We start from the raw sequence: 82,288 nt of genomic DNA on the forward strand, positions 1-82,288 counted from the left end.
GCAGGTACTATTAAAAAAGTATCCGCTTTTTTTGCAAGAGATATATGTTCCACATCCCAAGTTTTTGGTTCTTCAAACATATCTGTTATAGCAAAATTCTGGCTTAATGTCTGGAAAGTCATCGGAGCTACAAACTCACAAGCAGATTTAGTCATTATTACATGAACATTTAAATCTAATTTTTTTAATTTACTAACAATATCACAAGCTTTATATGCAGCAATTCCGCCACAAACTCCGATTACTACTGTTTTCTTTTCCATAATATTACTCCTGCTGTTCAGCTATCTGTCTATTCTGTTCTTCCTGATGTAATTTTTCTTTTAATGCTATTTCTTCTTCTGTTAATAATCTGTAAGTTATTTTTCCTTCTGCAACTTCTTTAGTAGCAGTTATAACTGGTTTTTCTTTTTTAGCTGTTTCTACATAAGGTTCAGCTCCGTCAACTAATTCTCTAGCTCTTTTTGCTACTGTCCAAGCTAAGTAGTATCTGTTGTCTATTTTTTCTAATACGTCGTTTATTGATGGTTTTAACATTTTTTATATTCCTCCTCAAATTCTTTAAGTATTGCTTCTTTGTATCTTTCTGTTTTGTTTTTTTCCGCTGCTATTATAGATTCTATATCTTTAGCTGCAGTTTCAACATCTTCATTTATTATGAAATAGTCGTATTCTTTAAGAGTCTGTATCTCTTCATACGCCATGCTGAATCTTTTTTCAATCTGTTCTTCAGTTTCAGTTCCTCTTCCCACTAATCTTCTCTTTAATTCTTCTAAAGATGGTGGTAATACGAATATTAGCACTGAATCTGGGCACATTTTTTTAACATTTAAAGCACCTATCATTTCTATTTCAAGAAGGACATCCTGACCTTTTTCAAGATTTTCCATTATAGCTGCTTTTGGAGTTCCATAGAAATTGCCGTATCTCTCAGCATATTCAAAAAGATCTCCTTCTTCTATCATTTTTTTAAATTCCTCATGTGTTTTATAGTAGTAATTTACGCCTTCTTTTTCCCCTTCTCTAGGAGCTCTAGTTGTTGCAGATACTGATAATTTTATGTTTTCGTTATTTTTTAATAACTCCTTACATATAGTACCTTTTCCTGCACCTGAAGGTCCTGAAACAACAGTTAGAATCCCTTTTCTATTCATTTTCAAAATCCTCCGTTAAATTTATTTTCATATAGAATAAATCTTACCAAATTATTCTATATTCTGAATCTGTTCTCTTATTTTTTCTAATTCGCTCTTGATTTCAACAACTGTGTTTGTTATTTCTAAATCTGATGATTTTGAACCGATAGTATTAGTTTCTCTGTTCATTTCCTGAATTAAGAAGTCTATTTTTCTACCTATAGAATCATTTCTTTCTATTGTTGTTTTTAACTGAGCTATATGGCTTTTAAATCTAACTATTTCTTCTGTTATATTGCTCTTGTCAGCATATATAGCAACTTCCATAGCTATTCTGTTTTCGTCTATTATCTCAGGGTTATCTAAGAATTCTTTTATTCTTGAAGTTAATTTTTCTTTATACTCAACCACTACTGTTTCAGAGTATTCTTCTATTCTATCTATGTATTCTCTAAGTAATCCGCATCTCATCTTAATGTCTTCTGCAAGTTTCTTACCTTCTATAGTTCTCATTTCAGTAAGTTTTTCCATAGAAGCCTTAACTGCCTGTTCTAACATATTCCAAAGAAGATCTTCATCGTCCTCTTTTTCTTCTGTTCTAACAACATCTGGGAATTTTGCAATATTCATTATAGATATATCGTCATCCATAGAGTATCTTTCTTTTATCCGAGTTAGTATATTGTAGTACTGATCTGCTAACTGTTCATCGAATTTTAAACTTACATCTTCACTACCAGTAAGTTCTAATTTTATAAATACGTCAGCTCTACCTCTTTTAACATAGTCTTTTACTAAATTTCTAACTTTATCCTCTAAAAAAGCTATTTTTCTAGGAAGTCTTATATTTATATCAGAATATTTATGGTTTATTGTTCTACATTCTACTAAAAAATAATAATTGTCGTCCTTATATTCGCCTCTTCCGAAGCCTGTCATACTTATTGCCATCTTTTAAACCTCCAGATATCCTTCACATATTTTAACAGCTGGTCCTGTCATAAATACTTTATCACCTATATCAATTTTAACTGTTCCACCTTTTGATGTAACATTCATGCTCTTTTCTGTTTTTTCAAGATAATTGCAGACTACTGCAGCTGCAGTCATTCCTGTTCCACAGCCTAATGTATATCCACATCCTCTTTCCCAAGTGTATACATTTATATTGTACTTGTCTCTCACCTTTACAAAGTTTACATTTGTCTTTTCAGGGAATAAATCGCAATTTTCAATAGCTGGTCCGTATTTTTCTATCATATCTAAATCAAATTCATCTACAAATACTATAGTATGTGGTACGCCCATAAGCATAGATGTCATTGTAAAATCTCTATCTAATATATGTACTTTTTCCTCGATGAATTTTTCTTTATCTGTAGCCATAGGAATATCACTAGTTTTAAATGAACCTTCTCCCATATCTACCTTTATATTTATTACATCTCCTAAGTCTGAAGTATTTATTGTTACATGCTTTATACCTGCTAACGTATCAACATCAAACTCTTTTTCGTTGACCATATGGTTATCATAGACAAATCTGCAAAAACATCTAAGTCCATTTCCACACATAGCAGCCCTTGAACCATCGGAATTGTAATAAACCATTTCTATATCTGCTACATTTGAATTTTTTACAACTAAAAGTCCATCTGCTCCAACAGACATTCTTCTATTACATACCTGTAACGCTAACGAAGAATACTCAGAAGGACTCTTTCCGTCAGTTCTTCCATCTATAGCTATAAAATCATTTCCTATACCATGCAGTTTCCAGAATTTCATATTTTTACACTCCTTATTAAAGTATTTTTACTACCTACTTTTGAGAATAATAAAATTCTGTTCAAACTTAAGTGGTAGTTTTTATTGACACTTGAACGTTCCGTATGTGTGTTTCAAATAGTCTTCCTTAACTATATAATTATACACTAAAATTTCATTGTTTCCAAATTATTATTTACATTGACGTTAAACTTTTATTTTAAATATGATTAATTCTATTATTTTTTTAATAAATATAATTAAATATATTTCATTAATTTTTACAAACTCTTTCAACTCTTAGAAATCCATAATATTAATTTTTCTCTTACTTATTAATATTAGATACTATTATAAATACAGTTAATTATTAATTTCTAAATAAATTTTTTCAGTAAATACTGTTATAAATACGGATTAAAATTTAATTTTAGAATATAAAAAAAGAGACTATTGCAAAATAATGCAAGAGTCCCTTTTATTTATCCTAAAATTAATTCTTTAACTGTATTTATAACCGTATCTACATCTTCTCTGCTCACATTCACATGAGTTACAAATCTGTATTCTCCATTTTCCATTCCACTTATTTTTATTCCTCTATCGTACATTTTCTGAACAAATTCTTTTTCTGGTATAACATCTTCACCCATTGTGAAATACACCATACTTATATCATTAGTATTTTTATTTACTGATATTCCATCTATTTTGTCTAACTCATCTGCTAAATAGTGGCTGTTTCTGTGGTCTTCATCTAATCTCTGAGTCATTTCGTCGATAGCTATAAGTCCTGCTGCTGCAAGTATTCCAACCTGACGCATTCCACCACCCATTAGTTTCTGTTTTCTTCTAGCTTTTTCTATAAATTCTTTACTTCCTGCTACTATTGATCCAACTGGTGCTCCAAGACCTTTTGATAGACAGAACATAACTGAGTCACAACAAGCAGTTATTTCTTTTACATCTACACCTAGCGCTTCTGCTGCATTGAAGATTCTCGCTCCATCTAAGTGAACTGGTAAGTTGTGTTTTTCTGCTACATCTTTTATAGCTCTTAAATTTTCAACACTTACTACTGTTCCACCTAAGCAAGCATTTTCAACGCATATAAGTCCAGTTGATGGCTCGTGTATATCATCTCTTCTTATTGCTTTTTCTACTTCTTTAGGATCTAATTCACCTTTTATTCCTGTGTCTAAAGTTCTTAACTGAACACCAGCGATAACTGCAGGTGCTCCAACTTCATGCACAACTATGTGGTAATCTCTACCTATTATTATTTCCTGTCCTCTTGTACAATGAGTGAATAGACAAAGCTGATTTCCAAATGTTCCACTTGGAACAAATATAGCAGCTTCTTTTCCAACTTTTTCAGCAGCTCTTTTTTCTAATTCATTTAAAGTAGGGTCATCTCTGTATATAGAATCACCAACTTCTGCTTCTGCCATAGCTTTTCTCATTTTATCTGTAGGCATTGTAACTGTATCACTTCTTAAATCGATAAATCTCATATCCTCAGTCCTTTCAATAGTTAATTTTTTACAATTTAATTATATCAAAATATAATGATTTTTCACATATCTTAATATTTTAAAAATAAATTTTAATATTATGTGATACTTTTTATTTTATTGGGTATATATCTATCATAAAAAATACTGTAATACATTCTTATACAATATTATTTTCTAAATTTTTTCCTATGAAATTTTTTAGATTTATACTATTTTGTTATAGTTTATTTATAATATCGTGAATTTTAATACTTTTCAAAAAACTATTGAACTTTTAAGAAAAAGATTGTATTATAAAGCCATAATATAAAAAAATTATTTTATATATAGGTTAAAACTTTTTTTATAGTTTATGTGAAAGGGGAACACTATTATGGGATTTTTAAATGGAAAAACAGTAATCGTTACTGGTGGAGGTAGATCTGTATTAAGCGATGGAAGATGTGGATCTATAGGATATGGAATAGTTACAGCATTTGCTAAAGAAGGAGCAAATATAGTAATTACAGGACGTAACGTAAAAAAATTAGAAGACGCTAAAGAAGAAATAGAAAGACTATATGGAGTAAAAGTACTACCAGTTAGAGCTGATGTAAGCGCTGGTGTAGATAATAAGGCTGTTGTTGATGAAGTTATAAAACAGACAATAGATACTTTTGGTAGAATAGATGTACTTGTAAACAATGCTCAGGCTTCTGCTTCAGGTGTTACTTTAGAAGATCATACAACTGAGCAGTTTGACTTAGCAGTTTATTCAGGATTATATGCAACATTCTATTATATGCAGGCTTGTTTACCATACTTAAAAGAAACTAAAGGAAGCGTAATAAACTTCGCATCTGGAGCTGGTTTATTTGGAAACTTTGGACAGTGTGCTTATGCAGCTGCTAAAGAAGGTGTTCGTGGTTTAAGTAGAGTTGCAGCAACAGAATGGGGACAGTTTGGAATAAACGTAAATATAATCTGCCCACTTGCTTGGACTGCACAGCTTGAAAACTTTGAAAAAGCTTATCCACAGGCATTTAAAGAAAATGTTAAGATGCCACCTGCTGGACACTACGGAGATGCCGAAAAAGAAATCGGACGTGTATGTGTACAGTTAGCTTCACCAGACTTTAAGTATATGAGTGGTGAAACAATAACTCTTGAAGGTGGAATGGGATTAAGACCTTAATTAATTAGAATATCAAAGATGTCGCTCTTTTGAGTGACATCTTTTTTTATGGGAAAAGATAAGCCACTCGTAAAGAGCGACTTATCTTTTATACATTCTAAACTAATTTAAGATTTGTATGTGAGAGGTAATTAGTTTAGTAGTTACCAATTTTTTCATATTTTAGCTTAATATTAATATGCTTGCTACTATGTTGTTTAGCATGGTAGCTGCTATACAGATGTCTATTCGTTCTGTTTTGTAGTATACTATTAATGGAATTATGTTTATTGCAAATATTATTAGCATTTCTGGTATTCCACTTATTCCATTAAGTAGTACTATTACTACTGCTGTTATTGGGATAGCTGATTTTTTCATGTTACCAATGTTTTTTAGTGCTACATGTCTAAATACAAAGTTTACTATGATTGGTATTATGAAACATATATCAAATAACGCTAGTCCTAATTTTACACCTGTTAGTGTTCTTAATTGGTTTTCTAAGAAATAATCTTCTGCTATAGGAGTTATTCCCATTATTTCAACCATTCCATTAACTGCATAAGCTGCTGCTTTTGATAATATGTAGATTAGTAAGACGTATTTTAAGTTCTCCCATTTGAATAGATCTTTTATGTTGGCATATCCTTCTTTGTTTAAATACACCAATAGGATTGTAGTTAAGATACTTAGTATTATAAAATTCATAAGCTGTGGCATGAATTTTGTATTGATAAATGTCTGAATAATAATTAATACTACCCCTGCCAATAATTCTAAAGCTGATTTTAATTCTTTATCTGGTTTTGTCATGATATTCACCCCAATCTTAAAAGAGAGTAAGATTTGATTTTTTTATCTCTTCTTACTCTCTTTTTATCATTTATCTATTCTGTTTTCAATCACTTTGCTCCAACTGGACGTTTTAATGTTCCAACTGGACAAATTTCTCTATTGGAATCAAAATCACCACTCTAAATCTGTCTTCTTCATCGTAGTATTCAATATTTCCACCGTACTTTTCAACAGACTCTTCTACTATCTTAGTTCCAAGTCCGTGTCTAGTTTTGTCCTCTTTGCTCGTTTCAAGATTGCCTTTTTCGTCCTTTTTAATCTCTCCTACTTTGCTATTTTCCGCCTTTATCACAAAATAGTTCTTAGCAATCTTTCCTTTTACGGTTATGAATCTATTTGCAGATTCTACCTTTTGACAAGCTTCAACTGCATTGTCCAATATATTTGCAAAAATAGAGCAAATATCTACAGCGTCCATATCTTTTAATACATTAAACTCTATATCGTATTTAAAGTTTATTCCATATTTTTTACATTCTTTGTATTTTTCGGATAGTATTATATCCAAAATCATACTTCCAGAATTTATCCTATTCCTATTGTAATCTAGTTCCTCATATATTTTTTTCTTGTACTTTTCTCTTTCATCAGCGTCCATACTCTCCATACAAATTATATGATTGTTTATATCATGTGATAATTTTCTGACCTTTTCCTGATTTTCTTTTAGAGTATTGTAGTATTTGTACCGAGAATCTATTTTTTCCTCGACAATCAATCCCTCGTATTTCAACTTGCTATTTTTGACAATCATATTAGTAATTACGCTTATCAAGAATACATTCGCTACTGTCATAAGCATATATATTACGAAAAATATCATAAACATCTTATGATCCAACAGTTTATTTTTAGCAAATATTATAAATACAAACATTATATTGGCTAGGTTTATTATCATAGGGGATGCTGCAATTATATATTCATTAATATTTAGTTTAAATTCTTTTAAATCTATAAATTTAAACATAGATGCTACAAATACTATCACAGATGCCGACATCATTTGTATCTGTAAGCCGTATATATCGCTATTTAATAATTGTACATTTCGTCCTATTAGCGGATATATTATACTTACCACAATAGCCATTATCCCAAGAGCAAATGCATTGTATACCAATATATTTAAAATAGATTTTGATACTTTCATTTTATAGCATTTTTTCAAATATACACATGCAAAAATCAATGTCAAAAATGGTATTACACTTTCTAAAACTAACTCTATACCACATACAATTAATGTTAATAATACAAGATTTATAGTATTAATTAATAGAGCTTTTTTATCTATTACAGGTTTTTCAATTTTATATTCTATATACAAAAAGCAAATTATATTAACTGCAGTAAATATTACTTTTGTAAAAAACTCAACTGCCACATTCAAACTTAACATATCATATCACCCAAAATAGCTGTAAATTCTCTTTTTAAATCCTTTGCTCTATACTTGCTGACTGGCACATTTTTTCCATTTACCACTACTTCACCAGTCTTTATCAAATCCACTTTTTCTAAATTTACAAGGTAGCTCTTATGACATCTAAAGAACTTAAAATCTTCCAGCTTTTCTTCTAATTTTTCAATACTGGTGCCTGTATATTCAACCTCTTCTCCGTTTTTATGCACGATAATATTTCTTTTAATAACCTCGATATAATCTATATCGTCTATTTTTAATTTTTCCATCTCACCTTTTTTACTCAAAGCGATAAATCTTCCCTTTTTCTTGCCAAGTTCAGTAAAACAACTGATTATGCTCTCTCTCAATTCCTCAATTTCTACTGGCTTTAGGATATATCTGTACGCATTTACTTTGTATCCGTCTATTACAAATTCCACATTTCCAGTGATAAATATTATCTCAGAATTTATATTCATCTCCCTTATCTTTTTAGCAGCTTCCATTCCATTCATCTCGCCCATCATAATATCCATTAGAAAAATATCTATTTTTGATAGGTCGGATTTTAATAGCTCTTCAGCAGACTCAAATTCCTCGATAATTATATTTTCTATTTCAATTTTATTTTCCATATCCTCAGCTAAAATTTTTTTCAAATTTTCTTTTAACTGAATTCTTTCTTTTTCTTCGTCCTCACAAATAGCTATACGATATTTTTCCATAACTTTTCCTCGCATTTTATTAAAAAGTATTCTTATACTTTAAATTATATCATAGATTTATTTTTTCATTATTTCAAAACTTTAAAACTGATTAGATTAAACAAAAGATATATATGATATAATTAAATGATAAACATTTTTGAGAGGAGAAACAATTATGGCATTAGACGGATTAGTTATCCATTCAATTGCAGACGAGTTAAATTCTCTGCTTAATGGAGCAAAAATCGATAAAATATATCAACCAGAAGAAGATGAGATCCTTCTTCAGATAAGAAACAATAAAGTAAACTACAGACTTGTGCTTAGTGCAAGTGCATCAAATCCAAGAGTTTATTTAGCTGAGGATTATAAGAAGAACAATCCAAAGAAAGCACCTGTTTTCTGTATGCTTCTTAGAAAGTATGTTCAGGGCGGTGTTATTACAAATATTGAACAGGTTGGATTTGAGAGAATTTTAAAGATAAGCGTAGAGTCTTTTGATGAGTTAAAGGAAAAGACTATTAAAGATATCTACGTTGAGATAATGGGTAGACATAGTAATATTATTCTTGTTCAGAGAAATGAAAATAGGATAGTAGATGCAGCTAAGAGAATTCCTGTGAGTGTGAGTAGAGTTAGACAGATACTTCCAGGTCAAGAGTACAACCTTCCTCCAGCTCAGGATAAGTTAAATCCACTTGATAGTATTTCTCTTGCTGATTTTTCTAATAGAATTAAATCTTTTGAAGGCCCTTGCTTCAAATCAATTTACTCAGAATTTTTAGGAATAAGCCCTTCAATAGCTAGAGAAATATGCTTTAGAGCTGGAGTTGAAAAAAGTGAACCTACTTCTTCACTTTCAGATACAGATTTAAAAAATCTATTCAACTCATTTGAAAATTTATTTAAGGATATAAGAGAAGGAAATTATTCTCCTTGTATTATTCTTAACGAGAAAATTGATAAAATAGTAGATTTTGGTTGTATTAATATGGATATGTACCACGAATTTACTACAATTCACAAGGAAAGTATCTCATCTGCAATAGAAGATTACTACAAAACTAAGGATATCAAGGATAGAATAAATCAGAGAGCTTCTGTCATGAAGAAAAACATCTCTATAAAACTTGAAAGACTTATTCACAAGCTAGAAAAACTTGAAAAAGAACTTGAAGAGTCTGAAAACGCTGAGATTTTTAAAATTAAAGGAGAGCTTATTACTTCTTATATATATATGATTGAAAAAGGTATGGAAAGCGTAGATGTTCAGAATTTCTATGATCCAGATTATAAGACTGTTACAATAGCACTTAAAAAGAATTTAACTCCTTCTGAAAATGCTCAGAAGTATTTTAAAAAATACAACAAACTTAAAAACGCAAAGATAGAAATAACAAACCAGATGGCTATGACTAAAGAAGAGATTGAATACCTTGAAAATACTATACTTGGTATAGAAAACTGCGAAAATCTTAAAGAACTTAAAGATATAAGAGAAGAACTTGTTAAAACAGGATATGTAAAATCTCAGAAAAAAATCGGTAAAAAAGAGATACAGCCTTCTACTGCTCCGATGGAATTTAAATCATCTGAAGGATATCAGATTTTAGTAGGTAAAAATAATAGACAGAATGATTACCTTACTCTAAGACTTGCAGATAACGACGATATTTGGATGCATACTAAGGATATACCAGGTTCTCATGTTATTGTTAAATGTGCAGGCCATGAGCCTTCTGACCAGACATTATTTGAAGCTGCTGTTTTAGCTGCTTATTATAGCAAGGCTAGAATGTCAGCAAAGGTGCCAGTAGATTATACTAAGAGAAAAAATGTTAAAAAGCCAAGCGGTGCAAAACCAGGTATGGTTATATACGAAACTAATAATACTGCATACGTTACACCTACTGAAGAAATCGTTGCACAGCTAAAAATAAAATAAAAAAACTTTTTCATTTTATTAATATTTTTTTATCAAAATCTATTCACTTTTTTTATTATTGTGCTAAAATTAAATATGGTAATAAAATTTTATAAATAGCCAGGAGGTAGTTTTGCAATGAAAACTCAGAGATTAAATGCCGTTTTAGAACAGATGAAAAAAGACGGAATACAGCAGATGATAGTAAGTGATCCTTACTCAATATTCTACTTAACAGGATTAATGTTACACACAGGAGAAAGATTATTCGCTCTTTACCTAAATGTAGATGGTAATCACAAATTATTCGTAAATGAATTATTCCCAATAGAAGAAGACCTAGGAGTTGAAAAAGTTATCTTCAAAGATACTGACGATTCTGTAAAAGTTGTTGCTGACAGAGTTGACCACAACGCTGTTATGGGTATAGACAAAAACTGGCCAGCAAGATTCTTATTAGGATTAATGGAACACGGAGCTGGAAGCAAATTCGTTAACGGTTCTTACATAATAGACAGATTAAGAATGTGCAAAGACGAAGAAGAAAAAGAATTAATGAGAAAAGCTTCTCAGTTAAATGATAAAGCAGTTGAAAGACTTCAGAAAGAAATAACAGCTGATTTAACTGAAAAACAGTTAGTTACAGTTCTTAAAGGAATATACGAAGATCTTGGTGCTGATGGATTATCATTCGATCCAATAATAGGATTCGCTGCTAATGGTGCTAACCCACACGGTGAACCAGGAGACAGATACGTTAAAGAAGGAGACGCTATAATACTTGACCTTGGTTGTATAAAAGACCACTACTGCTCAGATATGACAAGAACAGTATTCTATAAATCAGTTCCTGAAAAAGGAAAAGAAATATTCGATATAGTTCTTGAAGCTAATAAGAGAGCAATAGAAAAAGTTAAACCAGGTGTAAGATTCTGTGACATAGATGCTGCTGCAAGAGACTACATAACAGAAAAAGGTTACGGAGAATACTTCACTCACAGAACTGGACATTCTATAGGTCTAGAATGCCACGATATGGGAGATGTTTCTGCAGTTAACACTGAAGAATTAAAACCAGGTATGATATTCTCAGTAGAACCAGGTATATATCTACCAGGAGAATTCGGAGTTAGAATAGAAGACCTTATATTAGTAACTGAAGACGGTTACGAAAACTTAAATGCTTACAACAAAGAATTAGTTGTTGTTGGAAACTAATTAGTTATAGTAGACTAATACTAGCCTTACGGAATAACTTAAACAAAAATTTTATTACAATTTAATATCAAAAGAGGTTACTGCATTTGCAATAACCTCTTTTTTATTATCTTATTTTATTTTTATCAACTTTATCTATTTTTTAATCTCACTTTATTTATATTATCGTTATTATCACTTCTTCAATTTTTCTAGCTTCTACTTTTTCAACTTTGATTTTCATACCAAATGCCTCTATTTCAAATTTTTCTCCGTCATTAGGTATTCTTTGTATCTTTTCTAAAATCAATCCTGAAATTGTATCGTAATCTAAATCATCTGGAAAATCTATATCAAACTTATCTGATAAATCATCTAAACTAGTACTTCCTTTTATTTTCCAAGTAGTCTCAGAAATTTTCACATCTTCGTCATCACATTCATCGTACTCGTCGTATATATTCCCGACTATCTCTTCAAGTAAGTCCTCCATTGTTATCAGACCTATATTTTCACCATATTCATTTATAACTATGGCTATATGCGTATTATTTTTCTGCATATTCTTAAATAACAACAATGAACTCATACTATCTGGTATGAAGTACGGTTTTCTTAGATTATCCATTATATTTAATTCATTTTTATTTACAACAACTCCTAAATCATCATCTTCCTTTGCAAAACAATTATAAACTTCTGCAAAGAAGTCTTTAGAATATAGTATCCCTTTTATATCATTGTCATTTTCTCCATAGACAGGATATCTTGAATAGCCTGTTTCATGTATTTTTTCTTCTATCTCACTTAAACTATCATCTTCATAAATCCCAACAACTTCTGATTTATGAGTCATTATTTCTCTTACACTAGAATCAGAGAAATCAAATACATTGTCTATCCATTCTTTTTCATCTGAATTTATTGTACCTCCTGTGTTGCCTATTTCAAGCATCATTCTTATTTCTTCCTCTGTGATAGAATCCTCTTCTTCGTTTGTATCTATTCTTAACCCTTTTAACACTACGTTTGTAGATAGAGATAAGAATTTTACAGCAGGTTTTACAACAGTAGAAATAGCAGAAACTGGTATACACGCAAATCTAGCCACTTCCATAGGTTTCTGCATGGCTATCCTTTTAGGAACTAGCTCACCTAAAACAAGTGTAAAGTACGATAATATTATCGTTATTAAAATCAATGAAGCTGTGCTCATCATCTCATAAGACAATACCTTTACATTTAAAGTATTGTATATGAAGTCTGCTAAGTAACCAGAAAGTCCATCCGCAGCAAATGCACTGGCTATAAAGTTTGCAAATGTTATACCTATCTGTATTGTAGATAAGAACTCTGAAGGATCTTCTGATATATCAACTAATTTCTTGGCAATATTGTCCCCTTCATCTGCCATTTTCTTTAATTTAATTTTATTTGTCGATATCAGCGCCACCTCTGTCATCGCAAAGAATGCATTTATCATTATTAAAACTACCTGAAATATTATTTGTTTATACATTTTCTAATCTCCTCGTTATTAAATATTGTTTTTATTTTTATATTTTCTTATTCTTTATCTCTAAATAAAAACTTATACTTAACATACGAGTTTGACTAATTTTTTTCTAATTTTTAAAGCAACTACAGAAAAATAAATAAGGTCTATATATTTATGCTTAGATAAATTTATAGACCTATTCTCCTCGTCACTATCTCCGTTATCCATAATTTCACCTCATAAAATATTGTTGATGAATATTATATTATAACTCGTTTTTTTATTCAATATTGTAAAAATAAATTTAACATTTATTTAATATTTTATGCATTTATCATTTCTGGAAGCTCTATTGCATTTAATAACACACATCCATCAGAAGTATATGTACCCATAACTGTACCTATTCCACAGAATACAACTTCTTTATAGCTCTTTCTTTCTAATATCATATCCCTTACTTTTTCAGCTTTTGCTAAACAATTAGAATGACCTATAAATAATGTTTTATTCTCAGTGTCTGAAGCACCTTCTAAGAATAAATCAACTAATTTTTTCATACTTCCATTTTCACCTCTAGCCTTGTCAAATGGTTTTACTAGACCTTCATTTATTTGTACAAGAGCTTTAAAATTAAATGTATTGATTATACTTCCAGCTAATCTGCTTATTCTTCCACCTTTTATAGCATTTTCTAATGTCTGAAGTACTCCTATAAACTTAGTATTGTCTATAAGTTTTTCCACTTCTTCAGCTATTTCATCTATATTTTTACCCATTTCTGATAACTGAGCCGCATATACAGCAAGTATCCCCTGCCCTATAGATCCACTCATTGTATCTATTATTTTTACTCTATTTGTATGCTCTTCTTCGTTGTACATATCATTTGCAAGCACCGCACAGTTGTATGTAGCGGAAAGTTTTGATGTTAATGTAAGAACTAATACATCGCTGTCGTCTTTTTTGTATATTTCTAAGAACTTATCTGGTGATGGGCAAGATGTTTTAGGAAGTTCTTTTTCCTTTTTCATTCTTGCGTAAAAATCTTCTATAGTAATTCCTTTTCCACCATAATATACGTCATCACCAAATGCAACGTCCATTTCTGCTATTTCTATACCGTATTTCGCTGCTATATTATCTGTTAAATCAGATGCTCTATCTGTAACTATTCTAACTTTACTCATTTTTCCCTCTCCAAATCCTCTAAACATTTTTGTCGGTTGACCGGTCTACAAAAATTTCTCGGTCGTTCGGTCGAATTTTCATTCTTATATTATTATATATTTTTTAGTACTAGGTGTCAATATTAGTTTATAATAGTTTGTTTTTATAACTTGTATATTTTAGCTTTAATTTTTTATTATATTAAACGATTTTTCTAATATATAATATTCTCTCAGTTTGACAGTATGATTATATAAGATTATAATATTTTTATAACAGTTAAAGAAAGGTGCTAAAATGAAATCAGTAAATAATACAAAACAACTAATTATAGATGTCGCTATTAAGCTTATTACAAAGCAAGGTGTAAAGAATACAAGTCTTGCTGATATCGCTCGCCACGCAAATATAAGTAAAGGTACTCTTTATTACTATTATGCGTCAAAAGACGATATTATAGCTGAAATAGCCGATGTACATTTGAATATAATAAATGAAGCTGTTCTAATGTGCGTAAGAAATATTCAGGGAATAGATGATTTAGATCTAGTAAAAATACTTTTAGATAATATATCTACTATTTCTTCAACAGGAAGAATACACATGTATTTAATATGTGAAGCAATAACTGAAAACGAAGCTCTTAGAAATCAATTCAAAGAAAAATATAAAGAGTGGAGACTTGCTTTAAAGGACTCTCTTGTGGAAAATCTTTCTGATGAGTTTAAAGATAAGGCAGATGCAATCTCTTTCCTACTTATCTCAATAGTAGATGGACTTGTAATGCAGAGTATCTTGAAGGCTGAACCAATACCATTTGGGGACATATCTGAATGCCTCGTATCTATCTGGAAATAAAAATTTACCAAAACTTTGTTATTATGCAGAGCATATGAGATATAGACAAACTCTTCTCCAGGCTTCGGCGTGCGTGTAAGTAATCTTTATTATTGTAAATAAAATACATGCCTGCAGATTGTCGAAAGAGTTTTGTCTATATAACTCATATGCCACATACTATCAATAGCTTTGGTAAATTTTTATTTATACGCTCTTTTAAGTTAGTAAATTTATAATAGATTAAATAAAACAGTTACTTTATTATAAATATTTTAATAATTTTATAAACCGTTTGACTTGTTTAAATTAAAATTTATAGGAATAATAACTAACTTGGTAGATTGAAGTGCATAGACAAAACGAACTCGACAATGCAACTTGATTGCCTGGAGAGGAGTTTGTCTATGACTTCAATCTCCGAGAGTTATTAACATATAAATTTTTATTTTTTTATTTTATTTGTTTACTTGAGAAAGGTAGCATTATTTTTTCTGTTATTTTTGATAAGTCCGCTTCTAGTATGCATGCTGCAAGTATTACTATGGCTGCACCAAGTAGCTGAGTTTGAGACATTGTTTCTCCAAATATGAAGAATGCAAATATACTTCCTAGTATAGGTTCAAGTGATACTAGTATACTTGTAACCTGAGTTTCTATGTATTCTGTTGATTTGACATAGAATGTGCTAGCTATGAATGTTGATAACACTGATATAGCAAGCATGTTAGCTATTACCACCATAGAATTTGGTCCTGTTATAGCAGCTGCTATATTTGAGAAATCTGTAAAGAATGACAATACAATCGTACTTGATATGAATCCGTACACTAGTATCGCATCTTTTGAGTATTTTCCTTCAAAGAATCTTGGTATTATTATCTGCATAGCAAAAGTCATTCCGTTTATAAGACCTGCAGCTATACCTATGACATCCAGATTTGCCCCACCTGTAGACATTACATCTGATATACAAATACATCCAACTATACACATACATATAACTAATACTTTTTTCTTAGTCATCTTGTCCTTAAATACAACCGCTCCAAATATAGACACCCATATTGGATTTGTAAACATAAGAACTGTAGCAACTGATATCGGTACTCTCTCAACAGATACGTTGTAAGTCATAAATCCTAATACAAAGCAAACTACTCCATATAAACAACCTACAAGTATTCCCGATAATTTCTGTTTTAATTCTTCTGGCTTTCTAATCATCATATAAATTGTAAATAATACCCCTGCTATAGAGCATCTGATAAATGCTATATCCATTGCAGAAAGACCAGCTAATGATAATGTTCTACTGTTTATCCCCATCATTCCCCAGAATGTTGTGGCGATTAGAACTAATGAGATACCTTTTTTTCTATCTCCCATATCTTACCTCCTATTAAATTTTCTCCCTTTTTACTTTGATTTTAAAATCTTTTCTTTCTAAACACTATTTTTGCGCATTAAAGAAGTGCTCCGGAATCCGAAACACTTCTTTTAATTGATATAACATTATCATTATATTATATTTTTTATTAATTTTCTAGTCCTTATGACATCTAAGCTAATCAGAAATTATTTTCTAGTTACTTTTATTCCTGTCATATGGTCGTTTAAGTTGTGCTGTTCTAAGCTAGCATCTTCTACTCTGTTTAATTCAACAGCTAGAGTTTCTGATTTGATGTAATCTTCAAATTCAGCAACTGCTTTAGCCACTTCATCATCTGAGCAGTAGTCTATTACTATGTTGTCTAGAACTTCAAAGTTTGCAGCTTTTCTTAACTGCTGTACTTTAGATATGAATTCTCTTGCAAATCCTTCGTTTACTAGTTCTTCGTTTAATTCTGTTTCAAGAAGAACGAATACGTTGTTCTGCATAGATACGTTGAATCCTTCTTTAGCTGATATGTTTATAAGAACATATTCTTCACCAAATTCGAAGTCTTCTCCATCAAGGTTAACTACTACTTTTTCACCATTTTCAAGTTTAGTTACAGTATCATGAGCATCTAATGCTGCTAAAGCTTTACCAAATGCGTTTACTTTTTTACCTAATACTGAACCAACTTCTCTGAAGTTAGGTTTTAAGCTGTAGTTCATGTATTCACTTAAATCTTTAGCAAATACAACTTCTTTAACATTTAATTCTTCTTTTATTATGTCAACTAAGTCAGCTATAACATCTTCGTATTTTCCGTCTATTAATACTTCTTTTAATGGCTGACGAACTTTTATTCTAGCGTTTTCTCTTGAAGCTCTTCCTAGAGTAACTAAGTTTTTAACTAAGTCCATTTTTTCTTCTAGTTTTTCATCAAGAAGCTCTTTGTTGCATCTTGGGTAAGAAGCTAGATGAACTGATTCTTCTCCAGTTAAGTTTCTGTACATTTCTTCTGATAAGTAAGGAGCGAATGGAGCTACAACTCTACATAATTCTGTTAATAATTCATAAGTAGTGTTGTAAACTGCTTTTTTATCTTCAGTTAATTCTGGTTCCCAGAATCTTCTTCTAGATCTTCTTATATACCAGTTAGATAAATCGTCATTTATGAATTCCTGTATTCTTCTTATAGTTTTGTTAACTTCGAATATTTCTAGGTTTTCTTCTATTTCAGCTTTTAAGTTGTTGAACTTAGAAAGTATCCATCTATCTAATTCTGATCTATCTTTGTATTCAACGAAGAAATCACCAGGATTTATATTGTCAGTGTTAGCGTATAGAGTGAAGAAGTTGTATACGTTCTTCATTGTTCCAACGAATTTAGACTGAACTTCTTTTAATCCTTCTTCGTCGAATCTTATTGGAGTCCATGGTGGAGATACGTATAATAAGTACCATCTTAAAGCATCGGCTCCGTATTTATCGAATAATTCAAATGGGTTAACAGTGTTTCCTCTTGATTTAGACATTTTCTTACCGTCTTTGTCTAGTACAAGGTCGTTAACTAATACATTTTTGTATGGTGCTTTACCCATTACAAATGTTGATATCGCTAATAATGAGTAGAACCATCCTCTTGTCTGGTCTATACCTTCACAGATGTAATCTGCTGGGAATAACTGATCAAAGTTTTCTTTATTTTCAAATGGGTAGTGATGCTGAGCAAATGGCATTGATCCTGAATCGAACCAGCAGTCTATAACGTCTTTTACTCTAGTCATTGGTTTACCACATTTTGGACATTTTAGATGTATTTCATCTACGTATGGTCTGTGTAGTTCTACAGTTGCTGGATCTACTTCTTCAACAGCCATATCAGCTAATTCCTGTCTTGATCCTACAGATTCTGTATTTCCACATTCACATCTCCACATTGGAAGAGGAGTTCCCCAATATCTACTTCTTGATATTGCCCAGTCTTTTAATTCTTCTAGCCAGTTACCAAATCTTCCCTGACCAACGAATTCTGGATACCAATTTACAGTGTTGTTGTTAGCTATTAACTGGTCTTTTAATTTAGTCATTTCTATATACCAACTTGGTTTAGCGTAGTAAACAAGTGGAGTCTGGCATCTCCAGCAGTGAGGATAGTTGTGAGCAACTTTTTCTTTGCTGAATAATTTATTTTCTTTAGCTAGATATTTTATTATTTCAACATCTAGTCCTTCTTCCATTACGAATTTACCTTTCCATGGAGTTGCAGTAAATTCTCCTCTTTCATCAACTGGCTGAAGTACTGGTAAACCATATTTTTTACCACAGTTGTAGTCGTCTTCCCCAAATGCTGGAGCAGTATGTACTATACCTGTACCGTCTTCAGTAGTTACGTAATCAGCACAAGTTATGAAGAAAGCTTTTTTATCTGGTTTTACGAAGTCTAATAACTGTTCATATTCAACATATTCTAAATCTTTACCAGTCATTTTTTCAACAACTTCGTATTCTCTATCTTTCATTACTTTTTCTAGTAATGGTTCGCCTAAGTAGTAGTATTCATCTACATCAGCTGGTTTAACTTTTACATAAGTAACTTCTGGGTTTACTGTTAATGATACGTTTGATGGTAATGTCCATGGAGTAGTTGTCCATGCTAAGAAGTATTCATTTTCAGTTCCAGCTTTTTTGAATTTAGCTACTAATGTATTAGTTTTTACTTCTTTATATCCCTGTGCAACCTCGTGTGATGCAAGACCAGTTCCACATCTTGGGCAGTAAGGAAGTATTTTATGTCCTTCATACATATATCCTTCTTTGTTGAATTTATTTAATATCCACCAAACAGATTCTATGTAGTTGTTGTCTAATGTTATGTATGGGTTATCAAGGTCAACTTCATAAGCCATTCTTTCAGTCATGTTTCTCCACTGTTTTTCAAAAGAGAATACTGACTCTCTACATTTATCACAGAATTCTGCTATTCCGTAATCTTCTATTTCCTGTTTATCAGATAATCCTAATTCTTTTTCTACCTGTATTTCTACTGGAAGACCATGAGTATCCCAACCAGCTTTTCTTTTTACCTGGTATCCAGACATTGTTTTATATCTACATACCCAGTCTTTTAATGTTCTGGCAACAACGTGGTGTATACCAGGGTTTCCATTTGCTGTTGGAGGTCCTTCAAAGAATACGAAACTTGGATCGTTCTGACCTTTTTCTAAAGTTCTTTCTAGTATATCGATGTCCTGCCAGTAATCAAATACTTTTGCTTCTGCTTCTTTAACAGAAGTGTCTACTAATGGTTTAAAGTTCGCCATTATTAATTCACCCTTTCCTCTAATTATTCTTTATCTTTACTTGCTCTAAGTTTTCCAAAATAAGTTTTTTAAATAAAAAAACTCGTCGCCTTTGCATACACAAAGGGACGAGTTGCTCGCGTTACCACCCTAATTCCGCATAGATAAATTTAAAAATTATCTATACGACACTCTACTGTATAACGGCACATTACCGGAATAACTTATTTGATAAATCCAAATAGGATAAATCTTTCAGCCTTCAGCTCCGAAGTGATATTCAACTCAGTATATTTTGCCGGTTCTCAGCTAACCCGGTTCTCTGTAAAAATAAAATCCTGAATCTACTGTCTTCATCATAGCCTTTAAAGATTTTGTTTTCTATACTTTGAAAGTTTATACCAAAAACTAATTTTAGTCAATAGTTATTTTTTATTTTTTTCAGATAATTCTATATTATCTCTAAATTCAATATTATTTATAATTTTTTTTTATAGATTGAATATATCTTCTGGAGAAGTTCTTTCCTCATCAGAATGATATTCTTCTTCATCATCCATTGCTCCAGTTGCGCCAAAAGTATCCTCTATATCAAACTTTTCATCTTCATAACTGTCCATAGCAGTTCTCCATTCATACTGACTTGCAAGTCCAGTATCTATATTAGAGCATATTTCGTCTATATTTTTTATTTCGCTTTCTAAAAGTGATTTGAATTTATTTTTAAACATTTTAAATTCAGCAGTAAGATTATCGTATTCTTTTCTTATTTCTATAACTCTACTTGTAGCTTCATCTATTTTCTGTTTTCCCATAAATTCAGCTTCTTCTACTATTATTCTAGCTTTTTTATTTGCAGCAGAAGTAGTATCCTCTGCAGCTGTCTGAGCTGTTATAAGAGTTTCTTTTAAAGTATCCTCTATATTTGTGTATTTATTTAACTGCTCACTATACATTCTAACTCTTTCTTTAAGAGATTCATTTTCTCTTATAAGATTTTCATAATCTACTCTTAAATCATCTAAAAATTCATCAACTTCTTCACAGTTGAATCCTCTCATAGATTTTTTAAAAACTTTTTCTTCTATCTCCTGTGGTGTTATCATTATCTTCTCCTCAACTATAATATTATTCTAGCTTTTACTCTAGTTCTTCCTTTTCTGGTCTCCCCGCCTATTTCAACAACTTCAGATCTACCTTTTCCTCTTACTGAAATAAGATTCCCTGAAGATACCGTCTTAGATGCAGATGTTATCTTTTCATAATTCAAATAAACTCTCTCTGCATTTATGTACTTTAGACTTTCCTGTCTAGAAATATTGTATATTCCACTTATTACACAATCTAGTCTATCTGAAGATACTGTAAACGAGATATCTTTGTATTTCTTTTCTGAAGTCTTTAATTCTTCTCGATTTATTTCCTTTACTTTTACTGTATTTGTAGCAACTTTTGTAAGGTTCATAACAATATAATCACATATATCGCTGCTAACTACAACCTGACAAAAATCTTCGTGAATTAATATATCGCCTATCTTTTCTCTCTTTATTCCAAGCCCTAAAATAGAACCCAAATAATCTTTATGAGATACACTTCTGAATTTGAAATTTCCATCAATCTGTATGAATTTTATAGGCTGCTCAATATCCTCATACTCCATATAAAATGGGTATATAGATAGCACACTTCTCTCCGCACCTTCATATCCTCCATCAGAATGATACTTCAAATCAGACTCTGAATTAATTATATCCATCGCATTCTTTATCTCAAATGGATTCATAAATTCAGTACTTTTTGCTTCATAATTCTTTAGACAGGTATTAGCCTTATCTATCAATTTGAACATCTTGTTCTTTAATTCTATATCCTTTATGTGGTTAGTAAGTCTTATCTTGTCCATCCTATAAAACTAGTCCTTTCAAGAATATCAGTATTATTATCGCTATAACAGGCGAAAAATCTACAGGACCAGAGTAATTTTTATAAAGTATTCTTCTTATAGGTCCTTCTATTGGCTCTGTTATTTCGTCCATTATCTGATATAACTTTGTTTCCATAAGAGATGGAACCCATGTAAATAAGCTTTTAACCACTATTATCCATGAAATTATATCAAGAAGATAGGCTATAGCTATCCTTAATGTATGCATTAGCATTCCCACTTTCATCTATATTATTTTGTTATTATTTCTGCCAAGGGAAAAGTGCTCTACTTTCTAGTTCTTTTTTCACACTGGCATCTATATCAACATTATTTGGAGCAAGTATGAATATTGATCCAGCAACTTTCTGGATATCTCCATCTAATACATAAACCGCCCCATTTAAGAAGTCGAATATAGATTTTTTAACCTGTGGAGATGATACTCCATCTAGGTTTACAACTACTGTTTTTCTCTGTTTTAAAGCATCTGCTATCTGAGTTGCTTCGTCGTATATTTTAGGAGCATATATAACAACTTTCATATGTCCTCCTGCTGGGTAGTCGATTACTTTTCCTATTTTAGGATTAGATGGTAGAGCACTGTAATCTTCAGTTTCTTCAACTTCCTCTTCTTCCTCTACATCATCATCTTCGTATTCATCACCTTCATATTCATCGTAATCTAAATCGTCATCATCACTGAATATATTCTTCATTTTATCGATTATTTTTGCCATGTTACCGTCCTCCAATTTACTTTGTTATTTGTTGTAATTTCTTTTTCCGAATATAGCAGTTCCGACTCTAACCATTGTAGCTCCCTCTTCTACAGCTATTTCAAAATCATTTGTCATACCCATAGAAAGCTCTTTCATCTCAACATTTCCTATATTCATATTATTTATTTCATCAGAAAGTTCTTTAAGATCTCTGAATACTTTTCTTATCTCATCTCTCTCAGCGTCAAATGGCGCCATTGTCATAAGACCTTTAATCTTTATATTAGGATATTTTTCTGCAACAAGTCTAACAAATGGCTCTACTTCTTCTCTAGACATGCCATGTTTACTCTCTTCTCCAGAAATATTCACCTGAACAAGACAATCAATCACCCTACCTATTTTACTTGCTCTCTTGTCTATCTCCTCGGCAAGCCCTTCTCTATCTAAAGAATGTATCATACAAACCTTGTCTATTATATATTTAACTTTATTTGTCTGTAATGATCCTATTTGATGCCATCTAATCTTATCTCCTAAAACCTCATACTTTCTAGCTAACTCCTGAGGCTTATTCTCACCAGCATCTAAAGCATCTGCTGCTATAGCCTCCTCAACCTTATCAACATCAACAGTCTTAGTAACTGCAATAAGCTTTATCTCATCGGCATCTCTGCCTGCTCTCTTAGCTGCATCTGCTATTCTCTTTCTTATACTTTCAATATTTTCTCTAATATTTTCCATATAAATCACCACCTATTTTTAATATTTAAAAATATATGATCTATATCATATCTTAAAATCAACTGACACTATCAGCTTAAAATTTCAATATTATATACCATATTATATTATACCAAATTTAACTACTTATAAAAAGGGAAAATAAAAATGAGAATAAAATTTTATCCTCTCCTAAACAATTTATTTCAATATACCACTATAAATATTCCACAATCTATTTTGTAGTGATGTCTTTATATAAATCTCTATCCGTTTTATTTCCGGCTAAAATAAAAGAGGGTAATATCCAAATACACGACAATCTGCAAGTGGCACGCAACATTTAAATGTGTTACATAAACGTGCGTGCCACTGAAGCCTGGAGTAATTTGGATATACCCTCTTTATTTCTTATAGCCCTATATGTTCTACTTCGTTCTTTTTGTTTCTAGTCATTAGTCCTTTTATTCCTTCATAAGGTTCAAGTCCATCGTGAACAACAGCATATATCGCATTAGTTATAGGCATATCTATACCTAATTTTTCAGCTACATCATGTGCAACCTCAGTAGCAGTTATTCCTTCAACAACCATCTTAACCTTTTCAAGAGTTTCTTCAACAGAGTATCCTTCTCCTATAAGTATACCTGCTCTTCTATTTCTACTGTGCATACTTGTACAAGTAACGATTAAATCTCCTATACCAGAAAGTCCAGTAAAAGTAATCGCCTTTGCACCCATAGCAATACCAAGTCTACTTATCTCTGTTATACCTCTAGTCATAAGTGCTGCCTTAGTATTATCTCCATAGCCTAAACCGTCGCATATACCTGCTCCAAAAGCTATGATATTCTTTAAAGCACCCCCAAGTTCAACACCTATAAGGTCTGAGTTTGTATAAACTCTAAGTGCTGGTGACATAAACGCATCCTGAACTATCTGAGCGTATTCTATATCTTCTGATGAAACCACTATTGTAGTAGGTAGGTCTTTTGCAACCTCCTCTGCATGTGATGGCCCAGATAACATAACATACTTAGAATCAGGAAGCTCTTCTGCACAAACTTCAGAAAGTCTTTTTCCAGTTCCCTTTTCAAGACCTTTTGCAACATTTACAATAATCTGATCTGGTGTTAATTTTCCTTTTAATTTAACACACATTCCCCTAACAGCCTGAGATGGAACTGCTAAAACAACTATCTTACTATCTTTTACAGCTTCATCTAAATCGTCTGTTACATTTAAATTATCAGGAAATGTTGCTCCTGGTAGATATTCCGTATTTTCTCTATTTTTATTTATACTTTCAGCCCGTTCTTTTCTTCTAGACCACATAAGAACGTCAAAATTATTTTTTGCCAGGCTCAAAGCTAGAGCTGTACCCCAGCTACCTGTACCTAATACGCATACCTTCTTCATAATATCCCTCCTGAAGATGATTAATTCTTCTTCTCTCCAATTTTTCTTTCGTTTCCACTAAATACTCTTTTTAAGTTTGCTCTATGTGTATATATTACTGACAATCCTAAAAATACAGTTACTGGAATAGCCTCTTTTTTGCCCATTAAATACACTACTATTGGTGAACACGCTATACCAATTACCGAACCTAGAGATACGTATTTTGTAACTGCTACAACAACACCAAATACAGCAAAACAAGTAAGTGCTGCTACTGGATGTACTGCAAGCATTGCACCTAGTGATGTTGCAACACCTTTTCCACCTCTGAATCCTAAAAATGCTGGCCAGTTGTGACCTACAACAACACCCACAACCGCAACATATTTGGCAGTCAATGTATCTATCGGAATAAATTTAGACACTATACATGCTACTAAAACAGCAAGCGCACCTTTTAGCACATCTCCTATAAATGTCATCAATCCCGCCTTTTTACCTAGAGTTCTTAAAACATTTGTAGATCCTGCATTTCCAGAACCCTGTGTTCTTATATCGATACCAGCTATTCTTTTGGCTATTATATAAGATGTCGATATATTTCCTAATAAATATGCCACTATGGCAACTAAAATATAACCTAACATTCTCTATAATTACCCCCTTTTAATTATCTCTTTTTCTGTCTATATTCAAATCTTATTGAAGTTCCTTCAAATCCAAAGTTTTCTCTTATTCTATTTTCAAGATATCTCTGATAAGAGAAATGAGTAAGCTCTTTATCATTTATAAATAGAGTTATCTTAGGAGGTTTAACATCTGTCTGAGCTCCATAGTATATTTTTAATCTTCTACCTTTATCTGATGGTGGCTGATTTAACATGACTGCTTCACCTATTACCTCATTTAAAGCAGAAGTAGATATTCTCTTAGCATGTTCTGATGCTACGAAATCAACTGTTTCAAGTATTTTGTTCATTCTCTTATTTGTAAGAGCTGATACAAATAGTATAGGAGCATAAGCCATGAATGGGAATTTAGTTCTTATTTCATCAGTGTATTTTTTAACTGTTTTATTGTCTTTTTCTATTAAGTCCCATTTATTTATAACAAATATACAAGCCTTACCTTCATCGTGTGCTATACCAGCAACCTTAGTATCCTGTTCTGTAACACCTTCCTGAGCGTCTATTACTATAAGAACAACATCTGCTCTATCAACAGCACTCATAGCTCTTATAACACTGTATTTTTCAACACTTTCGTATACTTTACTTTTTCTTCTAAGTCCTGCTGTATCTATAAGAAGATAGTTCTGTCCATTCTTTTCGAAATATGTATCGACAGCATCTCTTGTAGTACCTGCTATTGGACTTACTATAACTCTATCCTCACCTAATATGTTGTTAAGTATAGAACTCTTACCTGCATTTGGTTTACCTGTTATAGCAACTTTTATAGTATCTTCGTCTATTTCTGTATTAAGTCCTTCTGGGAAATTAGCAACTATTTCATCTAATAAATCCCCAAGTCCCATACTGTTTGCTCCAGATATTGCAAACGGCTCGCCAAGACCTAATTCATAGAAGTCATATACATTGTCATACTGACTCATACTATCTATTTTATTTACAACTAATATTACTGGTTTATTTGTTCTTCTAAGAGTTTCCGCTATTTCTCTATCCGCAGCAGTTATACCCTGTTTTCCATCGACAACCATTAGTATAACGTGAGCCATGTCCATAGCAAGCATAGCCTGGTTTCTCATCTGAGATACGATTATATCGTCGCTCTTTGGCTCAATCCCACCTGTATCTATTAGAGTGAAGTATTTATTTAACCACTCAACCTCTGTAAATATTCTATCTCTTGTTACTCCTGGAGTATCTTCAACTATCGATATCCTTCTTCCTGCAAATTTGTTAAATATTGTAGATTTTCCGACGTTAGGTCTACCAACTACGGCTACAATAGGTCTATTCATATCTGACATTTTATCAACCTTCCTTTCATTTTTTAATTTATATCAGTTATTTAAGTATCTTATCCACGAAATCATGTCCTTCATTTTCACAAGGAACGACTTCATTACCTAAAATTTCTTCAAGCTGCTCAAGCGTTACATCATCTAAGAATATAAGCTCATCAGCTTTTAACATACTTCTTGTTATATAAAGAGTTTCTCCTCTTTCTTTACCTTCTGTCTGTTTAATAATATCCTGAGCTGTTATAAGCCCTGAAACTGTGATTGTTTCTCCCCAGAATTCATTTACTATTCTATACACATTTATTTTAACCTGAGGGAATTTTTTCATTATAAGTTCTGCCATACTGTTTATAAACTCGTACGCAGACTTCCCTGTAGCTATTGAAACAGTTTTTTCTCTTACATCGTAATCATCTGGAAGCTCATCAAGATAATTCTCTATCTCTGTTCCAAGCTTTCTTATCATACCTACACCGTCTTCAAACTGAAGGAATCCTTCATAAGAATCGTAGTCAGGTATTTCTCTATTTGCAATTATATAAAACTCATCTGACATAAATGCAAATCTTGAGCCAAATTTTTCTAAGCATTTTTCCTGAAGTCCTTCAACTAAATCTAGTGCCTCATTAGCTGTTTTTTCGTTGAATATTTCAAGATGAGGTAGATGATCTCTGTATCTAGTCACCCCAACTGGAACTATTGCAACGCTGTTTACATTTGGATAAAGATTAGATAAATCAGTTATAGTTCTTTCTAATTCCTTACCATCATTTACACCTGGACATAAAACTATCTGGCAGTTCATAGTTATTCCTGCCTCAGCTAGTCTTTCCATTATGCTGTATAATTTTCCAGCAAATCTATTTGTAATCATTCTCTGTCTTAACTCTGGATTAGTAGTGTGGACAGATATATTTATTGGGCTAATTCTGTATCTTATTATATCCTCTATATCCTGCTCGCTCATATTTGTAAGAGTTACGAAATTTCCCTGAAGGAATGATAGTCTTGAATCGTCGTCTTTAAAGTATAAAGTTTCTCTCATTCCCTTTGGAAGCTGGTCTATAAAGCAGAACATGCACTTATTTCTGCAGCTTTTTGCTTTATCTATAATAGGGTTAGTAAACTCTAATCCCAATTCTTCATCGTAATCTTTTTCTATCTCGTATACCACTCTTTCTCCGCTCTTTGTCTGTATTTCAAGCTCGATATACTCGTCATCAGTTAAGAATCTATACTGAATAATATCCTTAACCTTTTCTCCATTTACCGATATTAAAAGGTCTCCAACTTCTATCTCCAACTCTTCCGCTATACTTCCTGGATATATTCTACTTATTATATTGTTCGAATTCTTTACATTAACTTCCACGTTTGATATTCCCCTTTCTAAACTTGATTATCTCTCTAACTCAATTTATCATTACAAAATATCAAATTTCAATCACGCTCTTAAAAAAAGTCATCACATATCATTTTATGATACCATTTTTAAAGAAAGTATTCAACTCTTTAAAAAAATTGTTCTTTCCATTTTCCTATAAATAAAAAAATTAAGTATAAAAAATGGGCTGCTGTATAATACAACAACCCACAAATATTAATCTCTTTTCATTGGAATTCTTACAGTAAATGTACTGCCCTTTTCTAATTCACTTTCAACAGAAATAGTTCCTCCAAGGTTCATCGCTATATGTTTTGTTATAGCAAGCCCAAGACCTGTTCCACCTATTTCTCTACTTCTAGCTTTATCTACTCTATAAAACCTTTCAAATATTCTTGCCTGATCTTCTTTTGGTATTCCCATACCTGTATCAGATACCTTTATTACAGCGTCATCTTTATCTGCAAATATTTTTACATTAACATCTCCATTTTCTGGAGTATATTTTATAGCATTGTCAACTAAGTTTAATATTATCTGTTTTACGTAATCTGCATTTGCAGCTATTTTTATAGTTTCATCTGCATTGCAATTTAACGAAATATTTTTCGTTCTTGCAGATATCATTAGCATATCCTCTACTCTTCTATATACAGAGTACAAGTTTATAGCTTCTTTTTCTTCTTTTTTATCATTTTCTATAAATGATAAGGTAAGTATATCTTCGATAAGTCTTCTAAGTCTATTTGCTTCACCGTCGATTATAGTTAAAAATCTATTTCTAGTTTCTTTATCTATATTTTCGTTTAACTTCAATGTTTCAGCAAATCCACTGATAGAAGTAAGAGGAGTTTTTAACTCGTGGCTGACATTTGCCACAAAGTCTTTTCTCATATTTTCTGCTCTTACTCGTTCTGAAATATCCTCTATATTTACTATAGATCCTATTACGATGCTTTTATTATTTTGAAGGTATACTGGGTCAAGTTTTATTCTTAAAAATCTTCCATCTTCCATGTTTATGATAGTTTTTTCATTTACTTTTGACCCCATAAACATCATTATCTGTTTTAGAATCAAATCATTTCTAATAGCAAATGATATATTTCGTCCCTCAACCATTACCTCTTTAGGGCAATTTATCATCTTTTTAGCTTCATCGTTTATAAGAAGTATATTTCCCTCTATATCTATTGCAAGTATACCATTTGATATACTTTTTAATATCGATCTCAGCTGCAAGTTTTTATATTCAAGTTCGTCAAATGTATTGTACAAACTTTTTATCATCTCATTGTAGTTTTTAGCAAACTCCCCAAGCTCGCCGTTTCCACCTAAATCCATTCTGGCATGGTGCTCATTATTACTTACTCTTTTAGAAACATCTATAATCTCTCTAAGATATTTTCTTACGTTTATTGCATATCTAGCAGAAACTATAGCTATTACTACAGAGATAAGTGTAACTATCAATTCTATATTAATTGGATCCATCTATATACACCTCCCAGTTAGTCTATTTTATATCCAACACCTCTTATTGTTTCGATATATTTTTCATCTGCTCCAGCTTCTTCTAATTTTTTTCTAAGATATCTTATATGTACGTCTACAGTTCTAGTTTCGCCATAGTATTCATATCCCCATATCTCATCTAATAGGAAGTTTCTTGAAAGAACCTTTCCTCTATTTTTAAGAAGTAGCTTTAGAAGCTCAAATTCTTTTAATGTTAAATCCACTTTTTTATCGTTTATTTTAACTTCATGTTTTGTAAGGTTTAGTTTTAAATTTCCTGCTGTTAGTTCTTCACTTTCCTTACCTGTGTTCATTCCATATCTTCTCATAACAGAAGTTATTCTCGCTAAAAGTTCTTTTATACTAAATGGTTTTGTTATATAGTCATCAGCACCAACTTCTAGCCCTTCCACTTTATCATCTTCCATATTTTTTGCTGTAAGCATTATAACAGGAATTTTCTTTAAATCTGCATCCTGTCTAATTTTCTTTAATACTTCTATTCCACTTATATTTGGCAGCATCCAGTCTAAAAGAATTAAATCTGGTTTTTCATCTTTCGCCTTTATAAATCCGTCAAATCCATCATATGAATATATTGTTTTGTATCCAGATGTTTCTAAATTGAATCTAAGCAATTCAACTATATGCATCTCATCATCTATTATCAAAACTTTTTCACTCACTACAAACACCTCTCCTATCCTCTAACCGTTTACTTCACTATAATTTTATCTGAACAATAGTACCTATTCTTTTATCAGTCTTGTTGTCCTTTCTATATGAATAGAATTTATCATTCTGACAAGATGTGCAAATGTTAAGATTGTGTATATTTTCTTTCTTAACACCGCATTTTTCAAGTAAATAACTATTAATTTTTGTTAAATCTATATGAAATCTGTCCTCTTTTATTATATAGAATTTAAAGTCTTTGTTTGTAACGATTGTGTTAAATTTATCCACTAGTTCTTTAGATACCTCATAACAGCACGGACCTATTGCAGGACCTATGATTGCGACAATTTCCTCAGGATTTGAGCCAAAATTATTTAACATAGATTTAATGGTTTTAACAACTATCTCTGCATAAGTTCCTCTCCAACCAGCATGTATATCAGCAATTATTTTCATTTTTTTATCTACCAAAACTATTGGAACACAGTCTGCAGTATATATCATAAGTGGAACATCTGGAATATTTGTTATCATTGCATCAGCTTCTTCTGTAACCCCAATATCTTCACTTTTTATAATTCTTACAATATCAGAATGAATCTGCTTACAATCTGTTAAATTCTCATAATTTAATCCACATCCAGATAAAACAGTCTTCATATCATCAGAATTCTTGGCATCATATTTTCTCTCAGTTATTACAACCTTAGCAAATCCACCATCATCAAAATTTATTTCCTTAACTATACAATCATTTATATTAGCTTTACAATTTTCCATAAACTTATTCTCCTTTTTCTGTAAGAATATTCTTTAGCTCATTTACAAATGTATTTATATCCTTAAACTGTCTATACACTGAAGCAAATCTTATATACGCAACCTCGTCTAAATCCTTCAAACTATCCATCACTATCTCACCGATAACCTTTGACTCCACTTCTCCTGTGTACTTTCTATTAATTTCATACTCAACCTTTGACACTATCTTCTCTATATCTTCAACAGAAACAGGTCTTTTCTCGCATGCCTTCATAATACCACGCTTTACCTTATCCCTATCAAACACTTCTCTAGTATCGTCTTTCTTTATAACCATTATAGGTGTTGTTTCTATTTTTTCATATGTAGTAAATCTCTTCTTACACTCTTCACATTCTCTTCTTCTTCTAATTGTATTTGGATCTGTATGTCTTGAATCGACAACCTTTGACTCTCTAAAACCACAAAATGGACACTGCATATCTCTCTTTCCTCCATTTTTTAATTATACTTAATTCTTTTTTTACTATAGATAATTGTTTATACTATCATAACACTAATTCAACATTTGTCAACTCTTTTGAATATAAAAAGAAAAGGTAGCTAATTATCGCAGACAGATTTTATCCTTGTAAAAGTATAAGAAATAATTATCGTTCCAGGCTTCGGCGTTTCACCCTTTTATGTAACACATTTAAAAGTTGTGAAACGCCTGCAGATTGTCACTGATAATTTTATTTCTTATACTTTTTTTCAAGAATATCAATTTGCTGCGCTAATATAGATACCTTTTCTTATTTACAAATCTTCAATCGTAAGCAAAGTAATTCGCAAGCGAATTATAAAATGTTTATATATTTAGTTTATTATAATATATATCACATACTGTTACCGGAGGTTCTACTCTTTTACTAGATGTAGACGGACTGGCGCTGATTTTTTGCGGCTTGCCTTTTGGCTCGGGAATTTTAACTATCTTCGAACTCGACAATGCAGCTCGACTGCCTGGAGAGGAGAAGATAGTTAATTCCCGAGCTCTAAAAAGGCTGACGCAAAATATTGCGTCAGCCCGTCTATACTACTTATTTTCTTTTTCTTCTATTTCTTATAAATGAAGGTATTTCCATGTCTTCATCTACATCTATCTGAGGTTCAGAAACTGCTTTTGTTATTGATGGAGCTTCTTCTTCTACAACAGTTGATTCAACTGTTGCCACCTCTTTATTTAATTCTTCTTTTATTATTTTTCTAGTTTCTTTAGCAACCTTCTGCATATCAGGATCGAATCCAGTAGCTATAACTGTAACAGTTACTTCATCACCTAATTCTTCCTTAACATTAGCACCGAAGATTAAATCCACATCTTCGTGGCATGATTCGTAGATTATATTTGAAGCTTCGTTTATTTCAACTAAGCTTAGGTCTAATCCACCAGATATGTTAAGTATAACGCCTCTTGCTCCAACTATTGAAGTTTCAAGAAGTGGAGATTCAATAGCCTGTCTTACAGCTTCTATAGCTTTATTATCACCTTTAGCGCTACCTATACCTATGTGAGCAAGACCTTTGTCTCCCATGATTCTCTTAACATCGGCAAAGTCTAAGTTGATTATACCAGGAACTTTTATAAGTTCTGATACTGACTGTATAGCCTGTCTTAACACGTCATCCGCTATAGAGAATGCCTGAAGCATAGATGTATTTTTCTGAACAACCTGAAGTAATCTATCATTAGGTATAGTTATAAGAGTATCGACTTTACTCTTTAACTCTTCTATACCAGTTTCAGCCTGTTTCATTCTTTTTCTACCTTCAAAAGTAAATGGTTTAGTAACTACACCAACTGTTAGTTTTCCCATTTCTTTAGCTAACTGAGCGATAACTGGAGCAGCTCCTGTTCCTGTTCCTCCACCCATTCCAGCTGTTATAAATACCATTTCTGAGTCTTCTAATAATTTTATTATTTCGTTTTTACTTTCTTCAGCAGCTTTTCTTCCAACTTCTGGATCAGCTCCTGCCCCAAGTCCTTTAGTTAATTTTTCACCGATCTGAACCTTGTATTCAGCTTTTGATCTACATAAAGCCTGTTTGTCTGTATTAACTGAAATAAAGTCTACCCCATTTATTTTGGCATCAACCATTCCATCAACGGCATTACTTCCTCCACCGCCGACACCGACAACCTTTATTTTGACCCATTCTTCTAATTCTACGTCAAAGCCTAGCATCAATTCTCCTCCTTCTTTATCTCCAATATAATACATCTTATCATCTATTATATATAATTTTCATCCATCATAAATCATACTTATAATCTGCATGACTATAAATTTCCATTATATTTACATTAATAGCTATAATACCATTTTACTTCTAAACATATACTTATTGCAAGTCAATTTTGTCAATTCAAGGATAAATATGCAAAATTTTTAATAAATATAAACATTTAGCTCATTAATTTAATATTACAGTTATTTTAAAATCAATTTTTTTATATTTTATTTAACTAATTCCTCAATTTCGTCATAAATTAATTTTATCGCTTCTGGTTTACCTGCCTTTTTACTAGCAGCTGCCATATCTGATAATAGTGCTTCATCTCCTAGCATTTTGAACACTGCTTTATCCAATCTTTCTGGAGTAAGCTCTTTTTCTAATATAGCTATACCTGCTCCTTTTGCTTCTATACTTTTTGCATTGTATTCCTGATGGTTTTCTGCAGTGTATGCTTTTGGTATTATTATAGATGGTTTTCCAAGAGCTGTTATCTCAGCTAAAGATATAGCACCTGCACTTCCTATAACTATATCACTTGCAGCTAGACCATTTGCCATATCTTCTAAATAAGGCATTACTCTCTGGTCTTTATTTAATTTTATATCTTTTATTTCTTCCATAAAACTATCATAGAATCTCTTACCTGTAGCAAATATAAAAGCAACATCTTCTTTAACCATATGTTTTATAACTTTTTTCATTGCTTTATTTATAGTACTAGATCCACCACTACCACCGTAGCATAGTACTAATTTTTTATCTGGGTCTATTCCAAGTTTTTTTCTGGCTTCAGTTTTATCGGCATCTAAAATTTCCTGTCTTACTGGGTTTCCAACGAATTTTAGTTTGTGCTGACTAGATTCTGGGAATCTTGCATGAGAATCCTCAAAACTAGTAAGTACCTTTGTAACTGTTTTTGATAGTATTTTATTTGTAACACCTGGGAATGAATTCTGCTCATGAACTACACAAGGTATTTTTTTCATAGACGCGTTAAATAGCACAGGACCACTTACATATCCACCTGTACCTATTACAACATCAGGTTTAAATGTTTTAACTATTTTCTTAGTCTGATGAAGACCTTTCATAAGTTTAAACACTCTCTTTACATTTTCTAAATCTACTTTTCTCTTAAATCCCTGAACAGTAACGGTTTCTAATCTATATCCATATTTTGGCACTATTTCAGACTCTATTCCGTTCCGTGTTCCGACGAAAAGAATCTCTGCATCTGGATTATTACTTTTTATTTCATTAGCTATGGCTATTGCTGGATAGACATGTCCTCCAGTTCCGCCGCCTGATAATATTACTCTCATTTCTTGTCTCCTATTTTTTCAATTTATATAACTCAGCAATGGTTAATTCATATTCCACTTATAATATTATATCAGATTGACAATTTTTTTGAACTCCTCTTTAATAGATTAGTTCCTTTTATTATAAATTTTATATTGCATTTTTTATAATTTTAATTATTTATCTTAATTCTAAACAAAAAATAGCTGTGCCGAGTAAAATTTCACAGCACAGCCTTTATATCAATTTTAAAATTTTATAAATTATTTACATTATCTTTGAAATCTTTTCCTCTTACTTCAAAGTTTTTGTACATACCCCAACTAGCACATGCTGGAGAAAGTAAAACTATATCTCCTTTTTTTGCTATATCGTGGCAAGTTTTAACTGCTTCTTTCATATCCTCTACTCTGTGTATATCTGTAAATCCTATTCTTCTAGCTGCTTCCTCGATTTTATCTGCAGTCTGTCCAAGTAAAACTAATGTTTTAACATTTTTCTTTGCTATTTCAAGAAGTTCATCGTATGTACTTCCCTTATCGTATCCACCTGCTATAAGTATTATTGGATTTTCATATGCCTGAACTGCTTTTATTGTAGAATCTGGGTTTGTTCCCTTAGAGTCGTTTACATATTTAACTCCTTCTACTTCTTTTACAAATTCAAGTCTGTGCTCAACAGCTTTGAAAGTTTTTAAAACTTCTCTTATAACTTCTATATCTATTCCTGATACATAAGCCATTGCAGCTGCTGCCATACAGTTTTCAAGGTTATGTCCTCCTGGTAAAGAAAGCTCGCAAACCTTCATTAAATTAATTTTTTCATCTATATCTATTATGATATCTCCATTTTCAACGTAGATACCTTTTTCTAGTTTTTCTAATCTAGAGAAAAATACTACATTTGCATTACATTTTTCTGCTAAAGCTCTTGTTAATTCATCGTCGTAATTTAAGACACAGAAGTCATTTTTATCCTGGTTCATAAATACGCTAGCTTTAGCATCTATATAATTTTCCATAGTATGATGTCTGTTCATGTGGTCTTCAGTTATATTAAGAACAGCACTCACACTTGGTTTAAAATCTTTTATACTTTCAAGCTGGAAACTACTAAGCTCTGTAACAAAGCTAGCCCCTTCATTTGCAGCCTGTACAGCGTCTATTACAGGGTTACCTATATTTCCGACAACATAAGTTTCTTTTCCTGCTTTTTCAAATATTTCTCCTGTTAGGCTAGTAGTTGTAGTCTTACCATTTGTACCAGTTATTCCTACAAAATATGGTTTATTGGCTAATTCATAGGCTAATTCTACCTCACCTATTAATTCTTTATTTTCTTCTATTACTTTTTTGATAAATGGAAGGTCTAAAGGAACTCCCGGCGAAACAACAACCATATCTATGTCTGCTATATCTTCAGGATGATGTCCTAAAATATATTTTATACCGTCGATATCTTTTATCTCTGCTATTATTTCTTCAAGCTGATCCTCTGTCTTTATATCATTAACTGTTATGTCTGCTCCGTATTTTGCAAGACATTTTATTGTTGATATTCCTGTCTTTGCAAGACCGACAAGTAGAACTTTTTTTCCTTTTAATTCCATTTCTTCTTCCTCCAAATTTTTAGAATCCTGCTACTACTCCTATCCAAGCAAGTATAATTGCTACTATCCAAAATATAAATACAACCTTTGTTTCAGGCCATCCACACTGTTCAAAGTGGTGGTGAAGAGGTGCCATTTTAAATATTCTTTTTCCAGTCTTTTTGAAATATGTAACCTGTATTATAACTGATAGTGCCTCAGCAAAGTATATACCTCCTACTATAGGTATTAATAAAACTGAGTTTGTTAAAACTGCAAATGCTACAACAGCTCCACCTAATGCCATAGAACCTGTATCACCCATAAATACTTTAGCTGGGTTTACGTTAAATACTAAGAATCCTATACATCCACCTATTGTAGCTGCTGCAAACGTTGCAACTGCTGCATCTTTAGCTACAAATAAAGCAAATGCTACGAAGAAAGTAGACACTACTGCTGTTATTCCTGAAGCAAGTCCATCAAGACCATCAGTTAAGTTTACTGCATTAACTGTTCCTATTATTATGAACATAATTATTGGAACGTATAAAATACCTAAATCTATAAACTTATCTGTAAATGGTATCATTATTTTTGATGCCGCTGGAGAAGATGTATACTGATAGAATGCTACATATCCAGATATAACAAACTGCATAGCTATCTTCTGCCATGGTTTTAATCCTAGTGATCTTCTCATCTTTATTATTATAAAGTCATCAAGGAACCCTACTAATCCAAAACCTAACATGCAAACAAGTCCTACAAATATATCAGAGTCTAACTTAGCTCTAAATAGAACTGTTATTGTTATTGCTATCATAAACATAATTCCACCCATTGTAGGTGTACCGTTTTTAGCAAGGTGAGTCTGAGGACCGTCGTCCCTTACTGTCTGACCAAATTTTAATCTATGAAGCATAGGTAAAAATATTGGCCCAATTATTACAACTATTATAAATGCCATAAGCATCGTAATAGTTAGATTTTTAATATCCATATTAAAATTTCCTCCTATTGTTTCTTAAATCTTACTTTATCTATTATATACCTTCTTTTTTTCTTGTAAATAGAAAATATCTTCTTTTAGTTTAATTGATTTCAGAAACTTCCTTTACATACTCAACAAACTTTTCAAATTTCATCCCTCTAGAAGCCTTAAATAGCATTGTATCTCCAATCTGCATTATTTCTCCTAAAAGTTTTTTAGCATCTTCTAAATTATCGAAGTGGTATGAATTTTTCACATCAAATCCATTTTCCTCTGCTTCTTTATTTATAAATACCGCACTTTCTCCAACAGTTATTATAACATCTGAATTATCTACACAGGCTTTTCCTACTCTTCTATGTCCAAATTCAGCTAAATCTCCCATTTCAAGCATATCTCCAAGAACAGCTATTCTTCTGCCCTCATATCTTCCAAGTATGCTAAGAGATGCCTCCATTGAGTCAGGACTTGCATTGTAAGTATCATTTATAACAGTGTACTCACCTATTTTTCTTATATCCTGTCTCATTCCTGTAGCTTTAAAATTAGAAAGACCTCTTTTAATTCCTTCCATAGATATTCCCTCTACAGTACCAACAGCTATTGCAGCCATTGCATTGTAGATATTGTGTTTTCCTACAGTTGGTATAAATATCTTTTCTATATTTCCCATAACAGAACATTCAAATTCTATGCTATCTTCTGTCATATCATAGGCTACACAGTATATATCATTATTTTTTTCAAATCCAAATGTTATAAGGTCGTAATCTCTTTCCGCATCTCTTAAAGTAGATAGGAATTTATCGTCCCCATTTACAACAAGAGTGTTTCCTTTTCCAAATCCAGTAGTTATTTCCATTTTAGCTTTGAAAATACCTTCCTGAGATCCAAGATTTTCAACGTGTGAAAGTCCTATATTAGATATAACTGCAACCTTTGGATTTACCATATTTGCAAGGTACTCGATTTCTCCAAATCCTGACATACCCATTTCTATAACAGCACATTCATAACTACTATCTAGGTTGAATAATGTTAGTGGAACTCCAAAATGGTTGTTGAAGTTCTTTTCATTCTTTAAAGTAGCTCTTTCTGAAGAAAGTGCTGCATACACCATATCTCTAGTTGTTGTTTTTCCAACACTACCAGTTATCCCTATAAACGGTATATCAAATTTCTTTTTATAATAGTGCCCAATATCTCCAAGTGCTTTTGAAGTATCATCGACTTCTATTATATTCATATCTGATTTTATATCGATATCTTTTCCTTTATTAACAATAAATACTCTGCATCCTAAGTCATAAGCAGAACCGATATATTTATGAGCGTCGTTGTTTTCACCGACTATAGCTACAAATGCTGTATCTTCCTTAGCAAGTCTACTGTCTATTACGATAGCTTTTACAGATTCGCTGCCTTCCCCATTTTTTAAATTTCCTTTAGATGCTTCGACAATCTCTTTTACTGTCAGCCTCTCCATTTTACTTCCTCCTAACCTTCCGACAACAAGTCGGTTTTGAGCAAAAAAATTTTGTGCTCTAGTTAATATTTTTTCTATCAATAAAGGCAATGTATAGATGTCCACACATTGCCCTGATAAATTTTAGCATTTATAATTATATACCAAAATCAAATTTTTTTGAAGTGATTTATAGTCAGATGTAATCAAACTGTTACATATTCATATGATATTCACATATGATTTAATAGTTTTGTCATAAATTACTTCTTTTCAGCTACTCTAAGCTTAGCACTTCTCGATCTTGGGTTCATTTCTATCTCTTCTGCACTTGGAAGGATAGGCTTTCTTGTTATAACTTTAACCTCAGAAACTTTATCGCACTGGCAGAAAGGCATCTCTGGTGGGCAAATACAATCTAATGAAAGATATTTAAATTCATTTTTAACTATTCTATCTTCTAAAGAATGGAATGTTATTATACAAATTCTTCCGCCTGGATTCATTATTGAGCAAGCGTCATCTATCATTTTTGTTATTACTCCAAGCTCATTGTTTACTTCTATTCTTATAGCCTGGAATGTTCTCTTTGCTGGATGTGGCCCATCTATTCTCGCCTTTTTAGGAATAGCTTTTTTGATTATATCAACTAGCTCTCCAGTAGTTTCTATTGGTTTTTCTGATCTTCCTTCAACAATAAACTTAGCAATTCTTTTAGCCCAGTTATCTTCACCGTAGTCTTTTATTATCTTTGCTAATTCTTCTTCTGTGTACTCATTTACAACATTGTACGCAGAAAAATCTTTTCTAACGTCCATTCTCATATCAAGTGGAGCATCCTGCATATAAGAGAAACCTCTATCAGCCTCGTCTAGCTGATGAGAAGAAACACCTAAATCTGCAAGCACACCATCTATTTTATGTACGCCTATTTTTTCAAGCTCTTCTTTTATATTTTCAAAATTGCTGTGTACAAATTTTACTCTGTCGCTGTATTCTGCTAATCTTTCTTTTGCAGTCGCTATGGCATTTTTGTCCTGGTCAAATCCAATAAATAGCCCGTCACTAGAAAGTCTTTTGACTATTTCCTTAGAATGCCCAGCACCACCCATAGTACAATCGACATATACACCATCTGGTTTTATATTCAGATTATCTATGCACTCATTAAGAAGTACCGATACATGATTAAATTCCATTGTTTTCTCCTTTTTTATGTTATTTTTTCTACTATTATATATTATCTTGATATTAATTTAAGCTGCATTATTTTTCTTAGCTCTGTTCTTTAAATAGAAGTGAAGTACTAATCCGCCTACAACACCAACTAAACTTATAAACTGAGCCATTCTTATAGGCCCGAACATTAAGCTATCTGTTCTAAGTCCTTCTATGAAAAATCTACCTATTGAGTATAAAGTTATGTAAGAAACAATAACCTCACCTTCATAGGTCTTTTTCTTTCTCCTGTAGAACATTATGAATAGGAATATTCCAAAGTCCCAAATTGACTCGTATAAAAATGTTGGATGAACTTTAACTCCATCTACCATAATTCCCCAAGGAAGTGATGTTGGTCCTCCATGAGCTTCACCATTTATAAAGTTCCCCCATCTTCCTATAGCCTGTGCAAGTGGCATACCAACCATAACTGCATCTGCCGTTTTGAAGAAGTCTAATTTCTTTACCTTTGCATATATAAATCCTGTAAGAATTCCTCCTATAAGACCTCCGTGGATTGCAAGTCCTCCACCTCTTATATTAAAAATCTCACCTGGATTTTGTGAATAATAATCCCAACTAAATATTACATAGTACAATCTAGCACATATTATCGCCACCGGAATCGCTATAATAGCTATGTTTAAAACATCGTCTTCAGATATTCCAACTCTCTTAGCTTCTCTTACAGCTAATGCAATACCTATAAGCATCCCAGTTGCAATAAGTACCCCGTACCACATCACATCTATTCCAAAAATAGTAAATGCTACTCTATCCATATTTTCCCCCTGCTTAATTTTCTTCTCTTTTTAAATATTAATTTTCTTCTGTTTCTATAGGCTCAACTATTGATATTACGCAGTTTTCTTCTTTGAAGTGAGTTCTTAGTCTGTTTTCAACATCTTCAAATTCTACTTCTTTTAAAACTTCTAAGTAGTCTAATATATTTACATCTTTAAATGCGTAAGATATAAAGTTATTAGCTATAAATTCCATAGAATCCATATATTTTAAGAACTCTCCTATTTTTTTCTTCTTAGCTCTTTCAAATCCTTCTCTTGAAAGCCCTTCTTTTTTATATCTTTCTAGATATTCAGTTATAGTATCCTTTACCTTATGAGGATCTTTACCTTCTCCCGATATCAATGTAAACGCATATTCAACTTCTGAGTAGAATCCACCGTAGAAGCTATCATTTACCATTCCCTTCATATACATATCTTCGTTTAGTTCACTACCTGTTTTAAATATCATATCGCAAAGAATATCGCTGACTACTTCCTTTTTAAGAAGTTCTTTTCCCCTTAAATTAACGTCCTCGTCTTTGTACGCTATGTTAAACATAGGCATTGATACCTGATATTTTTCAACTATTTCCTTCTGAGCAATTTCTTTAGGCTCAGCATTAGGGAATCTCTGAATTTTTCCTTCTATTTTTTCTATATCAGAGTGGTTTGCTTTTTTGATTACATCCATAACTTCATTTTCATCTAAATCCCCAATTACAAATAGTATCATATTTGATGGATTGTAGAATGTGTTGTAGCATTTATAAAGCTCGTCTGGAGTTATTTTGTATATGCTATCAACATCTCCAGCTATGTCTATTCTAACATTGTGTTTCTGATACATTGCCTTTAGTGCATTGAAATAAACCTGCCAACTTGGATCATCGTCGTACATTTTTATTTCCTGAGCAATTATTCCCTTTTCTTTCTCAACATTTTCTTCTGTGTAGTATGGTGTCTGAACATAGTCTATTAAATGTGTTAAACACTCATTGAAGTTTTCTGTAGCTGAGAATAAATAAGCTGTCATATTAAAGTTTGTAAATGCATTTGCACTAGCTCCGTATTTAGAGAATAAGTCAAAAGCATTTCCACCATCTGGCTGCTCAAACATCTTATGTTCTAAGAAATGGGCTATACCTTCGTGTACTCTTATTTTTTCACTCTCACCCTTTGGTACAAATTCTAAGTCATTTGATCCAAAGTCCGTAGCTAGTACAGCATATTTTTTTACAAAACCTCTCTTAGGCATAAAATAAACTCTTAATCCATTTTCTAATGTTTCAAAGTATAATTCTTCTTTTATTATATCGTTTACTATCTTTTCCATAATATCCTCCTTATTTTTCATTTGTAAGGAAGTATACTGTATCTTCCTGTATATCTTTCATAGCCTCAACTATATCTTCAACAGTTATATTTTCAACATAATCTATTATCTCTTCTACTGTGTAATCTGTCCGTCCTAGTTCCTGTGAAAATACGAATTCTGACATTCCACCTAGTCCATCACAAGAAGATCTAAGTCCATTTATTAGAGATTTTTTAGTATTAACTAACTCTAATTCTGTTATTTCCCCATTTCTTACAGCATCAAGATTTTCCATTATAAGTCTTTCTGTTTTTTCTCTATTCTGCACTTCTATTCCTGAAGAAATCATCATTATAGATTTGTATTTATCTACATTTGCGAATATGTAGTAGCAAAGACTTTCTTTTTCTCTAACATTGTTGAATAGTTTTGAGTGAGGTCCTCCACCTAAAACACCAACTCCAGTAACTAAAGCGTAGTATTTTTTAGCATCTTTGTAGTCTGTATTTGCTCTGAATCCCATAACAAGTTTTCCTTGTGTTATGTCCATAGCTTCGTCCACTCTTTTAACTTCTTTTACTTCTTTAGTAAACTCTTCTCTAACTACAGGCTGAATATCTCCTCTTTCTATTGAGAAATGGCTCTTTATAGTATTTTCGATTTCTTCACAATCGAAATCTCCTTCTACTATTATATCTATTCTTGAATCTTTTATTATTTTTTTATAATGTTCGTAAAGAGATTCAGGAGTTATAGCATCTATCTCTTCTATTGTACCAGCTGACGGTATTCTGAATTTTTCTCCTTCGCACATTATTTCTATACATCTCTTGTGTGCATATGCTCTTTTATCATTTATAATAGATAAAACTTTATTCTTTAAGTTTTCTTTTTCTATTTCAACGTATTCTTTTTTGAACCCACCGTCTATCACAAGTGGTTTTGTTATTAAATCGTTTAAAAGCTCGATTATATCTCCAAATATTTTTTCATCTATATATTTGTCATTAGTGTTTAATACTTTAAAAGATATTAGCTGTCTTTCTCCTCTTTTTGAAGTATCCGCAGCTAAGGCAGCACCATAAAGGTCGTCAAGTCTATCAGATAATTCCTTCATTGAAGGATATTTTTCACATCCACTCGTAAGAACCTGAGGTAATAGTGAGTTTTTTGCTGCCTCGTTTTTATCTAACATTCTCTGTATATTTATGCTAATCAGATTTGATTTGAATTTTTCAGTTTTTATAAGAGTAAGCCCCATTCCTTTGGCTATTTCTTTTTTTATTATAGATTCCATTTTCTTCCTCCTCTTTCAAAAATTTCCTATTATAATATTATAACCTTTTTAATTGGAAATATATATAATAAAATCTTTTGGTTTACACAAAATATATTTTACATTAATAGTTATTCTGTTGTATAATTAATCTATGTGTCAATAGATAATAACGCTGAATGTATTAAGTGATGTTTACATTTAGCTAAAAATACAATAAAGAGAGGACGATTAATTATGAAATTAGGTATAGTTGGTTTACCAAACGTTGGTAAAAGTACACTATTTAATGCTATAACTCAGGCTGGAGCTGAGTCAGCAAACTACCCATTCTGTACAATAGACCCTAATATAGGTGTTGTATCTGTACCAGATCCAAGATTAGACAAATTAAAAGAGCTTTACAACTCTAAAAAAATAGTTCAGACTGCTATAGAATTCTGCGATATAGCTGGACTAGTTAAAGGAGCTTCAAAAGGTGAAGGTTTAGGAAACAAATTCTTATCTAACATAAGAGAAGTTGACGCTATAGTTCACGTTGTTAGATGTTTTGAAGACCCTAACGTTGTTCACGTTGACGGTTCTGTAGATCCATTAAGAGATATAGAAACTATAAACTTAGAGTTAATATTCTCTGATATAGAAGTTCTTGAAAGAAGATTAGTTAAAACTACTAAAGCTTTAAAAGCTGATAAAACTCTTCAGGGAGAAGTTGATATATTAAACAGCTTAATGGCTACTTTAGAAGACAATAAATGTATAAGAACTATGGAATTTGACGAAGATACTGCAGCTTTCGTTAAATCATTAAACTTACTTACTTCTAAACCAGTTATATATGTAGCTAATGTTTGTGAAGATGATTTAGCAGATGACGGTGCTAATAATGCAATGGTTGCAAAAGTTAGAGAATTTGCTGAAACAGAAGATTCTGATACAGTTGTTGTATGTGCTCAGATAGAAGCAGAAATATCTGAACTTGAAACTGATGAAGAAAAGAAAGAATTCCTTGAAACTTTAGGACTTGAACAGTCAGGTCTTGACAAGCTAATAAGAGCTTCTTACCACTTATTAGGATTAATATCATTCCTAACTGCTGGGGAAATGGAAGTTAGAGCTTGGACTATAAAAAATGGAACAAAAGCTCCTCAGGCTGGTGGAAAAATCCACTCTGATATAGAAAGAGGATTCATAAAAGCTGAAACAATAGCTTACGAAGACTTAATACAGTATGGAAACATGACTGCAGCTAAAGAAAAAGGTGCTGTAAGACTTGAAGGAAAAGAATACGTAGTTAAAGATGGAGATGTAATATTATTCAAATTTAACGTATAATATGAAGTTTTCGTCAATTTATTTTATCAAGTAGTTTTGAGTCCAATAACAATTAATCGCGTTCCTGGCTTCGACGCTTTCTTCGTCTAACTCGAACTCCGTTCGAAGCAATGACGAAAGCGTCTGCAGATAGTCACTGCGATTTAATTTGTTATAGTCCTCAAAACATAGCACTTGCTAAAATAAAGTTGAGAAAACTTATTATACCGTTAGAATTTAAATAATACGGAAATACATAGTAGAAAAGCCCTCAGACGAGGGCTTTTTTTGTTATTTAAAAATATAAATATATTGTATATTATTAAACGATAGCCAATCCTTAAAACTTCTAAGCTTTTTACTATCTTACTTGCGTATTTCCAGCGAATAAAATTTTAAAAGAAATTTAATGCTATGAGAGGGCTGTTTATGATTTAGTAGCCGTCTTTTAAGTAATATCATCATGAATTATTTGCACCGACAATCTGCAAGCGTGAGGTTGTTTTGCAACAAAATATTTTACCTACACCACGCTGAAGCCTGGAGGTGAAATAATCATGATGATATACTTAAAAAGGCTATTACTAAATCGTAACAGCCCTTTATAAACATTATTTTCTTTTAAATTTTATCGCATTTTCTTTGCATTTGTTTATACATTCCCCACATTGTACACATTCCATGTCTCCAACTTTTTTTACATCCAGTTTACAAGTTATTGTACATGCGTTACATCCTGTGCATTTATCTTTATCTATTACAAATCCAAATACAGAAATCTTGTTAAATAACCCATAGAATGCTCCAAGTGGACACAAGAATCTACAAAATCCTCTAAAAACAAATACAGTCATAACAAGAATTGTTATCATAATCCCTATTTTCCAGTTAAATAGAAATCCTGTAAGCGATTGTAACCGCTGATTGCTAGACACTAAAGGCACACCTGCTTCTAATGTTCCAGCTGGGCAAATATATTTACAGAACCCAGGCGCTGACATAGTTAGAGGTATTATTACAACAAAAACCACGAGTATTACATACTTTAATAGAGATAATTTTTCGCTCCATTTTCCTTTTTTTACCTTTTTAGTAGGTATTTTGTAAAGTAATTCCTGAATTAGCCCAAAAGGACATAAAAATCCACAAATCACCCTACCTAGAAGTATTCCAAAGAGTAAAAGTACTCCTATTATATAGTATGGAAATTTATACTTGGCAGATACTAGTGCAGACTGTACACTTCCAAGTGGGCAAGATCCAATTGCTCCAGGACATGAGTAGCAGTTAAGCCCAGGTACACACATCCCCTTACTTGCTCCTTGATAGATTCTCCCCTCAGCAAATCCACCTATATTGCAGTTGTATAATACAGCAGAAATTACCTGAATTAGTCTTCTCTTTCTATCTTTTATCCATTCAAACATCTATCCTATTCCTATACATTCGTAGCAAATTCTATTAGCTTTGTTCATAACATCTCTAATTCCGCCATTTAAAGCTCCAACTATTATCAAAAGAACTGCTGCTACGAAAATAACCTTTCTAAGTATTTTCCCCTTATCCATTATTTTTCAAAAGCCTCCGTTAAAGATCTTAAAACTCTCTTGTACTGCTCATCTGCTCCTGCAGATCCTACCATAGTTTCGTGCACTTTTCCTTCCTTATCTACAACAACTAAATAAGGAATACCATCTGAAGGATATTCATTACATATATCCATATTTTCATCGTAAGCTACTTTAAAGGTATAGTTCTTATCCTTTAAAAACTCATCTACAGTTTTTCTATCCTCACCGTAGTTTACAGCAACTATTTCTATCTTATCTCCGTACTCTTTCTGAAGTTTTTCTATCGCTGGTAATTCTTCAACACATGGTCCACACCAAGTAGCCCAGAAATTAATTAAAACTACCTTACCTTTATTTTCTGAAAGTATAAAACTTTTTCCATTAGTTAGGTCTGCGTAAAACTCAGGGGCTTCATCTCCAACCTTTATTTCTCCAGAGTCACCTGACCCAGAATTTCCTCCACATCCAACTAAAGATAATGTCATTATTAATCCCATCAACATCGCTAAAACTTTTATTTTTTTCGACATAAATTTTCCTCCTAATCTTTTTTAATTAAATTATAATTAATTAGATTATATAATAAAAAGTACCTCAAGAATATATCCTGAGGTACTTTTTTTAATTTTTATTTAAGGATATATCTATATTATCTATTATTTATAAGTTTATCCTATATTTTTACAGTAAATTTATTTTTTAATAACTCTATTTTAAATCCTGTATTTTAACACCTGTAAGTTCTCCGTATTTCTGCATAACAGTTAATATACTTTCTTTACAAGCATTTAAGTTCTTTTCTTTTCCTATAGAATATCTAGCTTCTGGATTAGAAGTATATGGCATTTCTACAAATGAAGCTATTGGAGCTATAAATCCGTCTTCATCTTTAGCATCTTTATTGAACTCGAAGAAGTATGGTGCATCTATTATAGTTGTTCCATCTTCCATTGTTCTTGTTCCTTCAAGATTAGTTAAATGTCTATCTATAAGATTTTTGTACATATGAACTATTGGAGAATTTTCTTCTAATATATTAGTAGTCTGTTTGTATCCCCATTTATCTGTTGTATATGCACCATCTATCTGCGGATCGTACATATAAACTCTTACATTGTTCTTAACAGCGTACTGATTTACAGTAGATATTATAGAACGAGTTTTTTCATTTCCAGGCCCACCCATCATTATTAGAGAGTTTCCGTCCTGATCTGTTAACCATTCTAACTGACGATATGTTATTGGATATATATTTACTTTTTCGTCTGCTTTGAATATTTCTTTTCCGTAAGAATTAAACGTATCTTTTATATACTGCTCTTTATCGTAGTGAGCTAATTCTATTTTATTATTTTTTATGTAGTCAAATATTTTAAGAAGATTTTTTCTGTATTCTTCTGTTACATATTTTCTTACTGGTTTTCCTTCTTTATCTAATACTTCATTTCCTTCTGCATCAGTTTCTTTTACATAAAGACCTTTTTCATCACGTTCAACCATCTGTTCAAAAGCGTAAACTACTGGGAATTTTCCTCTTGCTACACCTTTACCACTATTGTCTTTTACGTTGTCTTTATTGTAAAGGAACATTATTGGCTGCTGTAATCTACCTACAGTAACCTCTTTACCATCTGCATTTGTATAAGATATTGCAGTATCTGAGTCAGATGGGTATTCTATCCAGTCATCTAAATTTGTTAAAAATCTAGATACCATTTCTCCGTACATGTAGTTGTATTTTGCCCCTACTGTGTCTTTCCCGTTAGTCATACGAACGAACATAGAACCATCATCCCCGTTGTCTACATTGAAGTCGTATGAGTATATTGTGTCTATTCCATATTTTTTAGCAAATTCATTTACAGAAGGCCCCATGGCTCTACTGTTGTGGCACCAAGAACCACTTAACTGTATAAGGAAGTTTCCTTCCTGCTGCATTAAGTTCATAAGCTGATCATAACTTATGTCTTTAAATACTATTTCTTTATCTTCAAATGTATCTACACCGTTCTGACGATCCATATCAGCATTTGAATGTCTATTGAAATCGCCAAAAGCATATTCTTTTTCAAAATCGTAGTTTAAAGACGATAGCTGAGCTTTTGTATCAGCTAAAGTTTCTTTTTTAGATGTATTTTCAGTACTAGCTTCCTTATTATCACTTCCACATCCTGTTAATACCCCTGCAACAAGTGTAGCTGCTAGTATTGTAGATATAACTTTCTTATTTATCTTCATACTTTATTTATTTCTCCTTTCCTATTTAATTAGCACATTGGAATTGATACTTCTTCAGTAGCACCGCCACCGCCACTTGATGCATATTCTGATTCTAAAGCTACAAGGTCAGCATAGTTTTCTATTGACATATACTGGTCTTCTTTTAAGTAGTTAGTAACAACTTCTCTAGCTGCTTTTACGTAGTTTTCAACATCTGTATTAGAATATTCTTCAACTGTTTTTCTTGCATCTGCAACTTTAGCTGCTTTTATCGCAAGTCTAGCGTACTCTATTTTTTTCTGATCAAATTCCGCAGTATTTGTTATCTTTTCTTCTAGTCCTAATTTAGGGTCAAGAGAATTATAGTAGAAAACTGCGCGATCTATTTTTTCTTTACATTCATCTGTATAAGCAACTTCACCTATGTTTGATATTGCTTTTTCTGTTCTATATACAGAGCATTTAGCTGAAGCTATTGAAAGTATAAAGAACACAACAACAGATGCAAATAATAATTTTGTCGATTTTTTCATTAGTTGGCCTCCTTTATTTCTTCCTCTGTATTGAATATTTCGTCGTCAAGAAGTCCTGTTTTTCTTGCGACTACTGTAGCTGTAACATTAGCTGTAACAACGTTTAGTAATGTACGTGCCATGTCTGACATGTTGTTTATAGGCATTAAAAGAACAACTGCTGCTATTGGTAAATCAACCGCACTGAATAACGCAACAGCAGATACAACACCTATACCTGGAACCCCAGCACTACCCATAGCTAATATAAGTGCCATGAATCCAAGAATTAAATAATCTCCAAATCCCCAGTTCATTCCTGTAGCATTCATGTAGAATATTGCTAGTAAAACTGGCCATACACTTGTACATCCTGGCATACCTATTGTAGTACCTAGTGGTGCTGTAAAGTTGGCAACTTCTTCATCTACCCCTACTTTTTTAACTAATCTATCTATAGTTATTGGAAGTGAACCAACACTACTCTGTGTAGTAAATGCTGTAACCTGAGCATCGAAAGTCTTTTTGAAGAATTCGATTGGGTTTACTTTTGCTACAAATTTTAAAAGTAATCCGTTGAATACATAAGTCTGGAAGAAACATACTCCGAATATAGCAACTAATAATAATAATAACTGAACAACAGCATCTTTATCGCTAAATAACCGGCTAGCAGATGTCGCCATTAAACATAATACTGCAAATGGAGTACAGTCTATTATGTATGATAATATACGGAATATTATTTTCTTAACTGCTTCTACAAGATTTTTGAAGCTTGATAATGTTTCTTCTCCTTCTTCAGAAGATATACTAACATAAGCTACAGCTACAGATACCGCCATAACTATTATCGCAACAACATTATCTTCAGATAAATCTTTTATTACGTTTGTTGGGAATAATCCAAGTAAAACTTCATTTAGTGAAGTTCCCATGTCTTTATATGCATTTACAGTAGTATCAGTAACGGCTGCTATATCAGCAAATACAGCTCCTCCACCTTTACCAATTCCTGTAATTACACCAACTAACATAGTTACTACTATAGCTCCAACAGCTGATAATAATAACCAAACTACTGATTTAACACCGATATTTTTCATTTTTTCTTTATCGTTTAGTGTTATAAATCCTGAAATTACTGAAATTAAAACAACTGGCGCAACTAGTGCTGTTATTAGATTTACATATATCTGACCGATTAAATCTAACCATACTAGATACGTGTTCCCCTCTGATGCGAATACTATACCTATTACTCCACCCATTACCATACTTATTAGTATGACAAATGTCCAGTTTACCTTATATGATATTTTTACAAGGGCTTTGAATAAAAGTAATGTAATAGATAATACTAAAAGTGAAATCCAGTTTACACTTGCTATTACGTCTATCATTTTTCAACCTCCTTTATTTTATGTCTTTAATTTTATGTTTTCTCTTAAAAAATGACTTTTTCATTATAACTTCAAACAGAATAAAATTCAAATAGATTTCATCTATATTCTTAAATTTAATTAATTTTTGCTAGTTATCGTTTTCATTAATTAATACCTTCATTTTTTATTAAATAGACATAATAATTTATTTTATCGTCATTAGTTTTTCTTATGTTTTATATAAGTATTTTCAGTGTTTATAAAAAACAAGATATTCATTTTAAAATATTTTTTTATTTTTTTAAATTTGCATAAACAATTGCTCATTCATGCAAATTTCTGTATTTATATATAGAAAAAATCTATAATGCTATAGATTTAATTTGAATTAAAGGTTAATTTTATGTAAATTTAACAAAACTTTTCCATTTTTTTGGTAAATTCGCCACAATATGAATTTTAATTTCATATTTTTACAAAAAATAAGCCCCCTCCCGGTATCCGTATATACCGAAAAGAAGCTTATATTAAAAGTCTTTTGGGTTTTCTATTTTTTATGCTTCTTTTTTATTTTTGAATAATTTATCGTTTATTCTATCAACTATAACTGCTATTGCATTATCTCCTGATACGTTACATGCTGTTCCGAAACTATCCTGAGTTAAGTATAGAGCTATCATTAATGATGCTAATCCACCTTCTGATGGTATACCAACCATTGGTAAGAATGGAAGTGCTGACATTATTGCTCCACCTGGTGCTCCTGGTGCTGCAACCATTGCTACACCTAGCATTGCTATATATGGGAATAATACATTGAATCCATGAGGCATATTATTCATCATTAAAACTGCTGTTGTGAAGCAAGTTATTGATATCATTGATCCTGATAAGTGTATTGTCGCACATAGAGGAACAACGAATTCTCTTATCTGTTTAGAAACACCGTTCTTTTCTGCACATTCTACGTTTACTGGTATTGTAGCTGCTGAAGACTGAGTTCCTATAGCTGTTAAGTAACCAGGAACCTGATTTTTTAACATTGTGAAAGGATTTTTCTTTCCTATAGCACCAGCAAATGAGAACTGGCATATTAAGTATATGAAGTGTAGAGGTATTACTGTTACGAATACTTTCCAGAATACTCCTAGTATGCTCCAAACCTGTCCTGCATAAGCTATGTTAGCAAATGTACCTGCTATGTATAATGGTAATAATGGTATTATTATTGTTCCAAGAGTTGCTGTTACTATATCCTGGAAATCATTGAAGAATTTATAAAGAACATCGCCTTTACCTTTGTTTCTTAATGAAGATATACCAAGTCCCATCATGAATGCAAATACTATTGCTGCTGTTACATCTACCATTGGTTCTAATGGTATTGAGAATATTGCGCTTAACTGACCTGCACTTGGGTCACCTATTTTACTTGCTACTTCTGCATTTATAAAATTAGGGAATAATGTTGATGCTACTATGAATGCTATTGTTCCTGCTACTAAAGTTGAGCCGTATGCTATTCCTGTAGTTATTCCTAATAATTTACCAGCACCTGTTGCTAGGTCTGCTATACCTGCTGTTACGAATCCGATTATTATAAATGGTATTACAAATGATAAGAATGATGAGAATAATCCACTTATTGTTACTAACACCTGTATTACTGGTGCTGGACAGTATGTTCCGATTATGATACCTACTATAATACCCATGATCAGTTTAGGAACTAGACCTAATTTTTTCTTTTTCTTTTCTTCTGCCATTACTCTTTCCTCCTACTCATATTTTTTAGGCTTTATTTTAATCACTACTGAATTTTAAATATTACCAATATAATTTCTGAATATAAATTTTCCCTTTTAAGACTTAATTGATTAAATAATTTTTATATCTTAATTCAGCTGTGAATAAAAAACGTTTTTTTATTTTTGTACGCTTTATTGTATCACGTTTTAAATAACTATGAAATAGTTTTCATAATTTTTTCTTATAAATATTTCTTATAATGCTATAAAAAAAGTCGAACTACATAGTTCATAAATGTTGAAACTAAGCAATCCGACTTGTTTTTTTATCTACAAAAATTTAATAAGAACGATAATTTTAAATTATCAAAAAATTTATTTTATTCCATTATTATCAAATTCTCTACTCTTTTTATTAAGTTTTATTATGTTTTATTATGTTTTACTTATCATTATATATTAATTTCTATAATTTTTAACATATATTTATTGTTATTATTTTATCTTAATTATATATTTTATCAATAAATTAAGCTTCTTTAGCTTTGAATAATTTATCATTTATTCTATCTATTATAACTGCTATTGCGTTATCTCCAGATACATTACATGCTGTTCCGAAACTATCCTGAGTTAAATATAAAGCTATCATTAATGATGCTAATCCACCATCAGAAGGTATACCAACCATTGGTAAGAATGGAAGCGCTGACATTATTGCTCCACCTGGTGCCCCTGGTGCTGCAACCATTGCTATACCTAACATTGCTATGAATGGGAATATAACACCTGGATTATGAGGCATGTTATTCATCATTAAAACTGCTGTTGTGAAGCAAGTTATTGATATCATTGATCCTGATAAGTGTATTGTCGCACATAGAGGAACAACAAATTCTCTTATCTGTTTAGAAACTCCATTCTTTTCCGCACATCCAACGTTTACTGGTATTGTAGCTGCTGAAGACTGAGTACCTACTGCTGTTAAGTAACCAGGTATCTGATTTTTTAACATTGTAAAAGGATTTTTCTTTCCTATAGCACCTGCAACGCTGAACTGGCATAATAGGTATATTAGGTGTAGAGGTATTGCTGTTAAATATACTTTCCAGAATACTCCAAGTATGCTCCAAACCTGTCCTGCATATGCTATGTTTGCCATTGTTCCAGCTATGTATAATGGTAATAATGGTATTATTACTGTTGATAATGTTGCTGTTACTATATCCTGGAAGTCGCTGAAGAATTTATAAAGTACTTCACCTTTTCCATGATTTCTAAGATATGATATCCCAAGACCCATCATGAATGCAAATACTATTGCTGCTGTTACATCTACCATTGGTTCTAGTGGTATTGAGAATATTGCGCTTAACTGACCTGCACTTGGGTCACCTATTTTATCTGCTACTGCTGATGTTATGAATTTAGGGAATAATGTTGATGCTACTGTAAATGCTAAAGTACCAGCTATTAAAGTTGATCCATAAGCTATTGCTGTAGTTATTCCTAATAATTTACCAGCACCTGTTGCTAAATCTGCTATACCTGCTGTTACGAATCCGATTATTATAAATGGTATTACGAATGATAAGAATGATGAGAATAATCCACTTATTGTTACTAACACCTGTATTACTGGTGCTGGGCAATAAGACCCAATTATAATACCTACTATAATCCCTATGATCAGTTTAGGGACTAGACCTAATTTTTTCTTTTTGTTTTCCTCTGCCATCGCTTTTTCCTCCTATTTTTTTAGTTTTTTTAGCTTTGGTCTTTATCTTAATTCATTTATGAATTATGAACTGAATAAAAAAACCGAGCCTACATACAGTTTCACTTCATAAAACAATGTAGCTCGGTTCGAGTTCGTGTTTAAACAAATTTAATCTTAGTAATATCCACTACAATCAAATTTATTATTTGTATTCGATTTACAATGTCGCATTTATAATAATTTTATACCTGCTTTTTCACATGCTTCAATCTGATCTTCAGGCCATATTCCAACCTGAACTTCACCTATATGTGCTTTTCTTAAATAATACATACAGATTCTAGACTGACCTATACCTCCACCTACTGTGTAAGGTAGTTCTCCGTTTAAAAGCATTTTATGATAATCAAGCTCTCTTCTGTCGTCGCATCCAGCTAATGTAAGCTGTCTGTCTAGACTTTCTTCATCAACTCTTATACCCATAGATGATAATTCTATAGCATCATCTAAAACAGGGTTGTAGAATAGGATATCTCCATTTAGCTCCCAATCATCATAGTCAGGACTTCTTCCATCGTGTTTTTCGCCATTTGAAAGAACTTTCCCGATCTGCATTATAAATACAGCACCATATTCTTTTACTGCCTCATTTTCTCTAGCCTTAGCATCTAAGCCTGGATATTTGTCTAAAAGTTCCTGAGATGTGATAAATGTTATCTCTTCTGGAAGTATCTCAGGTATATGAGGGTAAAGAGAACATACGAATACTTCTGTATCTTTAAATACTCTATAAAGCTTTTCTACTGTTTCTTTAAGCGTTTGTACATTTCTATCTTCTTTGTTTATAACAAGTTCCCAGTCCCACTGGTCTACGTATAAGGAGTGTAAATTATCAAGTTCTTCATCTTTTCTTATAGCATTCATGTCGGTGTATAGTCCGGAACCTGCCGAGAATCCATATCTCTTTAATGCCATTCTTTTCCATTTTGCAAGCGACTGAACTATCTCTGCATTTTTGTTGTTTAAGGATGGTACATTGAAATTAACAGCCTTTTCTACACCATTTAAGTTGTCATTCATACCAGTTTCTGGTAAAACGAATAAAGGCGACGATACTCTGGTTAGATTAAGCTCTCTACTTAATCTTAACTCAAAATAGTCTTTTAGTTTTTTTATTGCTATCTGCGTTTCCATTATGTCTAATTTATCTTTATAATCTTTAGGTAATTTTAATCCCATGACTTACACTCCTCCTAATCTGTTATTTGTTTTAATTGTTTGATTTTTAGATATAATAAACTTTAATTTTTCATTTGTCAAGAAATTAGACAATTTTCTGACTTCTTTATTAACATTTTATTATAACTTTTTTATTATTATTTAAAGAGGAAATACTTTTTCTCACTTAATTTTATCTATATATCTATTGATTATCATTTAATTTTTATTTTTTTAACTATATTTTCTGAATAGTAAATTCATAATATATTATTATTAAAAGGACTGTTGTATAATTTACAACAGCCCTATCTAATATTTTTAGTTGTTTTCCATAAATTTTACAGTATCTTCCATATTTGCATAAGACGCAAGAGCACCCTGTTTCTGAGTAGTTAAAGCTCCATATGCGTTGGCAAATTTTACTGCATCGTAAATAAACTCTTCTGGTAACTCTTCAAGTCCATCTTCAAAGTCCGCAATTTTGTATAATAACGCGGCTATAAACGAATCTCCAGCCCCAGTAGTATCTACAGCATCTACTTTGTATCCATCGTGCTTTGCAACCGCTTTTTTAGTATAAACTTCTGCTCCATCTGCACCTTTTGTATATACTACAATTTTACATTTATCTAGCGCAAATAAATCTTCTAAAGCATCTTCTATTTTCTGCTTTCCTGTTATAAATTCTAGCTCCTCATCAGAAATTTTTATAATATCTGCATAAGGTAAAAATTCTTTAACAGCAGCTTTTAACTCTGCCTCATTTTCCCAAAGAGAAAATCTTAGATTTGGATCAAAGCTTATAATCATTCCCTTTTCAGAAGCCTTTTTAATAAGCTCTATATGAGTATTTTTCATAGGACTTTCTTTTAGTGAAACACTACAAAAATGAAGTATTTCACAGTCATCTAATACATTTTCATCTAACTCAGAAAAATCTAGTGATAAATCAGAGCAATTTCTTCTGTAGAACATAAAATCTCTATTTCCATCTGCCGCAAGCGAAACAAATGCAAGAGATGTATCCGCATCGTCAGTTCTTATTACAGAATCTGTTTCTATTCCAACTTCTCTAAGAGTTTCCTCGATATAATCACCAAAAGCATCGTTGCCTAGCTTAGTTATCATTTTCGCACGTCCTCCAAGCTTACAGAACGCACCCGCGACATTTGCTGGAGCTCCTCCTGCAACTCTTTTAAACGTAACGACATCTTTTAATCTCTGTCCTTTTTCCATAGGCACAAAATCTATAAGTGCCTCTCCAACTGCACACAACTTTTTCATATCAAAATCCCCCTCTCTAAAATTCATCAATTCCAAATACTATTTTTTTCATATCGTACATACAAACTTTTGATAATCCATCTAGTTTTTCAAATCCAATTTTTTGAGTACCATCTGTGTATGCTCTAGTTGTAAACACAATTTCTCCATCGTTTATAAATATCTCAAACGCAGATGTATCAGAGTATACGTCTATATTTCTTATCTCGTCGCAGTAAGCATATCTAGCATCTCTACCACATCCACTTTCTCCCATATTTAACTCAATTAAACCTTTAGATTTATCAAAAGATAAACTTATATCATTTCTTAAATTTAATTTAAACCCATTGCATTTTTCAAACTCAGCACATAGCTCAAATGAAAGATTTTCTACTTCTAAATCTTTAAATTCATCAGCTACAAATGTACGATTATTTCCTCTCAAGGCTTTTATTTCCTCTACAGGTCTTTGATATATTATACCATCTTTTAATATCAATTCTCTAGGCATTGTAAGTGCATGTTGCCATCCATTTTCAGTAGTTCTATTAGTATAATCCGCATCTGGTATACCCATCCAACCTACAAGAATTCTTCTTCCTGACTCATCTTCAAAACTCTGAGGTGCGTAGAAATCAAATCCATAGTCTAATAATCTAAATTCAGATAAATTCACGTCTTTAGATTCTAAATTTCCATTCACTAAGAAATATCCATTTTGATGTACATTTTTGTAAATATATCCCTCTTCTGGAACACCCTGAGGACAAGTTACAAGCACAGTTTCCCCATTTAAGTCAAATAAATCAGGGCACTCCCACATATATCCAAATTTTTCATCGCTGTATATTACAGTATGGCATTCCCAGTCTTTTAAATCTTTCCCTTTTAAAACTAATATACAACCTGTACTATTATCATCTCTAGCTCCTATTACCATGTAGTCTATACCATTTTTGTGATAAACTTTAGGATCCCTTACATGTAAACTCAACTTAGATGGAAAATCTGTGTTAGTCATTATTAATTCCTTTTCACTAAAATTAAACCCATCTTCGCTACTACAAGCTATTAAATTCTGTTCTCTACCAGTCATTATGTAATCGTAATCACCGTCTAAATGTTTAACATTTCCTGTATAGAAATAGTTTATCTTCCCATTTCTAACTACTGCGCTTCCTGAATACACTCCGTTTTGGTCGTATCTAAAATCGGGATATAAAACAGGTTCATGTTCCTGATATTCTATGAAATCCTCTGTAGTTATATGTCCCCATAGTTTCAGTTTTCCATTTACATCAAACGGAGAATACTGGTAATAAATATGGTAAACCCCTTTAAATTGGCATAGACCATTTGGATCATTTACCCAGCCACTAGTCGGCATTATATGATAATTTAATCTATCTTTGTCCTTTGCAGCTAATTCTCTAAGTTCTTTATTCTCTTCCCAAACTTCTCTAAATTCTTCTATGTTCATTTCATTCTCTCCAGTTTTTTAGTCTTAATAATTTTTTAAATATCTTTTTAAATATTAAATAGTTTATTCAAATATTATATCTTCAGTAGTACATTCACCCTGTTTTTTAAGTTCTAACTCTTTTTCAGATCCAGTTATAACCATAAGAACTTCTGATGAACAACCTGATTTTTCTACAAAATCTTTATCAAAGCTTATTAATAAATCGCCTTTTTTAACCTTCTGCATTGATTCAAGATTAGCATCAAATCCATTTCCTTCTAGTTTTACAGTGTCTATTCCGCAGTGAATTAATATTTCTGCTCCAGCATCGCTTTTTATACCACAAGCGTGTCCTGTTGGGAATGTAAACACAACCTCTCCATCTACTGGTGAATAAACATTTCCGTCGTGCTCAGTTATTACAATACCATCTCCCATAGCTTTTGATGAAAATGCTGCATCTGATGAATTTTCTATATTTTTTACAACACCGTTCATTGGGCTGTATATTTTTTCTTCTTTTACTTCTTCTATTCCATTTGCTTCAAGCATTTTTTCTGCTGCATCCTCTTCTTCTGCAGCTTCTTTTGATTTTCCGTTTTTAATTGCATCTCTCTTAGCAAGTATAAATGTTAGTCCAAATGCAACTACAAATGATATTATTCCACCTATTGCAAAGAATCCCCAGTTCTGAATTGGTATTGATATAAATCCTGGTATTCCCGCAGCTCCCTGTGCTATTGCTAATACACGAAATGCCGCTAAGAATGCACTACCACAAGCAGTTCCTATTATAGCTGCTATGAATGGGTATCTAAGTTTTAAAGTAACACCAAACATCGCTGGCTCGGTTATTCCAAGTAATGCTGAGATACCTGCTGCACTACAAACTGATTTCATTTTTTCATTTTTAGTTATCCAAAGAACTGCTAAAACTGCAGCACCCTGAGCTATGTTGTTCATTGACGCTGTTGGGAATATAAAACTTCCTCCAGTAGTTGCCTTAGCTGCTATAAGCTGAGTTTCTACTGCTATAAAACTGTGGTGCATACCTGTCATTGTTATAGGTGCATATAATAAACCAAATAATCCCCCACCTATAAATCCTAAAGTGTTGTACATCCAGCTAAGTCCAGCTGCCAAATAATCCCCAGCACTTCTCATTATTGGTCCTATGAATAAGAATGTTACAAATCCTGTGATTAATGTTGTTAATAGAGGAGTTGTTAAATTATCTAACCAACTAGGAGTTATTTTGTGTAATCTTTTTTCTATAGTCGACATTATCCAAGCTACAGCTAAAACTGGAAGAACTGTTCCCTGATATCCCGCCATAGCTATATGTAAACCAAATATATCCCAATATGGAATTTCTGTTGCAGTTCCAACCGCATAAGCATTTAATAATTCTGGATGAACCATTATCATCCCCATTGCAGCTCCTAAATATGGATTACCGCCGAATTTTTTACTAGCTGAGAATCCAAGTAATACTGGTAAAAATGTAAATGCCGCATTTGAGAATAGATTTATCATTGATGCTATTCCCGCAAACTGAGGATATAAATCTATAATTGATTTACCTCCTGCAAAGAATGCCGCAGTAAGTACATTGTAAAGTCCCATCATTAACCCACCTGCAACTATTGCTGGTATTATTGGGACAAATATATCACTTAGTCCTTTAACTGCTCTCTGTAGAAGATTTCCTTCCTGTTTAACTTCTTCATCTTCTTTTGAATTTTTATTTTCACTACTTAAATTTGCCTGTTTAACTACTTCCTCGCAAACAAGGTTTACTACACCTGATCCCAATATTATCTGATACTGGCCATTTGTATAGAATGTTCCTTTTACTGCATCGATTTCTTCAAGACCTTTTTCATCTACAATATTTTTATCTTTTAATACTAATCTTAATCTTGTTGCACAGTGCTGTGCTGATTTTATATTTTCCTTTCCACCTACGCAAGAGATTATATCTCTCGCAACAACTGAATAATTCATAAATCGTTTTCCTCCTGTTCATATTTAAAATGGTACCGATTTCATATTTACATTTATATTATAGTACCGGTTCCACTTTCTTGTCAACAAATTCTTTTAAATTTTTTCATACTTAATTTTCAACAAAAAAATATCCGAGAATTTGCACTTCTTTTACAAATCTCGGATAAGTATATTCTAAATTTTAATTCATATCATACACAGATTCGCCCTCTATAAATTTGGCGTCGACGCTCTGTAATTTTTCTACTTCTTCTTTTTTTATCATCTTTAAAATCGTTTCTGTAGCTATTTTTCCAAGCTTTTCAGAGTCAAATTTTATAGTTGTAAGTCTTGGCTTTAGAAGTCTGCTTGTTTCATATCCACCAAATCCACATATAGATACTTCTTCTGGAATAGAAACTTCTAATTCCTCAAGTACATTCATAACTGCAGCAGCCTGTTTATCTGTACTACATATAACTGCATCTATATTTTTTAAACTATCTTTAAAATATTCTTTAGCACAATCATAAGTTTTATTATGTGAGAAATTACTCTCAAGAACATCTACATTTTCTACATTTGAATTCTCTAAAGCATCCAATATCCCACTTCTTCTCTTAACTCCAACAGCTATGTCTTTTTCATTTACACTGACTACAAGCACATTTTTATGTCCCTTATCAGCAACATATTTACCCATTTTATATCCTGCATCGTAGTCGTTGTTTATTATAGACACACCTGCTGCGTATTCCTGCTCAAGTACTAAAAGCGGCACATCTACAGATTCTATTACCTTTTTAAGCTCGTCAGTCATACTTATTGCACTCAAAATAATCGCATCTACCCTAAGTCTTTGTAGATTTTCAATATTCTCTATCTCAAGATTGTGATCATGGGCAGTATTCATAATAAGCATTGTATATCCAGCAGCTCTTAATTCTTCATCTAATGACATAAGTACCCTAGATGTAACTGTAGAATCTAAGCATGGAACAACAACACCTATTATCTTCGTTTCCTTTGCCTTTAAACTCTGAGCAAATGTATTAGGCTTGTAGTTATACTCCTCTATTACTACCCTTATCTTTTCCTTTGTCTCCTCTTTTACATAGCCCCCATTAAAATACCTAGATACAGTACTTTTACCGACTCCAGCTATTTTAGCTATATCCGCCATGGTAAGCTGTTTTTTCATACTACTCTCCTCTTTTCAGTTTCCATTAATTATTAATATATAACCTGGTCTACATATGTTACTTTAACATTTTTTATTCCTGATTTAGCATTTCTAAATGCACCAGAAATCCCATCTTTTTCAGATATAGATTTTTCTATAAAAGAAGCCATACATAGCTTATTTTCATTTATATCCTGCTCTAAGGCTGCTATTGCTGTATCTACAGCTGAATATATAGCAAATGTATCATTAGGCATTAAAAGGCCACCGACTCTTCTATCCATATTGTATTTTGAATTCTTACCAGCTAAAAGAGATACATTCCCTCTAAAGTTTCCTCTTTCAGGAGTTTTCATAATAGTTCTGTAAAGTTCATTTAAATCATTTTCAATACAACCATCGCTAGTTTCAGCTATTATAAGTCTTTCCTTTATTCCCCTTTTTACAATTACATCGTCCATAGTAGAATTTGTTCCGTATAGATTTACATTTTTTCCGTATTTATATATCTGTTTTTCTATATCTTCACTGATAAACTTTTTAACCTTATACTCATCTTCTTTAGAATTTATATCAGCTACCTTAACTTCTGCAAATTCTATATTCTGATTGGTACATTCTTTTTTCATATCTTCTATTTTTTTACTAAGATTTTTATTTTCCTTTAAATCTTTGTCTGAATAATAAACTACAAATGCCTCTGCACCCATTTCTTTTGCAATCATTGCCGTATCCTTACCACTAGAAGTTTCTGTAGGTACAAAGCTTAGATTTAAATTTTCGCTCATTTCTTCTATTGACATATTTAAGTCTGCTCCCATAAGAAGCATGTCATTTCTTTTTGCTTTTATATCTTTTATATAGCCAAGCATATTTTTATCATTTCCCGAAAATACAACTGCATTCATATCTTCATCAGCAACTATCTTATCTACAACTTTTTTAGCTCCATTTGAATTTGCTGGCAATACAAAATGTTTTATCTCATCATTTGAATTTTTATCTTTGTTCTTTAGTTTGTATAAAGCTACCATTTTTTTAGCAGCTTCATAAGAGCTCCTGTCTGAACTCATAGTTCCCGTCACAATACCTACTTTGACCCGCTTTTCATCTGCACCTTCTGCCTTTGAATAAGTTGACATATGTAGAGATAACATCACTACACTTAAAATTATTGCAATTATCTTTTTCATATTTTCCTCCTTAGTACAGTATTGGATACATTTCCACTGTTCTTAAGAAATTATTATAGTATTTCATACTATTGTACTCTGCCCAAATACCTGTTTTTTCCTTGATATCTGCTCTGATATCACTTAATAGCTCATTTTCCTCAACTTTTTTCTTGTACAATTTATTTGCGGTATCTAAAGCTATCTCAACACAGAATACTTTTTCTGGTATGTCTGTACCAGCTAGTCTACCTTCCATACCCATTGATTTAAGTTTTTCAGATATTTTAGAGTTAATTTCAGTATAATCACTTCCACTTACATCCACTCCTAGTATATCTCCGTATAGTTTTGTGCTATTTAAAGAATGTATATTTGGAACCATTAGTTTATTTTCCATAGCAGCATCTATTGTAGCCTTATCCATAGCTTCTCTACATCCGTATAAAGCTACATTTTCTCCGTATGATTTTTTCTTATTAGCTGCATCCTTTTTTATAAATTCTTCAGCAGTTTTTGAATCATTCTCATCTTTCATACCAGAAACTAATACTTCTACATACTTAATTCCATTTTTTTCGCATTCTCTCTGCATTTCTCTATTCTTTTGTTTGAACTCAACCCCGTCTTTTGCAAACTCATCCACATAATTTACAAATACTTTAGCTCCCATAGCTTCAGCCATTCTAACGGCGTTTTGATTGTTATCTTTGTCAGTTGGATTAAATCCTATGTTTATATCCTCATTCATTATAACGTCATCTTGTTTATCTTCATTTTGTATTTCTTCAACACCTGCTGCAATAGTTGTAATATCTTCATTCTTTTCTTTTATCTTTTCAAATACAGGAAGCATTCCTTCCTTGTCTGAACAAACTATTATACATTTAACCTTTTCGCTGTCCGCAAATGAAGCTATCTCATCTGTTATTTTATCTAAATTTTTATCGTAATCCTCTGGAAGTACTACATTCTTAACATCTTTATATTTTTCTAAAAACCCCTTATCTAACTTCACAGATTCTGGAGTTACTATCATTGTACATGCATAGCCATCTGTAAGTCCTCCACTACTTGCTTCTTTCTTGTTGCATCCTGCTGCTCCAATTGCTACACAAAAAGAAAGAGCCAACGCGGTCATCTTTTTTAACATCTATATATCTCCTCTCTATTACATTCTTATTTAGTTTAATTCTATTCTATCAAAACAATATACTTATTTAGTTTATCACATTTTCAGAAAAAAAACATCAAAACTTGCTTTCAAATATATCGTTCATACCTCTCATAAATTTTAATTATTCTCTTTTGACTGCAAAATTAAAGGTGCTTGGAAACTTTCCAAACACCTTGATTTATCTTGTAAATTTAAATTTTAAACATTCTGTATAGATCCTTTAGTCTTTATAAAACTTCCTACTACTGCACCAATTAAACCTGGAACTATCCATCCAAGACCAAGAGATGTAAGTGGAAGCACATTTATAAATTCAAAAGCACCAGTTAAAGAATTTGCTACAGATAATATACTTGCCACAAATGTGAAGTACGCAGCACCTTTAAATGTGTTGTCGTTTTTAATCTGTTTTGTGAATATTGTAAGCACAACAAGTATTATCATAACAGGGTATATAGTCTGAAGTATTGGTATAGATATCTGTATTATCTTATTTACACCAAAAGTAGAAACAACGGCACTAAATATACATATAGCTGTAACTATTTTTTCGTAAGATAATCTTCCATCTGTTGTATCTTCAAAATATCTACCTGCAGATGAAGTTAATCCTATTGATGTTGTTAAACATGCAAATAGAACCATTATTGCTAATAGAACCTTACCTGGTGTTCCAAATATTCCTTCAGTAGCTGCAACAACTAGAAGAGCCTGAGAAATATTTATATCGTGCATAGTAGACATAGTAGCTCCTAAGTAGCAAAGACCTCCGTATACTATAGATAATGCTATACCTGAAACAAACCCAGCTTTTATAGTCATAGATATCTGATCTTTTGTATCTGTGTAACCTTTAGACACTAAAGTACTTATCATTATACCTGCCATTGCAGATGCTCCAAGTGCATCCATTGTTAGATACCCCTGAGAAAGACCTTCACTGAATAGACTTCTGTCTATCATGTGGTCTGGACTCATAGGTCCTATTGGTGTTATAACACCTTTTATTATAAGTGCTAATAAGCTTAATAAAAGTACAGGAGTTAAAAATTTACCTATAATATCCAAAACTTTTGTAGATTTTATTGTTAAGAAATATGTAGCAACAAAGAATATTATTGAAAAAATAACAGACCCTGCAGTACCTAAATTAGGCATAAACGGTAGAATACTCATTTCAAATGTAGTAGCTGCTGTTCTTGGTATTGCTAAGAATGGCCCTATACATAAGATTGCTGCACAACCAATAAATCTTGCCAGCTTCTTTCCACCTCTAACTAAAATTTCATCCAGTATCCCCTTATTTTTAGCTGCAACAACTATAACTAAAAGTGCTAGTCCTGCATCCCCAATTATAAATCCCAAGAATGAAATAAACCAATCTTGTCCCGAAACCAAACCTAAGTATGGTGGGAAAAGTAAGTTACCTGCCCCAAAGAATATTGAGAACAGTGCAAACCCCACGACAAATATGTCAGTTGTTTTTTTGTTCATGAATAAATCCTCCCCTTTTAAACTTTCTGATTATTCCGTTTTTTAGCTTTATTCTATTTTATCAAATCTTTCTATTTTTTTCAAAGATTATCTCCAATTTAAGCTAAAAAACCTCAATCTTTTAAATTATTTTCATGATTTTAATAAATTTTCTATTTTCTATTCCCATTTATGAAAATTTTTTTACTAATTGAATTTTTTGTCCCTAGGTTCTGATAATATAGCTCTTGCAACCTGGCTTACTTCATTCATAATATCCTTGTAGCTCAAGTATATTTTTATATCTACATGAAGTCTTTCCATATCAACCTTATCTACTATGCAGTAGAAATATCTGCCAGAATCCATAAGTCTACTTATTATCTCGTTATCTCTTTTAGGTACAAATCCCAAAACAAAACCACTCTTAGATACTATCTTTATCGCTTTAGCATCGTATACGTTTGAGTAATCTCTCTTCATGTATAGTCTAGCATCTTCTCTCAACTCTCTTTCAAGCATCTCTCTATCCTTATACGCAAGACCTGCTATATAACTATCTAATATATAAACATCCTTAGGAGTTGTTTCTACCTTGATATCATTAGTAGAAATTCTTTCTAGTCTTTTATCTACGTTTCTATTTATAATCCTTTCATAGGCTTTTTTTACTTCAGGAATAATTTCCATTGGAAATCTAGAAGATATATAGTCGACAAATTCATCTGGAAGCTGTTTTTTTAGCTTTAATAATACCTTTGCATTAGCTCTTCTAATTCTAGTACTATTTGCTTCCATCCCTAATTTCAAGAGTTCTCTACCAACAGGATATATTTTTCTTAATTCAACTAAAATTAAACCAAATATTTTTTCTTTTGAGTTTAACTCTCTTTCTTCTCTAAGACTTATTCCCTCCATGTTTCCGACTATATCTGAAAAATCTAAGTTTTCTTCTACATAATTTACTAGTTCAACTCTATTTGTACTAGATTCTTTTTTTAGCAATTCCTTATAAATACTTAAATCGTATTTATTCTTATCCAGATAGTTTTTAACCATCTTGAAGTTAATATCAACTCCAGCTTCTTCAGCCATAATCACTAATGACGAGAATTCAAAGTTTCCTTCTTTAAAAGCATCTTTTACTGCATCTTTAAATCTCTGCTGACTTGTTAATGCTCTAATTCCTTTAATAAGTTCTTCCTCGTCTACCTCAACAGAATCGTCATTTAAAATAATTTCTGCTATAGCAATAATACTGTATAAAGCTTCTATACTATTCCCTTGCTTTTCTATCTTGTATAAAAGTGTGTCTAAGAAGTCTATTTCCCCTACAAAAATCTCTGGACCTGAGATTTTGAAGTTTTCTGCAAATAGCTTACAAAAGTTATTTACTTCCTCATCTGTTATATTATCTCTTCTTAAATACGCTGTACGGTTAAATGTGTTCATAACAAGACCAACCATAAATTCAGGGTAGTACTTGTCCTTATACCCCTCATTAAACATATGATTAGTTATTGATATATCTATTTCCTCAATGTATTCAGCCGCATAAAGCTTTATAACACCATCTGTATTTTTTATAAGATTAAAAAGGAATGTGTTGTAGTTTTTCATTCTCTTTATAACGCCTATATCGTACAATATATAGCTCCCAGATTTAGAAAATACCTTGCCAACCTCATTTACAAGATTATCAACCAAGAAATGTTCTCCTAATGCTAAAGCAATTTGTACTTCTTTTTTATTCTCAGAGTTTAGTATTGTATTTTTAGTAAAATCTTCAACCCATTCTTTAGGGATAATATCTTCAGAAACAATACCTCTTACAGAATTTACAAAGCTAGATACATAGGCAGCAACAGGGTAATCTGTTTCAGGAAATCTAATATTTTCTCTATCACCGTTGTACATTTCTATTAGGGATTTTAAAACTATATTCCGATAATTTCTCTTTTCAACATCAGAAATAAAATTGTACTTATATCTATACTCAAATTCAATATTTTCTGAGTAATCTATATACCCATCTACATTTTTTAATGATTCATATACACTTATCCCAGACATAAATCCACCCCTTTAAAAATAACGCAGTCCCCGACTTATAAGCATAATGCCGATATTTTTCGGAAACTGCGTTTATTTATCAATTAATATTTATTTAATTCTAATAAATTATTTTAAATATTAGGTTCATTATTTACAAATAGAATAAAGTTCGCTCATTCCTTTAAATGAAACTCCTCCACCTATCTGATATACATGATCTGCATATTTTCCTGAAAGCACGTTTTTCTGTGCATCTGTAAGTCCATTTGTATTTACTAAAACTACTGGACAGTTTCTCTGTGCTGCCATAGGTCCTGCAGAAAGAGCATCAACTAATACATTTGATTTAGCTGCATAAACATTGCTGAATCCACCTGTGTAAAGTTTTTCTATTACTTTAGCATTTGTTTCTTCTCTGTTGTTACCAGCTATTCTATTTGCAGTTACATCATTTGTTGTTATTTCATTTACTGAGTTTATTACATTGTCTGATATAACTTTATTTCCACCTATGAAGTAAGCATCTTCAAGGTTCTGTTCTTTTAACCATGCATACATTTCAGGAGCTATAGAATCTTTTCCTGTTAGTATTATTGGCTGTTTGTCAGCTCCAGCTTTTGACGCTACTGAAAGCGCATCTGCTTCACCTGTTCCAGCTACTATATAAGCTGTGTTTATTTCTGCTCCACTTTCAACAAGTTTTTTAGCTATTTCAAATGAAGTTGCGTATCTGTCTTTACCAGCTATTCTCTGTACTTCAACAGCATAGTCATTTGCTATCTTAGCTTCTAATGCTTTGCTAACTGCATTTTCTCCACCTACTATTATAACTTTCTGAGGTGCTATTTCTTTCATTCTATTAGCAGTTTCACTTGGTAAATTATTTGTATTTGCTAATAGTATTGAAGCATTTTCTGATGCTGCAAGAGGTGTAGCAGCTATACCATCTGCAACCGCATTACCATTTACAAGTACTACAGTTCCACCAGTTGCGTAGTTCATCTTACTTATTTCAGTAGCTGTAGAGAATCTGTTGTTTCCTTTTATTACATCCCATTTTGAAATTGCTTCCCCATTTTCATTGAATGAGTAATCAATTCCGTCTATGTTCTGTTCTCCAGTTACCATCGCTCCAGTCTGGTCAAAGTAATATGATTTACCATTTAATTCTAACCATCCTATGTGAGCTGGACCATTTTTATCGAAGTAGTATTTGAAATCACCTTCAGTTATCCATCCAGTTTTCATAACACCATCTTTATCGAAGTAATATTTTTTACCGCTTATTGTCTGCATTCCTTTATCAGTTAAACCATTTGCTGCGAAGTGGTATTTTTTACCTGATATAGTTAACCATTCATTAGCTGCATATTTTCCATTTGCTTTTAAGTATTTTTTCTGACCATTTACAGTTTTCCATCCAGCCTTTACAGGTTCTTTGAATGAAACACCGTATTTTTTAGCTATCTGTGCGTCAGTTTTTGTACTGTAGTCTATTAATACAGTACATCCAACATTAACCTGAGGGAATAACCATCTTATTTCAGCATTGTGCATTCTTATACATCCACCAGAAACATGTTTCCCTATAGAACTTTCTTTATTATTTCCATGAATAGCATAAGTGCCTCCACCAAATATACCTATCCATCTATTTCCTAATGGGTTATTTGGGTGTCCACCTGGAATACCACCAGAATAGTATGGTCTATTTACTATTTTGTTTGCTACCCTAGTCTTACCTGTTGGTGTAGGTGTGCTAGGTTTTCCAGATGCTACATTAAATGTTTTTACTAGCTTATCATTGTTGTAAAATGATAGTTTATTGTATTTCGTATTAACTATAATTAACTGTTTTGAGGCTGCTTCTACTGTAGTTGTTGGAACGACTGCTGCAAACACCATAAAAACAGACATTAGTACAACGAGATACTTTTTAACAAGTTTCTTCATTACTCTAAATCCTCCTACAAAGTAAATTTATTTTTTATATCCATTTGGATTATTTTTTTGCCATCTCCAAGAATCTTCACACATTTCTCTTAATCCACACTCAGCTTTCCATCCTAATTCTTTTTCAGCTTTAGTAGGATCAGCATAACACTCTGCTATATCCCCTGCTCTTCTACCTACGATTTCATAAGGTATGTCTATTCCACTTATTTCAGAGAACATATTTATCATTTCTAATACACTATAACCTGTTCCTGTACCTAGGTTGTACACTACAAGTCCTGGATTTTCTTTTAGTTTGTCTATTGCTTTTACATGACCTTTTGCTAGGTCTACAACATGTATATAATCTCTAACTCCTGTTCCATCTGGAGTTGGATAGTCATTACCAAATACATTTACTTTTTCAAGCTGCCCTATTGCAACTTTTGTTATGTAAGGAACTAAATTGTTAGGTATACCATTTGGATCTTCCCCTATTTTTCCACTCTTATGAGCACCAACTGGGTTGAAGTATCTAAGTATAGCTATATTCATGCTATCGTCTACCTTTGCTATGTCCTTTAACATTTCTTCTATCATAAGTTTTGTTCTTCCATAAGGATTAGTTACTGATAGTGGGAAATCTTCAAGTATTGGGCACTTATGAGGATCTCCATATACAGTCGCTGAAGAACTAAATACAAAGTTTTTTACATCGTATTTTTTCATTAAATCAAATAATGTTAGTGTTGATATTAGGTTGTTGTTGTAGTATTCTATAGGTTTTTCTACAGATTCTCCAACAGCTTTTAGACCTGCAAAATGAATTATTGAATCTATTTTATGATTTTTAAATATTTCATCCATTTTATCAAAATCTCTAACGTCTACCTCATAACAAACTATTTCTTTGTCTTTTCCTGATAATTCTTTTATTTTTTCTATTACAGTAGGATTACTATTGCAGAAATTATCAGCTATTATTACTTCATATCCCTCTTCAAGTAATTCTATTGATGTGTGGCTTCCTATATAACCAGCGCCACCCGTTACTAATACTGCCATTTTGTTTACCTCTTTCTCTAATTAACTTCTTTTTTTATTTTTAACAATTTCATTTTTAAATACTATTTTTCATTTCAAACGCCATAAAGATATAATAACACACTTATATAAATTCATCAAATTTACAGATAATATTAATTCATATATTTTTCACTTTTTAAAACAGTTAATGTTATCTCAGGTCTGTTCAAAACTCTTATTGGTATTACACTATTTCCAAGTCCTCTACTGACCACCATTTTAGTTTTTTTCTTGTTTATTACACCTTTTGTGTACTTAGGCATAAATCCCTGATGAGGGGCGTATATTCCTCCTATAAAAGGAATTCTTATCTGTCCTCCATGCGCATGTCCTGAAAACACTAAATCATATCCAGATTCTGCATAATCATCTATATGCTCTGGTCTGTGAGATAATAATATACTGTATTCATCAGATTTTATTTTATTTTTCAGATTACTTAATATCTCTGGTACATATTCCTCTCTATCTTCAAAACCAGTATCTATTATTCCGGCTATTTTAATCTCTGAATTTTTATGTTTTATAGTTTTTACATCATCATCCAAAATATTTACATTGTATTTTTCTAAAATCTTTTTAACTTTATCGTATTTAAAAGACCATACCTCATGGTTTCCAGACACATAGTATATTGGAGCTATTCCTTTTGCTTCAGCTAAGAACTCTTCCATATACTTAGTTCCCCATTTTCTTCTATCAACAATATCTCCTGTAATTACAATTAAATCGGGATTTGCAGCCTTAATTTTTTTAATTAATCTCTTTTGATTTTTCCCAAATTCCTTGTTATGAAAGTCAGATACCTGCACTATTCTGTACCCATCAAAGTCGGATGGTATTCTTTCACTGCTGATAAAGTACTTCGTTGTAACTATATCATTAGTTCCCCAAATTAATAGAAGTGCTACAATTAGGATAAATGCCGTTAATATTTTTATTTTATTATTTTTCATAAATATCTCGCTTTCAATTTTTAATTTTTTTCAGTAGCATTTCTTTTTTATTCTTGTTTCTTTTATTTCTATATTATAATCTATTAGAATTTCTTTTTCTATCATATTTTCAAATTTATGAATTCATTTATTAATCTATAATAATGATTAATTTATATAGAAAAAAACTATTATTTTATCTTCTAAAGTTGTATAATGTAATTAAAGATAAGAAAATTTATTATTTTCAGAAAAAATCAACTTGTTTGCTATTTAGTAAAAGGATCGGAGGATAAGTTATGAACAAAAATAGAATTGTTGAACCTCTTGAAAATGCAAAATATTTTGTAGAAGACAAAGTAACACCACTTACTATATTATTTGGCGTTGTAGCATGCCTTTTAGGTGTTGGATTGATTTATCTAGCGTACCTATTAATATCTCATTTTTCTCATCCAGATGAAGATTAGATAATTTTTTCAATAAAAATGGCTAACACATTAATCGATTTTAAATGTGTTAGCCTATATTTTTGCCTATTTTTAGTTTTTATAAAAAGTATCTCACCTGAAGCATTATTTTAGTGAATCTAATACTTCTCTAGCGACTTCTTTATCATCGAAGTGATGTTTTACTGTTCCCAGTATCTGATAGTTTTCGTGTCCTTTTCCAGCTATTAAGATAACATCACCTTTTTTAGCAGATTCTATAGCTTCTTTTATAGCTTCTTTTCTATCCATTACTACTTTGTAGTTTTCATTGCTTTCATCTAATCCAGCTAATATGTCTTTTATTATAAGCTCAGGATCTTCTGTTCTTGGGTTGTCGTTAGTTATTATGCATCTGTCAGATAATCTCTGTCCTATTCCTCCCATAAGAGGTCTTTTTTCAGAGTCCCTATCTCCACCGCATCCAAACACAGCTATTAAATCACCTTCAACAAATTCTCTAGCAGTGTTTAACACATTTTCAAGTGCATCTGGAGTATGTGCGTAGTCTACTATTACACTTATTCCCTTGTCATTTGGTACAGTTTCAAATCTACCTGCAACCCCACCTGTATTTCTTAAAGAATTTAGGTAATCTTCTTTGTCTATTCCTAACATTTCACATGCTGCAATTACAGCTAATGTGTTGTAAACTGTAAACTTACCTGGAACCGGTATGAATATCTCTTCTGTATGATTTGGAGTAACTAATGTATAAGCAACCCCAGAAGCATCAGATTTTATGTTTTTAGCAGTGAAATCTGCTTCATGCTCTATTCCGTATGTGTAGCATGGAGTATCTAAACCTTTTATCGCTTCATATATCTTTCTTCCACCCTCGTCATCTACATTGATTATATTAGCCTGAGTAGTTTTGTGGAATAATTTTTCTTTAGCTTTTCTGTAGTTTTCTAAAGTCTTGTGGAAATCTAAATGGTCTGGAGTTAGATTTGTAAATATACCTATCTTGAAGTTTGTATCATCAACTCTACTAAGCTCTAACGAATGAGATGAAACCTCCATTGCACAACAATCACATCCATTATCTACCATTCTCTTGAATATCTTCTGTAAATCAACACTCTCAGGAGTAGTTGAATTTGATGGAACCTCATTATCCCCATCAAATATCTTTATAGTACCTATAAGACCAACTTTTTTATTGCAGTTTCTAAGTATTTCATTAATAAATGTAGTTATACTAGTCTTTCCATTTGTACCAGTAACACCTATAACATCAAACTTATCTGCTGGATGCTCACAAAAATTAGCTGCAACCTTTGCCATAGTCTTTCTAGTATCTCCAACCTTTACATAAGTACAATCTTCTTTAAAATCTACATCGTCCTGTATTAAAAATACTCTAGCTCCCTTTTCATAAGCTGAGTCTATATATTTATGCCCATCTGACACAAACCCTTTTATACAAATAAATAAAGTACCTTCCTCAACCTTTCTTGAATCGTACTCAACATTTAAAACTTCTATATCTTCATTCCCAACTATTGAAAGAACTTCAATTCCTTCTAATATATGATTAAGTTTCATAAAAAATACCTTCTCTTTCTTTCTATAATAATACTGAATATATTATATCACACAAATAGAAAGCATTCACTCAAAATAAATTACCTTCCTATTAAACATATAAATTTTTCAAATAAGATGCCGCAAGGTATTTTCTTTTGCATCTCGTTGTTATTGGAATAATAGAAACTTTTATCTCTATAACTAACTTACTTTATTTTAACTCACTCAAATAATTTGCAACAAAAAACGGGCTGTTGATAATATTGCAAACAGTATTTTAACGTAATAAAACCACAGATTCATTTGCTTGACAATCTGCAAGAGCCACACAGCATTGAAATGTGTTACATAAATGTGTGTGGCTCTGAAGCCTGGAAAGCAAAGAACTGTGGTTTTGTGCGCATTAAAAAAGGGCTGTTGCAATATTGCAACAGCCCATATTTTTATAAAAATTATACTAATCTTTTGTATGATTCGTATCTTTCTTTTGCATTTTCTTCAGCCATAGTGAATAGTTCTTCAGCCTGTTCTGGGAACTGTTTAGCTATTGCTGCGTATCTTGTCTGTTTCATTAAGAAGTCTCTGAAGCTTTCTGTTGGTTCTTTAGAGTCTAATGAGAATGGATTCTTACCTTCAGCTTTTAATTCTGGGTTGAATCTGTATAAATGCCAGTATCCACAGTCAACTGCCTGTTTTTCATTAGCTATACTTCTTCCCATACCTTCTCTTAAACCATGGTTTATACATGGAGCGTAGCATATGATTAGAGATGGACCATGATGAGCTTCTGCTTCAGTTATAGCTTTCATGAACTGGTTCTTATCAGCACCTATAGCAACCTGAGCTACGTAAACATTTCCGTAAGACATAGCCATCATACCAAGGTCTTTTTTCTTAGATCTCTTACCAGCTGCTGCGAATTTAGCCATTGCTGCTACTGGAGTAGCTTTAGAAGCCTGTCCACCTGTATTAGAGTAAACTTCTGTATCGAATACTAATACATTAACATCTTCACCCTGAGCAAGAACGTGGTCTAATCCACCGTAACCGATGTCGTAAGCCCAACCGTCTCCACCAAGTATCCACTGAGATCTCTTAGCTAAGTAGTCTTCTCTTTCTTTTATATCTTTAACAGCTGCTGCTATTTCAGGATCATTCATGCAAGATTCATGTAATCCGTTAACTAATTCAGCTACTTTTGCAGAAGCTTCTTTATTAGCAACACCGTCTTCTTTAGTTTCTAACCAGTTGTTAAGAACTGCTTTAGAGTTTTCATCATGAGCTTTTTCAGCTAAAACTTTTATGTCTTCTTCTAATTTAGCTCTCATCTGTTTAACTGCTACGAACATACCAAATCCGTATTCAGCATTGTCTTCGAATAATGAGTTTGCCCAAGATGGACCTTTACCTTCATGGTTGCAAGTATAAGGAGTTGATGGTGCAGATCCTCCCCATATAGAAGAACATCCTGTAGCATTTGCTATCTGCATTCTATCTCCAAATAACTGAGTTATAACTTTTATGTATGGAGTTTCTCCACATCCAGCACAAGCACCTGAGAATTCTATTAATGGCTGTCTGAACTGAGAACCTTTAACTGTATTTACGTTCATTAAATCGCCTTTTGGAGCAACTTTAGTTGTATCCACAGCGAAGTTCCAGTTTTCTATCTGTTCTTCCTGAGTAGCTAGAGGCATCATTTCTAATGCTTTGTTAGGAGCTGGACATATGTCAGCACAGTTTCCACATCCTGTACAGTCAAGAGTAGATACCTGCATTCTGTACTGTAATCCATCGAATCCTTTACCTATAGCTTTTTTAGCTTTGAATGCTTCTGGAGCATTTGCTAATTCTTCTTCAGTAACAAGTACTGGTCTTATACAAGCGTGTGGACATACGAATGAACACTGGTTACACTGTATACAATTGTCTAATTTCCATTCTGGAACGTCTACTGCTATACCACGTTTTTCGTAAGCAGCTGTACCACATGGGAATGTACCATCTGGAACTTCTGTGAATGCACTTACAGGTAGGTCGTTACCTTTCTGAGCAGTCATAGGTCTTAATATATTTTTGATGAAGTCTGGTTCGCAAGCTTCTTCTTTTGGTGCATCAACAGCAGTTTTCCAAGCTTCTGGAACTTCTACTTTAACTAATGCGTTTATACCTGCGTCAACAGCTTTGAAGTTCATGTCTAATATTTTCTGACCTTTTTTACCGTAAGTTTTAACTATTGATTCTTTTAAGTGTTCAACAGCTTCGTCTACTGGTATTATTTCAGCTAGTTTGAAGAAAGCAGCCTGCATTATCATATTTATTCTGCTTCCTAATCCTATTTCTTTACCTAATTCAACAGCATTAACTGTGTAGAACTGTATGTCGTTTTTAGCTATATACTGTTTCATTGATGCAGGTAGGTTAGCTTCTATACCTTCCTGATCCCATATAGTATTAAGTACGAATGTACCACCTTTTTTAAGTCCTTTTAATAAATCATACTGATATACATAAGACTGGTTGTGACAAGCTATGTAGTCAGCTTCATCTATTAAGTAAGTTGATCTGATTGGAGTATCACCAAATCTTAAGTGAGACATAGTTATACCACCAGATTTTTTAGAGTCGTAATCGAAGTAAGCCTGAGCGTATTTGTCAGTGTTATCACCGATTATTTTTATAGCCTGTTTGTTTGCACCAACAGTACCATCTGATCCAAGTCCCCAGAATTTACATCTTACAGTACCTTTAGATGCTATTCTGAAGTCTTCAGCTTCTGGTAATGATGTGTTAGTAACGTCATCAACTATACCTATTGTGAACTGATTTTTTGGACATTCAGCAGCTAAGTTGTCGTAAACAGCTTTTAACTGAGCTGGAGTAGTATCTTTAGATCCTAATCCGTATCTTCCTCCTACTATTAGAGGAGCATTTTCTTTTCCGTAGTATAAATCTCTAACGTCTAAGTATAGAGGATCACCAGTTGCACCTGGTTCTTTAGTTCTGTCTAATACACATATTCTTTCTACTGTAGAAGGCATTGCTTTTAAGAAATGTTCTGTAGAGAATGGTCTGTATAAGTGAACTTTAACGCATCCAACTTTTGCGCCTTCAGCGTTTAATCTATCTATAGTTTCTTCTAATGCTTCTGTAACTGAACCCATAGCAACTACTACATATTTAGCATCTTCTGCTCCGTAGTAATCGAATAAGTCATGTTTTCTTCCTGTTAATTCACTTACTTTGTGCATGTATTTTTCAACTATGCCAACCATATCATTGTAGTAAGTGTTTGATACTTCTCTTGTCTGGAAGTATATATCAGGGTTCTGAGCAGTACCTCTTGTAACTGGGTGGTTAGGAGATAAAGCTTTGTCTCTGAATTTCTGAACAGCGTCGAAGTTTAATAATGAAGCGTATTCTTCATTTTCCATTAATTCAACTTTCTGTATTTCGTGAGAAGTTCTGAATCCATCGAAGAAATGAACGAATGGAAGGCTTCCTTCTATTGCTGCTAAGTGAGCAACTGGAGCTATATCTGCAACTTCCTGAACTGAACCTGAAGCTAATAAGCAACATCCAGTCTGTCTAGCTGCCATAACGTCCTGATGGTCACCGAATATTGATAATGCCTGAGATGCTAAAGCTCTTGCAGAAACGTGGAATACACCTGGAAGTAATTCCCCTGCTACTTTATACATATTAGGTATCATTAGTAATAATCCCTGAGATGCTGTAAATGTAGATGTTAATGCACCAGCCTGTAAAGAACCGTGGAATGCACCAGCAGCACCAGCTTCTGACTGCATTTCTACAACATTAACTTTCTGTCCAAATATGTTTTTTCTTCCCTGAGAAGCCCATTCATCAACTAATTCTGCCATAGTTGAAGATGGTGTTATTGGGTATATAGCTGCTACATCTGTAAATGCATAAGCAACATGAGCTGCGGCTGTATTCCCATCAACAGTTTTCATAAATTTTGCCATGATTAAAATATCCTCCTTGATAGTTTCATTCGCTTGTCTATCTAAAGGCAAGTCTATTTTTAATTTATACTTATAAAGCTCTAAGCATTTACTATCTATAAATATTTAGAGTATAAAAAACGTATAAATCTTATTACTTTTATATCATACTACATTTTTTTTAAAAATGCCATCCTTTTTTCAGAATATTTAATATCATATACAATGTTCATCACAATTCAAAAAAATATATTTTTTAGTGTAACACATAACATTATATATGCTCTATTTTTACTAAGTATTAAATATCCATTTATTAATAAAACTAAATAAAATTACTCAGTTATTAATTCTACTAAATCTCCATTTTTAACGCCTGCTGCATTTCCTTCTTCCATGTCAACATGCATTTCTAAGTTGAAGCTATCTTTAGCTCTAACTAATACGTTTTCAAATATAAGACCTCTTGGTCCTTCAGTTCTAACTTTTACTATATCTTTGTCTTTAACTCCGAATTTTGCAGCGTCTTCGTTGCTCATGTGTATATGTCTTGAAGCAACTATAACACCTTTTTCTAATTCAACTTCACCTGCTGGTCCAACAAGTTTAAGTCCTGGAGTACCTTCTATATCTCCTGATTCTCTTATTGGAGCTTTTACTCCTAGAGGGAAGCAGTCTGCTAAAGATACTTCTACCTGAGTTTCTGGTCTAGCTGGTCCTAATACTCTTACAGTTAATTTTCCTTTTGGTCCAACTAAGTCTACTTTTTCTTCACAAGCATACTGACCTGGCTGAGAAAGATCTTTGAATTTAACTAATTCATGACCTTTACCAAATAAAGCGTCTATATGTTCCTGTGATAAGTGTATGTGTTTGTTTGATAAAGCTATTGGTAATTTCATTGCCTATCACTCCTATCTTTTATTATATTGTATTCATTAAACCACAAATTACTTCACATACATTATACAAAATATAATTGTTAAAATCAAATATTTACTTATTTAGTTATTTTTAAAATTTTTTCATTTTAATAGGTATTTTTTTCAAATTTGCACAACTTTTTTTCTTTCGAAGTTGTGATAACATTTTCACGCTATTTTAATTTTATTCTACATAAAGTTAAATTCTTTTTTCAAAAGCTCTTCAATATCATCAGAACTCATTTTGAAAATTCCAACACACGAACTTGCATCCGGAAGTATAACTGAAATATCTCCAAAACTATTTTTCTTGTCTTTTTTAATATTTTCGACAAGTTTTTCAATATTAATTTTACTAAAATCAAATTCAAAATCGTACTTGTCTATAAGTTCTACAAAATTGTCGTAATAATCCTTTTTTATATATCCCTTTGCAAGTGCAACCTTAAATGCTATTTTCATACCAACAGCAACGGCTTCACCATGCTTTAGACCATATTCCATTTCTATCGCATGACCAAAAGTATGCCCAAAATTAAGTATCTTTCTTAAACCAGTTTCTCTCTCATCAGCTTTTACAATTCTAGCCTTAAATTCAGCACATTTCATAATAGCTTTTATAATTTTTTCATTATCCAGATATTTTACCTCAACTGCATTATCATTTAAAAATTTTTCAAATTCTCCATTGTCGTCCATTATAGCTGCATATTTTATAACCTCTCCAAATCCACTTTTTAGCTCATCACTTGGAAGAGTTTTTAACGTTTCTGTGTTTATATAAGTGAATAACGGCTGCTTAAATGCACCAATCATATTTTTATAAACTCCAACATCTATACCTGTTTTCCCACCTATAGCAGAGTCAACCTGAGATAGTATAGTAGTTGGAACCTGTATATAATCTATTCCTCTCATATATGTAGCTGCTGCAAAACCAGCTAAATCTCCAACAACACCGCCACCAAATGCGATAACAAGCGACTTTCTACTCATCCCAATATCTATAAACTTAGATATAATCTCATTAAATTTATCTAAACACTTAGATTCTTCTCCTGGTTTTATGCATATTTTTGAAAAATATTTACTATTTGTTATAGCAAAAATCGATTTTACAAAATCATCATATAGATTAACCTCTACATTTTCATCCGTTACAATAACAACCTTATCGTATTTTTGATCTCTTTCTACTAATTCATACAAAATCTTTGCAAGCTCTGTGTACTCATCAGACACCATTATTCTGCACAAATTATTTCCTGTAGTAATTAATTTCATAAAATCACCTCATTATTCGCTAATTATATTTTTAATATGAGCTGCATATTCTTCTGTAGATTTTTTAATATTTTCTATAAGTTCTTCGCTTTCCACATAGCTAACCTCGTCACTATCTGGAATTCTTATATTTTTAACACTTCTCGAATTTATACTCTTAAAGAAAAAGTCCATCACAATATCTCCACCATCAAACTGATCCTCATACTCCTTAGAGCCACCGACAGCTATATACATCCCTGCTCTTTTTCTACTTCTATCTATCATAGAATCTCCAAGCACAAACTTGCTAGAATACACTGCCTGTGTCCTATCTACAACAGTCTTCATCTTTGCAGGGACAGAATTAAAATAAACTGGACTAACAACAACAGTTCCTCTAGATTTATCAAACATATCATAAAGCTCTGTCATATCGTCTTTTATCCTACATCCCTTCTTGTACTCGCAGTACCCACAAGCATTACAATAATCTATATCCATTTCGTAAATATCTAAAAGGGCGCAAGATACGCCCTCTCTTTCTAAAATTTTCGAAACATCTCTAGATATATTAAAACAATTTTTATCCTTTCTTGGACTGGCATTTATTATTAAAATATCTTTTATCATATTTCCAAATCTCCATCAATTTATTAATTATTATTCTTTAACATAACCATCATAATATCATCAGAGTATTCTTTCTTTCCAGAGAATGCATAAAACTCTTCTCTAGCCTTTTCTATTATAAACTCTGGACTGTATTTATAGTTTTCGCAAAGAAGCTTTTCAAATCTTTCCTGACCAAACTCTTCCTTGTCCTTGTTCTTAATCTCAAGAATACCATCTGTAAACATACATACCATCGGATAATTTTCAAGACTTATCATATTATCTCTATATTCCCGGTCCTCAATTACTCCTATTGGAATTCCTTTTTTGCAGTTTACATATTTTGCAACAGTTCCATCGTTTTTTATAATAACCGGACTATAGTGACCTGCATTAGATACAGTTAGTGTATTTTCTTTAGTATCTAAACTTGCAACTATACCTGTACAGAAAACTTCCATCTTATCAAATTCTTCAAAAAGCATCTTATTAAGGTTATTCATTATATCTGACGGATTATCAAACTGTCTGCAAAGTACCTTAAATGCCCCTTTTATAAGTGCAACCATATAGTTTGATACAATACCATGCCCCATAACATCGGCAACTATATAAGTAACCTTATCATCATTTATTCTAACAGCATCGTAGAAATCCCCACCTACAACTTTTGCTGGTTGATGATAGCAATAAAGCTGTCTATTTCCATTGCAAACCATATTCGCATCGTTCATCATAAGTTTTTGCTGCTTATTTAAAACAGATAGCTCATTTTGTAATACTCTATGCCTAACCTCATTCTGGTTGTACTCGTAAAGCTGAGTACCTACAGTTATCTGCTTAGAAAGTATTGAAAGTATATTTATATCATCTCTTGTATACTTACTTGCATTTGCACAGATTATATAACCTAAATTGCTATCTGCATCCATAAGTCTATGGTATATGTAGCTATTTATCTTAGATCCATTCTCAAGAACTATATCAACATCATTTGCAAAATCTCCATCTCTAGAATTCTCAGAAATAGCATCCAACATTAAAAACAGATTACTTCTACACTCATTTTTATTGTAGCAATTCACTATCCTTCCATGTTTTTCATTCTTATCAAGAATTATTATAGCTTCCTCACTGTCTGTAATCTCTACTGCCTGTTTAGTTAAATCTTTTAAATATGTATCTATATTTTTGTCTACATAAAGTTTTCTAGTAGCTTCATTTATAGACGTTACCCCTTGTCTAAGCTTGTTCACTAGCTTATGTACTGACTCATTTTTTCTAGTTATTTCTATAGAAAGTGCCATAAGAGATGCAACAGATGCGATAAAATTCATATCCTCATCACTTATTATCTCTCCTTCTGTTGTAAATGCTGTCATAAATCCGACAACTTTTTCCTCTATTATAAATGGAAAAACAGCTCTTCCACAGTACCCTTCGTTCTGAGCTAAATCTCTTTCTTTTGCAGCTGCATCATCTAGAAAAATATCCTTAACATATATGATTTTTTTCTTTTCAACTGCTTCTCTAATATAATCAGGGTATAAATCAAAATCGATCCTAGCACCTTCTGGTCTATCAACGTCAAAAACAGTTGGAATATATTTTAAAGTGCTAGAACAAACCAAATACGCATAATTAAAATCGTCGTTGTAGAAAATATTTACACATGCCTTAGCTGGATGAACAACTTCTAGCATCTTGCCCACTATTATATCTTTTATCTTAAAAAAGTCTTGAGATTGTGTAACCAACTTAGAAATCTCAACCAAGTTTTTCATTCTTTTCATATATTCCTCAGTCATATTTCTTTGCCACGAGCGGCAATGCACCCCTTTCTTTTTTATAAATTTATATCTTATTCCAAAATATTTCTTAAAAAAATTATAATTATAATCTCTTAAAGAAATTACTTATCAATTAATATATATTCTAACATATTCTGCACCATTTTTAGATAAAAATAAAAAAGGAGTAAACAGTCTTTAAATATTTTTCAATTCAAAAACTGCTTACTCCTCTTTTGTTTTAGTGTTCTTTGTAAACGTAATTGTAAATCTTTTCATTCCCTAAGTCTATTGCTCCTGTAGTAATATATTTTGATATACTATCAATATCGCTAATTGTAAGATATTGACAAGGAATAGACAGAACATATCCAGTATCATTAAGGAGATGTTTTAACTTCATCACTTTAGACACGTCTGGTTTCTCATTAGCTTTTTTGTAATTTCTATTTTTGCTATTTATGAGATTTTCGTTCTGAATACAAATAAGCTTGTCCACATAATGATGATATGAGTCTATAAAATCGTTTTCTTTCAAAATCTCGTCAGGAAGAACCTCATGAATAGAAACATCTCCCAAAATATTATGAACAAACTTGTCAGATGTTAGCTTTCCAGAAATGATTCCCTTTTGATACTTTCTCAAAACTTTCTTCGTAATTGTGTAAATCTTGCACCTAGTTTCTAAATTAAGTTCCTCTACCAGCATTGTAAACACATCCTTTCCTTATTTTAATTGTAATTAAAATTTTCAGAAAAATCAAGAGTTTAGTAATACTAAAATAAAAAGTAAAATAAACAAAAAAACACTTTAGCATAAATAAAATAAAGGGCTAAAAATACACACTCCATTTTATATATAAATAAAAAATTTTAATCACTAAAACGCTTTATAAAAAATCCATCCAACAGGCATAGATAAAATCATACTGACAATTATGTACACTATAATATAAATATTATTCCTTCAATACGTCAAGCAACTACATAAAAAATTGGTACAAAGAAAGGCAATAGAAATAACTACTAATCAGTAACAATCTACAGACGCTTTTTGAACTGCTCCCCTCTGAGTGGACAAGTGAAATAAATAAATTCACTTTAAAC

At 32.0% G+C, this 82,288-nt stretch carries 68 protein-coding genes and 1 other annotated feature (1 of these 69 only partly in view); of the genes, 6 read left to right on the forward strand and 62 right to left on the reverse strand.

The window, feature by feature from the left end; translation table 11 throughout:
• The 6 genes from coaBC to ltaE all read right to left on the reverse strand — a co-directional run.
• Window positions 1-266, reverse strand: partial view of a bifunctional phosphopantothenoylcysteine decarboxylase/phosphopantothenate--cysteine ligase CoaBC gene (gene coaBC, locus DWX74_RS01100; RefSeq protein ID WP_040410404.1) — the 5' end (the start) only. 937 nt of this gene lie to the left of the window's left edge; the window shows 266 of its 1,203 coding nt (coding positions 1-266); it begins with the start codon at window positions 264-266; the stop codon falls past the left edge of the window.
• Between the two features lies 1 nt (window position 267).
• On the reverse strand, window positions 268-537 hold the full coding sequence (rpoZ, locus tag DWX74_RS01105) for a DNA-directed RNA polymerase subunit omega (protein ID WP_006440004.1): 270 nt from the start codon (window positions 535-537) through the stop codon (window positions 268-270).
• Window positions 531-1,154, reverse strand: a complete 624-nt coding sequence (gene gmk, locus DWX74_RS01110) for a guanylate kinase (RefSeq protein ID WP_006440003.1) — start codon at window positions 1,152-1,154, stop codon at window positions 531-533. The genes rpoZ and gmk overlap by 7 nt, the downstream gene beginning before the upstream one ends.
• Before the next feature lie 51 nt (window positions 1,155-1,205).
• The gene (locus DWX74_RS01115) at window positions 1,206-2,087 is read right to left on the reverse strand and encodes a YicC/YloC family endoribonuclease (protein WP_118548309.1); all 882 of its coding nucleotides are present in this window, start codon (window positions 2,085-2,087) and stop codon (window positions 1,206-1,208) included.
• A 3-nt stretch (window positions 2,088-2,090) separates the two neighbouring features.
• Window positions 2,091-2,924: a diaminopimelate epimerase gene (gene dapF / locus DWX74_RS01120; protein WP_118548310.1), complete on the reverse strand. Its 834-nt coding sequence runs from the start codon at window positions 2,922-2,924 to the stop codon at window positions 2,091-2,093.
• Window positions 2,925-3,385: 461 nt separating this feature from the next.
• A complete protein-coding gene (gene ltaE, locus DWX74_RS01125; RefSeq protein WP_118548311.1) occupies window positions 3,386-4,417 on the reverse strand; it encodes a low-specificity L-threonine aldolase in 1,032 nt (343 codons plus the stop codon).
• A gap of 376 nt (window positions 4,418-4,793) precedes the next feature.
• Between ltaE and DWX74_RS01130 the strand changes: the two genes are divergently transcribed.
• Window positions 4,794-5,594, forward strand: coding sequence for an SDR family NAD(P)-dependent oxidoreductase (locus tag DWX74_RS01130; RefSeq protein ID WP_118548312.1), 801 nt, complete (start codon window positions 4,794-4,796; stop codon window positions 5,592-5,594).
• Between the two features lie 162 nt (window positions 5,595-5,756).
• Here the strand turns inward: DWX74_RS01130 and DWX74_RS01135 are convergent, their stop codons facing one another.
• The 3 genes from DWX74_RS01135 to DWX74_RS01145 all read right to left on the reverse strand — a co-directional run bounded on the left by DWX74_RS01135 (window position 5,757) and on the right by DWX74_RS01145 (window position 8,564).
• Complete coding sequence (locus tag DWX74_RS01135; protein ID WP_006439997.1) at window positions 5,757-6,389, reverse strand: CPBP family glutamic-type intramembrane protease; 633 nt, start codon at window positions 6,387-6,389, stop codon at window positions 5,757-5,759.
• 112 nt (window positions 6,390-6,501) lie between these two features.
• Window positions 6,502-7,833 carry a sensor histidine kinase gene (locus DWX74_RS01140; RefSeq protein ID WP_118548313.1) on the reverse strand — a complete coding sequence of 444 codons (1,332 nt, stop codon included), beginning with the start codon at window positions 7,831-7,833 and terminating at the stop codon, window positions 6,502-6,504.
• Window positions 7,827-8,564: a LytR/AlgR family response regulator transcription factor gene (locus tag DWX74_RS01145; protein WP_158573211.1), complete on the reverse strand. Its 738-nt coding sequence runs from the start codon at window positions 8,562-8,564 to the stop codon at window positions 7,827-7,829. The genes DWX74_RS01140 and DWX74_RS01145 overlap by 7 nt, the downstream gene beginning before the upstream one ends.
• 157 nt (window positions 8,565-8,721) lie before the next feature.
• Between DWX74_RS01145 and DWX74_RS01150 the strand changes: the two genes are divergently transcribed.
• Complete coding sequence (locus DWX74_RS01150; RefSeq protein WP_118548315.1) at window positions 8,722-10,491, forward strand: Rqc2 family fibronectin-binding protein; 1,770 nt, start codon at window positions 8,722-8,724, stop codon at window positions 10,489-10,491.
• 117 nt (window positions 10,492-10,608) lie between these two features.
• Window positions 10,609-11,688: a M24 family metallopeptidase gene (locus DWX74_RS01155; RefSeq protein WP_118548316.1), complete on the forward strand. Its 1,080-nt coding sequence runs from the start codon at window positions 10,609-10,611 to the stop codon at window positions 11,686-11,688.
• Between the two features lie 157 nt (window positions 11,689-11,845).
• Here the strand turns inward: DWX74_RS01155 and DWX74_RS01160 are convergent, their stop codons facing one another.
• Together DWX74_RS01160 and DWX74_RS01165 are read right to left on the reverse strand one after the other, a co-directional pair.
• Window positions 11,846-13,186 carry a hemolysin family protein gene (locus DWX74_RS01160; protein ID WP_118548317.1) on the reverse strand — a complete coding sequence of 447 codons (1,341 nt, stop codon included), beginning with the start codon at window positions 13,184-13,186 and terminating at the stop codon, window positions 11,846-11,848.
• Window positions 13,187-13,488: 302 nt separating this feature from the next.
• Complete coding sequence (locus DWX74_RS01165) at window positions 13,489-14,355, reverse strand: DegV family protein (RefSeq protein ID WP_286164120.1); 867 nt, start codon at window positions 14,353-14,355, stop codon at window positions 13,489-13,491.
• A 277-nt stretch (window positions 14,356-14,632) separates the two neighbouring features.
• Between DWX74_RS01165 and DWX74_RS01170 the strand changes: the two genes are divergently transcribed.
• Entirely contained in the window at window positions 14,633-15,193 is a 561-nt protein-coding gene (locus tag DWX74_RS01170; protein ID WP_118548319.1) for a TetR/AcrR family transcriptional regulator, read from the forward strand.
• A gap of 432 nt (window positions 15,194-15,625) precedes the next feature.
• Here the strand turns inward: DWX74_RS01170 and DWX74_RS01175 are convergent, their stop codons facing one another.
• The 24 genes from DWX74_RS01175 to yfmF all read right to left on the reverse strand — a co-directional run bounded on the left by DWX74_RS01175 (window position 15,626) and on the right by yfmF (window position 43,201).
• Window positions 15,626-16,561: a DMT family transporter gene (locus tag DWX74_RS01175; RefSeq protein ID WP_118548320.1), complete on the reverse strand. Its 936-nt coding sequence runs from the start codon at window positions 16,559-16,561 to the stop codon at window positions 15,626-15,628.
• A 189-nt stretch (window positions 16,562-16,750) separates the two neighbouring features.
• The gene (gene ileS / locus DWX74_RS01180) at window positions 16,751-19,870 is read right to left on the reverse strand and encodes an isoleucine--tRNA ligase (RefSeq protein ID WP_118548321.1); all 3,120 of its coding nucleotides are present in this window, start codon (window positions 19,868-19,870) and stop codon (window positions 16,751-16,753) included.
• Between the two features lie 100 nt (window positions 19,871-19,970).
• Window positions 19,971-20,218: a binding site (T-box leader), on the reverse strand.
• 122 nt (window positions 20,219-20,340) lie between these two features.
• Window positions 20,341-20,955 (reverse strand): DivIVA domain-containing protein, encoded by a 615-nt coding sequence (locus DWX74_RS01185; RefSeq protein WP_118548322.1) that lies wholly within the window; start codon window positions 20,953-20,955, stop codon window positions 20,341-20,343.
• Between the two features lie 14 nt (window positions 20,956-20,969).
• Window positions 20,970-21,755 (reverse strand): YlmH family RNA-binding protein, encoded by a 786-nt coding sequence (locus DWX74_RS01190; protein ID WP_118548323.1) that lies wholly within the window; start codon window positions 21,753-21,755, stop codon window positions 20,970-20,972.
• Window position 21,756: 1 nt separating this feature from the next.
• Window positions 21,757-22,005 (reverse strand): YggT family protein, encoded by a 249-nt coding sequence (locus DWX74_RS01195; protein WP_199647493.1) that lies wholly within the window; start codon window positions 22,003-22,005, stop codon window positions 21,757-21,759.
• Window positions 22,006-22,039: 34 nt separating this feature from the next.
• Window positions 22,040-22,516 (reverse strand): cell division protein SepF, encoded by a 477-nt coding sequence (locus DWX74_RS01200; protein ID WP_118548325.1) that lies wholly within the window; start codon window positions 22,514-22,516, stop codon window positions 22,040-22,042.
• A 24-nt stretch (window positions 22,517-22,540) separates the two neighbouring features.
• The gene (locus DWX74_RS01205; RefSeq protein ID WP_118548326.1) at window positions 22,541-23,242 is read right to left on the reverse strand and encodes a YggS family pyridoxal phosphate-dependent enzyme; all 702 of its coding nucleotides are present in this window, start codon (window positions 23,240-23,242) and stop codon (window positions 22,541-22,543) included.
• Window positions 23,243-23,632: 390 nt separating this feature from the next.
• Window positions 23,633-24,640: an NAD(P)H-dependent glycerol-3-phosphate dehydrogenase gene (locus DWX74_RS01210; protein WP_286164122.1), complete on the reverse strand. Its 1,008-nt coding sequence runs from the start codon at window positions 24,638-24,640 to the stop codon at window positions 23,633-23,635.
• 20 nt (window positions 24,641-24,660) lie between these two features.
• On the reverse strand, window positions 24,661-25,269 hold the full coding sequence (gene plsY / locus DWX74_RS01215; RefSeq protein WP_118548328.1) for a glycerol-3-phosphate 1-O-acyltransferase PlsY: 609 nt from the start codon (window positions 25,267-25,269) through the stop codon (window positions 24,661-24,663).
• Window positions 25,270-25,292: 23 nt separating this feature from the next.
• A complete protein-coding gene (gene der, locus DWX74_RS01220; protein ID WP_006439976.1) occupies window positions 25,293-26,618 on the reverse strand; it encodes a ribosome biogenesis GTPase Der in 1,326 nt (441 codons plus the stop codon).
• Between the two features lie 37 nt (window positions 26,619-26,655).
• The gene (locus DWX74_RS01225; RefSeq protein ID WP_118548329.1) at window positions 26,656-27,984 is read right to left on the reverse strand and encodes a DUF512 domain-containing protein; all 1,329 of its coding nucleotides are present in this window, start codon (window positions 27,982-27,984) and stop codon (window positions 26,656-26,658) included.
• A 228-nt stretch (window positions 27,985-28,212) separates the two neighbouring features.
• Window positions 28,213-29,490, reverse strand: coding sequence for a HAMP domain-containing sensor histidine kinase (locus tag DWX74_RS01230; protein WP_118548330.1), 1,278 nt, complete (start codon window positions 29,488-29,490; stop codon window positions 28,213-28,215).
• Between the two features lie 17 nt (window positions 29,491-29,507).
• Window positions 29,508-30,197, reverse strand: a complete 690-nt coding sequence (locus DWX74_RS01235; protein ID WP_118548331.1) for a winged helix-turn-helix domain-containing protein — start codon at window positions 30,195-30,197, stop codon at window positions 29,508-29,510.
• A gap of 37 nt (window positions 30,198-30,234) precedes the next feature.
• Window positions 30,235-30,969 carry a peptidoglycan editing factor PgeF gene (gene pgeF, locus DWX74_RS01240; protein WP_118548332.1) on the reverse strand — a complete coding sequence of 245 codons (735 nt, stop codon included), beginning with the start codon at window positions 30,967-30,969 and terminating at the stop codon, window positions 30,235-30,237.
• Between the two features lie 4 nt (window positions 30,970-30,973).
• Complete coding sequence (nrdR, locus tag DWX74_RS01245; protein WP_118548333.1) at window positions 30,974-31,432, reverse strand: transcriptional regulator NrdR; 459 nt, start codon at window positions 31,430-31,432, stop codon at window positions 30,974-30,976.
• 601 nt (window positions 31,433-32,033) lie between these two features.
• Window positions 32,034-33,179 carry a cell division protein FtsZ gene (gene ftsZ, locus DWX74_RS01250; protein WP_199647494.1) on the reverse strand — a complete coding sequence of 382 codons (1,146 nt, stop codon included), beginning with the start codon at window positions 33,177-33,179 and terminating at the stop codon, window positions 32,034-32,036.
• A 273-nt stretch (window positions 33,180-33,452) separates the two neighbouring features.
• On the reverse strand, window positions 33,453-34,553 hold the full coding sequence (gene murG, locus DWX74_RS01255; protein WP_118548335.1) for an undecaprenyldiphospho-muramoylpentapeptide beta-N-acetylglucosaminyltransferase: 1,101 nt from the start codon (window positions 34,551-34,553) through the stop codon (window positions 33,453-33,455).
• 236 nt (window positions 34,554-34,789) lie between these two features.
• On the reverse strand, window positions 34,790-36,142 hold the full coding sequence (gene murD / locus DWX74_RS01260; RefSeq protein ID WP_118548336.1) for a UDP-N-acetylmuramoyl-L-alanine--D-glutamate ligase: 1,353 nt from the start codon (window positions 36,140-36,142) through the stop codon (window positions 34,790-34,792).
• 19 nt (window positions 36,143-36,161) lie between these two features.
• On the reverse strand, window positions 36,162-37,124 hold the full coding sequence (gene mraY / locus DWX74_RS01265) for a phospho-N-acetylmuramoyl-pentapeptide-transferase (protein WP_118548337.1): 963 nt from the start codon (window positions 37,122-37,124) through the stop codon (window positions 36,162-36,164).
• A 91-nt stretch (window positions 37,125-37,215) separates the two neighbouring features.
• Window positions 37,216-38,601 (reverse strand): UDP-N-acetylmuramoyl-tripeptide--D-alanyl-D-alanine ligase, encoded by a 1,386-nt coding sequence (locus DWX74_RS01270; RefSeq protein WP_118548338.1) that lies wholly within the window; start codon window positions 38,599-38,601, stop codon window positions 37,216-37,218.
• 242 nt (window positions 38,602-38,843) lie between these two features.
• Complete coding sequence (gene rsmH / locus DWX74_RS01275) at window positions 38,844-39,779, reverse strand: 16S rRNA (cytosine(1402)-N(4))-methyltransferase RsmH (protein WP_118548339.1); 936 nt, start codon at window positions 39,777-39,779, stop codon at window positions 38,844-38,846.
• Window positions 39,780-39,836: 57 nt separating this feature from the next.
• Window positions 39,837-40,583, reverse strand: coding sequence for a prolipoprotein diacylglyceryl transferase (lgt, locus tag DWX74_RS01280; RefSeq protein WP_118548340.1), 747 nt, complete (start codon window positions 40,581-40,583; stop codon window positions 39,837-39,839).
• Between the two features lie 37 nt (window positions 40,584-40,620).
• Window positions 40,621-41,922 (reverse strand): EF-P 5-aminopentanol modification-associated protein YfmH, encoded by a 1,302-nt coding sequence (gene yfmH / locus DWX74_RS01285; RefSeq protein WP_199647495.1) that lies wholly within the window; start codon window positions 41,920-41,922, stop codon window positions 40,621-40,623.
• Between the two features lie 10 nt (window positions 41,923-41,932).
• Window positions 41,933-43,201 (reverse strand): EF-P 5-aminopentanol modification-associated protein YfmF, encoded by a 1,269-nt coding sequence (gene yfmF, locus DWX74_RS01290; RefSeq protein WP_118548342.1) that lies wholly within the window; start codon window positions 43,199-43,201, stop codon window positions 41,933-41,935.
• A gap of 216 nt (window positions 43,202-43,417) precedes the next feature.
• Between yfmF and ychF the strand changes: the two genes are divergently transcribed.
• Complete coding sequence (gene ychF, locus DWX74_RS01295; RefSeq protein ID WP_118548343.1) at window positions 43,418-44,515, forward strand: redox-regulated ATPase YchF; 1,098 nt, start codon at window positions 43,418-43,420, stop codon at window positions 44,513-44,515.
• A 590-nt stretch (window positions 44,516-45,105) separates the two neighbouring features.
• Here the strand turns inward: ychF and DWX74_RS01300 are convergent.
• The 20 genes from DWX74_RS01300 to DWX74_RS01395 form a co-directional block, all read right to left on the reverse strand.
• Entirely contained in the window at window positions 45,106-45,921 is an 816-nt protein-coding gene (locus DWX74_RS01300) for a 4Fe-4S binding protein (protein WP_118548344.1), read from the reverse strand.
• Window positions 45,922-46,062, reverse strand: a complete 141-nt coding sequence (locus tag DWX74_RS01305) for a CD1871A family CXXC motif-containing protein (RefSeq protein ID WP_118548345.1) — start codon at window positions 46,060-46,062, stop codon at window positions 45,922-45,924.
• Window positions 46,062-46,595, reverse strand: coding sequence for a TlpA family protein disulfide reductase (locus DWX74_RS01310; RefSeq protein ID WP_118548346.1), 534 nt, complete (start codon window positions 46,593-46,595; stop codon window positions 46,062-46,064). The genes DWX74_RS01305 and DWX74_RS01310 overlap by 1 nt, the downstream gene beginning before the upstream one ends.
• 178 nt (window positions 46,596-46,773) lie before the next feature.
• Window positions 46,774-48,303: a hypothetical protein gene (locus DWX74_RS01315; RefSeq protein ID WP_118548347.1), complete on the reverse strand. Its 1,530-nt coding sequence runs from the start codon at window positions 48,301-48,303 to the stop codon at window positions 46,774-46,776.
• 29 nt (window positions 48,304-48,332) lie between these two features.
• On the reverse strand, window positions 48,333-48,818 hold the full coding sequence (locus tag DWX74_RS01320) for a hypothetical protein (RefSeq protein WP_118548348.1): 486 nt from the start codon (window positions 48,816-48,818) through the stop codon (window positions 48,333-48,335).
• Window positions 48,818-50,200, reverse strand: a complete 1,383-nt coding sequence (locus tag DWX74_RS01325) for a dicarboxylate/amino acid:cation symporter (protein ID WP_199647496.1) — start codon at window positions 50,198-50,200, stop codon at window positions 48,818-48,820. The genes DWX74_RS01320 and DWX74_RS01325 overlap by 1 nt, the downstream gene beginning before the upstream one ends.
• Before the next feature lie 536 nt (window positions 50,201-50,736).
• A complete protein-coding gene (locus tag DWX74_RS01330; RefSeq protein ID WP_118548349.1) occupies window positions 50,737-51,948 on the reverse strand; it encodes a dicarboxylate/amino acid:cation symporter in 1,212 nt (403 codons plus the stop codon).
• A gap of 511 nt (window positions 51,949-52,459) precedes the next feature.
• On the reverse strand, window positions 52,460-53,668 hold the full coding sequence (locus DWX74_RS01335) for a dicarboxylate/amino acid:cation symporter (RefSeq protein ID WP_118548350.1): 1,209 nt from the start codon (window positions 53,666-53,668) through the stop codon (window positions 52,460-52,462).
• Window positions 53,669-53,881: 213 nt separating this feature from the next.
• The gene (gene asnA, locus DWX74_RS01340) at window positions 53,882-54,889 is read right to left on the reverse strand and encodes an aspartate--ammonia ligase (protein WP_118548351.1); all 1,008 of its coding nucleotides are present in this window, start codon (window positions 54,887-54,889) and stop codon (window positions 53,882-53,884) included.
• 300 nt (window positions 54,890-55,189) lie between these two features.
• Complete coding sequence (locus DWX74_RS01345) at window positions 55,190-56,155, reverse strand: carbohydrate kinase family protein (protein WP_199647497.1); 966 nt, start codon at window positions 56,153-56,155, stop codon at window positions 55,190-55,192.
• Window positions 56,156-56,171: 16 nt separating this feature from the next.
• On the reverse strand, window positions 56,172-57,617 hold the full coding sequence (locus tag DWX74_RS01350; RefSeq protein ID WP_118548353.1) for a glycoside hydrolase family 32 protein: 1,446 nt from the start codon (window positions 57,615-57,617) through the stop codon (window positions 56,172-56,174).
• Window positions 57,618-57,680: 63 nt separating this feature from the next.
• Window positions 57,681-59,606: a sucrose-specific PTS transporter subunit IIBC gene (locus DWX74_RS01355; protein WP_118548354.1), complete on the reverse strand. Its 1,926-nt coding sequence runs from the start codon at window positions 59,604-59,606 to the stop codon at window positions 57,681-57,683.
• A 184-nt stretch (window positions 59,607-59,790) separates the two neighbouring features.
• A complete protein-coding gene (locus tag DWX74_RS01360; protein WP_118548355.1) occupies window positions 59,791-60,789 on the reverse strand; it encodes a LacI family DNA-binding transcriptional regulator in 999 nt (332 codons plus the stop codon).
• A gap of 32 nt (window positions 60,790-60,821) precedes the next feature.
• The gene (locus DWX74_RS01365) at window positions 60,822-61,964 is read right to left on the reverse strand and encodes a DUF3798 domain-containing protein (protein WP_118548356.1); all 1,143 of its coding nucleotides are present in this window, start codon (window positions 61,962-61,964) and stop codon (window positions 60,822-60,824) included.
• Between the two features lie 10 nt (window positions 61,965-61,974).
• Complete coding sequence (locus DWX74_RS01370) at window positions 61,975-63,096, reverse strand: DUF3798 domain-containing protein (protein ID WP_118548357.1); 1,122 nt, start codon at window positions 63,094-63,096, stop codon at window positions 61,975-61,977.
• A gap of 222 nt (window positions 63,097-63,318) precedes the next feature.
• A complete protein-coding gene (brnQ, locus tag DWX74_RS01375; RefSeq protein ID WP_118548358.1) occupies window positions 63,319-64,614 on the reverse strand; it encodes a branched-chain amino acid transport system II carrier protein in 1,296 nt (431 codons plus the stop codon).
• A 186-nt stretch (window positions 64,615-64,800) separates the two neighbouring features.
• Window positions 64,801-66,666 (reverse strand): HIRAN domain-containing protein, encoded by a 1,866-nt coding sequence (locus tag DWX74_RS01380; protein WP_118548359.1) that lies wholly within the window; start codon window positions 66,664-66,666, stop codon window positions 64,801-64,803.
• Between the two features lie 129 nt (window positions 66,667-66,795).
• Complete coding sequence (locus DWX74_RS01385; protein WP_118548360.1) at window positions 66,796-68,601, reverse strand: cell wall-binding repeat-containing protein; 1,806 nt, start codon at window positions 68,599-68,601, stop codon at window positions 66,796-66,798.
• A gap of 27 nt (window positions 68,602-68,628) precedes the next feature.
• Complete coding sequence (gene galE / locus DWX74_RS01390; protein WP_118548361.1) at window positions 68,629-69,648, reverse strand: UDP-glucose 4-epimerase GalE; 1,020 nt, start codon at window positions 69,646-69,648, stop codon at window positions 68,629-68,631.
• Window positions 69,649-69,782: 134 nt separating this feature from the next.
• A complete protein-coding gene (locus DWX74_RS01395; protein ID WP_118548362.1) occupies window positions 69,783-70,625 on the reverse strand; it encodes a metallophosphoesterase in 843 nt (280 codons plus the stop codon).
• A 278-nt stretch (window positions 70,626-70,903) separates the two neighbouring features.
• On the opposite strand from DWX74_RS01395, the gene DWX74_RS11055 reads away from it, so the two are divergent.
• On the forward strand, window positions 70,904-71,074 hold the full coding sequence (locus DWX74_RS11055) for a hypothetical protein (protein WP_158573213.1): 171 nt from the start codon (window positions 70,904-70,906) through the stop codon (window positions 71,072-71,074).
• A 105-nt stretch (window positions 71,075-71,179) separates the two neighbouring features.
• On the opposite strand, the gene DWX74_RS01400 is transcribed toward DWX74_RS11055, so the two are convergent.
• From DWX74_RS01400 to DWX74_RS01430, 7 genes are all read right to left on the reverse strand, one after another.
• A complete protein-coding gene (locus DWX74_RS01400) occupies window positions 71,180-72,640 on the reverse strand; it encodes a UDP-N-acetylmuramoyl-L-alanyl-D-glutamate--2,6-diaminopimelate ligase (protein WP_118548363.1) in 1,461 nt (486 codons plus the stop codon).
• Window positions 72,641-73,074: 434 nt separating this feature from the next.
• Window positions 73,075-76,611 carry a pyruvate:ferredoxin (flavodoxin) oxidoreductase gene (nifJ, locus tag DWX74_RS01405; RefSeq protein WP_118548364.1) on the reverse strand — a complete coding sequence of 1,179 codons (3,537 nt, stop codon included), beginning with the start codon at window positions 76,609-76,611 and terminating at the stop codon, window positions 73,075-73,077.
• A gap of 314 nt (window positions 76,612-76,925) precedes the next feature.
• On the reverse strand, window positions 76,926-77,492 hold the full coding sequence (gene pduL / locus DWX74_RS01410; RefSeq protein WP_118548365.1) for a phosphate propanoyltransferase: 567 nt from the start codon (window positions 77,490-77,492) through the stop codon (window positions 76,926-76,928).
• A gap of 210 nt (window positions 77,493-77,702) precedes the next feature.
• Window positions 77,703-78,797: a 3-dehydroquinate synthase gene (gene aroB / locus DWX74_RS01415; protein WP_118548366.1), complete on the reverse strand. Its 1,095-nt coding sequence runs from the start codon at window positions 78,795-78,797 to the stop codon at window positions 77,703-77,705.
• A 12-nt stretch (window positions 78,798-78,809) separates the two neighbouring features.
• Window positions 78,810-79,409 carry an NAD(P)H-dependent oxidoreductase gene (locus DWX74_RS01420; protein WP_118548367.1) on the reverse strand — a complete coding sequence of 200 codons (600 nt, stop codon included), beginning with the start codon at window positions 79,407-79,409 and terminating at the stop codon, window positions 78,810-78,812.
• A gap of 23 nt (window positions 79,410-79,432) precedes the next feature.
• Window positions 79,433-81,184, reverse strand: coding sequence for a GAF domain-containing SpoIIE family protein phosphatase (locus DWX74_RS01425; RefSeq protein ID WP_286164126.1), 1,752 nt, complete (start codon window positions 81,182-81,184; stop codon window positions 79,433-79,435).
• Between the two features lie 238 nt (window positions 81,185-81,422).
• Complete coding sequence (locus tag DWX74_RS01430; protein ID WP_243411952.1) at window positions 81,423-81,827, reverse strand: hypothetical protein; 405 nt, start codon at window positions 81,825-81,827, stop codon at window positions 81,423-81,425.
• Window positions 81,828-82,288: the final 461 nt, after the last annotated feature.

It is taken from the genome of Peptoclostridium sp. AF21-18, from assembly GCF_003478825.1.
Taxonomy (GTDB): domain Bacteria; phylum Bacillota; class Clostridia; order Peptostreptococcales; family Peptostreptococcaceae; genus Peptacetobacter.

What these genes read in the sequence shown, in the direction of transcription:
- DWX74_RS01135 (WP_006439997.1), bottom strand. Translation starts at nt 6,389, where the DNA reads ATGACAAAACCAGATAAAGAATTAAAATCAGCTTTAGAATTATTGGCA.
- ychF (WP_118548343.1), top strand. Translation starts at nt 43,418, where the DNA reads ATGAAATTAGGTATAGTTGGTTTACCAAACGTTGGTAAAAGTACACTA.
- DWX74_RS01230 (WP_118548330.1), bottom strand. Translation starts at nt 29,490, where the DNA reads ATGGATCCAATTAATATAGAATTGATAGTTACACTTATCTCTGTAGTA.
- DWX74_RS01205 (WP_118548326.1), bottom strand. Translation starts at nt 23,242, where the DNA reads ATGGAAAATATTAGAGAAAATATTGAAAGTATAAGAAAGAGAATAGCA.
- DWX74_RS01160 (WP_118548317.1), bottom strand. Translation starts at nt 13,186, where the DNA reads ATGTATAAACAAATAATATTTCAGGTAGTTTTAATAATGATAAATGCA.
- DWX74_RS01400 (WP_118548363.1), bottom strand. Translation starts at nt 72,640, where the DNA reads ATGAAACTTAATCATATATTAGAAGGAATTGAAGTTCTTTCAATAGTT.
- DWX74_RS01380 (WP_118548359.1), bottom strand. Translation starts at nt 66,666, where the DNA reads ATGTCTGGGATAAGTGTATATGAATCATTAAAAAATGTAGATGGGTAT.
- murG (WP_118548335.1), bottom strand. Translation starts at nt 34,553, where the DNA reads ATGAGAGTAATATTATCAGGCGGCGGAACTGGAGGACATGTCTATCCA.
- ileS (WP_118548321.1), bottom strand. Translation starts at nt 19,870, where the DNA reads ATGGCGAACTTTAAACCATTAGTAGACACTTCTGTTAAAGAAGCAGAA.
- DWX74_RS01185 (WP_118548322.1), bottom strand. Translation starts at nt 20,955, where the DNA reads ATGATAACACCACAGGAGATAGAAGAAAAAGTTTTTAAAAAATCTATG.
- pgeF (WP_118548332.1), bottom strand. Translation starts at nt 30,969, where the DNA reads ATGGAAAATTGTAAAGCTAATATAAATGATTGTATAGTTAAGGAAATA.
- DWX74_RS01350 (WP_118548353.1), bottom strand. Translation starts at nt 57,617, where the DNA reads ATGAACATAGAAGAATTTAGAGAAGTTTGGGAAGAGAATAAAGAACTT.
- DWX74_RS01310 (WP_118548346.1), bottom strand. Translation starts at nt 46,595, where the DNA reads ATGTCGAAAAAAATAAAAGTTTTAGCGATGTTGATGGGATTAATAATG.
- DWX74_RS01130 (WP_118548312.1), top strand. Translation starts at nt 4,794, where the DNA reads ATGGGATTTTTAAATGGAAAAACAGTAATCGTTACTGGTGGAGGTAGA.
- ftsZ (WP_199647494.1), bottom strand. Translation starts at nt 33,179, where the DNA reads ATGCTAGGCTTTGACGTAGAATTAGAAGAATGGGTCAAAATAAAGGTT.
- DWX74_RS01165 (WP_286164120.1), bottom strand. Translation starts at nt 14,355, where the DNA reads ATGAGTAAAGTTAGAATAGTTACAGATAGAGCATCTGATTTAACAGAT.
- DWX74_RS01370 (WP_118548357.1), bottom strand. Translation starts at nt 63,096, where the DNA reads ATGTTAAAAAAGATGACCGCGTTGGCTCTTTCTTTTTGTGTAGCAATT.
- DWX74_RS01320 (WP_118548348.1), bottom strand. Translation starts at nt 48,818, where the DNA reads ATGAAAAAATCGACAAAATTATTATTTGCATCTGTTGTTGTGTTCTTT.
- DWX74_RS01210 (WP_286164122.1), bottom strand. Translation starts at nt 24,640, where the DNA reads ATGAAGAAGGTATGCGTATTAGGTACAGGTAGCTGGGGTACAGCTCTA.
- nifJ (WP_118548364.1), bottom strand. Translation starts at nt 76,611, where the DNA reads ATGGCAAAATTTATGAAAACTGTTGATGGGAATACAGCCGCAGCTCAT.
- brnQ (WP_118548358.1), bottom strand. Translation starts at nt 64,614, where the DNA reads ATGAACAAAAAAACAACTGACATATTTGTCGTGGGGTTTGCACTGTTC.
- DWX74_RS01420 (WP_118548367.1), bottom strand. Translation starts at nt 79,409, where the DNA reads ATGATAAAAGATATTTTAATAATAAATGCCAGTCCAAGAAAGGATAAA.
- gmk (WP_006440003.1), bottom strand. Translation starts at nt 1,154, where the DNA reads ATGAATAGAAAAGGGATTCTAACTGTTGTTTCAGGACCTTCAGGTGCA.
- aroB (WP_118548366.1), bottom strand. Translation starts at nt 78,797, where the DNA reads ATGAAATTAATTACTACAGGAAATAATTTGTGCAGAATAATGGTGTCT.
- DWX74_RS01315 (WP_118548347.1), bottom strand. Translation starts at nt 48,303, where the DNA reads ATGAAGATAAATAAGAAAGTTATATCTACAATACTAGCAGCTACACTT.
- DWX74_RS11055 (WP_158573213.1), top strand. Translation starts at nt 70,904, where the DNA reads ATGAACAAAAATAGAATTGTTGAACCTCTTGAAAATGCAAAATATTTT.
- DWX74_RS01145 (WP_158573211.1), bottom strand. Translation starts at nt 8,564, where the DNA reads ATGGAAAAATATCGTATAGCTATTTGTGAGGACGAAGAAAAAGAAAGA.
- ltaE (WP_118548311.1), bottom strand. Translation starts at nt 4,417, where the DNA reads ATGAGATTTATCGATTTAAGAAGTGATACAGTTACAATGCCTACAGAT.
- DWX74_RS01355 (WP_118548354.1), bottom strand. Translation starts at nt 59,606, where the DNA reads ATGAATTATTCAGTTGTTGCGAGAGATATAATCTCTTGCGTAGGTGGA.
- pduL (WP_118548365.1), bottom strand. Translation starts at nt 77,492, where the DNA reads ATGAAATTACCAATAGCTTTATCAAACAAACACATACACTTATCACAG.
- DWX74_RS01345 (WP_199647497.1), bottom strand. Translation starts at nt 56,155, where the DNA reads ATGAAAAAGTTGTGTGCAGTTGGAGAGGCACTTATAGATTTTGTGCCT.
- DWX74_RS01360 (WP_118548355.1), bottom strand. Translation starts at nt 60,789, where the DNA reads ATGAAAAAACAGCTTACCATGGCGGATATAGCTAAAATAGCTGGAGTC.
- DWX74_RS01395 (WP_118548362.1), bottom strand. Translation starts at nt 70,625, where the DNA reads ATGAAAAATAATAAAATAAAAATATTAACGGCATTTATCCTAATTGTA.
- DWX74_RS01300 (WP_118548344.1), bottom strand. Translation starts at nt 45,921, where the DNA reads ATGTTTGAATGGATAAAAGATAGAAAGAGAAGACTAATTCAGGTAATT.
- DWX74_RS01115 (WP_118548309.1), bottom strand. Translation starts at nt 2,087, where the DNA reads ATGGCAATAAGTATGACAGGCTTCGGAAGAGGCGAATATAAGGACGAC.
- DWX74_RS01325 (WP_199647496.1), bottom strand. Translation starts at nt 50,200, where the DNA reads ATGATAGACGTAATAGCAAGTGTAAACTGGATTTCACTTTTAGTATTA.
- rpoZ (WP_006440004.1), bottom strand. Translation starts at nt 537, where the DNA reads ATGTTAAAACCATCAATAAACGACGTATTAGAAAAAATAGACAACAGA.
- murD (WP_118548336.1), bottom strand. Translation starts at nt 36,142, where the DNA reads ATGGAATTAAAAGGAAAAAAAGTTCTACTTGTCGGTCTTGCAAAGACA.
- DWX74_RS01200 (WP_118548325.1), bottom strand. Translation starts at nt 22,516, where the DNA reads ATGGCAAAAATAATCGATAAAATGAAGAATATATTCAGTGATGATGAC.
- galE (WP_118548361.1), bottom strand. Translation starts at nt 69,648, where the DNA reads ATGGCAGTATTAGTAACGGGTGGCGCTGGTTATATAGGAAGCCACACA.
- nrdR (WP_118548333.1), bottom strand. Translation starts at nt 31,432, where the DNA reads ATGCAGTGTCCATTTTGTGGTTTTAGAGAGTCAAAGGTTGTCGATTCA.
- DWX74_RS01385 (WP_118548360.1), bottom strand. Translation starts at nt 68,601, where the DNA reads ATGAAGAAACTTGTTAAAAAGTATCTCGTTGTACTAATGTCTGTTTTT.
- DWX74_RS01305 (WP_118548345.1), bottom strand. Translation starts at nt 46,062, where the DNA reads ATGGATAAGGGGAAAATACTTAGAAAGGTTATTTTCGTAGCAGCAGTT.
- DWX74_RS01425 (WP_286164126.1), bottom strand. Translation starts at nt 81,184, where the DNA reads ATGAAAAGAATGAAAAACTTGGTTGAGATTTCTAAGTTGGTTACACAA.
- yfmH (WP_199647495.1), bottom strand. Translation starts at nt 41,922, where the DNA reads ATGGAAAAGATAGTAAACGATATAATAAAAGAAGAATTATACTTTGAA.
- DWX74_RS01190 (WP_118548323.1), bottom strand. Translation starts at nt 21,755, where the DNA reads ATGGACAAGATAAGACTTACTAACCACATAAAGGATATAGAATTAAAG.
- asnA (WP_118548351.1), bottom strand. Translation starts at nt 54,889, where the DNA reads ATGGGATTAAAATTACCTAAAGATTATAAAGATAAATTAGACATAATG.
- DWX74_RS01365 (WP_118548356.1), bottom strand. Translation starts at nt 61,964, where the DNA reads ATGAAAAAGATAATTGCAATAATTTTAAGTGTAGTGATGTTATCTCTA.
- DWX74_RS01140 (WP_118548313.1), bottom strand. Translation starts at nt 7,833, where the DNA reads ATGTTAAGTTTGAATGTGGCAGTTGAGTTTTTTACAAAAGTAATATTT.
- der (WP_006439976.1), bottom strand. Translation starts at nt 26,618, where the DNA reads ATGTCAGATATGAATAGACCTATTGTAGCCGTAGTTGGTAGACCTAAC.
- dapF (WP_118548310.1), bottom strand. Translation starts at nt 2,924, where the DNA reads ATGAAATTCTGGAAACTGCATGGTATAGGAAATGATTTTATAGCTATA.
- DWX74_RS01170 (WP_118548319.1), top strand. Translation starts at nt 14,633, where the DNA reads ATGAAATCAGTAAATAATACAAAACAACTAATTATAGATGTCGCTATT.
- rsmH (WP_118548339.1), bottom strand. Translation starts at nt 39,779, where the DNA reads ATGGAATTTAATCATGTATCGGTACTTCTTAATGAGTGCATAGATAAT.
- DWX74_RS01270 (WP_118548338.1), bottom strand. Translation starts at nt 38,601, where the DNA reads ATGGAGAGGCTGACAGTAAAAGAGATTGTCGAAGCATCTAAAGGAAAT.
- DWX74_RS01150 (WP_118548315.1), top strand. Translation starts at nt 8,722, where the DNA reads ATGGCATTAGACGGATTAGTTATCCATTCAATTGCAGACGAGTTAAAT.
- DWX74_RS01330 (WP_118548349.1), bottom strand. Translation starts at nt 51,948, where the DNA reads ATGGCAGAAGAAAAGAAAAAGAAAAAATTAGGTCTAGTTCCTAAACTG.
- DWX74_RS01175 (WP_118548320.1), bottom strand. Translation starts at nt 16,561, where the DNA reads ATGGGAGATAGAAAAAAAGGTATCTCATTAGTTCTAATCGCCACAACA.
- plsY (WP_118548328.1), bottom strand. Translation starts at nt 25,269, where the DNA reads ATGTTAGGTTATATTTTAGTTGCCATAGTGGCATATTTATTAGGAAAT.
- yfmF (WP_118548342.1), bottom strand. Translation starts at nt 43,201, where the DNA reads ATGGAATCTATAATAAAAAAAGAAATAGCCAAAGGAATGGGGCTTACT.
- DWX74_RS01155 (WP_118548316.1), top strand. Translation starts at nt 10,609, where the DNA reads ATGAAAACTCAGAGATTAAATGCCGTTTTAGAACAGATGAAAAAAGAC.
- lgt (WP_118548340.1), bottom strand. Translation starts at nt 40,583, where the DNA reads ATGGATAGAGTAGCATTTACTATTTTTGGAATAGATGTGATGTGGTAC.
- DWX74_RS01195 (WP_199647493.1), bottom strand. Translation starts at nt 22,005, where the DNA reads ATGCATACATTAAGGATAGCTATAGCCTATCTTCTTGATATAATTTCA.
- DWX74_RS01335 (WP_118548350.1), bottom strand. Translation starts at nt 53,668, where the DNA reads ATGGCAGAGGAAAACAAAAAGAAAAAATTAGGTCTAGTCCCTAAACTG.
- mraY (WP_118548337.1), bottom strand. Translation starts at nt 37,124, where the DNA reads ATGGATATTAAAAATCTAACTATTACGATGCTTATGGCATTTATAATA.